The following is a 115,343-nucleotide window of genomic DNA, read 5'->3' on the forward strand; positions in this document are numbered from 1 at the left end:
ACGGCTACACACATCGCTCTTCGACCATGCACCGTCAATCGGGCATGATAGTGATAGTCCATCCGTTCCTCCGGAAACTTCTATTTGCTCGTCACAAACAGAATCTCCAGATACAAACGGATGGACAACAACCTCTTGAAACATCACAGATACCCAGCAACAGGGAAAATGCTCTAGAATCTGCAGCCATGAAGAAGATTGCGTTGTTGTGCGCAGGTCTACTGGTGACTTCGGCTGCGGTGGCGGGCACGCCCGAAGAGGATGCAGTATTAGCTCCTGTACAGGCTTTCTTTGCTGGTCTTTCGGCGCGCGATGCTGCCGCGATGAAGGCTTCGTTTCTGCCCGGTGGGTCGCTGGTATTGATGCGCAACGGCAAGCCCGGACAGATGACGATTGAACAGTTCGCCGAGCGTGTGAGCAAACCAGGAACGACGAAGATTGAAGAGAAGATCCACGACCCGCTGATCCGGATCGATAACGATCTAGCGGTTGTCTGGGCTCCGTTTGACTTCTATGTCGACGGCAAGGTCGATCACTGCGGAACCGACCTCTTCAACATGGTGAAGAAAGACGGGACGTGGATGATCGCAGGGATTGCGGATACCGGGAAGAAAGATTGCAAGTAAGCTCTGTCGGGAAGCCGATATATTCGTTGCCCCATTCTTCGCGGTTGTATCGCGAAGGGTGGGGTATCGCGCTGTGCGCGACCGTTTTCAGCGTATTGAACAAACTTGGTGTCCGCCTTCAGCCAAAGATCAAAACGATCTCGCTTCGCGAGAAACCCCACCCTTCGCTTACAGCGAAGAATGGGGCAACGAATGTATAGCAGCCCGAATATGTCATTGCTGAACATAAGAAGAAAGGCCGGGCGTATGCCCGGCCTTTCTCGTTGATGCGGATGTTGTCTTACGCTGTGACCGGCTCGAGCATCGTGGCGAAGTTCTTGCCGGTGCGGGCGGCGTGGGCTTCTTTGTGGAAGGCGTAGCCGGTGATGAGCGGTAGAGCCATAGTGGCCTCGGCGTAGACCATCTGCTCCCAAGCCAGGTCGACCTTGCCCCAGCTCGAAGCTTCCTTCAGCGTGGAGCCGGAGAGGGCGCCGTCGCGCGAGTCGGCAACGGTGATCTGGATGGCGTACTTGTGCATGGCCACATCTGCATCGTCGCCGAGCAGAACTTCCGCGGCCACAACGATGTCCTGGGCGAAGTTCTTGGGAACGCCGCCGCCGACCATCAGCAGGCCGGTTACAGGATTCTCGAGCTTGATCTTGGTCAGCTCGTAGAAGTCCTTGGCGGAGTCGATGGCAACCACCGGCTTGCCGGCGGCGGTGCGTTGGTGCTGATGAGCGACCAAGCCGAAACCGGCCGAGCAGTCGGAGAAGGCCGGGCAGAAGATCGGCACGTTCTTCTCATAGGCCGCGAGCACGATCGAGTCGGCTCCGCCGTTCGCCGGGGTCTTTCCATTCTTCACCAGGTAGGCGCCCATGGCATGGATGAACTCACGCGAGGAGTAGGCGCGGGGCTCGAGCGAGTCGGCGATGATCTTGGTGGTGTCGTCGCAGATGCGGAGCTCGTCTTCGTCGATGAAGGTGTCGTAGATACGGTCGATGGCCAGATCCCGGAGATCGGCATCGTGGGCACCGTATTTGTACTCTTCGCTCGCGATCCAGTGTTTGAAGCCGAGGGCCTCGAAGAAGTCCTGATCGACAATGTTGGCGCCGGTGGAAACGATGGCGTCGACCATGTTGTTGCGGATCAGGTCAACGAAGATCTGCTTCAGGCCGGCGGAGATGAGCGAGCCGGCGAGGCAGAGGATCACGCCGCAGTCCTTATCCTGCAGCATCATCTCGTAGATCTTGGCGGCGCGGTTGAGGTCACGCGACGAATAGGCCATGTTTGCCATGGCATCGACCAGCGGAACGACGTTGTGCTGCTTGATGTCGATGTGCTGGATGGGGTTGGTCAGAAGCTCTTTTTTAGTCGGCATAACAACCTCTAGGATATCAATTTTGCACTGGAACGGCGCGGGTTTTCGTGAATTTTCGGTTGGCGGAAAAATCCTGGACTTTCGGGGCAATGTGGGGGCGGATATACTCGTCGCCATGCAAAGATTGCGGACCTTGGTGCGCTTTGGCGCGGCTGTAGCGTTGCTGCCTTTAATGGCGGCTCCGCCGACGTTTGGATGGGGGCTGGAAGGCCACATGATGATTAACCGGCTGGCGATACAGGCCCTGCCGGCGGATGTTCCGGCGTTTCTGAAGACGCCCGAAGCGATCAATGAGGTGGAATACCTGGGACCGGAGCCCGATCGCTGGCGCGACTCCACCGAACCCGAGCTGAACGCCGCGCAGGCGCCTGAGCACTTCATGGACATGGAGTGGGCTGATCTGGCTGGGCCGCTCCCGCGCAAGCGCTATGACTTTATCCGCGGGCTGGCCGCGGCGCAGTCGAAGCATCCGGATGTTCCGCTGACTCCCGAAAAGGTTGGTCTGCAACCGTACGTGACCACCGAGGTCTGGGAGCGCCTGAAGGCGGCGATGCGGGCCTACCGGACATTGTCGGCCGAGAAGAAGGATACAAAGCCGGTTGAGGCTGCAATTCTGTTCTACGCCGGCTGGCTTGGGCACTATGTCGGCGACGGCTCCAACCCGCACCATACGTCGATCCAATACAACGGCTGGACCGGGGCGAACCCAAGCGGTTACACCACCGAGCACAAGATCCACGGCCTGATGGAGAGCACGTACGTCAAGGCGAACATCAAGATCGCCGAGGTCTCGCCGCTGGTCAGCAAGGAGCCGAAGCTGCTGGGCGACGTCTTCGACGATTACGTGGCCTACCTGCGGCACTCGCAGACCATGGTGGAGAAGACCTACCAGTTGGAGAAGGCGGGTGGCTTTATGGGTTCGGGCACGCCGGATGCGCGGAGCTTTATTGACGATCGCCTGGCGGCGGGAGCGACAGAGCTGCGGGACATGATCTACACGGCCTGGGTGCGCAGTGCGGACCCGGTGCCACCGTATCGTCCGTAGATCATTTTCCTGTAGGTGTAGTCTAGGGATTCTGCATCTCTGGGCGTTTTCCGCAATGAAAACGCCGCTGCGCGATCCCTCCGGGATACCCAGCAACAGGAAAAATGATCTAGATCCAATGAATTGTGGGCGATAGAACGGGAGAGTCCATTGGACTCTCCCGTTTTTCATATTTGCAGCGTATTTACACGATCTGAACCAGATGTTGACCGCAGATTTGCAGGTTCTTCGCGGAATGGTGTCACTCTTCACGCAGCAATCAGGGCGAGGTGAGGATGGCAACTGCGGTTCGGACTCCGGTTTCTTTGCAGCCGGTTGTATGGGCGCCGGGCGATGCTGTGTTGCAAGTGGGGCCCTACCGGGCAAGGCTGGCGGTAACTGAGGCTGATCGGCTGGCGGTATATCGACTGCGCTTTGTCGTTTTCAACCTGGAGCTGAACGAGGGAAGCGAAGAGGCCTTTGCCACCGGCCACGATCGTGACCGCTTCGATGACGTGTGCGACCACATCGTCGTGGAGCGTATCGAGTGCGGAACGGTGATCGGCACTTATCGGCTGCAGACAGGCCTGCGCGCATTGCAGGCCCATGGATATTACAGCGCACAGGAATTCGATCTCAGCCCGTATGAATCGCTGCGGGAGCGGACAATCGAGCTGGGCCGGGCCTGCATTCATCGCGATCATCGCTTGCCTGAGGTCCTGAATCTGCTGTGGAAGGCAATTGCCCGCTACGCCAAAGAGCGCGATGCGCGCTGGATGATCGGCTGCTGCTCGTTGAACTCACAAGATGCGGCCGAAGGCTGGAGCGTGTTTCGCGGGCTGAAGGAGTACCAGGTGGAGGAGCCTCTCCGGACGCTTCCCCTTCCGGCACTGCGCATGGAGCGCGCCGGAGACGAGGCCGAGGTCAAGCAGCCTCCCAAGCTGCTGCGCAGCTACCTGGCGCTGGGGGCGCGGATCTGCGGAGAACCGGCGATCGACCGCGAATTCCGCACCATCGATTTTCTTACCCTTATGGATTTGGAACGGCTTCATCCTAGAATGGCTGCACGGCTGTTTGGATGAAGGGACGAGAGAGTTGATAGGTGTGTTGCGGGCGCTGCGGCGTCTGTTGTTTCTGGCAGGAATGACGGTAGTAGCGCTGACTGAAGCGGCGCTGCAAAGGGATAAGTCAGCACGGGGCAGGGCGGTTTGGATGTGCAAGTGGAGCCGCTTCGTCGTCCGTATGGCCGGTGTGCGCGTGCGCATCATCGGTGAGCCGGCCCGGCATGGTCTGCTCGTGAGCAACCACATGGGCTATGTCGACGTGCTGGTGTTGGGCTCGATTGTGCCGACGGTCTTCGTCTCAAAGGCAGAGGTGAAAGACTGGCCGGTCTTCGGCTGGTTAACTCGCATTGCCGGCACCATCTTCGTGAATCGCGAGAACCGGATGGCGACGGCCAGTGTGGCTGCGCAGATGCACGAGCGCATGGAGCAGGGATTGATGGTGCTGTTTTTCCCTGAGGGAACCAGCTCGGATGGCGAGCAGATTCGACCATTCCGTACATCGCTCTTTGAGGCGCCGGTAAGGGCCGAGGCGGAGATCTGGACGTGTTGCGTCCGCTATGCGATTCCGGGCGAGGGACGTGAGGCGGTGCGGCAGAAGGTGGCCTACTGGGGCAATATGAGCTTCGGCCCGCACATGATGAAGCTGTTCACACTAAAGACGATTGAGGCCGTGGTGGAGTACTCACCAGTGGCGATCCGCACCGAAGACCGCAAGGATGCCGCGCGGAGAAGCGAAGCGCTCATGCGCGGCATGCACGAAGAACTTGCAGCAAGCGAGCCTGTTCTCTCATGAGTTTTAGAGCATTTTCCCTGCTGCTGGGTATCCCGGAAGGGATACCCAGCAGCGTTTTCACTACGGAAAACGCCCATAGATACGGAAGCCCTACACCTGCAGGGAAAATGCTTTAGCGAGAGAGCAGGTTCCGCTTGCGCAGCTCCACCAGAATGCTTTCGACAGACCAGTCCAGAGCCTCGGTGCCTTTGACGGTCATGTTGGCATTGAGCTGCGAGGGAACGACGTACATCTCAGCCATTGGCCTTGCCGTCGCTTCGAACTGATCACGGACCGACTGCTCGGTACGTCCACGCTCACGCATATCGCGGTAGATGCGGCGGTTGAGGCAGATCTGGTTGGGCGCGTCGACGTAGACGGAAAAGCTGTAGAGCGGAAGCAGCTCCGGATAGTGCAGCGCCAGGATGCCTTCGACAATGACGACGCGTGTGGGCGTAACCGGATCGAACTGGTTGGGGACACGCGAGTGGGTCTTGAAGTCGTAGATCGGCCGGCGGATGGGTTTGCCGTCGGCGAGCAGCCGGACGTGCTCGATGAGCAGTTCAGCCTCAAGCGAATCCGGGTGGTCGAAGTTCGTCTTGTCGCGGGCCTCGAACGGCAGGTGCGAGAGATCGCGATAGTAGAGATCGAGCGCGAAGAGCGTAGCTTCGAGCTGGGTACAGAGCTCGCGCGCGAGGGTGGTCTTGCCCGAACCCGAACAACCGGCAATTGCAATGACGAGTGGCTTGAACATCATTAGATCTGCGGCACCAGAGCGGTAAGAAGTGCCGTGAACTGACCCTCGATGCGCTTGCCGATTTCCATGACCTCTTCGTGATTGATGGGCTGGTCGAGCACTCCCGCCGCCATGTTGGTCACCACGGAGAGGCCCAGGACCTCAATGCCCATGTGGCGGGCGATGATGACCTCGTGCACGGTCGACATGCCGACAAGATCCGCTCCCAGAGTGCGGAAGGCGCGGATCTCCGCCGGTGTCTCATAGCTGGGTCCAAGGACAGCGAGGTAGACGCCTTCGTTAAGCGTCCAACCCTGTTTGGCAGCCTCATGGATGGCGAGCTTACGCAGCGCAGGCGAGTAGGCTGCGGACATATCGAAGAAGCGCGGGCCTAGCGCGTCGATATTGGGGCCGAGAGCCGCGTTGGTTCCGGAGAGATTGATGTGGTCAGAGAGGGCGACGATGGCTCCCTGGCCATAGCGCGTGTTGATGCCGCCGGCGGCATTGGTAACGATCAGCTTTTTGACACTAAGCAAGCCGAGTACTCGCGTGGGGAAGGTGACCTGCGCCATGGTGTATCCCTCGTAGGCATGGACGCGACCCTGCATGACGGCGACGGGGACTCCATCGATGGTGCCCAGCACCAGCTTGCCACTGTGTCCCGCAACGGTTGACTGCGGGAAGTTCGGAATCTCAGCATAGGGAATCGTGACCGCATCGGCCACCTGTGAGGCGAAGCTGCCGAGGCCGGAGCCGAGGATGATGGCGAGCTTGGGTTCCAGGGATGTCTTGGAGCGGATATACGAAACGGCGGTCTGGGCGTTGCTCAATATTTCGGACATGAGGAGTTGCAAAGAGGGTATCAAAGACGAAACCATAGTGCGATGGCTGAGAAGCAGAGTGCCGGGCTACTGATGTACCGTTTGCAGCATGCGGTCCTGGAGGTGTTTCTGGTGCACCCTGGCGGACCCTTCTGGAGTAAGAAGCAGGCCGGTCACTGGACTGTTCCCAAGGGAGAATTCCTTGACGGGGAAGAGCCTCTGGCAGCCGCAGTTCGGGAATTTCGAGAAGAGACTGGATTCGAGGCCGAAGCGCCGTTTCTTCCGCTCGGGTCCATCCGCCAGAAGAGCGGAAAGAAGGTTGAGGCGTGGGCCTTTCGCGGAGATTTCGAGGCGGACACGCTGGTCAGCAATACCTGCATGGTGGAGTGGCCGCCACGGTCAGGAAAGAAGATCGAAATCCCCGAAGTTGATGAAGGCCGCTGGTTCAATCTTGAGAACGCCAAAGAGTATCTACGCGAAGCACAGTGGCCGTTTCTCGATCGTCTGGAAGAGGCGATCAAACCGTCTTAGAGCATTTCCCCTGTTGCTCGGTATCCCGTGAGGGCCGTGCAGCGGCGCTTTCATTGCGGAAAACGCCCATAGATGCGGAATCCCTACATTCCACCCATAGGGAAAATGCTCTAGTCCCGCAGTAATTTATGGCTTTGGTGATGGCACCGCATTGGTTGGAAGCTCCACGGCACCGACCTTGTTACTCAACAGATCGTGAATGCCAATCCTCAGGAAGACCTCTCCTTTTGCAGGAACGCTGATGTTCTCAGAGAACTGTACCCCCTGCTGCATCATGATCTTATAGTTGTCGGGCTTCAGAGAGATGGTGAGCGGACTGCTTGTGGAGGCCAGGGGCTTGCCATCCCGGTCATAAGCGACGACAACGAACTGCAGCCCAAGGATGTGGTTCCCGTCTTTTCCGATCGGAGACGAGATGTCGCCCGGAAGCGCTACATAGTTGATGGTGTACTTCCGGAACGGGCCTTTCAACGCAGGTGCGGTGCTGGTACTGGGTTCTGCGGTATCGGTCAGCGTTGCAGCCGAGAGGACCTGTGCTTTGAAGAGAATCTCGGTCGGTTGCGGTCCACCGCGTTGCATGGCAGCACGCATGGCATCGTAGCCCGGCGCAGTGGTTTGGGAGTTCGTCGCCGCCATCGATTCCTGCGGCGGATATGCATAGTAACCACGGCGATAGGTAAGCTGCACGTTCTGTATGTCAGAGTGCACGACGATCTTGCGATATCTGCTATTCCAGTCTTTGTTTGAGGGAGTGTAGATCAGGGTATAAAAGTTTGAGCCGGAGTCGATGGCCTTCTGCACCGCCGAGTGCAGATTGTTCGTATTGAGAAAAGCCTTGCCTCCCGTCGCCTCGGCCATTTGCAGCATCGTGGCGTGTTCGTCGGCAGTCTGCGCGGAAAATTTCGCGAGGTCCTGCGCGAACCCGCGAGGGTTGCGGGCATAGCGTGCACCTGAGTTTGACGCGTCATACATCGGTGGCGCAAAGAGGCCTCGTGCATCGACCGGGTAGACAGCGACCTGGCTGCGGGTAAGCAGGTTCGTCGTGTCCTGGAACTCCTTATCCGAAGAGAACTGCATGGTGTTGGGGTTATCGCCATCCGGCAGGACGCTGAGCGGGAATGACCCCGAAAACCAGATCAGGTTTTTGCGTCCGGGAAACGCGGAGAGATAGCGGCCAAGCTGATTCATCGCGTCCATCGTGTATAGAACACGCATCTGGTTTTGGATCGCGGTGATGTTGTCTTCGAACTGCTGCAGGTTTGCGAGTGTCTCCGCACTGGCCCCGGTGAGGGCGGCCTGGTCTGAGATCGTGTCGCTACCGATCGGCTCGGGAAGAAGGGGAGAGTTCTTCGGGTTGCTCTTCTTGTGCTCGAGCGCCGCACGCAGCACGGAGGGATCAGACGTAAAACCCTGCAGCAGGATCAGATGTGAGGTCAGGCCGAAGATTGCGATATTCGCGCCCGGCTGCATGGTCTTCAGGAACTCCATCATCTGGTTGCGGACGTAGGCCTGGTCTTTGAGCGGTGTGTTCAATGTATCCAGCAGCACCACATTCAGAGGCCGGTCGGTCGGAGCGGGGGTGTAATTGGTAAAGATTCCGGCATCCATCTTGAACGACGGTCCCAGCTTTACGGGGGCTGCTACGGAAGGTGCCGTGTGCTCTTCAAAGCGAGCGATGGATTGTGCGACACCGTTTTCCGTCAGCGTAAAGTCGGAGGCTTTGAGATCGTGGATGGGATTACCGCGCGAGTCGGTCACGGCGACATCGACGATAACGATCTGAGTGCCGGTGCGAATGGTTGGTGTCTGTGAAGCTGCAGACACTGTGAGCACGATGAAGGCCAGAGCAGGATACGTGCGCATAATTTGTGTGGAACGAGGGTAGCGGAGTTTGTGCGGCATGCAAAGCAAAAAGACCGGCGGATGCCGGTCTTTTCAGGGAAGGACGGAGATTCAGGAGTTACGCGTTGACCAGTTCGACATGGGGCTGGTTGCCGTAACGCTGCTTCACGTAGTTATCGAGGATGACCTGGAACTCCTGCACGATGTGGTCGCCCTTAAGCGTTGTGAAGAGCTTGCCGTCGACATACACGGGAGCCTTAGGCTCCTCAAAGGTGCCGGGAAGCGAGATGCCGATGTTGGCGTGCTTCGACTCACCCGGACCGTTGACGATGCAGCCCATGACGGCCAGCTTCATCTCTTCAACGCCAGGGTAGATCTTCTTCCAGTCGGGCATGGAGGCGGTGAGGTAGTTCTGCACCTGCTGTGCCAGCTCCTGGAAGTAGGTGCTGGTGGTGCGCCCGCAGCCGGGGCAGCTTGTCACCTGGGGCATGAAGCTGCGAATGTTCAGGGACTGCAGCACCTGCTGGGCGCAGCGGACCTCTTCGCTGCGGTCGCCGCCGGGTGTAGGAGTGAGCGAGACGCGGATGGTGTCGCCGATACCGGCCAGAAGCAGGGGAGCCAGACCGGCGGCGGAGGCGACAGTGCCCTTCATGCCCATACCGGCTTCGGTGAGGCCAAGGTGCAGAGCATGGTCACAGCGGCGGGCGAGCTCAGAGTAGACGTCGATCAGGTCGCGGACATTCGAGACCTTGGCGGAGAGCACGATCTGGTCGCGGCGAAGACCATAGCGCTCGGCGGCAGCGGCGTTGTCAACGGCGGAGACGACCATGGCCTCCATCATGACGTCGCGGGCGTCGAGTGGAGTGGCAGACTTGGAGTTCTCGTCCATCATCCGGGTCAGCAAGGCCTGGTCGAGCGAGCCCCAGTTCACGCCGATACGGACGGGCTTCTGGTTCTTGACGGCGCATTCCACCATAGTGCGGAAGTTATCGTCGTCCTTCCGGCCAATGGAAACATTGCCGGGGTTGATGCGGTACTTGGAGAGCGCCTGAGCGCAGGCGGGGTACTTCGTCAGCAGGATATGGCCGTTGTAGTGGAAATCGCCGATGATGGGCGTATTCCAGCCTTTGTTGTGAATGCCTTCCACAATATAGGGAACAGCCTTGGCCGCGTCGTCATTATTAACGGTGATGCGGACCATCTCAGACCCGGCGCGCGCCAGGGCGGCGATCTGCTGGACGGTGGATTCGATGTCGGCGGTGTCAGTGTTGGTCATCGACTGCACGACGACGGGCGCGTCGGAACCTACACGGACGCCTCCAACATTGACGGTTACAGCTTTGCGGCGGTGGATTTCAGGCATTGGACTCTCTACCTTTAAGTTTACCGCAGCGGGTAGTGGGGGCCGGGTTAGACTGGAGGGAAGTGGCCCGGTAGCTCAGTTGCATAGAGCGGCGCACTCCTAAGGCGAAGGTCGCAGGTTGGACTCCTGCCCGGGTCACCACTAAGCTCAATAAAAACAATAAGATGCGGTGAATGATGCACCTTCTTCTCTAGGGGGCGTTCGCGTTTGGGATACTTTCTCGAAAACTTCTGCAGGTCCCCGCAAGCCGATGCGGCCGGCGAGGGTCGCTGCTGGGGTTTTCGATCCCTCAGATTCACCCTATTATTGACGAGCAAATCTTGCCCGCCCATCTCTACGATTCGGGTAGGCGCCGCCTCCGAAGATACGCTTGTATCGTCATTGCCTTTACACCGCTCTCGAACCACCGATGACGGAGGGCGAGGCGGAGACAGTCACCGAACCCGAATTGGCGGAGGAGGCGTGATGCGGACCATCCTCCAGGTCCTCAAGCGGGCTGGAGCCTATGCCGAGAAGAGAGCGACCTTTTGCTGTATTTCCTGCCGCTGAGCCTCTGAAAGATCGGTGGACGGTACTCGCGAGCAAAGCATCAACGAAAAGTAATCGAAGGGTACGTCTCGCAGTACTTGCCAAGCGAAGGCTGAGGGGTTCTCTCGTTGAAAAGGAACGCTGCGTGCACGCCCGGCCGCCGAGCGCAGATACCCGCGAAGTCTTTCCTGCTCCGAGGTCGAAGCCAGAGAAAGTGCGGTCATCAGAACCCGGTCGCGATACATAGAGGCCAGCAGCGGACGTACCCGCGCGATCGCTTCCGGCAAACGCCAGGTTGCAACCAAAAGTCGCACCACCAGCAACCGAAGTTGCAGATAGTGGGGATATCTCTCGAGCGTCCGCAACGCCTCTTCGAGGTTTGCTTCGCTCTTCAGGTCACGCTCCATCAACCGATGAAATGCTTCCATCGCCTCGATCGCTTCCGGGGTCTGTGCAGGCAGCGTGATGCGATTCTCGGGGGATGGAGCATGTGAAAGATACCACGCCGCATGCTGCTCGATTCCCGAGGCCAATCCGTTGCGCGCGAATGCATAGGCATGGCAACGTTCACGTTCAGCGTGAAGCTCTTCGGGATGTAGATAGAGCCTCTCCAGAATCGTTTCAAGCTCCTGCGGATTCTGGAAGCAAAGTACCTCCTTCAGGTGCGGTGCATAAGTGGAAGACCGCTGGACAATGGCGGCGATGCCCGCGGCCGCATACTCAAAGAGCTTCACATCCGTTCGCCCCGCGTTGAATCCCGTTGCAGCAAGCGGAATCAGACCGACGTGAAGTGTATGAAGGAATGCTTCATAGCTTGCCGGTGAACCAAAATCTTCGAAGCGGAACTGATCTGCAGGAAGTTCTCCGAAGAGTTCGTGCAACATCTCGAGATCGCCCTTCATCGCGAGTTGGATCTCAGGGTGCCGATGTAGCAGATCGCGCAGCATCCGTACCATCGGGCGAAGGTCTTCCCGATGCGAGCGGGTTCCTGCCCAGCCGACCGTGAATCCCGGAGGCTTCTTTGCCAGTCTGGCAGGGATCTCGATCAGATTCGGCAGCACCTGCCTGCATGAGGAGAGGATGGCGTACTTGCGCTCCAACGCCGCAGAAGAGAACTGTAACCCTGCGCAACGCGATGCGAGATTGAAGCAGTCGCTAAGGATCAACGGACTGCGCCGTGGCTTCTTTCGCCACGGCGCTGGTGCGCTCATATCGTCGGCTATCTCGTAGAGCGTGGCTTTGCCATGCTCCCTCCGCCAGTCGATCACCGCCTCCAGAGCCATATCGTGTTGAACGTGCAGAACCAGAATGTCTGCGGCATACGCCATCGCCGGGGCATCGGGATGATCAGAGGAGATTCCCATCGCCTCGAATCTTCCATCACGATTTAGCAGCGCACACGGGCGCTCAATCCTGTGGAAGAGATTCGCGCGGTCCTCATTCTGCCTGTCCCACGAATGCAGATGGACCAACGTTATCTTCACCCCGCAGCTCCCGACTTTCGCCAGAAGACACATGTCGTATTGACCCACTGCATTGGGTCGGAAATGTCATGCCTTGCGCGGAACTCATCGATGGCCTCACGGCAGGCGGGAAGGCCGTAGTCGTCCACAATGATGAATCCGCCTGGACTGACCCGATGGTACAGATTATTCAGCGCATCCATGGTGGAGGAGTACATGTCGGCGTCGAGCCGGAGCAGTGCGAGCGGGCCGGTGTCTGCCTGCGGAAGTGCGTCCGCAAACAGGCCTGGAAGGAATCGCACCCTGCCGTCCAATAGACCAAGGTCACGGAAGTTGTCCATGACTGTACGAAGCGGAGCTACCAGGATCGGGAAAGCGTTCTTTGAGAAATCCACACCAAACCGGATATCGGGTTCAGAGGTGTTCACAGGAAGGCCGTCGAAGGTGTCCGCCAACCATACCGAGCGGTCCTCTTGCTGGTGAGCAAGCTGCAGCGCCCGCATCATCATGGATGCGCCGCCCTGCCAGACGCCAGCCTCCAGAAAGTCGCCAGGAATCTCATCAGCGAAGACCTGTTCCGCGCAGAACTCAATGTTATCCAGACCGGCAAGACCGATCAGCGTGCGGGGGAAGCTCCGGTTGGAGAGAGCAGGGTTTCCCAGACGAAGACCCCGGATGCAGGTGGCATAAGCCTCGGCATCGGTGTATCGCACTTGAACCATCTGGGCGGTGCGGGTCTTGCGGTCAGTGCTGAACGCACCCTCCTCAAGCCGCGAGATCCTCAGGGCGTTTTCAGGGTAAACAAGGTTGGTCAGAGTCCGTTTGAGGAGATGAAGATAGCGGCTCCGCTGTTGCTCTGCCGCCGAAGGCGCTGAAACATGTCTGAGCAGCCCAAACCTGTCCAACTCGTTCAGAAACTCAAGTGTGCTTCTGCGGCAGACAGCTTCACGGACATCGTAACTCGCCAGCAGACGAGCTACGATACCCGTGATTGTGATGGGATATTCCAGAAGATCCCAGATCGCGAGACCAATACTGTTCAAGCTCAGAAGCTGCAGATCACCGTTCCGCAAACAGATGGATGAGCCATCGTAGAGGATGCCACTAAAAACTCTACGCAGGTACTTCTCAGACATGCAGACGCCTGTTCTGCTCTTTTTGCCGCAGTACAAGCAGCGGAATTCTGGAGCCGAATAGCCAGCATCCCGTCGCCGACAAATGTGTTCCCAACCCAGCTCCAGTTCTAGCTATAAACCGTGGTCCCATCAGGATTAAAACTTCCGCTTGATGCACTGTCGGCACTGGCCAGATCTCGTTCCCCAATCTGCGGAGTCGACCACTCGAGCTTGCCTTCAGGATTGGCTTGGTTATCGTTTGACGGGATTGGGGCAGACGAATTCATAAAACCTCCGAGTGAAGAGACAATTTGATACCGAGCGATGATAGCTTGTTGCGCCAATTAACGGAACTTTCGAGTCTTCGGCAAAGAAGAAGACTTTATTCCTGATCAAAAAATCTGATGTTTCATTTCAAGCTATCAAGACACTTCGAAGTTGTCATCTGCAGTTGGCGGAACAAAGACACAAGCGAGCCTTCCTTCTAAGCATTGGCTTCCGATCTGACGCTGCCTGCACGATACACTTCACGGTATGTCGGCGATTGCTGCCTCCTTATCTTTCGACGGATCTCCCGTCGCCGGGTCGCGTTGCGAGAGGATTCTGCGGGGTCTGGCCCCCTATGGGTCCGGAAAGCCGTCAAGCTGGACCGCCGGGAGCGTGGCTGTGGGCTGCGATCTCCGCGCATCGCTGCCGGAAGATGCCTTCGATCGGCAGCCGGCTACGAGCCGCGACGAGCGGTACGCCCTCGTCGCAGATATTCGACTGGACAATCGCCTGGAGTTGGCAGAGTTACTCGGTCTCACGCAGACAGCAGCCCCATCCCTATCCGACTGCGCCATTCTTCTTGAAGCAATCTGCCGCTGGGGTATGGACGCGCTCGATCACCTGACAGGGGTCTTCGCCTTCGTGCTCTGGGATACCCGATTACGGCGTCTGCATCTGGCCCGAGACCCCGTGGGCGAGCGCCCTCTGTTCTTTTACCAGGGCAGCGATTTTGTCGCGGTGGCGTCGATGCCACGTGGCCTGCACGCCTTGTCGGAGGTTCCCTACGAGGTGAACGAAGAACGGGTCGCGCAGGTGATGGTTCCCATCATGGGCCCCACAGACGAGACGTTCTTCCGTGGACTCCATTCGGTGCTTCCAGGCAACGTGGTCACTTTTACAGAAGTCGGCGGCCGCTCCCACTCGAGATACTGGCGGCCGGAAGAGATTGCCCCATGTCACCAGACACGGGAGCAGAGCGCCGGGGCGCTCCAGGAAGCCTTTGACCGCGCCGTAACGGCTCAGTTGCGCGGCCGTGGCGACGTCATCAGCCAGTTGAGCGGCGGAATGGATAGCACGCTGGTGACAGCTACAGCAGCCCGCCTGATGGCCGGCAGCAATCGCCGCCTGATCGCGGTCACGGCAGCTCCTGTCGCAAGGGCCACCGAGGACCGGCAATGGGGGAGAGTTCCGGACGAGACGGAGTTCGCCGAGCTCACCGCTGCCCTCTACCCAGAGATGGAACATCTGATTCTGCGCCCGCCCATACACATCTCCCCACTGGACGAATTCATGCCTGACGAGGCCATTTTGGGGAGGCCACAGGGGCATCTCTGCAACCTGACCTGGTTTGATTCCATATACCAGGTGGCGCACGAGCGCGGCATCCCGATTGTTCTCCATGGTGTACCTGGCAACGTTACGGTCAGTCATCCGGGACTGGATACTCCGGCTGCCCTGGCGAGGTGTGGCCATTTGTGGCACGCTGCCCGTGAAATACAAGCGCTCCAGCGAAGGGGATTCCTGTCGAGGCGCGGAGCCGTCCGAGCCGCGGTAAACGCATTATTCCCAGCGTTGGCGTCACGTATCAACCGGTCCCGGTCGCTGAGATCCTTACGCCCTGGCTGGATGGGCCCGGTACATCCCGATCGCGTAAGGCAATACGATCTTTCGCGCCGCTTCGAGGAGTTGGTTCGCTCACCCCGGGCGGAGGGTCTGGACAAGAGGATCGCTGTACTCGAAACCTGCCAGGAACTAGGCCAGTTTAATAAAGCGACGCTAGCCTGCTGGGGCGTTGACCAGCGCTCCCCCATGGCAGACCGAAGGGTATTGGAGGTCTGCTTTTCCATCCCGGCGGAGCACTATCTCGAAGACGGGCAGACCTGTGCCATGCACCTTCGAGCATTCGGCGACCGGCTTCCGAAGGCGCTGTACTCGGCTCGACCGAGGGGTCTGCAGGGAAGCGACTGGTGGGACCGTCTGCGCCCCGGACGGGGGCGCGTGCGCGCAGAGATTGCGGAGATGCAGCGCTCAGCATTGTGCCTGCATCTGCTCGATCTGCCCCGTCTATCGGCGCTTGTGGATGCGTGGCCCACGGTCGAGCGGCTGCAGCAGGCCGAAACCATCGACTACCGTTCGCGACTGCTGCGCGCAATCGCCATGGGCCGTTTTCTTCGCATGGTGGAGCGTGGACGGCCCGTAATCCTATAGTCTGCACACCTCAGTTGCAGGCCAGGACACAGATGCTGCAGGAGGCGTGCAGCTTGCGCGCCTCGGCAAATCCATCCAGCGCAACGATCCCATCCAGCGGAGTTTGCTTGATATCCGCGTATTCGGTGCCGAACATGCAACTGCGCAGACGTCCTTCCGTATTGAAGAAAAGGAAGTTTCCTGCGTGACAGCGGCGTGCAATGCGATGCGGATCGCTGACCAGGTAGATCCAGTCGTCGATTGAACCACTCACTTGGATGCGAGAGTCCTCAGAGGCGCGTTTATAGAGCTGTAGACCCAGTTGGATCAAGGTGACGCGATTCCGTTTGCACCATTCCGGCATCTTCTGGTCCGCAATCGTATCCATGGTCACGTGTTTGTAATCGTGCCGTAAATACACGCCCACCTCGTCGAATCCCAGTCTGTTGAGCACGTGGTCGATTGTGGCAAGAACCGAGTTGAGGTTCTCCTCCTGGACCACAATTGTGGCGCGGGTCTTCACACGCGATCTCAGTTCTCGCCGCAGATGCAGCAGATGAGCACAATTGGCTTCAACTCCGGCCAGAAAGTCGCCTCCGCGGATGATCTGGAAAGCTGACGTCTGTAGTGAGTCGTAGGACACAGCGACGGAGTGCTCCTCACCATTCAGAACCTCGATAAGGCCCTGAAGCATAGCCGGCTTGATGTGCAGCAGGTTCGTGGCGAAGCGAACCGCGAATCCGCATGTCACGGCATCGCGCACGATGTCGAGGACATCGGGCCGTAGGGTGGGTTCCCCCCCGCCCAGTACAAGCGACGTCATGCCACGCCGTACCGCCGGCTCCAGAAGCAACGTGCGAATCTGTTCTCTGCTCAATTGCCTGCGCCTGCCTTCACGATACGGAAGCGTAACGCACATCGGGCAGCTCATATCGCACGCTGCCACCACCTCCAGGTAAAGAATGCTCGGATTGGCATTAACCATGGCTGGCCTCTACCGGCTGCGTCAATTCGACCAACGAATGTAGTAGAGCGGGGGCCTGATCGAAGAGCCGCTCCACCCCGTCCGGCAATGTTAGCCGGAAAACCGGAACCGAGCTTGCGATCTGCAGGGCAGCCCGGTACGAGACCGCCCGATATTGCGCTGGAAGTTGTGCGCTCCAGTACCCGTGCTGACCGGCAGCGTGTATCGCATTGGGAATGGCGAGGCGGGTTGCGCTCCATGTGCGCTGCTGCGGCTCGCGAGGTTCCAGCACTAAAAGAGCTTGGATCGGTGCAGGCGGCCGTGGCGAAGCTGACTGTTCCGTATGCCAACGCCAGCGCACCTTCTCCTCGCCTGCATGCTCCCTCTCCCACTCCGGAAGTATCTCTCGCTCTACCATCCGTGCGGCTAGAGACCGGCTCAGGGCTAGATGGGGCAAACCGGGCAGGACAGACCAAGTTCCTTTTGTAGACTCGCGCAGCACCAGCGTCTCTTCCGCAACCAGACCTGCACCTGCACACAGCAGAGCGGCAGTGGTCGTCGACTTACCCCTGCCGCTCGCGCCAACGATGGCAAAACCGACATCATTGTGCTCAAACATCGCTCCATGAAGCACCGCGGAGCCGCGCAGGAGTACAAGCGCCGGCAACCCTTGATAAACAATCAGGCGGCTTAAATCCCCTTCGAGATATCCTCCACGGCAAAACCAACGGAGGAAACCCGCTGCATCAATCTCCAGTAAAGCCTCGCGTCCGGATGCTTCGTCGTAACAGCGCAACAACCATCGCTCGGAACTAAGGATGGAAAATTCGAGATAGTTTGACATCCGGAAATCGAATCCTGTCCAAGGCCTTTCACCGAGTGTCTTATCCTCCCGGATCGCCAGCATCGGCCGCTTACGCACTCCCGCGGATTGCTGAGCAGGTAAAGCAAGGTCCGATTGGATGTCGAAGTCAAAAGCCGTATAACAAAACAACATGGACTCGCTCCGATAAAATACGGCTCGCTTGCGGGGTTCTCGTTTGCCTCAACTGTAGCTCCCTGGGCTGTCCCGCCGTGGTGGTCTTATATTAACGAAATCCGGCTGCTGATATAGAATTCCCCAAACACCCTGCTGAGGAGCCAAGCCATCTTGTACAGCAATACAAAAGTACAACGAGCGAACCACACCATCAGCGCGGAGTATCATGACTCCCTCATCATGTTGGATCCCCTGCGAGGCAAATACCTTGAGTTAAACCCGGTAGCGAAACGCATCTGGGAGTTGATTGAAGAGCCTGTCACCGTCGATGATCTCGCCTCGATCTTGCTTAAGGAATACGACGTTCCATTCCAAAGGTGCTTTGAAGAGACAAGGGAGATCTTGGAAAAGATGATGACTCTGGAGTTGCTGCAGACCGACCTTCAGCAGACGGCGTAGTAGAACTATCGGGTCTGGCGGCTGAACCTTGACCCTGGAAACGGTTCACTATCTTCTCTGTGCTTTTGCGTTAATTCAGATCTCGCCAGTAACTCACTCACAACGAAGTGCCTGCAGGCTCAACTGGGGCTGCGCGCCGCGCGGGGATGGAAACCTCAGATCTTAGATCAGCCGACGACCAATTGATCGGGTTCTCGGTGGGGAAGAGGAGTCAGCCGCGTCGCGTAGTCAACGGCGAATATTGCCGTTTGTCGATGCAAAGATCGTATACATCGCCTTCGAATCCTGGAACTCTCCCATCCATATCGCCTTCGGGGACCCCTTCAGTGCATTGAGCACATTGGCCAACATGATCCCAATTGCCTTCCGGGCGCACCAGTTCGTTCTTCTTGTTCTTAGTCGTGAATTTGAACGAGACGGGAATTGGAACCACAGGGAGCCGATCTCGTTCAGGCAGTACTTCCAGGAAGCCGCAGGTTGCCGATGCCGTGTCGCGCTGGGCTAGTCCCGTACAACTGGTCGAGATGCTCTTCATGCTCTGGCTGCTGATTGTGGGAGCTGTACCAAAGGTGTCCACGGAGGAAACTACGCTATGCATTCCATCGAGAGTCTAGCCGACGATTTCCGCACGCTGAAAATCAGGCACGGGGACACCGCCATGCCCCCAAGGTTCCATTATCTTGTGATCTTGTCGTACACCCTGTCCGTTGGGATCTGTGTCCGGACGTCTCCACCGATCCTCATGCCCGCGCCTGGCTCACTCGCTGATCGTTCTGACTACAAATTTTGAATTTCTGATCGGATTCGGTAAGAGATTGCTGCGCCGGCGCGCATCTGCGGGCACCGCATCCGCCATACGCTTACGAATCCGTTCGAACCTGCCTTCAAAATTCAGTGGGCGTCCCTTTAAAGATTCGGACCTATCGGTTTGCGTCAGGCGAATCCCGCAAAAGAAAGTCTTTTGAGCCAAAGGATAGCGGATTAGGAGAGGCACCGTTCATTTTCCGCTTGACAGAGTCATCGCCTCATCCGAGAATCATTCGAACGAAAGCAAACGAAAGTAAATGATCTAAAAGCGGAAGCCAAAGAGCTGCATCCCGCAATGTATTTGTCCGCGAATTGGGAATATTCGCTTTCGTCCACTCTCAGGGAGGTTATATGTACCGACGTATCAGATGTCTTCTGAATCTGTGTTTTATCGTTTTCGCACTTTCCGGGATGATATCGGCTCGTGCGGATATTAAAGGATCCATCTCAGGAATCGTGACTGACCCGAGTGGCGCGGCTGTGGCGAAGGTAACCGTCCTGGCAACGAACGTCGCAACCGGCCTCCAGAGCACGGCCGTGACGGATGAAAAAGGTTTTTACAACTTTCCGACACTGAATATCGGCACATATACCGTCGAGATCAAACAGCCTGGATATAGCGCCTTCCAGGAGACTGGCATCACGATCAACGCCAACTCGGCGGTCCGCGTGGACGTGACGTTTCAGCTCGTTGCTGTTACCGATACGGTCAGCGTAAAAAGCAACTCGATCATGGTCGAGACTCAAAACACGCAGATGGGCGAAGTGATCGAATCGGAAAAGATTCAGGCAGTGCCACTTAACGGGCGCTCGTTCATCGATCTGCTGGCCTTGCAGCCTGGGGTCTCTCCGTATACCGTCACAGCGTTCAACACCGGTACGGGTATCGGGGGCAAGACGATCTCGGGTGGTCTCAGCAATGGAAACCAGAGCGTAAATGGTGGCCGTACGGGTTCCAACGCCTACCTGATTAACGGTGCGTTTGCCGAGGAAGGCGCGCACCAGGCCGCTGCGATGGTTCCGAATCTTGATTCGATCGCCGAGTTCCGCATCATCACCAACAACTACAACGCGGAGTACGGCAACTACAGCGGCGGCCAGATCAACGTTGTAACAAAATCCGGTACAAACAAGTTCCACGGAAGCGCATTTGAATTCGCCAGAAACACGGACTTCAATGCCAAGAACTACTTCTCTAAAACCCGCGGCCAGTTCAAGCGTCATCAGTTCGGCGGAACCTTTGGCGGCCCGATCCTGAAAAACAAAGCGTTCGGCTTTATCGACTACGAAGGCACGCGGCAGATTGTCGGTTCGGGCGCGAGCTATCCAGTTGCTTCGGTTGCGCAGCGCAGCGGAGATTTTTCAACGACTACCTCTTTGTTTGGCACTAAAGTGGTGGGCGGTTCCGGCGCCGGGCAGACCGCTTGGGCGAAGCAGCTCTCCAATCGGCTCGGATACACAGTTACGCAAGGCGAGCGCTACTACACTCCGGGCTGCACGTTGACCACACAGTGCGTCTTCCCCAATGGCAAAATTCCGGCTGCGATCATGGATCCCGTGGGCAAGAAGCTCAGTGCGTTTGTTCCGCAACCAACCGATGTGGGTGGCACTATCTTCGCCACAACGGCCTATAGCGCAACGAACGCAGATGATAAGGGAGCGGCTCGCGTCGACTTCAACCCTCATTTCGGAAATCTGTTCATCTATTACTTCCGCGACCACTTCAACGGTCAGACCCCCTTCTTCCGTCACACGAATGTCCCCGGCTTCGCCAGTGCAAACAATGGTTTTACACAGATGGTGAACCTAGGCCTTACCAGTACGATCAACCCGACACTCGTCAACGATATTCGTGTCGCCTATCTGCGGGTTTCGGGAACGCTTGGCCAACCTCTGGGGGGAACCGGTGCCGGCACGATTGCCAGCCTCGGATTTACCACGCCATTTGGTGCTGCAGGCGGTCTCGCGCCGATTGTCCCATCCTATGAAGGTGTGCCGGTTGTCGCCCTGAAGAGGGCCAACTTCGGCGCAACGAACAGCACCATCCGTCAGGCGAACAACACGATCCAGTTCATCGACAACGTAACCAAGACGTACGGCACGCACAGCTTTCAGTTCGGCGTCGATTACCACTATGACCAGATCAACGAGCGCAACACGAGCTGCCCGAACGGCTGCTTTACCTTCAATGGTAAAGAGACTGGCTCGGACTTCGCAGATCTTTTGATCGGCGCTCCTTCGGCGTTCTCGCAAGCCGGTCTAACCCAGTTGAACTCGCGCAGCAACTATCTTGGCATCTATGCACAGGATGGCTGGCGCGCGCTTCCTACGCTCACGATCAACTATGGACTGCGCTGGGATGTAAGCCAGCCGTGGTATGACACCAAAAACATGCTTTCTACCTTCGTCCCCGGCCAGCAGTCCCAGGTATTTCCGAATGCGCCGAAGGGGATGGTATTCCCCGGCGACCCGGGCATCCCGAACACGATTGCCCAGACGCGCTACAACAACTTCGCTCCGCGGATTGGTATTGCGTATGCGCCGGCTTCCGGCAAGTACAGCGTACGCGCAGGTTTCGGTATCTTCTATTCCTCCATACAGCAGGTCAGCGGCATGAATACCGCCGGTGGTCCTCCGTTCAATGTCTATTATGGAAGTCCCGTACCGCCTTCGCTGGCGACGCCATATATCGATCGCTTCAGCGGCAACTCTGAGGGCGTAAAGTTTCCTGCGCCTTTGCCTCCGTCGAACGTGTCGGCATCGAATCCGGACTACATCGACTTCGGTCCGTTCGAACAGATTTCGGGATCGTACGGGATCTATCCAGGCAATGGCCTGCCCTCGCTTGAAAACTACGAACTATCCCTTCAGCGTTCGTTCGGTAGCAGCACCGTTGCTTCGTTGAGCTATGTAGGAACGTCGGGTCGGCACCTGATGACCTCGATTGAATCGAATCCCGGAAACCAGGCTCTGTGCGTCTTCCTCAGCGATCCCAACAACGTCGCACCGGGCACGGCCACGTGCAGCCAGAACGGTGAAGATCAGCAGTACATCAAGAAGGATGGGACCGTCGTCAATGGAACCCGAACTGTCTTCGGTAGCCTGGACCTGGGGAGCAATCCACTGATGAAGGCTGCGGCCGGCTCGAGCTACAATTCGCTCCAGGCCAGCCTGAATCATCGCGATAAGTATGGAAACTTCCTGCTGAGCTACACGTGGTCGAAGTCGATCGACAACAGCTCGGACGTCTTCGATAGCACCAATCCGTACAACCCCGCGCAGAGCCGCGCACTCTCGTATCACGATGTTCCTCATAACTTCGTGGCGAGCTATACGGTTCAACTGCCGTTCGATAAGCTCGCCAGTGGAAAGTTCGCCAAGCCGTTCTCGGCGGGCTGGTCGATCTCTGGTATTACCTCCTTGACCTCGGGTGAAGTCGTCCAGATCCAGGAGAGTTATGACGACAACGCACTGACCGGCGCCTATAACGCACCGGTGGATACCCCCAGCTATGCAAACAACGGAAGCCGCCTGTTCCAGGGCGGCATAACCAACAACAACCCGCGGTTGGCAAAGCCCTTTTTCAATCCGGATTTCTATGTCGCCGAGCCCTTCGGACAGATCGGAAACGCGATGCGCCGTTCGTTCCATGGTCCTGGTGTGAACAATACGAATCTGACCTTCCAGAAGAATACGGACATCACAGAAGCAGTGAAGGCGCAGTTCCGCGTCGAGGCCTTCAACGTTTTCAATCACACCCAATTCAATGGAGTAGATGGCGAGATCGGCGACACTCCGGGATGCGATACGCTCGGCGTCGCGACGACCTGCAGTGGTTTCGGATACTCCACCAGCGCTCGCGACCCTCGTATTATGCAATTGGCTTTGAAGGTCCTCTTCTAGAACGTCTTCGATGTGGGTATTTCGATGGGAGATGCAAAATGCATCTCCCATCTTTTTTGCGTAGCAGTATTGTCGGGTAGTTAGCGAATGTGAGCGGTATTCTTGATCCCATTGAGTATTGCTAGATCCACTCGCGCCGTTTCCGACGGCTCACATATTCGGGATTTTCGTAAAGGGCAGGGCCAAGCACGCAGGAACGGTTCTTCCGATAACGCGGCACGTAGGTGTCGTGTCCATCTCGGCACTTGCGTCAATGAACTGACGTTCGTGGTAGCTCTCGTTGCAGCTATCGATATACCCGTCTTCACGGCTTTTTTCAATACAGCCGGGGGATCGGTCTTCGACTGGTGTGTGTCGCACTCCTGCGACTTGCCGTTCTGTACAGAAACCGTGTTTCGGCGGATCGGACCTTCTTTTGTAGCTCTTCTCCAGGGCTCGGCCTCGATCAATGTCCCATCCACAGTGCCTGTTTCCGGGCCAGGGACTTTCGGCATCCGGACGTTCCATATCGAAAAAAATGCGGGACCTCGCAGCCCTGAGATACGGTTTCCTTTGCCGGCCGAGAAGCCAACAGGACTCATCAGACACGGCCTCAATTTCAGGTGGCGCGTGTCCGAGAGTCGGGACGTGCGCCACTACGGAATGTTGGGGATGCAATTCCAGATATCGACTTTTTCAGATCCTGCCGGCATTACTCGGAATCTGCTGGAAGATCGAAGCTCACCAGGCCACCGCGGAAGCCCTTCGTCTTGATGGCGGCATACAGCGTACCAGCAACCATCCAGACAGTGCCCAAAACGAGGGCGGTGCGGCTAAGGTTGAGCCATATAAAGCCGCAGATTAGGAAGCCGAGTGAAGGTAGCACAAAGTTGTGCACCTTCTTCACCTCGGCGCGCAGCCAATAGCGGATGAAGGCCGCTGCATTCACACCCATAAACGCGATGAAGGCGCCAAAGTTAACTGCTTGAGCCCCAACTTCATAAGCGCCTCCACCCAACTGCCGGGAGAAATATTCGAGAGCCCCAGCACCAATCAATGCAAAGCCTCCCACCGCAAGGACATTATTGCGGGGAATGCGACTCTTCGGATCAATGGTTCCAAAGAAAGACTTAGGCAGGGCATTGCCACGCCCCATACCGTAGAGCAGTCTTCCGGCCGCCAACTGCGCGGCCAGGGCGGACCCTGCATTCGCAATCAACAATGTGAAGTTGATGATCTGGAACAGTGCAGCTCCGCCAGCCCGTCGGGAGATGATGGCAAAGGCAGATTCAACCTGATCGCTGGGGAAGGCCTGCGAGCCCCAGACCAACTGTGCCGCATACGCTTCAAGGCCTGAGAGAACGCCAGTAACAAGGCAAACCAGGACCGTTGCAAGCAGGATGTTACGGCGAGGATTTTCAACCTCTTCCGACAGCGTCGAAATGCCGTCGAAGCCGATGTATGTGAGAACCGCTACCGATGTGCCCGCAAAGATCCTCGAAGAGTTGAAGGTAGTGGGGTTATAGAAGGGTTGGGAAAAGTATCCGGGGCCATAGCTGTGGAGTTGCCAGACGAAACGTACAACGGCTGCAAGGAAGAGGGCGACAATGATCGTCATGCCGATGCAAAGAGTTTCGTTGATCCGCGCGGATGTCTGGATGCCGCGCAGGTTTACCCACGTGAGCAAGCTTACGAAGATGATGATCCAGACATAGTAGGAAAGGCCGGGAAAGACGTTTATAGCGGCCTTGGCGCAGAAGGCGACGCAGATCAGCGGATTGAGTACGTAATCCATCACCATGCTCCACCCTGTGATGTATCCCAGTGCCGGGTGCGTCTCCTGTCCCACATAGGTGTACGCGGATCCCGCGCTGGGATAAGCAGCGGCCATCTTGCCATAGCTGATTGCCGTAAGCAGCATCGCAACCATGGCCAGGAGAATGGTTGTCACGACATGGCCGCCGGCCTTGTTATTGATGACGCCGTAGATTCCCATCGGTGCGGTCGGTTGGACGATGACCATTCCAATAAGGACTAGGCTCCATAAGCTCAAGGTTCGATTGAGTTTTGGAGTCTCACCGGAGGCTGCATTAACGGTCACATCCCGAGCTACTTCTGCCATCGAATCCTCGCGTACAAACTGAAAAAGGGGCGATTCGCTACACTGACTCAAAGCTTATATGGACTTCCATCTTCGAGTAGGCAGAAGGTTATGCGGCCGCGTTATTCTTCGTCCTCATCGTAGATCTTCACGCCACGGACAACTCGATTGATTACTCCATCGAGGCTTGGATTATCGGGATCCAAGCCGTTACGCAGACTCAAATGATATCCCAGCAGTTGCGGTCCGACGATCTCGAACGGAGTGCGTAGATTGTCCGCCCCACTTGTGACGATCGCAGGGATGTGTTCATCGAACAAGGACGCTTCATTATCGGCTGCGCCAATGGCAACGAGATATCCCAGGCCCTTTGTCTTCAGTTCATTCACAAGATCGAGCTCATAGCGGCGTCGAATGGGACTGTTGGAAAGCAGGCATAGGACGACAGTATTAGACGCGAGGAAACTCATCGGTCCATGACGAAGACCAAGGTAGGTCTCGGGCAGGACAGCATACTTTCCTCCGGTCATCTCCAGGCACTTGAGCACGCCCTCCTGTGCCCATGGGAAGGATGGCGAAGAGCAGAGCAGCACGATGCGATCTCTAACAGCAGCGGCCACGCGCTCCACGACTTTGTTAATCCGTTCAAATTGAGCCGATCCATGCACGCATGCCTGAGGGAGCACGTCATCAACCTTAGCCTGGTTCGCAAGGCAGTAGCCGGCCAGAACGAGGTTCGAGAAGGAGCTCGTCATCACCAGACTTTTATCGTCGGTGCGGGGATCGAGAAGAATAGTCTGCAACAAGCTCGATTGCGCAAGGAAGCCTTCGGGATTGCAGGTGATCGCAAGCTGCAGGATGTCTGGCCGGAGCTTGTGGATGCGCTCTACGGTGGCATAGCTCTCGGGGCTATTACCGGAACGGCCGATGGAGATAACAACCGTGATATCGGAAAGAAAGCGTTCCGTGTCGACGAGGAGATCGGTGGAGGCAACGGCGATTGCACGGGGCCAGTTGGCCGCGATCGCGGATGCTGCATAGGATGAAGTGCCCGCGCCTGTAAGCAAAACGCGTGCTCCCATAAGCTTCGACTCCAAACCGTACCGCTTCACCGCGGTTGCAACTCTCTCAGGAGTCATGGGCCACAGTGCGGGCTGCTGAACAATCTCTGACCAGGTATGGTCTGTATGCTTGATGGCGCTTTCAGAACCGAATCTCATCTACTGCTTCCTCGATTGCGACACCCGAGGGCTCGAATACCGCTGGTGCTGGTTGATCCGGCTTGCAACTGCCGGTAGACCCCATGTTCTCAGCAATGCGAACAATAAGCAAGCAATATCGGCTATAAACGTGCTATATTCGCAAGAAATAGAAAGCAATCGAAAGTCTCTCCGGTATAGAGTCCCTCTCGATTGCGAAAGTGCGGCCACTAGAGAAGGCGGCTTCACCTGTGGTCAGGAGGCGATGAGAGAGTCGATGCGATTTACCGGTAGGCCCTTGCTTTGTTCTCTGCTGTGTATGCTGCTGTTCGGTGGGACACAGGTTGCGTTTGCGACGGAGGTCGCTGGCCGCACGGAGTTGGTAGGCGGGTGGAAACTGATCTCCGCCGACAAAAAGCCGGGCACCGGCGCCGCTATCTCTCAATCGAACTTCGACACGAATGGCTGGTTTCCTATTAAGCAGATGCCGGCGACCGTGCTTGAAGTCCTTCAGGAAGATGGTGTCTATCCGAACCTGTACGTAGGAATGAACCTGGTGAATGAGGTGCCCCAGGATCTCTATAAACAGGACTGGTGGTATCGGACGAGCTTTTATGCTCCTGCAGGCCACAAGGCCTATTGGTTGGACCTGCCAGGTGTGAACTATCGTGCCGAGATCTGGCTCAACGGAACGCTGCTCGCCGACAGCCGTCAGGTAGTAGGGATGTATGTCGGGCATTCATTCAATGTGACGGATCTAATACGTGCAGGGCAGTCGAATACCCTCGCCATCAGGGTCACGCCGGAGCAGGCGATTCCCGATGTGAGTGGGGTGGAGCTCGCGGACAGTTGGCATGATTGGCTGGATTGGAAATATCTCGGCTCGAAGGCTCCGCGCTCGGATCACTACAAGGAAGGCTGGACCGCGGACCGTAACGCGGGTGTGTGGAAGCCGGTCTATCTTCACGTCACGGGTGCGGTGAAGGTTTCCGATGTACTGGTCAATACCGACCTTCCGCTGCCCGCCACAGATTCTTCAGCGCTCACAGTCTATGCGACACTTTCGAACGCGACCCATGACCCCGTCAATGGTGTGTTGACTGCGGAGATCACACGGGTGGGCAAATCTCCGATCCAGGTGGAACAGCCGGTCGTGCTCAGAGCCGGCGAGGCACGAGAGATTAGTTTCACTCCAAAGACGTTTCCGCAGTTGGCAGTGGATCATCCGGATCTGTGGTGGCCATACACGATGGGGGATCCCAATCTTTACGATCTGCACATTACATTCAAGGTTGGAGATGAGGTCTCCGACGCGAGTTCCTTGCAGTTTGGAATCAGGAAGGTGACGCAGCATCGCGATGCGGACCTTCGTTTTAGCAAGACCTCCGAGGGCAACTTCTATCTGCAGGTGAATGGCAAGAACTTTCTTGTGAGAGGCGCCGACTATACGCCGGATCTGCTGTTTCGGCAGGATCGCCAACGCAACGCCGACCACATCCGATACGTGAAGGATCTTGGGCTCAACATGCTGCGTTGGGAATCTAAGATTGCCGACGAAAACATGTTCGAGCTGGCAGATCGAGCCGGAATTCCAGTCATGGTCGGCTGGATGTGCTGCTCTAAATGGGAGCAATGGGAGCAATGGAGCGAGGAGGATCAAGCAGTTGCCAGGCAAAGCCTGCGCTCACAGATTCTCATGCTGCGCTCTCATAGCTCTGCCTTCCTTTGGTCGAGTGGAAGCGATGGGCTTCCACCCGAGCCCTTGCGAGAAGACTATCGGCGGATACTGCATGAACTCCATTGGCAAAACCCAATCGTCGATACAGACGCGAATGGGAACAAGGACGCGAACGGGAAGCAAGTGTGGGATGGCATTGGAATGTCGGGTGTCGATCGCTGGCATCCACCTTCGTATTGGTTCGATCCAAAGTATTCTGCTTCGAGTGGATCCAGCGCTGAGTATGGCGATAACGAGGTGATTCCCCCCTTTGAAAGCCTGAAGAAGTTCATTCCGACGGACAAATTGTGGCCACCCAATGAATTCTGGTTCTTGCACGCGGGTGCCCATGAAGGTGCGAACCAGTTGACCACGATCCGCAAGGTAATTGAGCGCCGATATGGCAAGTCAGACAGTGCGGAGGAGTTCGCGAATAAGGCGCAGCTCGCCCACTATGAGACTACTCGTGCTCAGTTCGAGGCGTGGTCGTCCGATGGCTGGGCCACGCACAAGATGGAGATGTACTGGATGCTCAATAACCACTGGCCTTCCTTCTTCGGACATCTATACGACTACTACATGGAACCTGGCGGCGGGTACTTTGGCGCGAAGAAAGCGCTCAGGCCGCTGAGCGTTGTCTTTGACTACTATGCAGGTAAGCCGCATGGGGCCGCTAAGATACGCATCACCAACCAGACGATGTCCTTGCAAACAGGGCTCCGGGTTCGAGTTCGTATCTATGATCTGCAGGGTAAGGTCAGATATGCCAAGGAGGCAACGCATCAATCAGTGGCGGCTCAGGGCGTCACAGTAGCGTTGACATTGCCACGGCCCACGCATCTGGCTTCGACATACTTTGTGCGTTGCGAGTTGTTCGGCGCCGATGGACGACGCCTGGTTGACAACGTCTACTGGCAGTCGAAGACCCTGGATGACTTCGGCGATCCGCTCCATGACGATGACGACTATCCCTATACGCAAACGAGTTGGTCGACATTTCTCGATCTGAACTCAATGCCGAAAATAAAGCTGGATGTCGCCGGCACCGTGACGACCGCGGATGACAGAAGCCGCTTCTCCATCACATTGCATAACGGTAGCTCAAACGTGGCCTTCTTCGAGCGTGTAACCATCATTGGCAATCGCGATGGGGAAGACGTGCTGCCCATTGAGTATGACGACAACTATGTGACGATCTTCCCCGGCGAGACCAAGTCGATTCAGGGGAGCTTCGATCCCAGGGTCCTTGGCGATCGAAAGGCGTGGGTGCGCGTCGCCGGATATACGACACTGCCGGATGCGGTGGAGCTGAAAGGCACGTCGGAATAGTGGCCGTTAAAGATTGTTGCCGGAAGGGTCACGATAGTCTGGAGGAAAATACGATGTCTACAAATCGCAGAACCTTTGTTAAGGCTTCTGGAATGGCATTCCTGAGCGCTGGAATGAATGCTCGCTCGTATGCCCGCATTCTGGGAGCGAATGATCGCATTCAATTGGGCATCGTGGGCTGTGGCTCTCGCAGCGAAGACCTTATAGAGATGGCGCGGATCGGCAGAAAACAAACGCCGCTTGAGGTCACGGCTGTCTGCGACCTCTGGAACAAGGCTCGTGACCGCCGTGCTGTACAGGTGAAGGACGCAATGGGTGTTGAGCCACGCAAATATCAATATCTCGAGCAGATGCTTGCTCAGAAAGATATCGATGGTGTCATGATCGCGACAGGGGACTTCCAGCACGCGAAGTTGTGCATTGAGGTCGTGAACTCCGGGAAAGACTGTTATGTCGAAAAGCCTTTTGCGAATGTGCTGACGGAAGCAAAGCGGGCACGTGACGTCGTCAAGGCTTCGAAGCAGATTGTGCAGGTTGGGACACAGCATCGAGGACAGCCCTACAATATCGCCGTTCGCGATCTGATTCGTTCTGGGAGAGTCGGCAAGATCGTGAATATCGAGCAGGAGTGGCATGTCAATGAAGAACGGTGGCGTTTTGTGGACGTCGATACCGGTATCTCGCCAGAGATGCTAAAGGATAAAGACATGGAGTGGAAGAAGTGGCTCTATGAACGCCATTCCACGCTTCGGGAAGAAGACACTGACTGGAAGCGATGGCTAATGGATAAGCCGTATCGGCCCTTTGATCCGCATGTGTATCTGGAGTTTCGCTTATACAAGGAGTTCTCGAGCGGGCTATTCGATCAGTGGTTAAGCCACGGATGTGATCTGGTGCACCTATGGACTGATGAGGCATATCCGGTGAGTGTTGTTGCCAACGGTGGCATTTTTGCGTGGCCCGATGGCCGGGAAAATCCGGACACATGTGTTGCTGCGGTAACGTATCCCAAAGGTTTTCTTTACACATATAAGACCACTTTCGGTAATAGCTATCGCAGCTTCTCGCGGATTCAAGGGCGGGACGGGACAATTGAAAATCATGGTGGAGAGGGTGCCTCTCTCTTCGTCGTGACGAAGGAAGGCGGCCGCGAAGAATATGACGGGCATAATCCGCGCTATAAAAACGTCCCGCTTGTCGCCCCGTTTGAAGACCGCGAAGAGGTGGTGCGGGTGCCGGGAGCGCCGCCGCCCGACACGGATGGCCCGGATGATGTCGATGCACCGCACTTGCTCGACTGGATCGCGGCGATGCGGAATCGCAGCCAGCCTGTCTCTACGGTGGACCACGGTTTCTCGCATTCTGTCGTCTGCATCATGGCAGCGCAGTCTTACTGGAGTGGTAAGAAGCTCTATTGGGATCCAGTGAAGGAAGAGATTGGCGATGAGCCAGTTTAGGAGCTTGTAGCAAGAATGAGTGCAATCTATACGACGAGGTCTCGATGAGAACGAACTGGCTGCCCGCATGTTTTTGCATTTTGTCCATCGGTTGCTACGCGGGCGCGCAGCAATCGAGCCACTCAGGCACCCGGTCTGTTAAGGGCCTTTTCACACCGGAGGAGCTGAAGCAGTTCGTGGCGCTGGACCCAATCGATACGCATGCCCATATCTTTCATCCATCGCCTGTGTTCAATGCGTTACTGAAGCGCTTGAACCTCCACCTGGTCGATATCGTTGTAGTAGATGACCATGGGAAACATCCGGCAACACTTGTGAAGCAACGCGCTGGCGCGCTCGGCGTGATCGCCCAGAATGAAGACCGCACGAAGCTATGCACGTCGTTCGATCCCTATAAGTTCAACGACCCTTCCTTTGCCGCAAATGCAGTAGCGGAGATGAATAATGACTTCGATCATGGCGCGATCGCGGTAAAGATCTGGAAAAACGTGGGTATGGAAGTTAAGGACTCGGCAGGGAAGTACATTCTTCCGGACGACCCACGCCTTGCACCGATCTACCGTGATATTGCCGCTCACGATAAAACCTTGATTGCACACGTTGCCGATCCAAATACACTGTGGGCCCCACCCGATCCGAAGGCTGATGACTACTCGTATTACATGGAAGAGGAGCCATGGTGGTACATGTACAACAAGCCCGGGGTGAACTCGAAGGAGACAATCCTCGCTGCCCGCGACCATATGCTTGAACAAAACCCCACGCTCCGCGTGGTCGGCGCACATGTAGGCAGCCTTGAAGCTAACTTCCCCGACCTCGGTGCGCATTTCGAACGCTATCCAAACTTTGCAGTCGACATCGCCGGACGCGTTCCCTACTTCAAGATGATGCCACGGGAACAGGCGATTGCTTTCATCACGAAGTATCAGGATCGCCTTATCTACGCGACCGACAATGACCATGAATTCTATCCGGGCTGGAAAACAAAGCAGGCCGCGAAGTTCTGGGAAGAGGCCTATGCGGATCAATGGCGGTACTTCGCGACCAACGATACAGTCGAATACCAGGGGAAGCCGGTGCAAGGTTTAGCGTTGTCGCCGGAGATTCTTCGCAAGCTGTATCACGATAACGCAATCAAGTGGTTTCCTGGCGTAATCGATCGCGTGAAATAGACTCATAGCACAACAGTGGGGCGACAACTCACTGTTGTGCCATAGAATAAATTTCCGAGCCCGCAAGAAGAAAGGCGCCAACGCCATAGACGTAACTGGATGTTGGCTTCAAGTGTCCGGGCGCATCCGCAACCTTCTGTACAGAGCCAAGCCTGCCATCAACGAAGATGTGTGAGACGAGACCTCGCCACGCGAGCGCAACATGCGGCTCATACTCTTCTTTGCTCAGAATGCCACTGTTGATTCCATACGCCAGTCCGAATGTGATGAGGCCGGTTCCCGATGTCTCGTCTGCCGGATAGCTGGTTGGATCAAGCAGGCCCGCGGTCCACAACCCGTTGGGGCGTTGCAGCTTGGCGAGCGAAGCGGCCATCTCTTGAAACTGCGCCACGTACTTCGGTCTGGATGGATAGTCTTTCGGCATGTTCTGAAGAACCTTAGCGAGGCCGGCAAGGACCCAGCCGTTTCCCCGCGACCAGAACACCGGTTCGCCGTTGGCTTCCTTTCTGGTTAGGAACCGCGCGTCGCGGAAGAAGAGACGGTGACGCGTCTCGTAGAGATGAGAAGAAGTGACGCTCCATTGCGTATCCATGTAATCGAGATAGCGTTGATCACCTGTGATGCGAGATATCTCTGCAAAAGCGGCAGGGGCCATGAAGAGTGCGTCACACCACCACCATAAGGGGCGTTCTTGACTCTCTGTTTGTCTCATGGTGAACGCAGCGCGATCTTTGACGGACTGCATCATCGCTGGATCTTTGTAAGATTCATAGAGCGCGAGATAGGTCTGGCCAATGGTCATGTCGTTAGCATCGAGCAGGTCGGGACCCATTTGCCAATGGAGTGTTTGCCCCATGGATCTCATGGCTTCGATATATCTCTTGCCGGCGACCGATTCCGGGATTGCCATAAAGCCGGTATAGAGCACTCCGAATGTCCAGTCGTCGTCGAAGTGAGGCGCCGAACGCTGCAGTTGCCAGTCTGCTACTTTCATCAGTGCTGCAGACACATCTTTGCGAGTGATAGCTGAGGACAGGGCCTTATCGTACGGCCGCGCATGCTTTGGCGCATCTCCGACATAACGGGAGAACTCGCCCTGATCTTTGGTGCGCTGTGCATAACCTGAACGGCTTGAAAGCATGGCCAGAAGGCCGATGGTTTGCAGGATCAGGATTATCGCAGTCTGCGACTGATATCGATCGCGAAATTGTAATGTCATGCGGGTCTTTCTATATCGAGCCAATTACTTGTCGTTGAAGCGTGTCTTTGTTGCAGGCACAAACGCGGAGGGTATCTCTCCTTCAGCGGTCACGTCGAAGGCGCTGATCTGTGTGGATGTTGTCGCACCTATCGCAATCAGTCGTACGCGGTACGTTCCTGGCTGGGTGTAGGTGTGGGTTACGGCGCAGTCTTGCGCGCTGACACCATCTCCGAACGTCCAGCGGTACTCAGCGGGTGGAAAAGCTACGTCTTCCGAGCAAACGGAAAAAGAAGCGCTTTCACCGGTCTTGACATGGGTGGGATGCTTGACGTCGATATGCTGCCGCTGCGCCGGGATAGATAGGTTGATAATTTGATAGATGCGCACCGAATGAGCGGGTTGGGTTACCGTGAGGACGTGCGCGGCCCGCCTCGTCGATGAGTCTCTATCGAAGATCTCTCGAATGAAATAACGAGAGTTCACGTCAAGACCAACGGAGCCTAGGGGTATGCGATGGGTACGGGCTTCGTCGGTCCAGTTGAAGATTGTGAGAACACTATGCCCGCCATCTTCCTTCAGAAAAAAGATGCTGGGTTGCTTATCTTCCGGGGCATAGCTCATCAAGTCCATTGGCTTCGACGCTTTGCCTGGCTTGACCATGTTGAGCAGATCGCGGTTCCTTACCAGAGCGAGCCTCTCCGGCTTGCTGCCGAGTGAAGGAAGGTCATCACCGATCTCAAACATGCCACCTGAGATCGCGCTGAGGGCGATGGAAGCCTTAGCCTCTTCCAGCGTGAGTGGGATTTTGCCGCCGTTCCACGCATGATCTTTAATGATCTGAGTAGATACGGTGAAGGCGTCTGGATCATTCACGAAGAAGTTACGATTCATGTAGTAGCGAGCAGCGACCGCGGGCGCGGCCTCTTTCGTTGCGGTGAAGGTATGTCCGGTGTCCTGTGCGATGCGGCCGTAGTCGACATAGCCTACTGGATTCAACATAGCGCTGCCGTCTTTATCCAGCATGATGTCGTCGCCTACTGTCTCGCGAATAGTCGCAAGACCAATCCGCTGAGCCTCCATTGCGGTGGTGTTCGGCCGATAGCGGATTCCTTCAACAGCGCTGTCGTCCATGAAGTCAAGCTTGATGTACCGGATGCCCCACTGCTTCACCAGTGCGGCATAGGTCGAGCGAAGATACTCCTGCGCTCCAGGATGAGTAGTATCAAGGGCGTATAGGCGGTCAAGGTGATTATTAGCCCAGCCCAGGTGAATGGGCTGACCGCCGGCATTGTGCACAAGCCAGTCTTTATGGTCCGTGAAGATGGAGGCTCGCTCAGAGACCTCGAAGGGCGCGGTCCATATTCCCGACGTGAGGCCCAGCGCGTGCACATGGTTTTCGAGCGCAATCATTCCATGAGGGAACTGGTTTGCATCCGCTGTAATGTACTCTCCGCGAGCGTATTGATAGCCCTCATCGAGATGGAAGTAGTTGTAGCCAAGCTCACTCAGATTCTGCGCCAGCCATTGAGCGTTCGTGAGTGCGACTCCCTCGGTGAGGCCGTAGTAGTAAGCCGTCCAGCTCCACCAGCCCATCGCAGTAGAAGCCTTGGTGCGGGCGTGATGCAGGTCTCGAATGAGAACGCCATAGGCCTCGAGCTGACGGTGATAGTCGTTGTCGATGCTGAAGAAGAGGCGCTCCGAGCGGAGCTCTGTACCCGATGCGAGTTCAAGCGATAACGGCACAGCATCTTCACTGGGGGATTCAAGAAGGGAGTTTTCTCGCATGATTTCAGTAGTGCCGGTAGACTCGGCAATGTAGCTCTCGATCCCAGTATCCTTGCCCAGAGTCAGCCGTAGGAGTGTGATGAAACGATCCGACGTGCCGGTACCCGCGAAGAAGCTCCATTTGCTGTCGCGGTTATAGATCAGTTGGCTGCCTACACCACGATGTACGCGGTTTGGGGCATCTTTCAGGTCCATGATCTTGATGGCCGGCGTGTCTTCGCTGAAGCTGTCGGAGAGAATGCGGTCATGCTCGACGGGGCCTCCGAGATTGAGAAGAGGGCCGCCTACCGTATCCATCATACGAATCGCATTGACGTGGATGGGCCCTCCAGTGGTATTGCGAACAGTTGCCTGCACCTCTCCAAAGGAACGCCCCTCAGGAGTGTGAAGTCGATAATGTAGCTCCGGCTCATTCGCCAGCCCACTAAAAGTGACATCCCATCCTCCGGCAACGGCATCGATGCGGTGATTTGGATAGCTGCTCGACCGAACCCATCTTCCATCGATCAGGGCGGAGATGCCGGCCCGAAGTACGGGGAAGGGAAGGCCGTCCGCGGAAAGCGTAAAGCTCGCATCCTCCGGGTCTATGGCAACATGCATGGGCTGCACATCGGCGCTTTGAGCAACGGCGGTGAAAGACAACAAAACGATGCAGATTGCACCGGCTGAAGCATGTCGCGTTCGATGTGCGCGGGACGTCATGGAACCTCTTATCGTGTGAGGAGCGTTGTTGCTGGAATCTCGAGCTCTTGTGGCGTTGGAAGGTGACCTGTTTTCTCATAGTCGTCTCCCGCGGCGCGAATGACTACTCCTCGCTGGATCCAGAGCTGCATATTCAGGTCGTACTGCGCAGTAACATTGTCAAGCCAATAAGGTCGGCTCTCTTTGAGCCATGCTGCCCGGAAGAGATCACGAATAAGCCCATAACCATCACGCAAGTCCTGGCATTGCCCATTGTTGCCGCTCAGGGTAAACGACATGTCTGAGACGGCCTCCTTCTTCGGCACGTCTGCCTGGTGAGCATACATTTCCGAATATTCCTGGCGCATCTCCTCGGCCTGCAGAAACTTCTGTCCGATGAAGTCCATCTTGCGCGCGCCTATCTCCATCGCGTCCAGCGCATCAATATTGCGTATTTCTGGCTGCTTCTTCGCTTCTTCAAGAAGGATGATGGCATCCTCCGCCGCCATGCGAAGGTCATGGGCGACGGGTAGAATCTTCAACGTATCCTGCTGTCCGTTTTTGCTCCAAGGGTCTTCCCAGAACAAGACATTCTTTGCCTGCAAATCTGCTTTGGCCAGAATGAGGTGCGCATTCATCAGCGCGATCTCAGCCTGATTTACTTTTCCGGACGAATCGTTGTGAAAGACGCGGCCGTAGTCTTGTTCGAACTGCTCAATGTCGGCTTTGCCGCTTTGCCAACTGGACGAAGCTCCGTAGAGAACGCCATACCAGTTCTGCTCGAAGATGCCTTCTCCACCATCGTTCCAGACTGTATTCAGCATGCCTGTTGACCCCAGCCGCTGACCATCGGTGACGAAGGCCTGAATCGTCTTGAGATTGTTATCGTTGTCGGGGAAGATACGGTTGCCCCGATTAGCGCTCGGCGCTACCCATGTCTCAATGCCGGAATCGCGAAAAGGAGCGATCCACTTATCGAAACCGTGCTCCTGCATCGAGTACTGCCATGGAACCGCGATCATGTCCTTGGGAAGATTCTTGACGGATTCCGGTGAGTTCATCGCGACGTCCCCCCAGAATAGGAGCCGCTTATGCAAAGGCCGCAAAGCCTCATGGACCTGGGTGATGAAGTCGATGTAGACCGGCACCAGGCCTCGGCTGGCGACGGCGCCCTTGGTTTGACCCAAGCCCAAATCGTCCGTCTCATCGGCCCCAATATGCAGGAACGGACCAGGAAACATCTGCGCGACTTGTGCGAACCACTTGCTTGTTAGTTGTAGAGATCCGGGCTGTTCTGGAGCAAGTACCGTGCCATGCGGTGTTTCAGACAGATGGTTGTAGCGCTCATGCATCAGGACGTGATGAAGATGTCCGAAGGCCTCCTGTTGCGGAACGATGCTAACGTGATACTGCTGCGCGAATCGTACGAGCTCTTCCACCTCGGTACGGCTCATAGAGCCGCCGGGAGGCGCTATCAGCGGATCGGAAGCGTACTGCAGATTGTTCTCGAAGTACGGCGAATAGATATTGATCTTGAAGGCCGCCAGTGTGCGAATCTGCTTTTTCTGATAGTCGAGTGTCGGAAATGGGCCACGCGAAAGATCGTCATCCTGCCCGCGGTATTTCATCGCTGGCCAGTCGCGAATCTTAGCCGTTTGAAGCACGGCCTGTTGAGCATGACCCGTGACGAGTTGCTTGATCGTCTGGACGCCATAGAAGATGCCCGTGGACGTCGCAGCGATGTCATAGAACGTTCTTCGGTCGTATAGCAGGGCATAGCCTTCGTCGCGCATCGTGTCGGTGAAGACGAGGTGGTGTGCAGCGAGGAGCGAAGCAGCCTTTGGAGTGTCGAGCCGCAACAACTCGATACTTACGCCAGTGGTCTTTGCACTCACCGGGATATCTCGCAGATGTAGCTCGTTGACCAGATCCTTAGCCGCAAAGAGGTCTTCGTTATCGAGGGAGGAGCGAACAGTGACAGATCCGGTGAGCGGCAGCACAGCTTTCTCATCGAGTTCGCGGGGCGCAGGTATCAGCGGGACCTTTGTCACCTCGGTCTGGCCCATGCTCAACGCGCTGATGAGGGTGCAAAGGATTGCCCCTGTCCAGAGTCTGAGAGAACGCCTGCTTGCTCCAGCTGTCATCGTGAACACTACACGCTCGTTTGGGGATTTGCCATTCTAATCTGGAAAAAGAAAGATTAAGAAAACTGTATCATTGCATTTGGTATCTATTCGAAAGAAATATTCGCTATAAACGAAAGCGCTGGCCGGGCTTTTGCGTCTGCATTTTGGCTAAGATCTTTTTCGTGTCTGACGGGGCAAAGGTGCGGAAAGCGCGTCAATCGTAGCCGCAACAACGAAATCGAGACGGGCGACACGGATGCGATACACTGGCTTTTGTTCTGTGTGCCGGCCAACAAAATCTCACAAGCAATCGCAAGTGATGACAGAGATAGAAGCCGTAGTTGTATTGTCGTTTTGCAAGCAATCAGTAATCAGTATCGGGAGTGGCATCACATTGTCTGACAGCGTGAAGGAAGCAACTGGCGGAATCATGGCTGACGAGCGCCGCGCGTTGATTATGCAGATCATCGACACTTCTGGAAGAGTGCGAGTACAGGACCTTGCGCAACGGTTTAGCACCACTTCAGTGACCATCCGCAACGATCTGAATGAGTTGCAAAAGCGTGGGCTGCTGCAACGGTCGCATGGCGGCGCGTTGAAGCCGGATTCGAGACTGTATGAGTCTCCGTTTCAGGATCGTATTCAGTCGCATATCGAAGAAAAACGCCGCATCGGTATTCTTGCCGCGAGCCTGATCCAGGATGGCGAAATTGTGATTCTGGACTCGGGAACGACGACCGGCGAGATCGCCAAGCAGATCAAGAATCGTCCGAGGCTGCAGGTCATTACAAATGGTGTCAATATCGCCAATGAGCTGTTGGGAGCGCGTGGGGTTCACACGACGATCCTCGGCGGCACGCTGCGAAGCGACTCGGCCTCGATCGTCGGCCGGTCCGCAGAAGATATGCTGAGCCAACTCTCTGCGGACAAGCTCTTCATGGGAGGCGCCGGCTGTGACCCAGACTTTGGCGCGAGCGGCGCGGATCTCGAAGAGGCGATGGTGAACAGGGCGATGCTTCGAATTGCGCGCGAGACCATTCTTGTGGCCGATTCAAGCAAGTTCGACAAGCGCAGCATGTCGCGTATCGCAACGTTCTCGGAGATCCACACCGTGATCAGTGACACCAACATGCCCGTCGCCATTCAAGAAAAGATCCGTTCGCACGGATGCAATCTGCTGCTCGCGTAGGAGCAGCGGATTCCCTAGGCGGCGCGGCCACTGTCAGGTTTGCACGCCGCGCTATACTTCCTGATCTCCGTGCGAATGTGCTCGATCACGAGATGACGAGCAGATATCTCCTTACGCCCACGTACAGCCTCGTAACCTCCAGGTAGATACTGGCTCAGCAAGGTCTTGGGCACCGAGAGAGCCTCGAAGTTTCTAAGCAGTGTTTCGATGCTCGTCTGAACCTCCCGTGCCGACCAATAGTAGCGGATGCGATCGCTATAGCTGAACGAGCGCAGAATTTTTTGTTCCTGTTCCGTGCCGGGATAGTACTGCTGCCAGTATCTGGGATTGTCGAACATGGTCTGCTCGAGAACGCCGCGCAGATGAGATCGCTGGGCCTGCGGCAGAAGCTCGTCTTCGATATGGGCCAGTGCAAAGAGAGCCTCACGGAGTGCAAAGGTAAGCCCGGGGCCGACCTTCAGGATGGCGAATCCGTCGCGTACAAGCTGCTGAAACGCTAATGGCTTTTGATAGTCGGTGGAATGGGCCTCGAAGACAATGCTGGGATGGCGATCGAGGAAACTCTGCAGCTTCTGTGCTGCCGCTGGAACATAGTCGAAGACATGATCGTGATCGAATTCGACGCCCGGCTGGACAACGATGCCCAGAACACGTTTCCAGGCTTCAGTGAGGCCAGCGTCATGGAAGGCTGCTTGATGAATCTGGAGCGTACGCTCCACGGCGGCGGCTCCAGTGACTTCAATGTGGTTGAGCGCATGCGAAGCTCCTCCCGGAGGAGGAACCTCCGTGCCAATGATGTAAATCGGCGCCACCCCGTTGGTCTCCATGACAGCCGTTTCCACCGCTGCGCAGAGCGTCGCGGCGCGTTCAGCCACGATCTCATCGCTCAGAACTTCAGGATCTCCCAGACAAGGCATGCTGGCGTCGAGATGAATCTTGGTGAACCCCGCGCGCGCGTACTGATCGACCATTCGGCACGCCCGTTTCATGGCTTCGACCGCATTGAGCGAACTCCAGGGATTTGGCCCCAAGTGATCTCCGCCAAAGTACAGCCGCTCGACAGGGACGCCGACGCCTTCTGCGATCTCTCCGACAAAGCTTCGAAAATCCGAGGGCTGCATGCCGGTGTAGCCACCATCCTGATTGACTTGGTTGGAGGTAGCCTCGACCAGCAGGGAAGTCCCGTCCTCAAGAGCCTGCAAAGCCGCAGCTTCAATCACCCATGGATGGGCGGAGCAGACAGCGTAGATGCCAGCATGTCTTCGCTCGGCAAGCAGTTGCTTTTGCAGCACAACACTCATAGGGCGCCCCCGGGCGTATCTGAGATAAAAGGCCGTAGGAGATGCTTTGTCATATTTGGTCGCATGTTTGTCTTGTTCGCAATTCGAAAGAATTCGAAATAAAAAGTAAACTATATTAACTATAAACGCAAGTGGGAGAGTCATGAATCACAGCTTTGATGTCGGTATCGCAGGGGAACTCAATCTGGACCTAATTCTGTACGGTCTGCCACAGACGATGCAGACCGAGCGCGAGTTGCTGGCGAGCGACTTCAGCATGACTCTGGGAAGCTCATCGGCGATCGTTGCGCATAACCTTGCGGCCCTGGGAATGCAAGTCAGTTTTCAAAGCGTGATCGGCGATGACGACCTCGGCACTGCCGCGGAAAGATATCTCGCTGATCGTGGTGTGGATGTCACCGGCGTGAAGAAGCTGCCAGGACGCAAGACCGGTGTGACGGTGCTTCTGCCCCACGACGGAGAACGCCATATCCTCACCTACCTGGGTACGATCGCGGATCTTGCACTGGCAGATGTCGATGTGTCTCACCTCTGTTCGGCACGTCACTTTCACCTGTCGTCGCTGTATCTGCAGAGCAAGCTTCATGCAGGCTTACCCGCGTTCCTGGCCGGCTTGAAACGTAACGGGATGACGATCTCGCTCGATCCAAACGATGATCCCGCCGATGTCTGGGGATCGCCATTGATGGAAGTGCTCCCCTTCGTTGACATCTTTATGCCGAATGCGTCGGAGCTGTGCCGCATGACGAAGTCCGAGGATGTCACGGGCGCTTTGGAGCAGATACAACCCCATGTTGCAACCATCGTATTGAAGCGTGGATCGCTTGGAGCTCTGGTTGTGACCGAGGGCACGTCGTACGAGTCAGCGCCGGTAAAACTCGCGAAGATTGTGGACACGGTGGGGGCAGGAGACAGCTTCAACGCAGGTTTTCTGGCGGCGTTCCTCTCTGGTCGTGATGTGGCCACGGCGGCGCGTTGCGGAAACCTCTCCGGTGCATTGTCTACACAAGGACGCGGGGGAATTGAGGCCTTTGTCCGCGCTGAGATTCGCGATCCGTTTTTGCAGGCCTACGACCCCGAAGGGCTGTTGAATTTCGCCCGTTAATTTTCGTTTGACGCCTAGGCTAGTTTTATATATACCTAAAACGAAATAAAACGAAATAAATTGTGCTATCGTATCCGACTCGATACGAGGTCAAGCGGGAGCGTCTCCAATATGGGTGTGATTGAGCTGGACAAGTTTTTAAACGTGTTCACGGCACTGGAGACGGGCGATCTGCCCATGAACGCGCTGAAGCTTCTGTTGTCCGGTGCCAGGTGAACTCCCCCGCTGGGTTCGCAGCCCCCGCACGACAATCGATTCGTTGGTACATCTGCCTCCTCCTCTTCGCCTCGACGGTCATCAACTATCTCGATCGGCAGACACTGTCTCTGCTCGCTCCCTTTCTGAAAGAGACGTATCGCTGGCGCAACAGCGACTATGCCAATCTCGTGATCGGCTTTCGCGTCGCCTATGGCATCGGCCAACTGCTCTGCGGACGATGGATCGATCGCTTCGGTACACGGCGGTCGATCACCTTCAGCGTCAGCTTTTATTCCATCGTGTCGATTGTGACTCCACTTGCGAGCAGCCTGCTTGGGTTCCTGGGCTTCCGCTTCATGCTGGGCTTGGGGGAGTCGGCCAACTGGCCTGCTGCGACGAAAGCTGTGTCCGAATGGTTCCCAGCGAGCGAGCGTGGCCTGGCGACAGCCTTCTTTGACAGCGGGTCGTCAGTTGGTGGAGCGATCACGCCGTTTCTGGTCTTCTTCATCTATACACACTGGGGGTGGCGGCCGGCGTTTATCGTCCCTGGTGTGCTCGGACTGTTGTGGCTGATCTTATGGAGACGGTTTTACTACCCTCCCCAGGAGCATCCATCGATTTCCAAGCACGAGTTGGAGATGCTGCGTGCGGACAAAGCGATCTCGGGCTCGTCGAACACAGCAAAGCCCACGACCGTGTGGGAATTGCTCAAGTTCCCGCAGACCTGGGGCACGATTGCGGCACGAGCCCTGACCGATCCCGTATGGTTCTTCGTCGCGGACTGGTTCCCGATTTATCTTGTGGCAAAAGGCATCGATCTGCGTAACGGCCTGCTTTCAGTGTGGGTGCCATTCATCGCGGCAGATGCGGGCAACTTCACAGGAGGCGCCGTCTCTGGATGGCTGATTCGCCGGGGCTGGCGTGTTGGTGCGGCGCGCAGAGCCATCGCCTTGGCTGGCGGCCTCGGCACTATGCTGCTCATCCCTACCGTACTCACAACAAACCTGTTTCTGCTCACGGTCCTGTTCGCCGGCGCGACCTTTTCCTATGCCTGCTTCAGCACGATTGCGAACGTGCTTCCATCAGACCTGAACCAGCCCAGCTCGGTGGCTACCGTCAGCGGGATGAGCGGAGCCGTAGCGGCGCTGCTCACAGTGATAGCGATGAAGGCCGTCGGCTATTTCTCCGACTCCAGAAAAGGAATGGGCACGCATGCCTTCGATCCGATCATGATCGCAAGTGGATGCATACCCGTGCTGGGGATGATTTTGGTGATGATCCTCGTCCGCAACACGCGTGCTACGGACGAGGGAAAGGTATTACGCATCTGAACCTTTGCCTTAACGGCTGAAAGTTTCGATGGCTTCCGTGGAGAGCTTCGCCGCAGACTCGGGCTCAAGATACAGCGTAGCGTTGGCGTGTTCGCGAAGGATCGATGCTGGATGCAGCGGGCTCACGTCGCCTTCCAGGCAGTCTTTCACAGCCTGTGCTTTGCGCGCATCGGGAACGACGGCGATGATGTTGGTCGAAGCCATGATCTGCCGCACGGTCATCGAGATCGCACGATGCGGCACATCATCCAGCGTTGGGAACCAGCCTTCACCGAACTGCTGCTGACGGCACGGTTCATCAAGCGTTACAACCACGTACGCGTCCGTGTTGATGAAGTCTGCGGGGGGATCATTGAACGCGATGTGACCGTTTTCTCCGATCCCGACAAACGCTATGTCGATAGGAGCGCTCTGGATGGCTGCACCAACCTCAGCCATTACCTCGTCGGTGGGACGGGTTCCGTCGATCAGATGATATTTGTGGATACCAGCTTTCTCGATTAAACGGGCGCGCAAGTAACGTCGAAAGCTCGCGGGATGTTTTTCGCTTATGCCGATGTATTCATCCAGATGGAATAGCTCCACCTTGTCCCAGTCGATGCCGGGCAGGCTCGTCAGCTGTTCCAGAAACTCCAGTTGCGAGGCTCCCGTCGCCGCGATGAGGCGCACGTGCCCCTTTTCGCGAATCGTCGTCGTCAGCAGTCCCTTGGCGTGTTGGGCGGCAGCCTCTGCGAGTGCCGCTTTCGATGAATACACCGCAAGTTTCATTTATGTTTCCTCTTTTGTTACTATAAAACGAAAACAAAGCAAAGCAATACGAAAGATAAAGAAGGATAAAGGTCGGCAGCTTATGGCGAAACGACAGGGGATTCTTCTCACATTGGCGACGCTTTTGCTTCTGCCGGGATACTCCTGGGGACAAACCGCCCCAGCGAAGGATCACTCCAGCGATCCCGACTGGTTGGCGCAGCACAATAGCCTGGTGAAGGAGGCACAGGATCACCCTGAAACGCAGCTCCTGCTGATCGGTGACTCCATCACGGAGAACTATCACGTGGCCAGAAAGCCCGATGAGGACTTCTTGCCCATTTGGGAGAAGTTCTATGCCCCCAGGAGGGCGCTGAACCTGGGTGTGAGTGGCGACACGACGGCCGATGTCACGTGGAGACTGGACCACGACGAGGTCAAAGGCTTGCATCCGAAGGTTGCGCTGGTGCTTATCGGCACGAATAACACGCTTCATGGACAGACTGCCGCCCAGACCGAAACAGGCATTGATACGATGATCGGGACCCTCGAAGAGCATCTGCCTGAGACAAAGATTCTGTTGCTCGGCATCCTACCCAGCGACCGTTCCGAAAGTAAATCGAGAGCCGACGCAGAGGTAAACGCGTATCTCGCGCGCTGCTACGGCGATAATCCTCGCGTTGCATATCTTGATATCGGGTCGATCTTCTATAAGAACGGCCTGCTGAATACGGCGCTCTTTTATGATCCCCGAACATCCGAGGACCGGCCCGCGCTTCATCCGGATACGGTCGGACAGCGCATGATGGCCAAAGCCATTGAGCCCACGCTGGCGAAGCTGATGGGCGATACGCCCCGCATGGATTTAGATGCAATGACGGAGATAAACACGGCGAAAATCCCTGTGCCGCGTCTCGAGCAGGACGGCTATGACTGGTATGCAAGACACCATGCGGAGTTGGAAACGCACAAGTCCATCAAGCCGGAGGTGGTCATGATAGGCGACTCCATCACGCACTTCTGGGGCGGCATGCCTGCGGGCAACATCACCAGCGGCCCCACGGCGTGGAAGAGCCTTTTTGGAGATGTGCCGGTCATCAACATGGGCTTCGGTTGGGACCGTACACAGAATGTGCTCTGGCGTATCCGGCAGGGCGAATTCGACGGTCTTACACCGAAGTGGGTGGTGCTGAATATAGGCACCAATAACCTGACCGGATCAAAGAACGCACGTGCCAACAGGCCCGAAGAGGTGGTAGAAGGCATCACATCGATCGTCAAGGAGCTCCATGAACGGTCACCTGCCAGCCACATCGTAGTGATGGCGATCTTTCCTCGAAGCTCGAAACGCGACGCCGATCTGAGCAAAAACATTATGGAGACGAACAAGCTTTCGCGGCAGAGGTTCGGTACAGATGCGTCCGTAATCTATCTCGATATCGGCGAACAATTCTTAGCACCGGACGGCTCCCTTCCAAAGTCGATCATGCCGGATGGCACGCATCCCAGCGACGCGGGTTATCAGATCTGGGCGAATGCGTTGATTAAGCTCGGCGTCGGGCGATAAATAGTGGCCGACGACCTGGTGTCGATCTCTATACAGAAAGCCCATGCCATCGGCGAACCGAAAGCGTAGCGGTTACAGGGGCAGGCACGGTCACCGATGTCATTGTTCGATCGCCTCTAACGCATGGTTGCGTCCTTGCGTGCCATGTAGCCGTAGGAAGGGTCCGATCCATGGCGTTACTCGATATCCATGACGCAACGGAAGCCGACGCTTCCGGAGCGGTCCTCGCTCGGAGCCATCAGAAGAAACTTTCCATGTAGTTCGTTCTGATACGCCTGCGGAAAGTACCACTCCGAACCCTGCGGCTGGAAGTAGCTGCCACCGCGAAGCACAGCGGCACGCGTATGTTCGTCCTGGTATTCGTCAGTCCACTGCCACACATTCCCGGTCATGTCCTCGACACCGAATGGGCTCGCGCCCTGCGGATGGGCGCCCACCCGATCGGGTTCGGTGAGAGTTCTTCCCTTGACCGGCGTTGGGACAGCCGCATCGTGCCAGGTTTCACCCCATGGATAGCGGCGTCCGTCCAAGCCCTGCGCAGCGTACTGCCACTCCCACTCATGCGGAAGCCGTTTGCCGGCCCAAGTGGCATAAGCACGCGCATCTTCCAGCGAGACCCATGTCACAGGCCTGTCCGCCCAACCATCCGGGTACTTTTTCTGTTTCCAATCGCGCAGGAAGTTCGTCGTATCCGAGGGTTGGTAGCTTGTGGCATCGAGAAAGGTTTTGAACTGAGCGTTTGTAACCGGATAAGTGTCCATCCAGAACGACTTCATCTGCATAAAGTGATCATGATGACGGCGCGGCGATTCTTCCCACGGATATTGAAAATCAACGCCGACATCATCGTTGCCTTCAATCTCCACGCCACTGACGCGAAACCGGTACAACCCCGCCGGGATCTTCTTCATGCCTTCTGGAAAAGCCATCGGAGCCAACGCAGGTGCTGTGTCTATGAGTTTCTGTGGCAAAAACGTCCACTCCGGACTAAAGCTTTCGAGCGGTCTTTGGGTCATCTCCCGCATAGTCGCGAGTAGCGTCTGCTCTTTCGCCGTCAGCGCTCTTGTCACCTGCAGCACCGCACCATAACCATGCGGCTCGATTTCTAGACTCAGCAGCGCATCTTTGCCATGCATGCGCGGCGTCAACTCGGTGCCGTGATAGACATCGTAAAACTTCGCTCCGGCGGGCGCGTTCGTTACGTTTAACACGTTTTCGCGCATAGCATAGCCGCTCCGGTTGACGAGCGTCCACAGTGCATCGTCGTTGAGAGGCCAGAAGCTAGCGAAGAGACCCCGCGTCTCAGTGGGGTAGTAAGGCTGCCAGCCCTGGCTAACGAGGAACGGCGCAAGCGCACGCTCCATCGTCGCAAGGCGCCGAACCGTCTCTGCATCGCGTGGCGTAAGACCGTTCCAGATCCCCCAGACGTTCTCCCAGCTCTCAAACCCCACACCGTTGAAGAAAGCGGCCTGCAGGTTATCGGTCTTTTTGCGGCTCCAGCGTACGCTCACGTTAACCATCGTGCGCGGCTCGAGCCACTTGTACCGGCTGACCTCCGGAGCGTACGGATAGCGCCAGTACCCCCAAGACATCGTGTTCCAAGTCAGCATGTCGTCGGCCGTGAGCATGTTCTCCGGCTCAAGCGCGAGGGGATGGCCGATCTTCATCGTGGCATCGTGGAAGGCCCTCGGCATCCCCTCCAACGTGTCGCCGTTCACTCCATCTGCGCCAACCGCCTTCAATAACTCAGCTGTGGCCGTCCAGTTAGGCTTACCCTCATCTCTCGTGCCCTGATCCCAGACCATAACAGGGAAAAAAACCTTCACACTGCGCTGATGGAACTCATCCACCATCTTCTTCACGCCTGTGATGCCCCCTGGCATATCGCGAAGCATGTCGTACTGGTTGCGGTCATCAATGCCGATGTTGGGATAGCTCTGCCAGATAAGCACCGCGTCGACGCCGCCGTAACGCTTGACCAGATCATCGAGGTAGCGATCGACAGTGTATTTACCGCTCTGGATGTCAAAGAAATAGCGGTCTTCGATCATCATTTGCGGCTGAATAAAACTGGACTGTGTCCACTTCAAGGCTGGCAACTCATAAAGGCTACTGTCATACCCCATGCGGATATGCCGGTCAGCACGCCAGGCCTTCAGGTCGGCGAGCCAGACTCGATAATCTGCAGCGGTACAGGCTTCCTTGGTCTCATCTGTGCATGCAGGCGCGGTGATGCCTTCGTTAGTCAGATGGAAATGGTCTTGCGCAGGAACCCCGGCTGCGAAACAGAATGCCCCGATTGCCATTGCTCTCCGCGTTGCTCGCCCCAATGTTCCTCCATTCATCACACGCAACCTCCGCCAATATTACAGAAGCTCGGGACCGGCCGCGTCCTAACCAGCCCGGATCGCGGGTCACTGCGTCAGTACGTCACAGCGCGAGATGCTCGGCTGCTTCTTACGAGGAAGAGCCAGCCAAACACCAAACGTCGAAGCAAGTCCGAAAGACTCACTCTTGCGATGGAGCCTCCGCCATCCATGCCTCGGCATCGGCGCCAGCGGCGACGCGAAGCGGTGAAGACGGGTCAGTGGCAACCTTCCGGATCGCTTCACATACATCGCTTGAGTATGTCACTTGGCCGGACGTGTCTCGCAGGCCGGCGATGACCTTCTCGATCATCGGCGCATAGTCGGGGTTGTCGAGGCCGCGCAGATGCGGGAAGGCGTTGGCGCCGAACTTCGTCTCCGGAGCGCGTCCCGGCAGCACCAGGTGTACGCGCACTCCGAAGGGCTTCATCTCGAGCGCCAGGGTCTCGGTAAAGGCATTCACCGCGGCCTTGCTGGCGCGATACAGGCCAATAAGCGGAAGGGGCCTGAGCGTTACCGACGAGGTGACGTTGATGATGACGCCCGACCGACGTTCGCGGAAGGAAGGCAGAATGGCCTGCATCATCGCGAGCGTGCCCAGCGTGTTGGTCTCAAACAGGGTACGCACCGTGTCGAGGTCCACCAACTCGACTGGCGAAGGGACGCCGAAGGCGGGCATGGCGCATGGCACTCGCAAAGCGGCTCTTACGCGGAAGTGATCTCGCTATAGAGCAGGTTGCAGAGAACGTGGGTTATAGCTCGGCCAGTACCTTCACCGTCGCTTTTGTTCGCCACATCGGCATGCCTCCGGCGCGCTACGCACCCAAAGAGAAGAACGCAACCGCTCCGCTGAAATCGCTGAGGACGTCCTTCCGTAGCGTAGACGCTCCACGACCAACGAAAGCCGTTCACCGGCCAAGGGTAGAAGAGCGTTTCTGCAAGGATGAACTGGAACGGGCTCATGATCGAGAAGGCACTTTCTAAGCACCTTCCCACCCGTCAGTGAGATTTAGGAGCGCCTGCATGTAGTTAATTCGCATGTGGCTGCTACAAACGCTTAACTAGCCCTTTGTTGAATGCTGCCGCAGACGAGAAACCTTCTTCGGAGAGTGGGGACCGCGCACCTGTGATGCCTGAATCTCGTGTGCACGGATGATTGACGTAATCAAACCAGGAAATCGTCCGTCTACTTCCTTACATCTGGAATAGTTGATGATTTCCGTTCCTCTCCGCTCGCTTCGAATCAATCCTGACTCTCGCAGAACCTTGAAGTGATGTGAAAGAGTCGATTTGGGAATCTGCTTCTCGCCTACGGTCAGGAAGGTAGAGCAATTTTCCGGAGAATGCGCCTTCTCGATGTCGGCGAAAATTTCCACCCGCACGGGATCGCTCAAAGCGTGCAAAACCGATTCGAGCGGCACATCACTAATCTCAGGGTGCACAAGTGGGCGCATGGTTGAAACTCAATCTTAATCTCTCTTTTAGTTCCGATGTTCCGAACTATTGAATCTTTCCCGTCGTGACGCCCATCGAAGTGTTGCGAGGGCGGAGAACCGCCGCTTGCAAAGGAGTTGAAAATGGGCAAACTTGATGGCAAGGTCGCTGTGATCACCGCGGGCAGTTCAGGCATGGCGCTGGCCACCGCAAAGCTGTATGTGAAAGAAGGCGCGTATGTCTTTATCACGGGCCGTAACCAGGAGCGGCTCGATGCAGCAGTGAAGGAGATCGGCCGTAACGTCACCGGCATCCAGGCCGATTCATCGAAGCTGGCTGACCTGGACAAGCTCTTCGAGATCGTGAAGAAAGAAAAGGGCAAGATCGACGTCTTGTTCGCCAGCGCTGGCGTGGGAGAGTTCAAGACGCTTGAAGAGGTGGACGAAGCACACTACGACTGGACATTCAACACCAACGTACGCGGCACGCTCTTCACTGTACAAAAGGCAGTTCCGCTGCTCACCGATGGTGCCTCTGTCCTTCTGAACGGATCGATCGCGAACGTCAAGGCTATACCGAGGTTCAGCGTCTACGCGGGCAGCAAGGCAGCTATTCGGGCGTTCGTCCGCACCTGGTTAATGGAGTACAAGGAGCGTCGCATTCGCTTCAATGTACTAAGTCCCGGTTCTATCGACACCCCTGCTCTCACACCTCTCGGAGACGCCAACTTCATCAAGGGACTAGCGGCGATGATCCCTCGCGGAACGCTGGGGACTCCGGAGGAGATCGCAACTGCTGCGCTCTTTCTCGGTTCCGACGATTCATCCTTTGTGAATGGAGTTGAACTTTTCGTCGACGGTGGTACTGTCGCCATCTGATGGGTAGATCGCGAGGCGACAGCTGCGGCTTTGGCCCCTGTCGCCTCTCTTTCGCCTCCGCCCCTGCCCGACGATCTGCGACTGCATCGGTCCCAAGCCGCTGGCTAGTCGCTTGAGCGCTATCGGTGACGAAGACGGCGTTTGTTGGGATTGGAGTAATCTCCTGAGGGTGTAGAACGAGAAAAACGGCATTGGATGAAATCACCCGCTTCACGGCATCTGGATATTGCACTGAAGTCCGTCCCTTGCTCACTCTTCATCAAAGCGCACAACTGTTCGTGAATTTCGGGGTTGAGTGGTAAGCGTGTTCACCATCTCAGACAGTCCGGAGACTCCCGTTGTCACTTCGTCGCAGCGCGCCGCTCAGCTGCTCCGTTATTCGGTCGGGCGCCTGAGACGGCGGTCCTACGGCTCCTCAATCGTTGAAGTTCAAAGGTAGCCTCCTATGTCTTTCCCGCGTCTTTTCGAATTCATCCGTCTGTTCGCCCTGCTCTGTCTCACGTCCATCGTTGCGGCAGCCCAGAACAACGTTGCTCCATCGCCTCCCGGCGCACCAACGATTCCATGCGATCCCTCTGGCGCTCCCGACTTCGCCAGCCTGCGCGTCTTCAACGGCACTGCCCCGGTCCCTAGGGTGTATGACTGCGGCAGCCACGGCAACTCAGCCGGGGTCTGCTTCACCCAGCTCCTCGACCTCGCCAGACCTGAGGATTACCAGGGCGATCTGATCGCTCCCGGCGCGACACAAGGCGCCTGGACCTGCGCGATGGTGGGCGGCTGGTCCGGCTGGATTCCAACCAATCGCCTGGCTCCCGTTCCCGCAACTCCCGCCATCACTACGCAACAGTGGCTCGGCACTTGGATCAACACCCATGTCGGTACGAGCCGTGACCGACTGGTTCTCACTCGCAGCGCGGCCGGCCAGGGCAGGATCCACGTCGCGGGTAAGGCGTACTTTACCAACGCCGCCCACAATGTGAATTTCGGAGGCGTCAGTGGAGAAGCTCTCGCCATGGGGCCTTTCCTGCACATCCTCGATCACGGCGAGAACGACGCTTGCGTACTTGATCTGAAGTACAACGTCTCGAGCGATACTTTTCGTGCCGTCGACAATCAACAGTGTGGCGGATTTAACGTCAGCTTCAATGGAGTCTGGCGCCGCGCTTCCAATCGAAGCCGCCAAAGCAAATCTCTTGATACCGTGAAGCGATGATTGTGTGTCGTGTCGTTTTCTTGAGAAGAAACTACCATGACATCGAGAGTCGCTCTACACCTTCAAGAGATTTGCTCCTATCTGCTGTTCAAGCGCATGATGCGCCTGGTTCTTGAAAGCCATTTTCAAAACGAAGACGTAATCGAAGTTCCTCTAGATGCCAGACACCGCGAGCACATTCGTCCTCATATGTCGGCGGGACTGATCGTGGCCTTCTAATCCACGTTTGAGGTATTCCCCAGGATTAGCTCCAACTACTCGCTTAAACGCCTTACTGAACGCAGCATCAGATTCGTAGCCGACCGACCGAGCTACGTCTATGAGCTTCTTGTCACGCTGTTCGAGTAAGTGCATCGCCTTCTGCATCCGCCACTCGGTTACATATTCCAGAGGTGTTTGCCCCAGCAGGTCTTTGAAGCGCACTGCGAACGCGGAGCGAGACACACCCGCTGCTTCGGACAGAGATTCGACTGTCCATGGCGCACCCACACGATTGTGAAAGGCAGTCAGGGCAGCGCCGATTTGAGGGTCGAAGACAGCACGAAGCCATCCCTGGTTGCGTTCCGGTTCCGACGCGATATATGCCCGGAGTACCTGGATAAATAGAACCTCGGCCAGGCGCGTCGCGACGATTTCAGACCCCGGCACCTGGTCTGCCATCTCTGACGCCAGCGCCTGCATGGTGTTGTGAAGAGCAAACGTGCGTGCCTGATCGGCCCTGATCAGAATGAAGCTAGGCAATAACTGAGTGATCGGTTTCAAACTGGCGCGGTCGAAACTAAGAGACCCACAGACGATGGTCGTCGGTGCGCCGCCCCCTCCACAATGAGCGACGTTGCTTTTAGCCTTGGCCGCGATCTCACGGAAACTCGATTTTGGAGATGTTCGAGGGTTATCGCGCATGACGATCGAAGTGTCACGGTCCAGCAACATGCAATCACCACCGGTGAGGGGAATCGCCTCCGCAATGCCTTCGACGTTGAGCCAGCAATTGCCGCGCGACAGCATGGCGAAGTGCGCCAAATCTGTCGGTGAACTCTTCTTGCCGGCATTCGGCGCTTTGTCTTCGGTCTCCGCCCCTCCCCCTCTAAGGCCCCACGGAGCGGTGGCTTCGAGCCTGTGCTGACCGAAGGCGGTTACGTGCAATGTTCGGAAAACATCTGTTATGGGGTCCAATTCAGCCTCCCTGTTTGGACGAATAGACAAAAGCTTTGGACTCCTGAGCAGTTCTCGTCCACCACAAGAGGAATCTACTCCTGTGTATCGGATGTTACACGGCACGCAAAGGAGCAAGTATGGGAAAGCTTGAAGGAAAAGTTGCAGTTATCACGGGTGGATCGAGCGGTCTGGCGCTGGAGAGCGCCAAGCGCTTCGTTGAGGAGGGTGCTTACGTTTTCATCACGGGCCGCAGGCAGGAGGCGCTGGATGAGGCCGTCAAGCTGATTGGGCGCAACGTGACCGGCGTGCAGGGTGATGCGGCGAATCTCGACGATCTCGACCGCCTATTCCATACGGTCCAGAAGCAAAAGGGCAAAATCGACATCCTGTTCGCGAGCGCCGGCAAGGGCGAGGCCGCCGTCCTGGGCGAGATTACCGAGCAGCATTTCGACGGAGAGTTCGGCCTGATTGTGCGAGGAACTTTGTTTACGGCGCAAAAAGCGTTGCCGCTGATCAACGACGGCGGATCGATCATCTTGACTGGATCGGTTGCGTCGGTGAAAGGATTTCCTGGTTTCGGCGTGTACGCGGCGAGCAAGGCGGCCTTGCGCTCCTTTGCACGCACGTGGCTGAACGAATTGAAGGGCAGAAAGATTCGGGTCAACGTGCTGAGCCCGGGGCAGGTCGACACACCGGACTCCCGGCGGCTCGACAAGGCAACGAGGGAGATGTTCGAGTCCCTGATTCCCCGCGGAAAGATGGGTCGTCCTGAGGAGATTGCGGCGGCAGCGCTCTTTCTTGCTTCAGACGATTCGAGCTACGTGAATGGAATGGATTTCGCAGTCGACGGCGGCTTCTCGGCTATCTGAAATCGCGCTGGACCGCTAAAGGTGGCCGATCTGCCAGACTGCCGCCAAAGAACCTTATCGCACTGAATAACACACATCTATCAAAGGAAAAATCATGGGAAAGCTCGAAGGAAAAGTTGCAGTCATCACGGGGGGATCGAGCGGTATGGCGCTGGCGAGCGCCAAGCGGTTCGTTGAAGAAGGTGCTTATGTTTTCATCACCGGCCGCAGGCAAGAGCAGCTCGATGAGGCCGTCAAGGCGATAGGCCGGAACGTAACCGGCGTGCGCGGTGACGCAGCCAATCTGGACGATCTGGACCGCCTCTTCGATACGGTCAAACGCGAGAAGGGCAAGATCGACATCCTGTTCGCGAGTGCCGGCAAGGGGGAGCCATTGCCACTGGGCCAGATCACCGAAGAGCACTTCGATGCGGCCTTCGACCTGAATGTGCGCGGCACACTGTTCACGGTTCAGAAGGCGTTGCCGCTGTTCAGCGATGGCGGATCGATCATCATGACCGGGTCCAATGCTTCGGCAAAAGGTTTCCCCGGTTTCGGTGTGTATGCCGCGAGCAAGTTGGCGTTGCGCTCCTTCGCACGCACGTGGCTCAACGAACTGAAGGGCAGACATATCCGGGTAAACCTTTTGGTTCCGGGAGCTGTCACCTCACCGATGCAGGAAGAAGTTCTCACCAAAGAGGCGCGGGAGTTTTTCGAGTCGCTGATTCCGCGGGGAACGATGGGGCAGCCCGACGAGATTGCGACGGTTGCGTTGTTCCTTGCTTCAGACGACTCCAGTTACGTGAACGGGGTGGAATTGTTCGTCGATGGCGGCATGACGGCCGTTTGAGATCGGCGAGGCCCGATGAGTGGATGGTCGCTAACGCACTCACCGGGATTCGATCAGCGGGAAAGCAACATCAACAGGTACCGGAGAAAATTTATGAGCTACGCAATTATCGGGTTCGGCAAGATAGGCCAGGCCCTCGCTCACGCTTTTGCGCGTAACAACATCGACGTGACCGTCGCGAGCCGTCGCCCGCCCGAGGAGTTGGCACCGCGGGCTCGGGCGATTGGACCAACGGTCGTCGCCAAATCGCTCCAGGAAGCTCTCAAGGCGGACACCATCTTCCTGGCTGTCCTGTTCGATCAACATCTCGACGTCGCGAAGGCCCTTCCGAGCTGGAGAGGCAAGACGATCATCGACGTGACGAACGCGTCTGGAGTTCCGCCGGAAGACTTGGATGGTCTCCCGTCCTCCGCCTTCGTAGCGAAGTCTTTCCCAGGAGCGAAGGTCGTGAAAGGGTTCAATCACCTGATTGCAGCCACCCTGGCGGCCGATCCGGTGGTCGAGGGAGGTCATCGGGTCGTCTTTCTGTCGAGCGACGATGAAGACGCGGTCGCTCCCGCGGCGGACCTGGCCAAACAACTCGGGTTCGCGCCCGTCAAGCTGGGAAAGCTGAACGAGGGGGGATGGCTGGTGCACGCACGGGGCCGCACTTGGGGTCAGCTCATATTCCAAGATGTGTTCAAGAAGCAGCAGTAATCGGTTTGCCACCGTGTGATTTGGTCCGAGAAGGATGATTCCGAAACCTCCCACTCGATCGGACGCGCTTGATGAAGGAAAGGAGAGAACCGATGAGCATCGAAGAGAATGTACAGGTTGTAAAAGATTTCTTTGCAGCGATGGGCAGCGGCGATAAGCAACGTTTGCTGGCGTTGGTGGCGGAAGACATTGAGTGGATCATTCCAGGCGAGGACTGGCCGCTGGCCGGTACGCACCGCGGGCTCGCGGGATTGGCGGCTACGCTTCGGAAGGCATCCGAAGAGGTGGAAATGACTTACCCAAAGCCTCCCGAATTCGTGGCGCAAGGAGATCGGGTTCTGGCCATCGGCGTCGCGGTGGGGAAGATCAAAGCCACGGATAAGCCGTTCGAGGACCACTGGGTCTTCGACATTACCCTTCGGAATGGCAAACTGAAGAGCGTCCGGGAGTATATCGACACGCAAGCACTGGCGCGGGCTTCCGCGACAGACGCAAACCCCAGACACTAACCCTCTGGATTAACCGGTCTCGGTGAGTGCATCTTGGCTAACGCACTCATCGGGACACGATCACTACCGAGAAAGTCGATCTCGTTCCAAGCTAGCTTCAGAAGACCTGCTGCTCAATTTCTGATTGCAGCGGCATATGAGATGATTGGCTTTCCAAGATGCGGTGTGCTCGACGAACTGCGATCTTGCCGCTGGAAAATACACCCCAAAAGGACCTGCATCATGTGGACTCATGAAGAGAGCATTGAAGTTGTCGCGACTCCAGAGCGGATATGGAAGCTTTTTTCAGATGTGGCGGGGTGGAAGATCTGGAACGCGGGAATAGAGCATATTGAGGTCCATGGACCCTTTGCTGAGGGAACAACATTCACGATGCAACCGCCGGGAAGTGAAGCGTTCGAGAGCAGATTGACATCTGTGCGTGAGAACGAAGCCTTCACCGATGAGACCGTAATCGACGGCACGCGGGTCGAGGTCCACCATGGGATTGTGCCCCTTGACGAGGGCCGCAGCCGCATCATCTACAGCACGACAATTTCCGGGCCAGCTGCAGCCGAAATCGGTCCATTTGTGACAGAGGACTTCAGGAGCGTTCTGCTTTCACTCAAGCGTCTCGCAGAGGCGTAAGCATTGTCGGTCAAGAGCTGTCTCGCTGGTTGAGCGCTCATTGAGCTCGCCTCATTCCATCGGTCAACCTTGTTCCATGAGCGCGTTGCCTTGGAGTCAACAATTGGCACATCTACGCTCTGGATCTCCCTCGCCCGCTGTCTGCTTGCATCCGGCATAGCTTTAGAGTTTGCGGGCGGGCGCCTCTCACTATAAATCCGGCGCTGAGAAAACGAGGGTTTGCCGCAGTTAACGACTTGCTCGTCGATATTGTTGAGGTGTGAGTTGAGTGTGCTGGCGGAACGTCGTTGAGAAGTGGCCCTGGCTTGCGAAACCGAGTTTGTATGCTATTTCTGCCAAAGGCAGAGACGTATCTTTGAGGAAGTGCTTCGCTCGATCGATGCGCAGGTCAAGGAAATATTGGTACGGACTTCGTCCGGTAGACTTCCTGAAGAGCTGTGAAAAACGGTGAACACCCATATCACAATGTTTAGCGAGCGACTCAATACTCACGCCCGTACGTATCTTCGCCTCGATCATTTCGAGAGCGCGTTGCAGAGCGTTGGATGACAGTCCGCCACGAATCGAACGTGATCCCGAGTTTCGGAAAGAACGGACTAAATAACCGGATAGCGTTGTACGCAGACCTTCGAGAAACATCGGATCGTTTGTCCCGGTCAAGAACTCCCGGCGCAACACACTCGCGACGGATTGGATAAGAATGTCCGATCCCCAGATTTCATCGTGAATCACAACGTTCGATCGGCGCAGCAATTCGTCGCATGCGATTTCCAATTGTCGAGTATCGAGCAGAAAGACGATGACTTCACTGCCCTCGTTCCATGATCCGACGTGCGGCTTTTTCGAGGGGATTAGCCGAAAGGTTTCGGGCAAGACGGGAGAGCTTTGTCGTGTAGTGGAAACTGGGCTGAAATGCGCTTCAATCTGAATTTCCTTGTGCTCATGCTCGGCAAGGCGCATCGCCTTGGGACCACCGTGCATGACCACGAAATCATCCACAGCCATTCTCGTGTGTGCCGATGGCTTCCAGATTGGAGTTTTCTCGCTCGCCACGTTTATGTCGCTTTCCTGTAAATCTGCACCCGGAATTCGGAATACCGATGATCTGACTTCACGTAGAGTCAAACTGCGGGCGCCTGTACGATTCAGTATATGGCGGTCATCGGAACATGGTTCACCTGCTGTAAAGAGTTGTTGGTGTGCAGGGAGAGTTAGCAACAACTACGAAGGAGACGCGAATGGTTGCAGCAGAGGATATTGCGCTGGATCGGCAAGAACAGGTTGCAATACTCACATTCCGGCGTGCACACTGCGTTGACATAGCGGGCAAGCAGGCGTTAGCCGCAATCTTTCATGACCTCCGTTCAGATATCGGCTCCATCCGTGCTGTGATTCTCTGCGCTACACATGCTGCCTCCTGGTTGGTGAATGTCGAAGAGCTCGCCAATATGCCTTCGGCTGAAGCGCGCATCTTCAGCCACCATGGCCACCAACTGGCGCGGGCGATTGCCGACCTGCCGGTGCCAGTGATCGCGGCAGTTGATGCTCCCGCTTTAGGCGGTGGCTGTGAGTTGGTGCTTGCTTGCGACCTGGCCCTTGCCGGAGATCAAGCCAAATTCGGGCAGATCGAAGCCATGGGCGGCGTGATGCCCGCCTTTGGCGGCACGTGGCGTCTGGAAGAACGGGTCGGCTACCAGCGCGCGCTGGCAATGATGTTCACTGGCGAAGTGGTCGATGCGGAGACGGCAATGCGGTACGGCATGGTACTTCAGGTTCATCGATCAGCCGATCTTCTTGAGGCGGCCAGGCAGATGACTCACCGTATTGCCGCTTGCAGTGCGCAATCAGTGGCCGCAATCAAGAGAATGACGCGTGCCGGACGTGGCATTCCGGCCACAGTCCGCGACCAGCTTGAAGAGGAAGCATTCCCAGCTCTGTTCGGGGCCGAGCAACAGGCGCGAATGCACGCATTTCTTCAACAACAAAAGGACAAGAGGGGACTGTAGACATGTCAGAAACCAGGTTCTTCAATGTTTGGCGCACTAGCTCGAAAGAGAACCAGGAGAGGTTGATCGATGCGATGCGCGAGGAGACTTCGATCCTCCAGTCGAAGCCAGGCTTTTTTGAGCTGGTTCTGTGGCAAGGTGAGGTGGACGATCATCGTGTTCTCGCCGATGGACGCTGGGCTAGCCTCGCGGCCTTCGAGGCTGCTGTAGCGAACAATCCGGCGGCGCTTGAGGGCCGTGAAAGGATGGCGCAATTTGGTACTCCGGAGGCAGGGCTCTTTCGCGAGGCGCTTCGCGTTCAACCCGCGCCACACAGCGATGCGGGATCTGGCCGAGAGTTGCCAAATGACATAGCGGAGCACGACCTGAAGGTCAATGGACAGACCATTCACTATCTACGAGCGGGTGCTGGTCCTTTGATGCTGCTTGTCCATGGTTATCCAGAATCGTCTCGCACCTGGCTGAAAGTGATGCCGGAGCTGGCAAAACATTTCACAGTCATCGCACCCGACACGCGCGGCACGGGAGACTCGTCCCTGGCCCGCGACTTCGCCATTAAGGATGTTGCCGACGACCTGTACGAGCTGGTGAAAGCGCTGGGCTTCCGTGAGTTGATCCTGGTCGGGCAGGATTTCGGCGTGCAGGCCGTCGGGGCCTACGCTGCGTTGCATCGTGAAGATGTCCGCGCGTTCGTAGCCATTGAGTCGCCTCTCTCGGGCTTTGGGCTCGAAGACCTTTTTGGCGCGTTCTGGCACTTCGGATTCCTTCGCTCTCCGTTTGCAGAAATGCTGATTCAAGGGCGGGAAGAAGAGTTCTTTCGAGCCTTCGCCTTCGGTGATTTCGTGTACCAGAAGAGTGCTCTTACGGAAAGCGATATCGATGAATACGTCAAAAACCAGATGCGCGCCGGCAGGCTTGCCGCTGGCTTCGATTATTACCGGGCGCTTCGCAATTCGAAAGAGTTCTTCGAGAGGACCGTTGCGCCGCCATGGAGTTTCCCGGTCTTAGCAATGGACGGCGATCACAGCATGTCTGGGCTCACGGCCAAATCATTTGCGCGCATCCAGCCTGGGCTCAAGTCAATGCTTGCACCCAATTCGGGTCACTTTGTCCAGGAAGAGCAGCCTGACTTCCTCGTCAGAACGCTCCTCGATTTCACCTCTGAGTTAAGGCAGGGGTAAAGCCGGCTTATGAGCTGAAAGGCCCAAGTAGTGTCGGAATCGATCGGTCTATTGGCAGTCCGACCGCTCAATTCTTCGACGTCGCCAGGCCCGTGACTAAGACATCCGTGTTGTGCGCGAAACGAAGACCGTAATAGCCGTCAGTCGATTTCAGTTTGCCGGCGCCTGTGAGGGCAGCTTTGTCGTAGCTGGCGACCACCGATCCATTGACAGCGCACGTCACCGTATTTCCTTTGACCGAAACGGAGATGTCCTGAGTTACGGGCTGGCCTCGCCCTGGCGCTTTGTGGACGGCACTGTTGCTTTCACCCAGCAGCCCATTCATTCTGAACGGCGTTGGTCCGAAGCCGCGTACGATAAACTTTCCGTTTCCAAAGGCTGCACAGTAAAGCTCGCTTTGGTCGGAAGTCCCCATATCGTTGCCTCCGATGAAGACGCCATAAGGATGTGCATGGGAGTTAAGATTCATGTACTTGGGCTCGTTGAATGTTGCTTTGACGGTGAAATCTCCAGAGGCCGTCGCATTCGACATCCAATACGTGGTTGCAGGACCCGTCGTGACATGAAAAGCATCGCCCTCTTGAATGAGCCTTGCATCATTGAGTGTCATGCCCGCTTTTTCCTCGGCGGCATCAACTTTTCCATTCCATCCCGGAACTTTGACCCCGCCATCTGTAACGGCGCGTGAACCTTCTACGGTCGGGCTGCCTGCGCCGCCCACAAACTGTTTCCTGGCAAGGAAGAGTGCGGTAAATAGGACGACCGCACAACCGATGATGATCTTGTACCTTCTCTTCATTGTTCGACCTCGTATTGGAATAGTGTTCTTGTGGACATCGCAGAGTCGCAGAACTAGCTCGATTTCGTTTTGATCCGTTCGCTAATCATTGAAACCGCTCTACGTGCGCTAAGGGCTGCGCCCTCCTGYCAGCCGGGGATGTGACTGACCGTATCGCCCGCGAAGTAAAAGGGGCCGTCATTCTTGATGACGGTGTTGTATCCGTCACTTCCGCCAAACGTGCGAATCCAAGATCCTTCGTTCCATTTCACGCGGCGCCATCCGCAGAAGACAGGCTTTGCGAGTTCCTTCCCGTGGCCCGGATGGAACTTCTCCACCACCGCCCGCGAATACGCGAACTTTTCTTCCAGACTCATATTCCAGAGCGGTGAGCCTACTTCCTCGCCGTATCCGCTAAGCAAAATACCGGTTTTGCTCATCAGGCTCGCACTCGGGTACCAAACGATGCCCGGCCCTTGCAGGGTGTACGACAAACCGCCGTAGATGTTGTAGTCCCTCTCCCAGAATCTTCGGCTCTCCCAAACCGTCTTGTAAAAGCCGAAAGGGACACTGCCCTCCACGACTGTTTTCACCTCCGGTGACAGATCGTTCGGAATCTTCTTCAGCATCTCGAACGGTAGAGCGATGACGCAATATGCGGCTTCGGCCTGCTTTTTTACACCCGCCTGGAGATATTGCACTGCCACGCCCTTGTCTGTTCTGCGAATGGCCTGCACCTCCGCTCTGTAATGCACGACAGGACCGAGCGATTTCGCGAAGGCATATGGAATTCGATCCATGCCTCCCACGGGCTGCATCATCGTGGCCTGCCAGTCCCAGGTCTCTTCCGTCAGCATGAACTGCCAGAAATTTGCATCGAGAAGCGTGTGCATATCGACCGGCTCTTCGACGACTCCATCGTCCGTTCCTGCCCCCGGAGCCGCCTTATATCCTGCACGGGGTGAGCCTCGATAGGCTCCCTTGGGATCGAGCGGACCATAGACTTTGAGAAACGCCATCATGCGTTCGCGGTCCTCCTTAGTTAGCTCCGCATCCAGGGCCCCGCCGCTGATGCTTTTAGCCAGCAATTCTGAGACATGACCACGCGTGTCGTTGATCGCCTTGCGTTGAAGCATCGGCGTGCCGCCGTTTGCTTTGTCGTTTTGTAAAAGCGTCGAGCGGGACGTATTGATCTCGACTTCCATGGGCACGCCGAGTTCGTGTGCATACTCAAGCATGGTCCAGTGAGTGCTGGGCAATCTCGCTGGGCCAAAATTCTGATAGTTGCCAGCCTCCCAATTCACCGTTTGCGTTGTGCCATCAACGAATTCGATCTTCGTGCCGGCCCGTGCAGTCCAGTTGCGACCGCCTGGACGGTCTCGGACCTCAAGAAGAATCACGTCATAACCCAACTTCTTCATTTCGTAAGCAGTCACTAGCCCGCCAATGCCGCCACCCAGGACTATGACCTTCACACCTTTGCCAATGCCGGCCGAAGCCTGGACTGGTTGCACCTGTTCGCCCTTGGCTGCCATAAGACCAAGAGACTGCATCGTTGCGAACGCTGCGCTGTATCCGCCAGCCTGCCCAACCCTCATTAGGAAGTCACGCCGAGTAATCCCCATCGATTGCCCCTTTTCGTCGCCGTCATGCGGCGCTGATAGCTCCATCGCAACGCTGTTGCAAAGCCACGCGAATCAATTGAAATGCTTGAATGGGCTAATAATAGTGGCGACCGTTATCATTGTCAATGCTAGCGCTCGCTATTAAAAATCACGGCCACGCGTTAACCTCTATTTGCTCACGTCGTTATCGAGCTTCCAGCTTGCCTGCAGCTTCCTTACATAAAAGATTTGGCCCGTGTGGTACGCGTTGTGGGTGCTGATGTGCTCAATCGTTGGAGCGATTTCTAAGAGGGTTTGATCGTCTGAACGTTCGACCAGGTCTTCGAGAGAGACCATCACTGTGTGGAGATCCCGAACGATCTTGCTCCACTTTGAGGGATCGAAGTCATTGAACGTCTCATCATTCGTTTGCGGATTCCTGACAGGGTCACCCTTGAGCTGCGCGAGCGCATTCGAATTCCAGAACAAGAGATGATTTGCGATCATTCCAACGGAGTGGTTCGCATTTGGATTGACCTTACCAGAGGCGTTGGTAGGTACCCATTTGGCCTGTTCCGCCGTAAGGCCCGAAATCGCCGTGTTGAGGGGAAGGAACCATTCGGGTTGAGTATGGGTGGAGCGAAGTTGCGAGAGCAGCAGAGCACGAAGCTCCGCGACATTCGATTGTGCGTGCGGCGGGTTCTTCGATTGCGCGAAGGCAGTACCGGATAGAGCCAACGCCAAGAAGATGGACAGCAATCTGGCTGCGGACGTATGAGAGTTCTTGTGCATCTCGTCTCCTAGCGGTGTTTGAATTCAAGGAACAGATTCTTGAAGGGGAGCGTGTCGTACACATTTGCACTCGTCCGCAGTGCGTTGTTGGTGTTGTAGCGAGCTGGATACCACGCTTTGACCGCGATCTCCGAAGCAAGGAACGATGAGACGATTGCAGGGATGGAAGGCACCAGAGACGCAAGATGGAACCTGGGGCGAATCAATGCGGAAATATTCTCCATTTGAGGGACACTTCCTACTGAACAAATCAGTTGTTTGGGCTGAGGAGGGAGTAAATTGCCTACAGCGCAGAGTGTTCTTCGGCGACCGGGGTAGGCAGTCCCGGCTGATCGTTCAGCCGGTGATAGGTAAAGTAAGAGATGGAAACGACCGTGATTGGAATCACGAGCCTCACCCCTTGGCCGAAACCTTGAACGGCAAAATGGCACCATGCCGCTCCGACGAAGTCGAAGATGAAACCTGCATAAGCCCACTCCTTGAGCCTTGGATACCTGGGTACCAAGAGGGTGATAGCGCCGGCTATTTTCAGAACTCCGATCAAGTTCATGATGTAAAGGGGAAAACCTATCTCGCGGAATTTCGTAACCATAGTCTGCGTGTGCAGCAGATACGAGGTCCCGGTGAAGAGGAACACGCAGCAAAATAAGCCTGTGCTTGCCCAATACGCGATCGTCAAAGTCTTCAGAGTTTTCATTAGCTGCTCCTGAGCACTGTTTCTATGTAAGGGAGAATCGTGTCCGTCCACCATTCAAATCGGCGGGGACCTAATGCGTCGCTTTCGCTTCCGCGTACAGGGCCGATACAAAGCGATCGACACTATTGCCTAATCCAGCGGGCAATGGATCTGTCCCACCCGGAACCTTGGCGTCATATGGAGCGGTGAGGTTGGCTGCAATGACCTGCGGAAGCGAGCTTCCGTTCGCCACCATCGTCTGAACCTTGGCTCGAATATCGAGGATCATGTCGCGGTAGGCCTGGACGTCTGTGAGTGTGGGCAACGACCCATGCCCAGGCACGAGCTTTGTATTTGCATCAGCAGTGCGCAGCAACAGGTCAATGGCTTCGAGGGTCCCCTTGAATGAGGCACCGTGAGTCGCATCGACAAATGGATAGCCGTAGTTCCGATAGAAGTCGCCGATCATGATGACGTTGGCCGTCTCAAAGCGAATCATCGTGTCGCCGTTGGTGTGACCCGATGGAAGCGGGATGAGGTCAACCGTCTCGCCATCGAAATGGATCTTTACGGGAGCGCCAGCGCCGTAGGTCACAATGGGAAGACGTTCGGGATCTTTCCATGAGGCTGCGTCCCCGACTGCCGCGAGCACTGCTGGAGGAGGTGGCGTGACGAGTGCTTGCCTCACCTCTTCGCGGGCGAAGATGAGAGCACCCATCTTCGCAAAGTTCGGGTTCCCGCCAGTGTGGTCAGGATGATAATGGGTGTCGATCAGAAACCGGATCGGGCCGGGATTGATCTGTTTGATCGCGATAGCAAGCTTGTCGGAAAGAGGTGCGTAGGCCGCATCGACCATCAACACGCCCTCCGGCCCCGCCAGGATACCGATACGACCGCCTGCTGCCTCGGGATGGCCAGCGTCCGCGCCGGGCGAGCCGGTAAGGATGTAAACATTCGGCGCGAGTTGCTGGGGAATGAACTGGGCTTTAGCGTAGTTAATGCTGGGACCCTGGGCGACAACCAGTGCAGTCATCATTACCGCAGCAAAGGCAAAGAACACGTTCCTCAAAATGGTTTTCATGCTTTATTCGCTCCTTAGATCGAGCGCTGGAGCGCAATCGATCTGGACTTGATTACAGCTCCCTTTGAGGACCTGTTTCGTAAGCTTGTGTGAAGTTAGGTAAAGCAAAGGAGCTCTCAAGGCTTACTGCTGTTGCACTCTGAAGTTCGTCACAAGTACGTCTGTATTGTGTGCGAACCGAAGCCCGCATCGTTGGGAAGGCGCTGCATCACGAGGCGCAGTCCGCGTTCCCCAATGCACATTACAAGGGGAACGCACGCACGCTGACGTAAGGGTCTGTAAAGGTTTGTAAGGGGGATTGCCATTCGAGGTAAACGGTAGGAGCGGCGTCTCAGCCTTCCGCCAGCGAAGAATTACAGACCACGTTCATCAGGACAGATATGTACGAGTTCAAGAGAGAGCAACAACCACTCGTCCTGTGCCTCACCAACCCACCGGTTGCAGAGGAGGCACATGGACTCAATGCCGTTCGCCGTCAGACGATGCTTGAACCGACGGGGTTGCAATTCGCCTTCTGCATCATCCCGGCAAAGGACTTGATGAGAAGAGGCTGAACGGGGGGCCTTCATTGAGCCGCCTCAAGTTGATCTCGCAACATTCGCCGCGCACGGACCAGGCGGCTTTTTACTGTGGGTTCCGTCAACCTCAGAGTTCCTCGGACCTCGGCGATGGAGAGTTCGTCAAGGTAGTAGAGTTTGATGATCTCCCTATACATCTTCGGTAAGCGCGTGATGCATCGCTCAACGAGAGCCTTCGATTCTCCCACAGATAAGGAAGCATCGGGCGTTGGTCGAGAATCGCGCAACTCAGATTGGGGCCTGTCGTCATCGCCCGCCAGGTATTCATCGAGGGAGACCGAGCGGTCACGCTTGCGCTGTCGGAGGCAGATCAAAGCCTGATTAATGGCAATGCGAGTCAGCCAGGTTGAGAATTGCGACTGTCCCCGAAACTGATGAGCTTTCGTCGCGACGCGGTAAAGCGTCTCCTGTACAGCATCTTCGGCATCTTCGCGATTTCCGGTGATACGGTATGCAAGTCGGAACAGCCGAGACCGATAGTTGTCGAAAAGCGAGTCGATGGATGCGACCCCCGGTATGGTTCCCGGAAGCGTGAGAGAGGCGGCGTTGGCTAGGACATTCATCGCTGTGTGTCGATTACATCGCCCACGGCAGCTTCACAATGTAAAGAGATGTTTGGATCGGTAAAGTTCAGCAGATGGGTTGAGCTAAGGGCAGGCGAATGGTCACAAGGAGACCGCGCCCTGATGGTGCATTTGAGGCTTGAATCGTTCCGCCATGAAGTCGGATAACCCGATCCGTGATTGAGAGACCCAGACCGACACCATCGTCGTCGGCGGCTCTATCAGAATCGATGACGCGATAGAACGGCTCGAAGATGTTGTTCAGCTCTTTTTCGGGCACGCCCTCTCCGTAGTCCCGCACCGTGATTGTCACGTTCGCGGAGTCAACCCTGTTCGAGCCGATGAGATGGATATCCACGGATGTGTTCGGAGCCGTATGCCTTACGGCGTTTCGCACTACATTCTCGATCGCACTCCGCAGAAGGCTGTAGTCACCCTGCATGGAGATGTCGGACTCGCTTGTGACAAGTACATGGCTCCCTGCTTTCTGTGCTTCAAAATCGGCATCCGAAGCAATGCTCCTCACCAGATCGCTCAGCGCAAGACCGGTGGGATTCAAAAGTGTAGACGTGTTCTCCAGCTTCGTGACCGTCAGTAGACGACTAATCAGTTCGTTCAGGCGGACTGTATCGGTCTGAATCCTCACCAGAGCGGCGTCCTCGCCGACTCTCCCGCGCAAGAGGTCAATCGCGACATTCATGCGCGTTAGCGGTGACCGCAGCTCGTGCGAGATGTCATAGAGCAACTGTCGCTGGCGTGAGATCACCCTCTGGTTGGTGTCGGCCATGCAGTTGAAGTCCTGGACAAGATCTCCGAGTTCATCACGTCTCTTCGTAAGCCGTTCGTCCGCTCGAACATCAAGCTGCCCGGCCGTAATCCGCTGCGCGGCCAGCCGCAAATTCAGGACCGGACGTGTCAAGAATTGCGCCAGCGCGTAACAAATCCACCCCGAAACAAGGATGGCAAATCCTCCACGGAAGAGAAGCGAGGGGATATTGCTTTGAAGCATTGCACGCGGCGCTACGGGGAGTTCAGACGCAAAGAAGACCGGCTCTCGATTTTCCTCCGCAATGCGTACAGCGATGCGGACGGTTCCATTAGGCATCGAGAACTCGGAACCCGCACCGCGTTGGATACCTCGAATCATTGGACCGAATGTGTCACATCGCGTTCCGGCCATTGTCTGCCCTGCGGTATCGAAAAGACACGCGTGAATTCTCACATCACGCGAGAGGTTTGTCAGATACGTAGTCCCGGCAGCGTGCCCCTGGTCTTCGGTGATGTGTGCGGCGGCGGTCCCAAAATAGCGCACCGTCTCGATTAGACCTTCATGATCCTGTGGACGTATCTGGCGATTCTGAAACATCACAATCGCTACGAGAGTGATCCCGGTTAGCAGGACCGTCGCCCAAAACCACAAGAAGATTTTGAGGAAGAGCCTTGTCATAGATTATTTCCGCTTGACATCGGAGTCAGGATGTAGCCGGTGCCACGCACGGTTTTGATCCGTTCGACTCCACGATTCGTGCTCAGCTTTTTCCGAAGATTACTGATATGCACATCGACGGTGCGGTCTGCGAAGCCGAGGCTACGTCCCATCGCTGCATCGGTTAGAAAATCCCGCGAGAGCACCCGCCCTACATTTCGAACGAGCACTTCGAGAATCGCAAACTCGGCGGTTGTGAGGACGAGGGGTTTTCCCTGAAAGCGTGCCTCGCGTCGCTCTGCATCGATTGCGATATCGTCCGCGTCGACGCGACTTGAGGTCTGGCGTCGCTCTTCGACACGCCGTAGGATGGCTCGAATGCGGGCGATCAGTTCTCTAGGATTGAAGGGCTTCGGAAGGTAGTCATCCGCTCCAAGTTCCAGGCCAAGGATACGGTCGATGTCATCTCCTTTGGCCGTCAACATCAACACGGGTACTGCGGATTTCGGCCTTAGCAGCTTTAGAACTTCCATGCCGCCCAAGCGTGGCATCATGATGTCCAAAATCACCAGGGAATAGTTCCCGGTGGTTGCCAGTTCAAGCCCCTTCCGACCATCATGGGCTGCATCAAGCTGAAACCCTTCCGACTCCATGCGCTCGGCCAAGAGCACAAAGAGCTCCCGATCATCGTCAATTATCAACAGCCGGCTCATGCGTTCACATTCAATCTCCAGGTCCATCCTAAGGGCGGAAGCCGTGCCGAGATACTGCCTTTACATACATTTACATTGGGCATCTCAGCACGGCTTCTCATGTCTCATTGCTACTGCACCGGCTTCATCGGAGCGGTAGCGAGGAGGCTTTCAAGAGGAAGCCAGGGTGGTCAGGGGAATAAGATCGTATGCCCCAAGCTTCGCCTTATCCAGCGGAAGCTCTTCGAGTATCTTCTGAGCGTCGTCCACAGATTGAATGGATGATCGTGAAAGGTGAACCGGCCTGCGAGAAAAAGGGCTAGTACCAAAGAGCGAGCAGGGTGCTGACAATCAGACTCCCCAGCATCGCGCCAACCTGGGCCGATGAAAGATAGTTCATGTCAAATCCTTGAGCAGTTTTGAACGGGTTGCTGAAAGTATGTGTTCCGAAAATTCCTTGTCGTCCACGGCGCGAGCCAGAATCATCGCTCCGACCATGGACGCAACCGTGGCGAGCATCTCGTCCTGGCGCTCCAGAGATGTTCCTCTTCTTTCCGGAAGCTTCTCTCCTAAACGAGTTGCGGCGCCTTTAACAATGCGGGTGAACGATCTGCGAACCGTCGCTCCCTGCCTCGGCATGTCCCCGCCCAGTGCCGCCATGAAACAACCCGAGCCGGGATTGTCCCGATGACCAGGCGTTAGATAGCGAGAGATTGCTTCTTCGAGACTAGGGTTGAGGCGAGCAACCATCGCACCTGCACGCTCGAATCCGAAGTCGAGCGCTTCCGCCAAAAGCTTCTCTTTCGAACCGAACTGGCTGTAAAGACTTCCGTGGGTCATCCCCGCAGCCTGACCGAGAGCGTCGACACCAACACCTGCCACCCCACGTTCCCGAAATAACTTCGCTGCGCTTGCCAGAATCAACTCGCGGTTCTCGGCGGCTTTCTTCTTGGAAATCTTCATTACGGACCTCATCCTTTTTGGTAGCGGCCGCTACCATTGTGCAATGATAGCTCGCGCCATGATTAGTTTGCTACCGCAATCTTTACAAACCTTTACAAACACTTACTCCACACAGGTGAGGGCAGATCGGACTTCAAAGGGAATGCAGACTCTCCTCATTCAGTTCGTGAGGAGTTCCTTATAGATCGGATGAAGGCTAATGAGCGAGACCGGAGCCAACGGAGGTGGGCCTTGGGAGAGTGTCCACGTCTGCCCTAATTGTGGATACGTCATCAATCTTGCGCTCAGGGATGACGACGTCAAATCTGGATGGTCCCGATCCAGACTTACGACAACTCCCGCGAAGCTGCGTGACGCGCATAGCGAATTCCCGTCGGATGTTCCACGGCTTCGGGAACAAGAACTGGGCTGGCGATGAATAGAAAACTATATTCCTGCCCGGAAATTCTTGTGTCGAGGACGGGCTCAAGGAGCTGACCTGCTGCGATTCCATATTTTCCCGCAACGAAATCTCAAGGATCGAGGCGCTCTGACGCACGCGAATAAGGAGGCCTCGCTAGGGTGAGTGTACCGGGACTGCCGCGAAGCTTTCCGACGAGATTCTTGAGAGCGTGCTTCAAAAGCTGAGTTCATATCTAACCCAATTGGCTAACCTGTGCGCTTCGTTTTGAATTCGATATGGAATCGCGTTTCGAGGCGTGGAACTATTCCTCCTTTTCAGAATTGGCGCTGGATGTCTGATCTCGTAGGAGATTCTGAAGCCGGACCTTCGTGGCTGGCCAGTCACGCATCGTGAAGGAATAATTCACGGTATCGCGAACGAAGCCATCCCGCATTACCATGTGACAGCGTAATACACCGTCGCGCTTGGCGCCGAGTCGTTCAATGGCACGCTGGGATCGCAGATTTCTTGCGTCCGTATTCAATTCAACTCTGTTTGCCGTGAGTACCTCGAAAGCATGATTGAGTAGCAAGTACTTCGCTGCCGTATTGATATGCGTCCTTCGGTATGACGCTCCGAGCCAGGTTTTTCCCACTTCGAGCCTCTTGTGCTCTGGCACCACCCGGTAAAGGCTCGTTGTTCCAACCGCCGACCGACTGGTTTCGTTAATGATCGCGAAGTTTAACTCTGTGCCGCGTTCATTGGCATCCATTGCAGCGCCAATCCAAGCCTCTAATTCGTTCTTCGACGCCAGATGTGCAAAGGTCATGTAGCGCCAGATATCCTCCTCCGGCGACCAAAGATAAAGGTCATCGAGATGAGAGTAGTCAATAGGCGAAAGGCGCACGGAATAGCCCTGCAAAACTACCTTTTGCAACGGCCATTGAAAGTGCAGATCGGAAGGATGCTGTGCCGGCATGTCGACAACCTGTCAGGTTTTTATCACAGGGAAGAGGCCGTCCGTATTCCCGCCCGGCTGGGCAGGAAGTTTTTATTGCCAGGACGTGCCAAGCGATGTTGCCGGGAGTTGAGATAGGAACCCGGGGATCGCTAAGCATCGGCTGTAGTCAGGGCGTTCAATAGGCTAGTAGGGGAAATCCAGCAACACCTTCTCCTGCCCCGTACTTCCTCTAGCGCTTTAGAAATTCAGACATCACAAGTATCGCCTATTGCAGGCCCATAGAGGTCGCGCGAATTATTTCTGTGGCAGTCCCACTGTTTTCCGCAACTCTCCTTGCGCAAGCGAAAGGCCAAGACTGGCTTCCATGGCGCTCGCAGTGGAGGCGCTGAGTTGCGCTTCGGCAGTGACCTGCTGTGAGGGAAGTGCTGCGTGCAACTCTACCTGTTTGCTCTTTACGCGCGCAGCTTCGGAGCGAACTTGGCGAACCTCCTCGGCAAGATGAGCGAGGCTCTGCATACGTTCGACTTTGTCATATGCCGCGTTGGCCTCGGCTTCAATGTGTAAGGCCACATCGGCAAGCTTTACCTCGGCCTGGCGAAGTTGAATGCGTGCCTTGCCAAGTTCCGCCTCTCGTTTACCACCGTCAAAGAGCTCGTAACGGAAGTTCACCCCGAAGACACCGAAGTTATGCACGAGAAAGGGAACACCGCTCTGGTAGTTGTAGCGCGCGATAGCGGTGAGGTCCGGGATGTAAGCATCGCGTGCTGCTGCGACACCGGCGCGAGCCTTTTCGACGGTGGCCTTTGCGGCGCGTACCTCGGGACTTTCGGTTAACGCCATGCGGATACCCTCGGCACGCGGCGGCAGGTCGACAGCCATATTGGCAGGGGCTTCGTCGAGCTCGAAGATCGTATTCACTGGCATGCCGAGCAGGTAGGCGAGCGTCATGCTGGTATCCGTGATGGAGAGCTGTTGTGTGAGTAGGTCCTGCTTGGCCTGTAGAACCCCGGCTCGGCTTTCAAGCTCGGAAACGTCGAGCGCCTCGCCGCGCTGCACTTGGTAGCGTGTCTCCTGCTCACTGGATTCGGAGGCCTTCAATTGCTGCTCGGCCGCGCGTTTCTTCCATTGTGCGATCAACACGCCGTAGTACACCTGGCGAACTTTCAGCGCGATGGTGTCACGTGCGTCTTCGAGTTCGATTTCGGCTACCTTCACTCCGGCGGCCGCGGCTTTGTTGCCATCATGTACTTTGAAGAGCTGAGTCATCGGTTGGCCCAGCGTGGTCAGGCTGAGGTAACTGGTGCTGCTCCCCTGACCGACGGTGACGGTCTCAATCGGAGTGCCGTTGCCTAGCGCGCCCTTGGGCAGCGTGACACCCTGCAGTTCAGTAATATGGGAAACCTGGCTCTCATTGCTGAGTTGCGGAAAGTAATGCGAGCGCGCCTCGTCCTTTTCATGTTGTTTGCCGACAACCTCGAGCCGTGCCAGCTCTACGGAGCGGTTCTGCCGCAGAGCCTGGTCGATCGCGTCGTTCAGCGTAAGGTGCACGGGAGTCTGCTGTGCGCAGGCAGGAACGGTGACCATCAGGGCAAAGAGATATCGTTTCAAAGTTGTTTCTCCTTACGACGGGTTGGCGGCTTTTGCTTCGCGGAATCCGATCTTCATTACTCCGACGCAGGCCAGGACGCAGAGCGAGGCGACCGCTGCCCATGCAATCGTGAGAAAGCAATCTGCAATACTGAGCGTGAAAGCCTGCTGGCGCACTTGTAACGAGAGCAGCGCACCGGCGCGAGCCGCAGCTTCAGAGGCGCCAGTCGAATGCGGTGTCATCCCGCCTTGTAGTAAGCGCAGACGATGTTGCGTTGCAGGATCGGCCAATTGCACATGCAGACCGAGCAGGTTGGAATGCGTCTGCTCACGCACCGAGATCCAGTGCTGCATGAAGGCGACGCCTATCTCTCCTCCCAGCAGGCGTACGGTCTGGAAGAAGCCGGAGAAGGTGAGCGCATTGATGGGCTGCTGGACAGCGCCGGAATTGACGACTTCGAGGATAATGCTGCCGACCAGACCGTTGAGCGCCAGCCCTTGTCCCAACGCGAGCACAAGCTGTGAGGGCCAGAAGCTGGAACCGGCCCATTGCGGATCAAGCTTTGCATTGAGAAAGCAGCCAACGGCAATCACAGCAAAACCGGTGCCCAGCACCAGCCGCGAGTCGATGCGTCCGAGCAGCCAGATGGCAACGATGCCTGCGAGCACCTGGGGGAGTGCGATCCAGAGAAGCACGGGGCCGGTCTCTTCCGGGCGATATCCATGTACGCTGGCGAGGAAACTGGGAAGCAGAACAACGGTGCTCAGCAGAAGAAAGCGGAAGGCAGCAAGGAGGATCGCAAGAGAGACGACATTGCGCCGCGCCAGGAAGCTGAGATTGACAAGCGGATTCGGTTGCAGCAAACGGCGCGTCAGCGATGCCAGGCAAAGGAAGGCGCCGGAAGCAATCAATGCGATGAAGGTGCGCGAGTTCCACCAGTCCACTCTCTGGCCCTGGTCGAGCGCCGCATAGATTAGCGCGGCACCCAGGCTGAAATAGAGAAAACCGCGCCAGCTCGGCCGGGGCTGTCCAGGCTTGGGCTGCGGCAACGGTTGTGGCGCAATGCCGAAGTGGACGCAGAGCAGCATTACCGGTGTGGCTACGGCGCCCATCCAGAAGATCCAGCGCCATGAGAGGTGGTCTACCAGAAGAGCTTCCGTCGAGTGCGCGACGTGAGTGGTGAAGACGACATCCAGACAATAGACCATGATGCCGAAGACCACATAGCGCATCGGCAGGTTGCGAAGGATGAATGAGAGCGTGAGTGGATAGAAGGTCCCTGCGGTAAGCCCGGCGAGCGCCAGCAGCACCAGCATGAGGGAAAGGCCGCCGGAGAGCGGTAGAAGGAACGCGATCAGAGTGTAGGCAAAGCCGCAGGCCATCAAGACACGGCGCGGACCCAGCAGACCGCCGAGATAGACAGAAAAGGGACCGATGAACATGGTCGCCGCGTTATAGACAGTGCCCAGCCACGAAGCTTCGTCTGCGCCGAGGCCGGTGGCTCCACGCAAGTCAGGTAGTCCGACGGAGATCAGACGTCCCTGTGCCGTGGCGATCATGGCGCCCAGCAGAACGGCTACGATGCCGATCATCGGATGTGTTGCGTGGACAGGTTCTCCGCTGGCGGATTGTGCGGTTTCCTCGGGCATCACTTCACCTTGACAGTTACGGTTGCCGAGAAGCCGGGCCGCAGACGTTCGATCTGGTCTGACGGATCAAGCTGGATTTTGACCGGAACGCGCTGCACGACACGGGTGAAGTTGCCGGTGGCGTTGTCCGGCGGCAGCAGGGCGAACTGCGATCCACTGGCGGGAGCAACCTGTGCGACACGGCCTTTTAGCACTACATCAGGCAGAGCATCAACGTGGACTTCGACCGGATTACCGGCTTTCATGTGAGCGAGCTGGGTCTCTTTGAAGTTGGCCTGAATCCAGGGATTGCTTTGCACCAGCGAGATCAACTCCGCGCCGGCCGCGACAAGCTGGCCGGGATGTGTCTTGCGTTCGCCCACGGTACCCGCGAGAGGCGCGCGGATCGTGGTGTAGTTGAGATTCACCTCGGCGACCTGAATGGCCGCCTTCCTGGCCGCGATGTCGGCGCGCAGCACGTCATCCTTGGTATGGAGTGAGGCCAGCACGCGCTGCTGTCCGGCGAGTGCGGCTTCGGCGCTTTTCTCGGCAGCGTCAGCGCGAGCGCGATCCGCCTGGCGGCTGGCAAGAAGCGCCTGTGCCTTCTCTGCATCGGCGACTACAGACTCCACACGCTGGCGGGTAGACGCACGAGCGGCCAGAAGGGCTTCCTGGCGTGCACGTTCACTGTTGGCATGTTCTACATCGGGTTTGGCGGCGGCGATTCCGGCATCGGCTGCGGAGATTGCCGCCTGGGCAGCAGTGATCTGTGTCGCCGCCCCGCGAATCTGTTCTTCCTGCACGCGCTTGGCATCCTCGTTGGCGGTCAACGATGCCTCGGATGCTGCAAGTGCGGCTTGAGCCTGCGCCAGGGCAGCGCGGTAGTCCTCGTCCTGCAGTTGCACCAGCACCTGGCCCGGCGTGACTGTGGCATAGTCCTCGACCATGACGGATTTCACCGTTCCGCTGACGCGCGTGCTTAGGGGGGTGACATCGGTGCGTACGTAGGCATCGTCGGTCGACTGTTCAGAGCGGTTTGCACCCCAGGCGCTCCAGCACCCCTGGATCATTAGGGCCAATGCAGCTGCGATGGCGAGAACAAGAGCTGGTACACCAAATTTCCGAAGCACGAGAACCTCCTGGAAACAAGAATCAGCTTTGCGGTATGGCAGCGTGTCCGCATGTCTCTGAAAGGGAGGAACGGACGCGATCAAAATGTACCGCAATGATATGGCAGGAGGAACCAATAGAACCATCACCCCAAAAGGGTGAGTTTCTTCCTGCATTCAGGAAATCCTAGCCCTGTCGTTCCTGAGTAGATTCTTTCGCCTTCCAAAGATAACGGGAAGCTTACCATCCTCCGCTGTGTTTCTGATAAATGCCACCCTTGCTCCGAAGGCGGGGACGTCCGTAGACCTTGATTTACTTGGGATATCGGCAAAACGGGCGAGCTTGATTGGGGAACTTGCCAAAGAGCTTGGGGTAAAGCAGGAGCAGATCTCCCGCTCAGAGAGCCGCGCCGATATTCACCTTTCGACCTTGAAGCGTTACGTTGAAGCCATGGTCGGAGGCTGACGCTCGTTGCGGAATTCCCAACAGTATTGGCACCACAAAGGGATCCGCGCTCGCAATCCACGGCTTCCCGACTACCAATGCATCCATAGCGGAAGAGGACAGTGTTATGAACATTGAGCACATGAATACTGCGAAATAGTTGGCTATTATGTTGGTGCAACCGGAAACCTGGTGGTGATCAATGAAGATCCATGTGCTTTCGTACATATTGTTCGCGGCAACCGCGGTTGGTGCCAGGGTTGCCCATGCTATGCCCACGGAGTTTGCGACGCGGGAGATCGGCGCAGCAGCGAAGGCCGCAGCCGTTGCCGAGCCTCGCGTGACTTTCAAGACCGACCGCTCGCTCGGGGCGCAGGCCTACCGGTTCAGCAGGGTTTCAGATGGCACGGTCGTCGTAACGTCGGGCGATGCGTCGGGCGCCATGTATGGTGGCCTGGATATCGCCGAGGCGTTGCGCCTGGGCACGCTGAAAGAACTCGTCTCCGACCATCGTCTTCACACACCGCATGTTCTCGACCGCGGCATCAAGTTCAACCTGCCCCTGGACTGGAGGACCCCCACCTACTCCGACAGAACCACGGCATCGCAGAGCAATATCCCCGAGATGTGGTCGATGGACTTTTGGCACGACTTTATCGATGAGATGGCCCGCGACCGCTACAACCTGCTCTCGCTGTGGAGCGAACATCCGTTTCCATCGATGGTCAAGGTGCCGGAGTTTCCCGACGTCGCGCTCGATGACGTGTGGCAGGGAAAGACCGACGCAAACGGAGCGTATACCGATCATGCCGTCGTGAAGAAGATGACGATGGATCAGAAGATTGCCTTCTGGCGGGAAGTGATGGAGTACGCGCACGATCGAGGTATCGCAGTCTACATCTTCACGTGGAATGTCTTCACCCACGGAGCAACCGGAAAATACAACATCACGGATGCGATGTCCAATGCCACAACCGTCGCCTATACGCGCGACTCGGTCCGCGAGCTCATTAAGACCTATCCGCTGCTGGACGGCATGGGGATCACCTCGGGTGAAAACATGCCCGGAGCCACGGATGACGCGAAGGAAGACTGGGTCTGGGCCACCTACGGCGAGGGAGCGCGGAATGCGCTGCGCCAGGAGCCACATCGCAAGTTCCACATCATCCATCGCTTTCATCAGACCAGCCTCAGTCAGATCATGCAGCGCTGGAAGGACTTTTCCGGTCCCGTCGACTTCAGCTACAAATACTCCGTCGCGCACATGTATTCGATCGCCAACCCGCCCATGATCCAGGAGGCGCTGGACGTTCTTCCTCCTGGGAAAAAGATGTGGCTGGAGGTCCGCAACGATGACATCTATTCGTTCCGCTTCGGCGATCCGGACTACCTGCGGGACTATGTGGACAATATGCCGCCCGCCGAGGTCTCCGGCGGCTACATGATGGGCGCGGACGGATACTGTCTGGGGCGCGAGTTCCTGGACCGTGATCCCGGTCCGGGTCCGCATGAACTGGTCATTCAGAAGCAGTGGTACAGCTTCATGCTGATGGGCAGATTGAGCTACGACCCCACGATCCCGGACACGCACTTTCAGGAGGTGCTGGCGGCCCGTTTTCCCGGTGTGAGCGCGTTTGGGCTCTATCGCGCGCTCCAGTCTGCGTCGCAGACCATGCCGCTGATCACCCGATTCTTCTGGGGCGACATCGATATCAAGTGGTTCCCTGAGTCTTCGTCGAAGAGGCCCGCGGACAAGAACTACTACACCGTCCTCGACTTTGCCGAGGGTGAGTCGATGCCGGGCGCGAACGTGCTGAACATCCGCCAGTGGCGCACGAATGTGCTCGAGAAGCGGCCAATGACGAAGACTACCCCGTTGCAGATAGCGGATGCCCTTGAGGAGGAGTCGCGAGCCACCCTGCAGTCGGTCGCGGCGTTGCGGATGCAGACTCCGGGTGCCAATGCCGTGGAGTTTCGCAAGACCCTCGTAGACTGCGAATCGTTGGCATGGCTGGCACACTATTACGCAGAAAAGATTCACGCGGCAAGCGACCTTGGGCTATATGACCTGACCAGTGATGCCAGCCAGCAGGCCTCCGCGATCCGCCACCTCGACAGCGCGCTTGATGCCTGGAAGCACTATGCAACTGTGCGCGATGGGCAGTATGTGCCCGCGTTATACGGACGCGCGGGATACGTGAACATTACCGCAATGACTGCCAAAGTGGCTCAGGATCTGACTATTGCTCGCGGCTGGAGACCTGGCAGCATCCGCGCGACGGTACCGGGCCAGACCACCGAGCCGGGTGTCAAACCCTAACGCCAGAAATTTGGCGATGCGTTTTGAGGAACTAAGTGCTGGCGGTAAGAGTCGAAGCAGGATTTATGCTCGTTCGCCAGCAAGCCCTTCCGGTCTACAACATTTAGGCTGCCGTCGAACACTGAGAACCCGTTAACCGTAGCCCATGCGGTAGTGCTTGATGCCTCCGATATCAAAGCTAATTGGGAAATTACGCTCCACTTCGAAGAGTCAAGGAGAAAAAATCTGCTTTAAAACTCCGGGCATGTCGATTTTGGAAGAATCCGTTCGACGCATATATAGAGCGGGATTTTGGTTTGTCCATTGATCTCTTTCCCCTCATAAGCCACAACCGGAGAGAACCTCATGCAGTCAGCAATCGAATCCGCGCAATCGAGCGCCCCAGCCCCCCATTTCTCAAGGAAAAGGCTCTGGGCCGGACGCGTTATCACCGTCATCGCCATCCTGTTTTTGCTATTCGACGCCGCAGGCAAACTGTTGAAAATTTCTCCCGTCCTGGAGGCTTTCGCTCGGCTCGGGTATTCCGCGAGCCTCGCTCCCGGTATCGCCATCCTTTTGTTGGTCTGCACCGTGATTTACGCCATCCCCCGTACCTCAATTTTTGGAGCGGTACTATTGACCGCGTACCTCGGAGGCGCCGTCTCGGCGAATGTGCGCGTAAACGATCCGCTCTTTGAAACACTATTCCCCGCGATCTTTGGGGTTCTGATGTGGTCAGGACTTCTTTTGCGAGATGACCGCCTGCTGAAGCTCTTTCCTCTGAGGAGCTAGCCAGCAAATGAACAACTGACAACCGAGAGATGGGGCACAGTCGCGTCGATCTGGTCAGGCAGACTCTTTGACGTTTATGGAAGCTTGGTCGCCTGGTCGGGCTGAGATTGCCCTGCAACCAAACCGCGAGCGAATGGATAAGGAGCTTTAACAATGCGAATCATTTTGATCCACAAAGCAGACGAGAAATCAGAAGCTGGCATCCCACCCACCCTTGAACTGATAGGCAACATGGGCAAGCTGATGGAGGAGATGGGTAGATCCGGTGCGTTGCTTGCTGCCGAAGGACTTCAGCCGAGTTCGATGGGCGTGCGCCTCGCATTTTCTGAAGGGAAGCCCACTTTGACTCGCGGACCTTTTCCCGGTGGGAATGGTTTTATCGCCGGCTTCGCTATCGTCCGGCTCGAATCCATGGAGCAGGCGATCCAATGGGCCTCGCGCCTGGCTGGAACGGTTGATGAAGTTGATATCGGCTTAGTCAAGGAGCCATGGGACCTGGGTCTCTGCCCAAAACCGGAGGGACAAATGACACGGTTCATGATGATGTACAAGCTGGACAAAGCTCACGAGAGCGATCCTGACTTTGGTTCCGAGACGATCAGGAAATGGACTCAAGACATGATAGAAGCGGGGATACTTATGTTGGCCGAATCAATTCGGCCAAGTTCGAAGGGTGCACGCCTGCAATTCAGAGAAGGCAAAATTAGCGTGTCGGATGGACCTTACACAGAGTCCAAGGAAATCGTCGGCGGGTTCTGTATGCTTCAGGTCCGCTCACGAGAGGAAGCAATCGAATGGGGTTCTCGCTTCGTCAAGGTCCTGCGCGATGGAAAGGTCGAAGGGAATCTCGGCCTCGACATTTGTCCCCTCTCGGAAGTCTCGAGCCTGCTTTGAGGCAATCTCAAAACGGCTGGTTCATCAAACCATTCGAAGGCCATAACACCGCCGAGTTTGTCTTCGAGACCAAAGGCCGGTCGACTGAGGCCGTCGCTGAAAAGCAGGCTGCACGCGCGGGGTGATAGTGTCATCGGTAGTCGAAATGACCACCCATACACATCGAACGGTCGACGCGATCTGGCGAATTGAGTCAGCCAGGATTATCGCGGGCATCACGCGGATCGTGAGTGATGTTGGTCTGGCTGAGGAACTCGCACAGGATGCTCTTGTCAGTGCTCTCCAACAGTGGCCGGATTCCGGTATCCCCGATAATCCTGGAGCGTGGCTCATGGCGGCGGCAAAGTATCGGGCGATCGACCTCCTGCGGAGAAATAAACGCTTAGGCGAAAGGCAAGCCGAACTCGGTCGCGAACTGGAGGAAAGGGAGTTGCTGGTGCCGGACTACGACACGGCGCTAGATGACGATATCGGTGACGACCTTTTGCGCCTGGTGTTCATCTCCTGCCACCCTGTTCTCACCACGGAGGCCCGTGTCGCATTGACTCTTCGTTTACTTGGGGGTTTGACCACCACAGAAATTGCCAGGGCATTTCTGGTTTCAGAAGCCACTGTCGCTCAGCGAATCGTCCGCGCCAAAAGAACGCTCGCCGACGCCCACGTTCCATTTGAAGTTCCGCGCGGAGCAGAACTTTGTTTCCGCCTCTCTTCGGTGCTCGATGTGGTCTACTTCATCTTCAACGAAGGCTATTCGGCAACCGCTGGTGACGACTGGTTGCGACCGGCGCTCTGCGAGGAAGCCCTCCGTCTCGGCCGTATCCTTGCCGAGATCATCCCGATGGAAGCCGAGGTGCATGGCTTGGTCGCTCTTATGGAGATCCAAGCATCAAGGTCGAGTGCCCGAACAGGGGTATCAGGCGAACCGATTCTACTTTTCGATCAGAATCGAGCCTTGTGGGACCAGCTTCTGATCCATCGCGGCCTTGCCGCACTTGATCGCTCTGAAGCTCTCAGCGCCGAGCAAGGACCATATGCTTTGCAGGCGGCGATCGCTGCCTGCCACATCCGAGCCCGTACACCGGAAGAGACTGATTGGATGCGCATCGTCACTCTGTATGGTGCGTTGTCCCGAACCGCGCCATCACCCGTGGTGGACTTGAATCGTGCTGTCGCACTTGGAATGGCCTTTGGTCCAGAGGTTGGTCTCGGCCTGGTCAATGCGCTTGCCGGTGAGCCTTCTCTGAGTAGATATCATCTTTTTTCGAGTGTTCGGGGAGATCTTCTGAGCAGATTGGGCCGCCACAAAGAGGCCTGCGTGGAATTCGAGTCCGCTGCGACTCTCACCCGCAACACTCGCGAGCGGGAACTACTCTTGGAGCGGGCTCGCATATGCGCACAAAAACTCCAATTCGGCAATGACGCGGTAACGAAATAAAGGCATTCTCCGCTCCTAGAGAGCTAGTTTCAATCAAAAATCCGAGGCTGTCGATTTCGCCGTCCTTCATTCGAGGCTTCGTTATGCCAATGCTGCTAAGGCGCTTTCAATTGCTTCTTCCAGTTCGTTATTCTCTTTCGGGGTTTTGACCGCTGCGCGGAAGTGCCCCTCGGGTAAGCCTTCGTAGTCGGCGCAGGAGCGTAGTACGACTCCGTGTTCGGTAATCATGTGCTGCCAAAATCTAAGAGGGTCGATCCCAGGCGGAACTCGAAAGAGGAGGAAGTTTGCTGCCGCTGGGTAAATGGTAAGTGGCAGAAGCCTCAGGTTGCGTTCGAGCGCTGTCCTTCTTGCCAGATTGTTCGATCGAGTACGTAGTGCATAAGGTTGGTCGCCAAGGGCTGTGACGACCGCTCGAGAAGCGAGCGTTGTGACCGGCCAGGGTGGGAGAGCCGCGCTAATTACCGCCGCTAGCGATGGGGTTGCGATTGAATAAGCCACGCGCAGCCCGGGAATTCCGTAGAACTTTGTCACCGAGCGGAAGACGATGAGATTCGCCGATTGTTGAGCCGTTGTCGAAAGGGAGAGCTCGGGTACATAGTCGATGAACGCCTCGTCGAGCAGGATATAAATGTTTTTCTTGGCGGCTGCCTCGATGAGCTTTGGGAGAAATTTGGGGTGCTGGCAAATACCTGATGGGTTTTGAGGATTCGCCATGAGGATGGCGTCGCAGCTTTGATCGAGCATATTGTCTATGTCGTATTCGAAAGACGTCTCAGCGCCCGCAACTTCTATTGCAATCTCGACGCCCGCACGTTCGAGCGTTTTCCTGTATTCCACAAACGCAGGTACAACAAGCAAGCAACGATGGATTGGAAGGGCGCGCAGAACGGCTTCCAGAAGTGGTACGAAGCCATTCGCTACGATGATGTTATGGGGTGAAACTTGCGAATATTTCGCGATGGCATTCTTGAGCTCAATCGAGTCCAAGTCTGGATATGCCGTGATGGTCTCGATCTCTTCGAGGCTCGCTCGTAAAGCGGATAAGACTGCTACTGGCGGGCCGTCTGGATTGATATTTGCGCTGAAGTCGACAAGGCGAGATACGGGGATGCCAAACTTGTTCGAAATAAACCTGAGCTGACCTCCATGACGAGGGTAACTCTCTGAATTAGACATTTGACTTGTCTCTCCCAGGCGTTCGAAGTGCAGTGATGAATATCCCCAAGCCAAGGCCGATGACAGTTGCAACTGATATGAGCCGCATGGCCTGTGCTGCTTTTTGTGAATCAGGAGAGGAGAACTCACCACCAATGCGTTGCCCCCGAATCACTTCGCCCGAATAAGTGTTATCGCCGCCGAGTGCGACATGTAGTGCTCCGGCCATGGCGCTTTCAGGTTGGCCCGCATTTGGACTCTTGTGTTTTGCCCCATCGCGTTGCCAGATGCTCCATGCTGAGAGCGCATCCGAACCTTTCACGAAAGGCGTCGCGCCAACAATGCTAAGGGCGCAGAATCTTGAGGGGAGGAAGTTTGCAACGTCGTCGAATCGCGCCGCAAACTTACCGAAGAAGAAGTAGCGGTCATCGGAATGACCGATCATTGAGTCGAGCGTGTTGATGGCTTTGTAGGCCATAGCCAGCGGCACACCTCCGACGGCCATGTAAAACAGCGGTGCAATAATCCCATCCGATGCGCTCTCTGCAACCGTTTCAATGACGGCGCGGCTGATCTCCTCCGCGCTCAGATGTTCGGTGTCGCGGCCGACGATTCTGGATAGCCGCATGCGTGCGAGTGGGAGGTCGTCTGCATCGAGCGCTCGCGTTACTGCTTTCGCCTCTTGCTCGAGATTGCGCGCGGCAAGGCAGGTCCAGCCCAGAAGTAATTCCACAGCGTTGCCCAGTCGTCTTGAACGTCGACGGGCTATGCGAGGAAGGGCGGCGGCAATCCAGTAAGTCGATCCAACGACGGCCAAAGTAAGCGCCGCACCGGTGACAAGCTTGGAACCTGCTGATTGCTTGGGATAGCGCAGCTTTGCCTCTCCGTAGGAGATAGAAGAGCCGATTATCCTGACGGGATGTGGCAACCACTCGGGGTCTCCGGCAAGCTGGTCAGCCAGATAAGTTAGGGCGAGGAGGATCGGGCGATTCAACGATCCTCCTTTGCCTGCAGCTCTTCGTTGCAGGTGATGCCGGCAAACGCAAAGATTGTCTTCAAATCAACAGCACTTCGCACTGTGGTTGCCAGACGATCAAGGGATTGCTCACGCCGCTGCCTCCAGTCTTCGAGCCTTTCCGGCGCAGCGAGGTGACAGAACTGCCGGGCCGCGATGAGAAATGAATGGCGGAAGCTATCGGTGTCAAAGATACCGTGGAGATAGGTTCCAAATGCATTCCCTCCGTCTGCGATGCAGCCATCTAGAAAAGTGCCGTTCCACCCGTCGGCCGATATACGAGCAAATGGAGAAGCCCCTTCGAGATATTCCGTTTCGCCGAGATGAACCTCATAACCGCGCACATCCGTGGAAGAGAGCGGTTGGCCAAAAAGAGAGGGGGCAAGCAGATGACCGCAGCTGATACGAGTCATTTTGTCAGGCCGCATACTGGTGCGAATTGCGAGGAGCCCGAGGCCGTTGACCGTCGACGAGCTTTCCATCTTGTGAGGATCAGTGATTTCTGTGCCGAGAATCTGCATGCCACCGCATATTCCGACCACCAAGCCAGTCTTAGCGTGGCTCAATATGGATTTATCAAGATGGTGGGAACGCATCCAGTAAAGGTCGTCGGCGGTCTGCTTACTACCGGGAATGATGATGACGTCTGCGGCAGCGAGTTGGTCTGGCGTTCTGCAGAATTGCAGGGACACACACGGCTCTGCACGAAGTGCATCGAAGTCAGTGAAATTTGAGAATGACGGAAGAGCTACCACTGCGATTCGCAAGGGCCTTGACGGGGTGCCGGGCGATTGCCACGAAGTATCCGAGTGAGAATCAAGCGCGGGAAGGCCCAGGCTGTCTTCTTCGTCGAGCGAGAGGTCGGCGATATATGGCACGACGCCAAAGCACGGCTTGCCGAGGCGTTCTTCAATCAAGCGAATGCCGGGCTCCAGCAGCTTTATATCGCCGCGAAATTTATTGATGATGAACCCGGCGATTCGAGAGCGCTCATGAGGCTCAAGCAGTTCCACTGTGCCGAGGAGAGATGCAAAGACGCCGCCACGATCGATATCTCCGATCAGGATGCACGAGGCATCTGCAAACTCAGCCATGCGCATGTTTACGATGTCCTGCGACTTGAGATTGATCTCGGCGGGCGATCCCGCGCCTTCGAGAACGATGACATCGTTCTCGAAGGCGAGTGTCTGATAGCTCTCGCACGCAAGTGGAAACAGTTCGCTGACCCTTCGCAAGTGATAGTTCGCGGCGGATAGCGTGCCCCATATTTTGCCATGAACAATAACCTGAGAGGTCATATTGCCGGTTGGCTTGAGCAGAATGGGATTCATGTGGACCGACGGCAAGATGCAGGCGGCCTCAGCCTGGAGCGCCTGGGCTCGGCCTATCTCAAGTCCTTCGCGCGTCACCGCTGAGTTCAGCGACATGTTTTGCGACTTGAAGGGCGCTACGCGATACCCTTCCTGGGCAAAGATGCGACACAACGCCGCGGCAAGCAGTGACTTGCCGACATGCGAGCTGGTTCCCAGCACCATGATAGAACGCGCTCTCATGGTTGGGCCCCCGCATCATAGGCGTCGTAGAAGACGGTGGTCTCCATTGGGACACGTTTTTCCCATCCCGAGAGCTGTAATTCAGGCTGGCTTCCGAACTCATCGACATAGCCAATGCAGAGATAGGCGACGGGAAGGATGTGGTCGGGGATACGAAGCACGGCCCGCAGACGGACCGGGTCAAGAATACTGACCCAGCCCACACCTACGCCTTCAGCGCGAGCCGCGAGCCACAGGTTTTGCACCGCGCAAACGGTGGAGTACGCGGCGGTCTCAGGCATGCTGAGACGGCCGAGGCCGTGACCGCGTTGGCTCTGCGTGTCGCAGACGATGCAGATATTCAGCGGGGCTTCGAGAATGCCCTCCAGCTTCAGGGAATCATATTGTTTCTTCCGGTCGCCGTCGTAGCGTTCGCGTGCCTCCGCGTTTGCATCTTTGAATATGTCGTATACCGTCTGGCGTATTGCGCGATTTCGGATCACGATGAAGCGCGACGGCTGCATAAATCCAACCGATGGCGCATGGTGAGCTGCCGCAAGCAATCGGTCGAGTAGTTTCTCAGGCAGGGGATCGTTGAGGAATCCCCGCCGGACATCTCTGCGCAGAGCGATGGCTCGATAGACCGCTGATCGGTCGGCGTCGCTGAAAGATAGATCTTCCGGCATCACCAGGCTCTCGACCATTTGGGGCCGCTCTTTGATTCGGGGCGGAGCCGTGATTCAACACCGGCAAGCACTTCGATCCTCCGGCCGAAGAGCCATATCACATCAGACAAGCGGTTGAGGTACGGGAGGATGGTCGGTTGTATGACACCACCGTTCTCGACGAATCGAACGGCAGCACGTTCCGCCCGACGGCAAACCGTGCGGGCAATTTCGTAGGCTGCAGATTCTGTATGTGCGCCAGGGAGCGACCAGTCTGAAAGAATGCCCTCAGTTGCTTCAATTTGGTTGACCAAGGCAGTGAGCATATCGACGTCTTCCTGGCTGATGACTGGTGGTTGCTTTTTGCTGTCGGGTGGCGTCGCCAGCGCTGAGCCTACGCGGAAGAGCGTCCGCTGAATCGTTTCGGTCCAGTCGACGATCTCCTTTTGTTGACAGATGCTACGAGCGAACCCTAGAGCGCAGTTCAACTCGTCGACCGAGCCATAGGCCTCGACACGAAGGTCTGCTTTAGAGACGCGGATGCCACCGGCCAGGCCGGTCTGTCCTCCGTCACCACGTTTGGTTGCGATGCTCATGCTTGTTCTCCTGTTGCTGACTCTGGAGCCAGTGTGTCTTCGATGGTTAGGCGCAACGTTCTAATGAGTCGAGGACGATCGTATTCGCTGACCAGGTCGTCTTCAAGAAAGTCGGCCACAAGGGGAGGGGCTTGGGAGAAGAGGGTCTTCTCCGGGAAAAACCATGGTTGATTGGCACCCAGCTGTTCGATGGTCTCAGCTTTGACGATAACGGCGGGCACACGGTCGATGCCGGCCTTCAGAAGGGAAAACGCCCGGTGATAACCATCGCGCAGGAACCAGCGGCCGGCGTAGCTGGCGACCTCGAAAAAAGGGCTTCCTGTATGGACAGTGACCGGAAAGTTTGCGTCGTTTGTTATTCGGATATGTGTATTTGGATTCTCGGAACGAAGGACCAGGGTATTTCCTGCGCTATCGTGTGTCTTATCAAACTTGGGCGGCTTTGCCGTTCCGAACGAAAGGGCTACGAGAGCAGGCCAGTCACCGAGAGCGGGAAGAAGGGGATAGGAGATTCCTTGTGGGAAATACAACCTGCGTTGAAATGCGATGAGCGATCTCAGGTCGACGATACCTAGGGTCCAAGAGAGCCCGGACATCTCGTCAAGGAGGTCGGTACGGGAGGCATGGGGCTCAAGAAGATCCTTCAGTTGCTCCGACTCTGAGGCGCACACGGCATCGAGCTGTACAAAGGCGAAACGCTTTGCCACGCGCGATCGAGCTCGAAGGAGCTTATCGTCACTGACATGTGGGCGGTATTCATAGTCATCCAGATCCCAGCCGGAGAGCTCGCGAATGTTCACACGTCTTGTGGTCATCGTGTCACCTCGCTTGTTGTTGCAGCAGCTTGGAGCTCAAATGAGCAGCAATATGTCCCAGTGATATCGTGCGCCTCCTGCTGGGTGTGGCCAAGAAATCTGCAGAGCACGACACGCATAACGCCGGCATGAGTAACGACGGCGTTTCTTCCTGATGCTTCGTTTCGAATACGTTCGACGGTTCGCACAACCCGGTCCTCGAAGTTGGCAAACGATTCGCCATTAGGCGCAGGCAAAGAAGGGAAGAGCTTTATCCAGCTCTGGGCATAGATCGGGTCGCGTTCTTCAATCTCTCTCCATGCCAAACCTTCCCAGTCACCGAAGTGAATCTCCCGCAGACCGGAGTTCTTGTGGATCGGCCGGAGGAAGGCCGTAGCGATGGAAGCAGCAGTATCTACGGCTCGTTGAAGATCGCTGCTGTAGATGGCATTGAATTCCAGCCCGTGGCCCAGCCGCGCGATGAGAGCCGCAACCTGGATCTGGCCTCTTTGATTGATGGAAGGGTCCGTGTGTCCGCAGAACCTTCCTGCCATGTCGGTCTCTGCGTGGCGAATAAAGATGAGTTCGCTCATAGAGTCCACGCTCCGCAGAGATAAACGCCAATCTCGGTGATCTGAATGGTGGCGCCAAAACAGTCGCCGGTAACGCCGCCGATACGCAGCTTGTAATACGTAGCCGTAAGCGAGCTGATCGCTATGCTTATCAGTAAAGGCGCTATTGCTCGCCTTTTTAGCAACAAAACAATAACAGCAGTACTGACTATAGTTCCCGCGATCAATGAGCTGATTGTTGTGAGTCGTGCGACGCGCGCTCCCTGGCCGGCGGAGGCCGGTTCTTCGTTGCGTGCTGCTGGAAGGAAGAAGCTTAGCGGGAGGGGTGTCCACCGGCTCAGCACACTCGCCGCAATCAGATAGCTGGAGACATCCTGCAGTTGCAGAGTGGCGATCAATAGCGTACGACCAACGAGGCTCACAATGAGTGCGATTCCTCCGTAGCTGCCAATGCGACTATCGCGGAGGATAGCGAGGATCTTCTCCCGGTTTGTGCCGCCGCCAAATGCGTCCGCAACATCAGCGAATCCGTCCTCGTGCAGGCCTCCGGTCACACACACGAGAAAGACAACGGTGATGAGAGCAGCTACCATCCGCGGAAGATGTGGCGCAACGAGATAATGCGAAAGTGCGCCGCTTGCACCGACGATGATCCCTACAACGGGGAAGAACTTGACCGATCGCGCGAGCAAATCAGCTTCATAGGGCTGCGTGGGGACGGGCAGACGTGTTAGAAACTGCAGGGCCGCAAGGAACTCGGAGACGGCCCGGCGAGGTTGAAGAATTTTGCTCATGATGCCCCACTCACGCCGGCGGATGAGAATGTCGCCATTCGCGTGTAGAGTGCGATTGCGGATTCGATGACAGGCATCGCAAGAACTGCGCCCGTCCCTTCTCCAAGACGCATGTCGAGGGACAGGACTGGCGCCAGCCGCAGGTGATTGAGTAGGAGCCGGTGGCCGGGTTCCTGTGATTGATGACCGGCTATGAGATAACCCGCGGCTGAGGGAGCTATCGCTACGGCGAGCGCGGCGGCGGCGGTTGAGATGAATCCATCGATGGCCACAATGAGCCGCGCCCGCGCGGCCTCAAGAATCATTCCAGTCATCGCCGCGATCTCAAGGCCTCCGACACGAGACAGAACACTTAGGGGCGTAATTGTTGTCTCATCGGCGAAATGCTTTTGCAGAACCGCACGGATGACCGCCACTTTATGAAGATGTGCATCGGTGGAGATGCCAGTTCCACGGCCAGTGGCCTCTTCTGGTGTCGTTCCAGTTAAAGCGCAAGTGATGGCGCTTGCAGAAGTGGTATTGCCGATTCCCATCTCGCCAATAGCTATCATTGCAACTCCCGCAGCGGCTGCGTCTGAGGCGAGTTGGATCCCGACTGAGAGCGCCTGCTCGGCCTCCTGTTGTGTCATGGCTGGCTCGTGAAGTATGTTGCGGGTACCCCGACTCACCTTGCGGTGCAGGAGCCCGGAAATATTCCCAAAGTCTGCATCGACTCCAACATCGACGACGGAGAGATCGGCATGGTGAAGCGCCGCCAGGACATTAATGGCAGCGCCCTCATGGAGGAAGTTCAGGACCATCTGATAGGTGACTTCCCGTGGGTAGGCGCTGATCCCTTCGGCGGTAATCCCATGATCAGCGGCGAAGACGAAGGCTGCTTTGCTCATCGGCAGCGCAATATCACGCTGGCGAATCGCGATGGCCTGCGCAGCAAGATCTTCGAGGCGACCGAGGCTGCCCAGGGGCTTCGTGAGGGTATCGAGATGTGCCAGCGCCTTCTGCCGCCACGACTCACTTGGCGATTCAATCGTTTGTGCGAGATTGCGCAGGGCGGGTGCTTCGAAGCTCATAAGGTTTCCACGGGATCAGATTGATGAAATGGTAGCGGGTGACGTCCGGAGACAAAGTTGAATGCCTTTTGAAGATTTTGTGCAGTAAGAATGTCGCTGGGGGTGCCGCTTATAAACGAGCTTCCGGGGCCGAGGAGATGTACTTCGGAGAAGTTCCCCGGAACCAGATGCAGATCGTGTATCGACGCGACGACGGCGAGTCCCTTACCTCGAAGACGATGGAGCAATTCCATCAGCTCAACCTGACGCCCTATGTCAAGATTCTGTGCTGGCTCGTCAAGCAGAAGAAGTTGCGCATCCTGGGCCAATCCCAGGGCAATTTTCACGCGCTGACGTTCGCCTCCGCTAAGCTCGTTGAAGATTCGTTTTCTGAGTCTGGCGGTGTCTGTCCATGCAAGTGCACGTTCGACGGCGGAGCGATCTTCAGCCAGCAGTCCTCGAAGCAGGCCGAGATACGGGGTCCTGCCTTGTGTGACGATCTGTTCAACGGTGAAATCAAACGGCACATCGAGTTCCTGAGGTACCAGCGCGACGAGGCGTGACCGATCGCGATGGGACAATACATTAACCTTATGTCCGTTCAGAAGTATCGCGCCTGATGTCGCAGCGAGCAGACCGGAGCTGAGCCGTAGTAGCGTTGTCTTGCCGGCTCCATTTGCGCCGATCAATGCAGTGCAGGTTCCGCTTTTTACCGAGAAAGAGATATCTTCGAGCACTTGTCGCCCGGGATATCGAAAGCTTACGTTCTCGAAACGCAGCAGTGAAGTCACAGTGCGTACTCCTTTTTCCTCTTCCGTAGAAGGTAGAGGAAGAAGGGTCCTCCGAGGAAGACCATGAGTATGCCTACCGGCAGTTCGGAAGGGGCAAGGATCGATCGGGCGAGGGTATCGGCAATAACCAGAAAGATGGCGCCGCTGATGACGGTTACGGGCAGCAGGCGCACATTGTCTGGCCCGAGAAGGAGGCGGGTGACATGAGGAATGATGAGTCCGGCGAAGCTGATGAGGCCTCCCAGAGATACCGCAAGTGCTGTCAGCAATGAGCCAGTGAAGATGATGGCGATCCGAGTGGCTTCGACTCTTACGCCCAGTTGGTGCGCATACTCATCTCCAAGTGCGAGCGTATTGAGCCGTCGCATGAGGGGATAACAGGCGATGAGAGCGACCGAGAACAGCATGGAGATGATTGCCAGCTGCCTCCATTCCGGAACACCGATGGTACCGTGAAGCCATGCGGAGACAATTCTGGCGCCCGACGATGAGTTGGGATCGATGAGTTCCAGCAGGTATGTGGAGTTGGTCAGCATGGTGCCGACGGCAAAGCCGGCCAGCAGTAGGGTCACACTATTGGTGCGCCCACGTGCTCGCGCCAGAGAGTAGACGATCGTCATCGTGAGTACGGCGCCAACGAATGCCAACAGGGCGGTGGAACTGAATCCGAAGAAGGTGAGTTGCGACAGAAATACAATGCCGATACACGCTCCGACGGCGGCGCCTCCGGATGCACCGATGATATAAGGGTCGGCCATAGGGTTGCGAAACAACCCCTGGAACATAAGTCCCGAAGCCGCGAGTGCGCCACCGACGATTGCCGAGGCCAGGATGCGCGGAAGGCGAATACTCAGAAGTATGGTTCTCTGTGTCTCCGTCAACCCGCGGCCTCGAAATATTGCAAGGACTAGATCGTGCGTTGGGATGTGAACGGCGCCAATCGAAGCAGAGGTAAGCAGAGCCAGCTGCAATACAAGGAGCAGCAAGCCCACAACCCCGAGGTAACCGAGGTTGCCCATTGAAGCGAACAGCCCACGCACTCGCAGAGCCACTTGCTCCTGTCCGGTCGCAACGATGCCAGCAGTGGGCACTCCCATCTTGTCTACCTTAGCTTCCAGGATTCGCCTCCGAACGTGATGTGTATTCCAGAGCGAAAGTTGAACGGGAGGGCAGGATATCCAAACGCCTCGTTGTAGTGTTCATTGAGAAGGTTCTGTACCTCGGCGTAGGCGGTCACATGATGGGCGACCCTGTACTCGGCAGTCATCTCCAGCCGCTGGTATGCACCGAGGAGGTTCTGGTTGGGCAGCAGCATGGGGCCCGAGAGGAAGTCGCTATCATCCCTCAGTCCAACCATAGTTCCGCTTAACTGGGCGTTCCAACGTGAACGAGTGTATTGCAGACCGAAGTAGCCTGTATTTCTCGCGCGACGGAACGGACGGTTGTTCTTGAGCGGCCCAGAGCTGCCGATGAGGATTCCCGGAAAGAGCGGGTTAATCGTGGGCTTGAGTGCGGATGAGGCAAATGAGTTCTGAACCTTTGCGTCGAGCAACGTGTAACCGCCGCGGGCGAAGAGGGATTTGCTGAGTTTTACCTCAAGTTCGATTTCCAGTCCCTGTGCCCGATAAGCAAGACTGTTCACATAAGCGCCGCCGGAGAAAGCCTGATCTGACGCTCCTGAGAAACCATTGGCCACGAGGTTTGCCTGGGAGACGAACTCAAGACCGTTGTTATATTCGTTATGAAAATAGGTTAGGCCGAGGCGGGCGTGTCCGCTTCCAAGCTCCTGCTCGACTCCGCCGTCATAACTGCGTGACTGCTCTGGACCTATTTGCGAGATCCCATACCGTGGGATCAATGCGGCGTTGCTGGCGGCGAGCAGTCCGTATAGGGAATGATTCTGGATATAGATGCTAGGTCCCTTGATGCCTTTGGAGAAGCTGGTGTGCAGCTTGGTGCCACCGAGCGATCCCTGATGAGAAGGGCGCACGAGGTAATATGCCGCCGAGGCCCGTGGTGTTGCCGCAAAGCCGTAGACGGCATTATTCTCCAGTCCGGTACCAACGGTATAGAAGAGGCGGCCTGCCGCGTCGCCCTGCACCTCAAGCATCGTTGAATAGTTGTCGCGGTTCGCGATGCCGAGAGGGCTACCTGTCGAAGCGCTGGTTCCGCGCTCATTCTCATATTTGAATCCGGCGAATAATAGGGTGTGCGTCGAGCGGCCGAAGATCGAATCCAGGCGGTAGTCCGATTGTGCGTAAACGAAGTCGCGTTGGCTGAGATTGTTCGTGATACTCGGATAGGTTCCGGGAAAGTTCAGCGTTGCCTGACCCGAGACGACATAGCCGTTCGCTCCGCGAATTGTTACGGGATTTCCAAGATAACTGGTGATTACACCGCTCGCATTCTTTACCGGATTGCCGGCGGGGTATGGTTTGTTGTACAGGTAGTTCAGGCGAAGGCCTCCGTACCGAACCAGGTTGTGCCAGCGTTCCGTCGTTCGATTTTCGAGTGTGCCGCCGAGAAATAGATCGTGCTCTGTCGAATACGCTGAGTCGGGAAGACCATAGAGAGCCAGTGCGTTTGGCTTGCCTCCGCCGGCGGAAACGTGGCGGAGCGTGAAGCGGAGGTCCGTGGTGGAGTTTGCCTGGAAGCCTAGATTCTCGGCGAAGGTAACATTGTGAAACGCGCTGGCTGCGACGCTGTTACCCGTATCGAAGCGCGCGAAGCTGGAGAGGTAGTCGAAGCGGTGGGCGGCCCCGGAGAGTATGGCCTCCTGTCGCCAGGTGTTGAAGTTTCCGCCATCGATTGAATATTCAAGTTGGGGAAGCGGAGTGGATCCACGGCGTGTCGTAAGAGAGACGACCCCAGCAAGCGCTTCCGATCCATAGAGCGCGCTATTTGGTTCACGAAGCACTTCGATGCGATCAATGCCTGTGCTGGCGATGTTTGCGAATTCAATCGAGCCACCGAGGTCATTCGCAGGGATGCCATCGATCAGCACTTTATTGGCGTTTGTATTGCCTCCGCGGATATAGAGCCCGCTGGTGCCACCCGCTTGTCCGGTTTGTGTGATCTGCGCTCCGGGCAGATAGCGTAATGGTTCCTGAATGTCGCGTGTGTGCTTGAACCATTCGCTGTCCAGAACTGCCACCGAGGCGGCGACCTGAGCGAGGGGTGTTGGCGCTCCTGAAGCTGTAACAGAGATCTGCTGCGTATCGGTGGGAGTCGCAACAATCAGATCCACCATAACGGAAACATTGGTGCTGAAAAATGTTGTTGCCGTGGTTGCAGCGCTGAATGTGGCAGCCGAAGTGCGCAGTTGGAAGCGTCCATTAGACAGAACCCGAACGCTATAGATACCGTGAGCATCAGCGATGTCTGTCGAGACTACTGATGAGTCGGAAAGAAGCTCGACCAGAGCGCCAGGAACAACTGCGCCGAGCGGGTCGCGAACAGTTCCGTACACAAGGCCACGGTCGCGCGTTGCATCGTGTAGGGGCTGGCCTGCGGAGGCTGGACTGGTAGCGATTTGAGAGAGGCCCGCAGACGCGATGAGCGAAAGACACAAGGAAGCTGCAACACGTTTTACGGAAGGCGCTCCTTTTCGAGACTTGCAGCATTTTGTACGGCATTCCAACATCTGTTTCATCAAACCTTTCAGTGAGGTATTCGTCGTGTTGTCCGCGGTATCTTGCGTGTTGTGCAACCTGACGGCAAGTGATCCTAAGGATGAAGTTGTTTTGTCAGATCCTCCAGGGCATCGATGGCGACGGGGCTGGGAAAGTCTACTCTCCTATCCACGTAGTAGACCCGACGGTTTTTGACGGCAGGCAGGGTGTTCCATCCGGGGCGAGTCTGCAGCGAGTCGAGCGTGACGGTGCCGCCCCGCATCATGAGAAGCGCTTCCGGAGCGCGGGCGATGACGGTCTCCATGCTGATGTGTGGCCATTCCTGGTTGATGTCGGAGGTGATGGAGCGGCCACCAGCTGCTTCGATAATCTCAGTAATAAACGCGCCCTTGCCGATAGTGATGACGGGGTCATAGGAGACGGGCATGTAGACATCAATGACCGGGAGCCCCCTCACCCTCATGCGGACGGCCTCGATGCGTTGCCTGAGTCTCTGGGATACGGCCAAAGCCTGAGCCTCATGTGCCGTCGCTTGTCCGAGGCTTTCGACTGAGCGAAGAATCCCCTGAAGGCCGTGCGGATCGACGATGTAGAGAGGCACGCCGAATCGCTGTAGCTGATTGAGGATCGCAGGTTGATTCTGACGGGGCATACCCAGGACAAGGTCTGGGTGGAAAGAGAGGATAGCCTCTACCGATGGGTTGCTGATAGATCCCACGCTCGGCTTCTTCGTGGCTTCCTCGGGATACTTCACATAATCACTGATTGCCACGACATCATTGCCCGCGCCAATGGCAAAAACGGCATCGGTGATGCTTGGGACAAGGCAGATAATGCGATGTGGATGGTCGGGCACTGTAACCACACGACCCGTCTCGTCTGTAACGGTACGAGATGCCACACAAGGAAGAGTCGCGATCAACAGGGCGAGAATAGCGAATGTTCGTCTCATAGAGTGATCCCATCTTGGTCTCTCGCGGAGCAGGCTGCTTCGACGAAGTACTTCGCCACGTGTGACGACGTGCGGAAGTGGAGATGAATATAGCTGGCGAGAACATTTCCGACGAGGTAGCCTTCTGCTTCCTCTCGCTTCGAGAGAGAATATTGAACCTGGTAACAGGTATCGGCGGCAGAGGTTTCGAGAATTCGTGAATAGTGAAAACTGTGACCCCGCAGTGTTGTGCCGGTCCGCCCAAGAAGGCAGTCCCGCGTGAGCTCTACGGAGACATACCCGAATTGAACGAGTTTGCCTGTCATTTCGAAGGTGAAGGGAAGAACACCGGCAAACGTAGCGACTGTCCCATCCACCTTTGCAATGGAGCGGGACAGGTAGATCATGCCTCCGCACTCGGCATAGACCGGCTTGCCGGAGGATGCGAAATTGCGTATCGATTGCAGCATCGTTTGATTAGCGCTCAATGCTTCTGCATAGAGCTCCGGGTACCCCCCGCCGAGATACAAACCGTCGAGATCTTCCGGGACAGCCGCATCGTGAAGGGGACTAAAGGGAACAATTTCTGCACCGCTGGCTCGTAGAAGATCGAGGTTGTCTTCGTAGTAGAAGCTGAACGCTTTGTCTCTGGCTACGCCAATACGCACGCTAGCGATCGGTGTGGTTTCGGCGGCAGAAGTGCGTTGTTTAAAGTCGAAGCCGCACTCGAGTGAGAGCAGCGCTTCCAGGTCGAGGTGTTGTTCGGCAATAGAAGCTAATCGTTCGAGCTGCTTTTCGGCAGAGTCGTCGCTGTAGTGTTCTTCGGATGTTCTGAGGCCGAGATGTCTCTCCGGGATAGCGATGGTGCGTTCTTGCGGCAGCCATCCCAGTACCGCCGTCCGGCACGACGAAGCGATGGACGACCGCAGCATCTCGAAGTGGCGCTGACTGGCGACGCGATTGAGGATCACACCAGCCAGACGAAGGTCAGGATCAAAGAGCTCAAAACCAAGCACCGTCGCGGCAATGCTGTGTGACGTTTTGGCTGCATCGAGCACGAGGACCACAGGAAGCCCGAAGAGCTTTGCGATCTCGGCGCTGCTACCGCGTTGTGTCCCATCTTTGCCATCAAACAACCCCATCATGCCTTCAACAACGAGGGCCTGAGCGCCTATTGCGGCTTCGCGAAGGACGTCCTGATTCGCGTCGATAGAGAGCATCCAGGTATCGATATTTCTGGCAGCCCGTCCGGCAATACGGGTGTGATGGCCGGCATCGAGAAAGTCCGGCCCGGCCTTGAATGGCTGAACCGTCATCTCCCGTCGCCGCATGATCGACAGAAGTGCAAGCGTGACCGTCGTTTTGCCTACACCGCTGGCGGTGCCGGCGATCAGGAAGCCCTTCATGCGCCGGCCTCGCGTGGGATGCTGCCTTTGAGAGCAAGTGGGAGGCCCGCGACCATGAACAACACCGTGTCGGCTACCGAGGCGACTCGTTGATTAATCTCGCCGACAAGGTCCCGAAATTGCCGCCCCAGCTCATAAGCAGGCACAACACCGCTGCCTACTTCGTTTGAAACCAGGATGACGGAGCAGGGAGCATTGTGCAGCGCCGAACAAAGCTGATCGATATAAATTTGTTGCTTGGAGCGATCTCCAGCGCAAAATTCCATCAGGTTTGAAGCGAAAAGAGTCAGGCAGTCGATGATGACGATCTCATGGTCCCTGCCCGATTGTTGAATCGCCTCTGCAAGCTGGAGTGGCTCCTCAATTGTCATCCAGTGCGAGGGCCGATCTGCGCGGTGGCGCTCGATCTTGGCTGTCATCTCCGGGTCATCACGGCGCTCGGCCGTAGCGACAAACGCGACGCGCTCCCTGTGTTCCGCGAGCTGTTGGGCATACCGGCTCTTCCCACTGCGTACGCCGCCGAGCACGAGAATCACGGAAGCAGCTTCTGAGTTCTGCATACATCGCTCCTGGCACCTGCAAATAAATCTGCAAGAACACCGAGCGGGATTGGTAATAGGCAGCTGCCACGGCAATTAGATCGCGCGTGGATAAGCTCTTCAACTCTCCCAGCGAAGTTGAATCAGCCCGATAATATCTGGCCGGTCTCCTGACTTGCGCTTCGCTGGACTAAGGCGGCCTTCCCCGGTTTTACCCGAGTGACCTTCAAGTGCCCGTCCTCAACGCTTACAGTTACGGGGTAGTGGCGGATTCACACCGCCTTCCCGAACACCAGATAGACGATTTATATCTTCGTTTCTAACTGCGGTCAATCGGGCAAATTACGAGCCAGAAGTGAGCGCTAGGCCGTATCATGCCGAGACCACCACCTTTTCTGGATCGAAGACTGGGCAATCCCGGGAGCTAGCCGAAGCCCTTGGGACGGAATTTTGGGCGCCAGGGCCGCGGCAGTAATTCCGCATAAAAAGCCACGTCGGCTCAACAGGGCATGACGGGCGTCGTCGCTGGTGATGCAGAATATCGGGCGCAAGGTTCTGTTCTCCGCAGAAATTGCAGCTTGAACCTCGGCAGGTCTCCTGGCTCAAAGACGATACTTCGTATCCGCTGCCATCCTTCCCCGATGAATCTCGAGTGGTCGTTTCGGCAGCTCATCTTTGTTACAGTGGCGGGACCGCGCCGGTCTTTCACCGGACTTCCCTTTTAAGCCCTAGATGGGCACCGTGGATCACTTTCAACAGTACCATGCAGGCTGGTTTCTGAGCGGAATCGAGCGAGTTGCTGCATGGTCATTTCCTGGGCAACCAGCTCATTGACTCGCTGGGGGAGAAGACGTTCCCTTGACTCCCGAATTCTGGCAGGAGTTGAAAGCTGATGTCGCTCAGATCTTGACGAAGCATAGAAAAGGAAAAGAAGAGGGAGCGAGAAAGTAAACCTCGAGCGCGAATGGATCGATGGGGTTGAAAGAAACGGATCGTAGGTTGTGCATCTTCGATGGTTCTTACTGTGCCTGGCTTCTGGTCGCGGCATACCAACGCCAGGTGGAGGGTGCGCCCCACAAGAGGAAGCAGATGCCGATGATGCCGTCGAGCCATAGCGCTGTTCTGGAGTTGGCGAGGAAGCCGGAGGTTATCAGCAGAATGCCCAGGCTCAGCGTCGACAGGCCGATCGCAATGTCGGAGGGGCTATTGTGATCGTCGGCACGACCGGTGTTGAACACTGGGATCGGTGTCTGTAGGAGGTGGAAGAAACGGTCGGTTCTTACCTCTTCGTCAGGATCGGCAGGACGCAGCCTGCTGCCGAAATACATGCCGGCGCAGGTGATGAAGACGTTGATCAGAATGGAGTAGCCGGTAAGCCGGAGATCGAGTTCCTGCGATGCATGTTGTCCCAGGTAGGCGGACTTTCCAAGGTAGGTTGCAATGCCAGAAACAAGACCGGTTGAAAAACCAGCGATCACGCCGGAGGAGGAGAGTTTACGAAAGAGCAGGACGGAGAGTAGGGGCAACAGCGTTGGGGCCAGCAGGACTCCAAATGCGGATACCATGGTCTGAAAGAGCGATTCCCGTCTTGTCTGTCCAATCCATATGGCAAGACCAACGATGCATGTCCCCAGAAAGAGAGTCGTCAGACGGCCGATGGTGACGAGGCGGTCTTCGGAGGCTGCAGGGCGAAGGAGGCGCTGATAAACATCTTTCGTAAGCACGCCGGCCATGGCGTTCAAGTCGGCGCTGACCGTTGCCATGGTGGCCGAGAAGAGTGCCGCAACGATGATGCCGATCATGCCCGCGGGAAGCAGGCCGAAGACAAGATGGACATAGACATCCTGCGGCGGATTTGGTGCGGCGAACTGCGGAAGCACCTTTCGCGCGATCATGGCAGGGAGCAGCATGATGGGCGTTCCGATGAAGTTGAGCAGAGCGGAGAGATACGCCGCCCGTTTGCCGGAGGTCTCGTCGGGAACGGAGTAGAACTTCTGAGCAAAGGCCCAATTGCCGTTGTAGCTGATGCATACGATGACGAGATAGCTAATCAGGTAAACCCAGCCATACGGACCATTGGTGGGGTGCAACAGGTTCGCTGGAATAGCGTAGAGTGTCGGGAGTACACCGCCCAGCTTCCATATTGCGAGCGGTAAGAGCAGAAGGATCGCCATCGCCTTCATCAGGAACTGAAGGTAGTCCGTCACCACCAGGGCAAGCAGACCACCGAGAAGCGTATAGAGCACGACGATCGCTCCGCACAACTGGACCGCTGTGCCGATGCCGATACCCATACCTGCCGAAAGGAACAGGGCAGTCGTGAAGATCTTCAAGGAGTCTTCAAAGACTTTGGCAGGAATCGCCGACCAGGCAAAGAGCTGGCGGACCTTGAGATTACAGCGTTGTTCCAGGAACTCCACCGGCGTGATAATCCGCGCCCGCCGCCACCGTGCCGCGAACAACCAGCCACCGAGGATGCAGGCCGGGACGCTGGTCCAGAAGAGAAGAATGGCAACGAGACCATAGCGAAATGCGATCTCTGAGTAGACAACAAAGGTGAACGCGCTAAAGCCCGACATGTAGTGCGAGATTCCCGCCAGCCACCATGGGATCTGGTGATTGCCTGCGAAGTAATCTTCGGCGGAGCGTTGTTGCCGGCGGAACCAGAGCCCGATGAGGATTACCAGCAGGAAGTAACCCATGATCACGATGTTGTCAGACAGCGAGAGTCGGATCACCGGCATGGGACTCAGCGCACCTCATCCTGTCGGCCTAGAAGCGCTTCCTGGATGCCGTTGCGTACGATCCAGACGTTACGGCGATAGATCTCTTCCCAAGCTTGAGCCTGCGCTTCGGTGTAGTGAAAGAAGCCCTCGCCGCCACGAATGCCGGTCGCATTTTGGTCACGAAGGCTGGCGAGTGGTGTGGGAACGTCACTTGCATTCGAAAGGGTGGGAAGCACGGGTTCCATCGCACGGGCATAGAGTGTAGGGCCGCCGGTGAGGTCGATCCAACGGAAAGGGCCGCAGACGCTTGCCCAGAGGCCGAAGGAGTTCCGGAAGGAGCGGTCGATGGTCTCGGCATCGGCGACGCCGGTTTCGAGCAGATAGCATGCCTCGCGATAGACGGCATACCCGAGGCGGTTGGCGATGAAGCCGGGAAGATCTCGCTGCACGATACACGGATCTTTGCCGAGGTGTCGGGCCAACGACGAAGCCGCATCAAGAGTTGCCTGGTGGGTGTGCTCTCCGCGGATCAGCTCTAGAAAGCGCGTGGCATGGGCCGGTTCCGCCCAGTGCATTCCAACGAATCGTTCAGGATGTTTGCGGTGCTGCTGCAACAGCGAGATAGGGATGGCGCTGGTGTTGCTGGCGATCGGAGTCGATGGCGCTGCGACTGTTTCCAGCGCGTCATAGAGCGCGGCCTTCGCTTCCGGAGATTCAATGATGCTTTCGATGATGAAATCTGCCTCCCCCAGTTGCAGGGGAGAATCGACAACTGTGAATAGAGCCGGCCATGTATCGCTTAGGTGTGATGGAAAGCCTGCCAGTGCAATGAGTTCGTCGATGGCTTTTGCGATGGCCTTGCGCGCAATCTCGACTTCTTCAGCGACGGGTGTGTAGGCGATGACGGGAATCTCATGCGCCAGCAAACATGCGGCAATTCCACGGCCAAGCAGACCAAGGCCTGCGACCGCAACACGGTTTGGTTTCATAGCGACCCCAGGAAGACGAGTGATTTACTGCACGCATCCGCGTGCGACGACGGTCCATATCTGCTCGACCATCTCTCCGCGGATGCCGTAAATGGTGTTGTGCATGTTGATGGTGGTGCAGACGTGATTGGGTACGATACGCAACCGCTCTCCAATGGAATATTGGCGCTTGCTGGCCGAAATGTCGAGATGCCCGTGCTCCTCGGACATGGCGTAGAAGACAGCGTCCTTGTCGGCATACACGATGCCAAACCCGACATGGTTTCCAGTGAGTAGCCGGTCTGACGAGAAGGTCTTCGATCCACCGTCGAGAATCACCCGGTCGTGCACGGCTTTGCTGACAACGGTTGTCAGTACGGTCAGCGCGCAGTCATCCAGCGTCGCGAAGCCGCCTGTCACCAGGTTGCGATCGTTCAGGAGGTACATGCCGGGGCGCAGCTCTGTGAGGTGAGAGAACTCGTGCGAACGGTACGCCATAGGGGTGGATCCACCGCTGACGACGGGAATCTCAAAGCCCGCTTTAGACAGCGCGTCATAGGCGCTCTCGACGCGGACATTGACCTTCGGCAGTAACTCATTCTGTTGTTCCAGGGGTACCATCATGTGACCCGGGTAGAACATCAGACCGCCAAAGTGCGCGCCGGATAGCCTCTCGATCTCGTGAGCGAGTTGGACCAGAGACGCATCATCTTGCAAGCCACATCGTCCGAAGCCGACATCGATCTCTACCAGGATGGGGAGGTCATAGCCACGATCTTTGGAAGCTGATGCCAGTACATGGGCGGCCTCCAGAGAGTCGACAGAGACGGAGAGGCGGGCGCGATCCGAGAGCGAGAGCAGCGTATCCGCCTTCTTACGCGAGACGATGGGATAGGCGACGAAGATGTCATGCACGCCCCCTTCGGCCATGACGACCGCCTCTCCGGGCTTTGCCGCTGTTACGCCAATGGCTCCTTTGGCGATTTCTCCGAGGGCAATGGCGGGTATCTTATGTGTCTTGATGTGTGGCCGGAGTGCCAGGCCTTTGGAGTGTACATAATCACTCATGCGCTGCGAGTTGCGCTCGAGGATATCGAGATCAACCAGTACCGAGGGCGTGTCAAGCTCGCTTATATGCATCCTGCTCCTTCAGGTAGCCGAGGGCGTAGGAGATATTGAGAGCACAGGCTTTGATCTGTGTCTCGAGCCGATTGATATTCTGCGTGTTGATACGGTGCACACTGCCGGAGATACTGACGGCGGCGACAGCCGAGCCGGTCTCATCGAAGATAGGTGCACCGATGCAACGCCATCCAAGCTCCTCTTCTTCATCATCGATGGCGCACATCTTTTGACGAATGCTCGCGAATTCGTCTTTCAGCTTGCGAAGAGATGTAATGGTGTTCTCGTTGTGCCGGGGGAACTTACGGAACTTGAAGAGGGTTTCCAGCTCTTCTTCGGAGAGATAAGCTCCGAGAGCTTTGCCGACGCCGGTACAGTGAAGCTCCATTCGCTTACCGCGCCAGGTGGCGAGTGATTCGCCTCCCGGCGGATTGTACTTTGCAACAAGAACGGCTTCGTGCTGTTCCAGTACTCCCATGTGTACCGTGAACTTGGTCTGTGTCATGAGTTGGACGAGGAACGGAGCGGCCTGCTCGCGGACCTGAAGACCTGCGAGCGATGCGTTTGCCAGACCGAAGAGCTTCAGCCCGAAGAGATAGCGACCTGTCTGCGGGCTGCGAGTTAGATATCCAAGGCGTTCCAGCGTGAGCAGCAGGCAGTGAAGGGAACTCTTGGGATGTCCGGACATCTCCACCATCTGTGACAGTGTGAGGCCGTTCTTGGAATGAGCGAGAATCTCAAGCAGGTGTAGCGCGCGCTCAACGGAGGGAACCGAGGGGGTTCGATTAGCACCACTCATAGACGCTCTCTCTCGAAGGAAATGTTGCTGGCGTTTGCCAAACTTTAGCATGGTCCAGCGTGATAGCCTGGCCAATTTTACCTCCCTTGTCCATTAGGCTGGACAGAGGGATGCGCATAAATTGTCCTTTGAAAATCAGGGAAATTCCATGCGGAGTACGGGACGGATGCTCATAGCTGGCTGTGGTGCCGATCTCTGCGGGATCAAAGACGACTAGGTCGGAGAAGTTGCCGGGTACGACCGCCCCACGCCCTCTGAGGCCTAAGCGCTCTGCGGGAGCATGGGTGATCTTTCGGACAGCTTCAGACAGCGATAACCACTGTTTCTCACGGACATAGTCGCCAAGGAAGAGCGGGAAGGCTCCAGCCAGGCGGGGATGCGGCTTGCCGGAGACGTAGAAGCCGTCGGTAATGATGGAACTGAGTGGATGTGTCAGCATCTCCCGGAGATTCTGTTCACTCTGATTGAATGCCAGAATGTTGACCCGGCACTCCTCTTCCAGCAGCACGTTCAGGAGTGCCACCGGAGCCGGGATATCGCGCTCATTCGCAATGTCGGCCAGGCTTTGACCGACCAATCGCTGGTTATCGGTGCTATGCAGTGAGGAGATGTAGATGTCGCTCCACGCCTGCGCGGTCTCGTCTTCGAGATAGGCAATCAGCTCCCTGCGGGATGAGTCAGAAGCCAGGAGCGCGAGGAGCGCCGGTGTTCCCTGGGCAACGACAGACTGGGGAAGGAGCTGCGTCATCACCGTGCTTCCAGCGAGATAGGGATAGCAGTCGAAGGCAACATCAATGCCCTCGGCGCGAGCAGCTTCAATCAGTTGCAGCGCTATTGTCTGCTTGTGCCAGTTCGCCCGTCCGACCGCCTGTAGATGCGAGAGTTGCAGCCGGCAGCCGGTGCGGCGGGCCAGTTCCAGTTGCTCTTCAATTGCCTCCAGCAGCGTCCATGAATAGCTGCGCATATGGCTGGTGTAAAGCTTGCCGTGATGCGCAACGATGCGGCATAGCGCTTCGAGTTCCTCAAATGGAGCCTCAGATCCGGGGGAATACATCAACCCACTGGATAGTCCGACAGCACCTTGATGGAGTGCCTCATCAAGCAGGCGCTCCATCTGGGAAAGTCGGTTGAGGGAGGGCTTACCGGCGTCTGCGCCGTATACAGCTGTCCGCAGCGCCCCATGGCCGACGAGTGACTCGATGTGTACCAGAGGCGAGTGTGCGCGAGTCTCCTGAAGATAGCTGGCAGCGTGCGGCCAGCTCTTCCGGCCATAGAGAATCCCGGCATTCTGCTCGACCAGGAGATCGCAGTTCGGACCGCAGGGGTAGGGAGAAAAACCACAGTTGCCAACGACCTCGGCCGTCACACCCTGATCCATCTTTTCGCGTGGGCTCTGCTGCACCATGAGATCGGAATGGCTGTGCAGGTCGATGAAGCCAGGTGCTACTGCCAGCCCGTGCAGGTCGATAAAAGGAATGCCGGAGGGTTGCGATGGACAGATCTGTTCGATCCGTCCATCGCGCAGCAGCAGGCCGCCCGAATAGGGGTCGGCCCCGGTGCCGTCCACGATAGTGGCATTGGCTAGAAATAGCATGATTGTCAGTGCTTGAGGCCAGAGTATAGCAACGCCGAGAGAGCGATGTATCTAGCATGTGGGTCTGTCGTCCATGGATATGGACGGCTGATTGATATGGCATTTCGACAGAAACGGTGAACCGATAGGCTGAAGAGCGACGAGGGGGGAGGTCTGTCATGGTGGTTGACTGTCATACGCATCTGTGGAACGCCGAAGACTGGAGCGAGGAGATGGTGCGCGAGGCATCCATCGCACGGGGCGCGCCGGTCCAGATTGAAATCAGTGAAGAAGAGCACTGGGAGGCGATGAGGCCGGTTGACCGCGCTATCGTCTTCGGGTTCCATTCCCGTCATCTCGGCCTTGTTGTTCCAAATGACCGCATTCGTGCCTACGTCGAAAAGTATCCGGAGAAGCTGATTGGCTTTGCGTGTCTGGACCCACATGAGCCCGACTATCTGGAAGAGATGGAGAAGGTATTCCAACAGGATGGATTTGCAGGGTTGAAGCTGGCGCCCATCTACCAGAACTTTCATCCGATGGATGAGCGGATGCAACCCGTATACGCGTTTTGCGAGAAACACGGTATTCCTGTCCTGGTGCACCAGGGCACGACCTTTCCCCGACGTGCTCCACTGAAATATGCGTTGCCCATCCAACTAGAGGATGTCGCGTTGCAGTATCCAGACCTGAAGATGGTGATCGCGCATATGGGGCATCCTTGGGTTGAGGATGCGGTGGTGCTGATTCGTAAGCAGCCAAACGTCTATGCGGACATCTCGGCGCTGTATTACCGCCCCTGGCAGTACTACAACGCTCTGATGCTGGCTCAGGAGTATGGAACGGGGCATAAGTTGCTTCTGGGATCTGACTATCCCTTTACGACTCCAGCCGATACCATCGCTGCTCTGCGTAACGTGAACCACATCACAGGGAATTCCGGCCTGCCGCGCATCAAGGAAGAATTGATTGAGGGGCTGATCGAGCGTGATGTCCTGAAGTGCCTGGGAATCGGTTAGTCATTGGAATTGGAGCTGCCTTCTGTTCAGCCTATTGAACAGAGGGCAGCTCCGTTGCATGAACCAATAGGCAAGTCGGGTGGCTTCCGGTAGAGTGCCTGCATGTCCACTTCTTTCACGCGACGACAGCTTCTTAAGACCCTGCCTGCAGCCGCGGTAGCCGCCTCTCCTCTTGTCTCACCGGGGCAACAGGCGAACAACGGGAAACCGAATCCCCAGGATCCCAATCTCGTAAAGCATCTGCAGATCCCGAAGGCCGAGAGACCGACGAAGGAGATTCGTGCGATCTGGATCCATCCGGAGACGACATTTGCCGCGGACGAGAAGACAGGACGGCAGCAGGTTCAGGAGACAGTGCAGCGCTATGCACGCGCCGGCTTCAATCTGATTCTCCCATGGACGGTGAGCGGTTACCTGACTGCCCTCGACCATCCGGCTTACCAGAAGACGCACCCGACCGCAGCCTGGAACTCGCTTGGTCTGCTGATTGAAGAGTCGTCGAAGGAAGGGATCGATGTCGACATGTGGTACAGCTTTACCGACTACCGCCAAGTAGACTCTCCGGAGTTTGATCCGGCCGTTGGTGGGAACCTGACATGGGCTGCGAAAAGAATCGAGGAGGTCGTTCCCAATCCGGCCACCGGTAAAGTCGAGAATCCCAGCGTCGACAACGTCTGTCCTCAGCACTACGAGGCGCGGGCGTGGATGTTACACCAGGTGGAGAGCGTATTGCAGCGTTATCCAAAGCTGCATGGCCTGCATATCGAGGAGCCGGGATATCGCCAGCGTGGCTACTGTCTATGCGACCTTTGTCAGTCTCTCTTCCAGCAGATGCAGGGCAAAAAGCTAACGGAGAATCTCGATACTGCTCCAGCGGAAGATCTCAGGACGATTGGCACCAGCGCCTTCATGGCAGAACTGCGGGAGGGGCTGAAAAAGAATCACCCGAAGCTGGTTCTATCGGTCAACGGCGGACCGGACTGGCGGCATGACCGCTTGCGTGGACGTGACTGGGGACGCTGGGCTCAGGCCGGCTGGCTGCGGTACTACGCGTCGCAGGTGTACGTCTCCGACACGGCAAGCTTCCGGGAGCAGCTCGGCGTGACGATGAACGATATCTCCCGGGAGTGCCAGGTGGTTGCGGGCATATCGATCAACTGGAGCGAAGGAAAAAACACGCTGCAGGAGGTGATCCGTCAGATCGAGGCATCGCGTGAACTTGGCGCCGCCGGTGTGGCGCTCTTCCATGGCAAGGCGTTCAGCGACGAAGATCTGCGCGCAATCAAAGCAGGCCCGTTCCAGCGTCCCGCCTAACAGATCGATGCCGATCCGTAGCTCGGAAGCCCTCGTTTAACGCTTGGAGAGAACGTCTTCGAGCGTGGGACGAGGGCCGCCTTCTTTGAAGTTGCGGCGAAGTGTCCAGAGGGACGCCTGAAGATGCCGCCAGAATTCCAACTCCGCATCCCAGCGGGCCTCTGCCGTGGCCAGCCGATAGGGTTTGTATTGTTGCAGCCACAACTCCCGGTAGCGCAGTTTGAGGTCACCGCACTCGTCCATCAGATCGCCAATACGGCTGTGGTTGCGCGCGGCGGTCTCGCGCGACAGCAGGAACTGGATGTCCTCTGTGGATGGGTGCTCGGGGAGGGCCTGGAAGTTCTTCTCAATCTCGATCGCATAAAGGAACTTCATACTTACGAAGTCGAGGACGCGACTGGCGAAGAGCAGCTCGCTCAACTCACCACCCTGTTCGAGTACTGGCGTATCTCCAATTGCCGCCTGTAGCGTTTCCCGTGCGGTTTCAGCGGCGAGACGGCTCTCTTCCAGTTCTTTGGCGTGTGTCTTAATATCCGCCAGAGTATGAGGCTCAAAAGGATCGTCCCAGAGGCGGAAGCTGGTTTCACGGCCAATGGCACTTCGAAGGAGGGTTTGTGCCTTCGCCAGATTTTGCAATGCTTTGGAGACCGGCATCGCAAGTTTCTCACCATAACGGACGTGGGCGTACTCATCGAAGAAGTGATCGCGTGCTATCGGTTGGGCCTGCCATGCAGCGGCGGCACCGTAGGCGACGCCGGCTTCCGCTTGCCGGTGCAGCGCCTGTGCCGAGTCAGACCATTGCGTATTGACCATGCCGAAGGCTCGCGCGCCACGGGCAGCGGCGAGGAAGCCGTCAATGTTCGTAAAGGTGCTGTCGAAGTCAGGCGTTACTGTATCCCAATCTGAGATGCCGGTTGCAACCAGAATGGGCACATGGTTTTGCGCGAAGAGTGTGAGGAGGCCGTCGTAGCTCGGCCGTGCGTCATAGAACCACGGAACGGCGATGGCGGTCTTAGGAAGGTTTGCTGCGAGTCCAGGATACTTGTTGAAGATATATGCGCCTTCGTCGATGTCGGCCCAGAAGAGCGGACGCTTGTGTTGCTGTACGGAGAGCTCTGCCATCCGTTGCAGCAGATGAAGCCACAGCTCATCCGGAGATTGGCTGGAGGCACGAGTGCCGGCGCGGCCAAGCTCGAAGGGTTCATCGAAACCGATATGGATCCATGGGCTGGGGAAGAGCTCAGCGTATTGATGAAGCCAATCTTCGAGGATGCGAAGCACTTTCGCCTCGGCAGGGTTGGCTTCGCCACCATGAGGAAGTGCCGCGAGGGAGGAGTACTTTTCCTCCCGAAAGAGATCGTGAAGGTGACCGTAGAGCTCGACACATGGGACGACGTCGATATGCCGCTCACGTGCGTAGGCGACGATATCCTGGATATTCGTTCGAGTGTAGTTCGACTCCCGATGGAGCAGAGGGTAGCCGTTGAGATCAATATTGGTCTCAACGTAGAGGTAGTACTGATTCACCTTCCACTGCGCAAGCAGGTCTAGCTGGCGTTTGATCTCCGCTACCGTTGGCGCGCCTCCGTGCGCGGTGTCATACATGAAGCCCCGATAGGGAAGTGCCGGCTCGTCGGTTACGTCGACAAAGGGCAATGTGCGATGGGACGAAGCTCCCTCGAAGAGTTGCGAGAAGGTTTGCGCCGCGTAATAGAGCCCGACAGATGAGTTGCCGTGCAGTTTGACGCCTGCGCGATCGACGACAATGCGATAGCCTTCGCGGGCGGTGTGCGTTTGCTCATCGCTGGGCCCCGGAAGGGAATTCTGTGCAGCGTCATCCTCCAAAACGACGGGGATGGATGCCGTGCCTGGTCCCTGGCATTGCTGCCTGAGGGTGGTCTCAAGTGTCTTGAGGGTGAAGACGTCTTCACGGGAGTAATTCGCCGAGCGGAGCTTCAGACTGCATGCGGCGTATGAACCTTTGGCATAACTCACCTTTTGGGGACGTGGGAGCAGCGGGGAATGAGTCGGCTGAGCCAGGCAGGAGGATGCCAGCAGCGGTAGGGAAAGACAAAGGCTCCAGTGGGTTCGCCGAATTGCCATGAAAACAATCCTTTAGAGATCAGAAGATGCTTTGAAGCATATTACGGATCTCTGTTCGATACTGGTGGGCCGTCGGGGGATTACCGGCCATGCCAAGCGGGCTGTCCATGCGGTTGGACGAACGGGCTTGATGGCGCCACTTTTGCTTTTGCATTGACGACGGAATGCGCGAGATTGGCTTATCGATTCTGCTCCAGCATTACATGTCCCCGATAGCCGATCTCTGCCAGATAGCAGCGAAGCTCCATGGGGCACGGCCTTACGTCTCGCTTTACCAAATAAAAGAGGGGATGTCTTATGAAACGTGTTTTGCTTGCCAGCTTACTAGTCTGTTTGCCCGTCGTGGGAACTTCGTTCTGTAGCCGAGATGCGCTCGCGCAGACGGTAACCGGGACGCTCGTGGGAACGGTGACCGATAGTTCGGGAGCCGCCGTTGCCGGCGCAAAAGTAATCGCCTTCGATACGAAAACGAATCAGAGTGTGACTGCCATGACGGCGAGTGATGGCAGCTATCGCATTCCCAACCTGGATCCAGACGACTACCGCGTCGACGTAAGCGCGGCGGGCTTTCAGCAGATCTCTATCGCACATACCCAGCTTCTTCTGAACGCGACGCTTCGCAACGACATTCAACTCAAAGTGGGCGATACCTCAGAGAAGGTGGAGGTTGAGGCTACCGCGGGAGTGATCTCGACCGAAAGCTCCTCGATCTCATCCATCATCGACGTTAAGGCCGCGGAACGGCTTCCTTTGAATGGAAGAACGATCGATCGTCTGATTATCTTTACGGCCGGCATGACCTCCGACAGCGCTTCCTCTCCGAATCTTTCGGGTAGCCTGCGCTGGGGTGGCTCCTACTACACGGTGGACGGCGGCAACTTCAACGATCTGGGGAACGGCGCCGGGGCATATTCCTACGCAACGAACCTGTCTTCCATGCCTTCCACGGAGGTTGTTCAGGAGATGAAGATCGAGAGCAACCTGGCGAAGGCCGAGTTCGAGGGGTCGTCCAGTATCTCGATTATGACGAAGTCTGGCACCAATGCATTTCACGGAGAGCTGTACGAGCTGAACCGTAACCGCGCTTATGCAGCCCGCGACTATTTTGCCCGCGCAGGTACCACGGTGAAGCCGCAATTGAACCGCAATGAGTTCGGCGGAACCATCGGTGGACCTATCTGGAAAGACAAGACGTTCTTCTTCGGCAGTGCAGAGTATCTGATTCAGCGTAGCGGAAGAGCGTACACCTATTCGGTTGCTACCGACGCGATGCGTAGCGGCGATTTCAGCGCCGTGGGCACGATCAAGGATCCCACGACCGGTCTTCCTTTCGCCGGCAATAAGATCTCGTCGATCGATCCTCGCGCGCAAGCTCTGTTGACATACTACCCCCGTGCAAATCAGGCAGGCACGGGAACAGGTGGAGTCGGTAATAATCGTGTCGACTCAGTGGGAACCCGTTATAACGTACAGCGCTACACGTTGAAGCTGGATCATCGGTTGAATGCGGTCCATACCTTGACGGCCGGAGGAACCTACTCCGTGGGAGATCCGTACTTCGTTGCCCTGGGTACACCGCCAGGATATGGCAACTTCAACAACGCCGGTTACACCACGCAGTCTGCGTTTGTGCGCGATAACATGACGCTGACCAACAACATGTTCAACGAACTGCGGTATGGATATTTGAGTCACCGTAGCGTGCGCGTCGGCCAGAACACCAGCTTTGATCCTCGTGCACTGTTCCCTACGCTTTACGGTCCGATTACCGTCGGTGGTTTGCCGACGATCAATATGACCGGTTTCACCGCATTAGGGGACTACGGTGGTAGCGGACATTCGCCTGAGACGACACAGCAGTTGACCGACAATTTCACATGGGTTCACGGCCGCCATACCTTCAAGACGGGCGCGAACGTAAACCTGAACGCTATCGCAATCAAGAGCGGTACCAATTCCAATGTTCTGGGTACCTTCAACTTCGACGGGCGCTATACCGGAAATGCCTTTGCGGACTTTCTCCTGGGTGATACCTACAACACCGTACGTTCAGCACCACAGATCCCGATCTACGCGAAGTACCAGCAGTACGGTTTCTATGGTCAGGACGACTGGAACATTACGCGTAACCTGGTGCTCAATTTCGGTCTTCGCTATAGCATGCAGTCCACGCCCACCGAAGCTCATGGAGACTTCACAAACTTCGACTTCACCAACGGTAAGTTCGTGATTCGTACGGTTGGCGGCAAATACCCGGTAGATACCAACCAGACCACTCTGTCCCTGTATCCCGGAAGCTATGCAAGCTCAGAGGATAACGGATGGGGAAGCAGCGTTCTTACTACCGATAAGAAGAACTTCGGTCCTCGGTTCGGATTCGCCTATCGTCCCTTCAGCGGCGACAAGACTGTGATCCGTGGCGGTTATGGTATCTACTACAACTTCATCCCGTTCTACATCGGAATCCGGCAGCTCGCACAGTTGAACTTCCCATTCACGCTGACGCAGTCGTACACCGCGAGCAGTTCCAGCACGCCGACCCTGACCTTAGCGAATCCATTCCCAGGAAGTGGAACGGTTACGGCAAATCCCTCTATTTACTCGGTCGATCGTGATGCGAAGAGCACACGGGCGCAGCAGTGGTCGCTGACGGTCGAACAGCAGCTGCCGGGTATGGTCGGGTTCCGTATCTCGTATGTCGGCAACAAAGCAACGCAGGCACCGTGGTACCTGTATAACAAGAACCTGCCTGCCGTTCAGCGCGCGGCCACGACACTGCAGTCGATCCGTCCGTACCAGCCCTGGAGCGATATTCTCGGTCTAGTGACAAAGGGCGGAGCCTTCACAAACCAGATGCAGATCGAGGTGACCAAGCGTACCGGTCACGGACTATTCGTGCAGAGCAGCTACACCTGGAATAAGTCGCTCGACAATGTGCCGATTGTCGGTAGCCCGCAGAACCCGTACAACCCTGCAGGAGATAAAGGCCTGGCTGACGGCATTCGCGCACATAACTTCTTCCTCAACGCGACCTACGATCTGCCATTCAAGGCACAGGGATTTGCAGGTGGCCTCATCTCGGGATGGTCTCTGGCCGGTACATCCGAGTTCCGCTCCGGAGCCCCGTTCACGCCGACCTTCACTTCGACCACGGTCGGCTGGTATGCGACACGTGCGGATGTTGTGCCGGGTGCCGATCCTTATGCTGGAGGCCATACGCTGGGTCGCTGGTTCAATCCATCAGCCTTCAAGGTGCCTTCCAGCTTCACCTTCGGCAACGCACGGCGTAACAGTTTGATCGGACCCAAGGAGAACACGGTCGACTTCAGCGTGCGGAAGCAGACTCATCTGGAGGGACGGTTCAACCTCAGCCTGCAGATGGATGCGTTCAATGTCTTCAACCATCCGATTTTCGGCACACCGGCAAGCAATATCTCGGTCGCTTCCACCGTGGGTACGATTACCGGCACCAACGGCAACCTGACCAGCCGTCAGGTTCAGATCGGCGCAAAGATTACCTACTAACGCTCACATTTGCGGCGCCCGGAAAACGGGCCATTTCACCTGCTCTGGGCGCCCAAAATTTTCAGTCGACCAACCTGGTCGACGCAGGAACCCAACGATGGCATATTCGAAGTCGGAAGAGATTCTGAAAAAGAACTCCCGGTATATTCCGGGTGGTGTTGTTTCCACCAATCGCGCAGTCAATCCTCCAATCGTCTTCCAGCGCGCGGAAGGCGCATATCTCTGGGATGTCGATGGCAATCGGTATCTGGATTACCATGCAGCCTTTGGACCATACATTCTTGGACATGGCGATGAGTATGTGCATGATGCGGTTCGCCGTGTCATGGACGAGAAGAAGAGTCTCTTCGGCTCAGGCACGACGGAACTCGAAGGGCAGCTGGCAGAGCTGATCTGTACCGCAGTTCCTTTTCTGGAGCGGATACAGGTCCTGAATACGGGAAGCGAAGCGACCTACCAGGCAATCCGCCTGGCACGCGCCGCTACAGGCAGATCGCATGTCATCAAACCCCAGGGCGGCTATCACGGCTGGCACAATGATGTTGCTTATAACCTCATGACGCCGTTGAACCAGGTAGGGGAACGGCGGGATGGCGATGAGTACCCAGTGATTCCGATCAGTGCAGGTATCCCGGAAGAGCACCGTTCCTTGGTCCACGCTGTGAACTTCAACGATCTGGCGGCAGTGGAAACGCTCTGCCAGCGTTATCCCATTGCCGCGGTGATCGTTGAGCCGATTCTGCAGAATATCGGAGTCGTTCATCCGAAGCCCGGCTATCTGGAAGGGCTGCGCTCGCTGGCAGACCGCTATGGTTTTGTCTTGATCTTTGACGAGGTGAAGACAGGCTTCCGTCATGCGATCGGCGGCTACTCCTCCATCAGTGGCGTCATTCCGGACCTGGTCGTCTACGGTAAGGCGATTGCAAACGGTTTCCCGATTGCCGTCGTGGGCGGAAAGCGTGAGCTGATGGATCTGTTTATCGACAGCGATCCCGCACGGCGCGTGCTCTTGGCTGGAACGTACAACGGACATCCAGTACCGACTGCTGCAGCGATTGCGACCATCGAGCGCCTCATGCAGGATGACGGGGCTGGATATCGTCATCTGGAAGCCATGGGAAGCAGGATGCAGGAGGGCCTGCATCGCATCTTCGCGAAGGCAGGTGGAACGACGGTTGTGACTCGTCAGGGATCCGCGTTCTGCCACTACTTCATGGATCACGCCCCAGGGGATTGGCACGACCTTGCGGCGAATCATGATTTCGATCTGGATGCGCGACTGAGGAGAGAGCTGCTTGGCCATGGTGTCTACTTCTTCCAGCTTCCGGTCAAGCAGTGCTCGTTGTCATTGGCGCACACTGTGGCGGATGTGGATGAGACACTGGGCGCGATGGAGAAAGCCATGGCCGCCGTTCACTGTGTGGTATAGGTAGGCCTAACGCACCAATGGATGACTCTACCCTGATTCTGCGTAATGGCCTTTTGTTGGACGGCAGCGGCGGGCCGGCACGGAAGGCTGATCTTGCAATGGTCTCCGGTCGCATCTCTACGATTGGAGACCATCTTATTTTCCCCGGCGCCCGGGAGCTTGATTGTTCCGGATATGTCATTGCTCCCGGATTTATTGACGGGCACAGCCACTCTGATCTGCAGATACTGGAGAGCCGCAGAGAAAAACTGCTGCAGGGAGTGACCGCTGAGGTCGTCGGGAACTGTGGTTTCTCCGCGTACCCACAGGGCAGCCATGCGCGGCAGCTACGTTCTTTCGCGAACGGAATCTTCTGTGGTGAAGGTGAGTGGGGATGGGATTCCGCGCGTGATTATCTGGATGTCGCGCATCGCCTCGCGAGGAACGCGACGGTAGGCTCGTTGGTAGGGCATGGCAGTCTGCGGATCGCGGTAGCGGGAGCCCGCATGGACGCGCTGCCCGAAGCTCATATTCAGGAGATGGAGGTCCGTCTGCGGAATGCTTTGCAGCAAGGCGCGATCGGCTTCTCTACCGGGCTGATGTATGCTCCCGGTTCGAGTGCTCCATCAGACGAACTGGTTCGCCTGTGTGAGGTCGTTGCCCAGGAAGGCAAGATCTACTGCACCCACATGCGGGATTACGGCTTCCATCTCCTGGAGGCGATCGAAGAACAACTGGAGCTGGCGCGTCGAAGCGGTTGCCGGCTGCAGATTTCGCATCTACAGGCCGTGGGTGTAGCAAACCGCGGTCTGAATGCCCGTGCGCTGGAGATGCTGGAGGAGGCGCATGTACAGGGTGTCGATGTCGCCTTCGACTGTTATCCCTACATCGCGGGAAGCACGGTGATGACGCAGTTGCTGCCGCAATGGGCGCTGGATGGCGGGCTTGATGCACTACTCGCGCGGTTGTCGCATGCGGCGACGAGAAGCCGCATTGCGGAGGAGACGATCCGCGGGATGGCGAACACATGGAGTGAGCTGTTGGTGAGCGCCGTGGGCTCGGACCAGAACGCTTCGGCTGTGGGGCGCACGCTCGAGGAGCTGGCCAGGCTGCGGAATCAGTCGGAGATTAACGCCGTCTTCGATCTGTTGCTGGAAGAACGAGGCCAGGTGAATGTGCTGGAGTTCAATCAGAGCGAAGAGAACCTGCGTGTGAATCTGAAGCATCCGCTGGCGATCATCATCAGTGACGGATTTTATGTGAAGGGACGGCCGCATCCGCGCTTGCACGGGACCTTCCCGGAACTGCTCGGGAATCTTTGCCGAGAGCGTCAATGGATGGAACTGCCGGAAGCGATTCGAAAGATTACCAGCGCACCGGCAGACCGTTTCGGGTTTACCGGTCGTGGGAGGCTCCAGCCGGGAGCCGTCGCTGACGTGACGGTCTTCGATCCCGCCACTATCCGCAGCCGCGCCACTTATACAGACCCCGAGCGTCCGCCCGCCGGGATCCGTTATGTGATCAGGGGATCGGAACTTCTTCTCGGACCGGACGGTCAAGCAGCGTAATCAGGATGGTGCTGAGCAGCACCAGAGCGCCACCGGCAATCGCGCCCGGATTGAGCTTTTCATGCAGCGAGATTGCCGCGATCGGCACGCCGAAAAAGGCGATCAGATAATTCGAGAGTGCTGCCTGGATGGCATCAATGGACTTCAGCGCCTTCAGGAACAGAATCATCGAGAGCGTCGTGTGGAACAGCATCAGCAGAGTAAGGCCGAGCCATGTGGACGCGGAAAAGTGCGGAACCGCCCGCAGGCTGCTGCGCTCGCTGATGAGGACGAACGGTGACATCAGGATTGCGAGAACAATGTAGGTCCAGAAGAGCATCTCGAGCGGAGCATGCCATTCCAGCGCACGCTTGCCGTATGAGTTGTAAAACGAGCTTCCAAGAATCGCGCCGAAGATCAGCAGATTCCCGGTGAGCTGATGGCGGTCCAGTTGCGCGCCATGTAGATCGACTCCGGAACAGAGCAAAACCCCGGCAATGGCAAGAAGAAAGCTGAGCCAGCGTGCGCGGTTCATGCGTTCCTTGAGGAAGAGAACAGCGAAGATTGCGGTGGTGATGGGAAGTGTAAGTGTGATGAGCGCGGCGTTGCTTGCTAGCGAGAGCCGCGTTCCCCAGGTCATGAAGATCTGCGCGGGTACCACACCGCAGATTCCCAATAGCAGGTAGATCAGGACGAGGTTGGGTCGTTTGCCGGATCTGTCCGTGGCGGGAGAGACGTTCTGTCGGCGTTCGAGGCGGACGAACGGATAAAGCACCAGCAGCGAGCAGATGGTTGGGAACCACACGGTGAAGAGCGGGCCTACCTGATCCTGAACCAGTTTGATGCAGGTAAACTGCAGCGACCACATCAGGTTGCAGATGAACAGCAGAATCCACGAGACAAGCTTTGGCTGGGAAGAGGCGGTCGTCATGGTCGTCACTTTGTCGGGGTGTACTTGTCTGCCAGCTTGCGCATCTCGTAGGTAAAGTTGACCCAGTCTTTTTCCCACCTGGCGGCGGTCGCCTTGTTGTATTTGTAGAAGCCCTTCTGGTTTGCGACGCCGAGCGCTTTGTCACGCAGCATCTTCTGCATGAGCGGCGGAACTGTCGACTGATTGCAGAGCTCCGGAAGCAGACCTTCCATCACGGCGGCGTAAGCGGGGATACCAGTGAGATCCATCCAGCGGAAGGGGCCGGCCAGGAGCGCCCACCAGCCAATGTCATTCCGGAAGGACTGATCGATGGTTTCGACATCGGCGACGCCCATCTCTACCAGATGAAAGGCCTCTCGTAGCATGGCGTACATCAGACGGTTGGAGAGAAAGCCGCGAATGTCCTGCTTCAGTAGCGTGGGTTCCTTCCCGCAGGATGCGCCGAAGCGTGTGGCGAAACGTGTGGTGGCGGTTGTTGTCTGCCGGCCTGGAATGATCTCGAGATAGCGCATGATCTGCGTAGGCTCTCCCCAGTGAAGACCGATGAAGCGGCCTGGCTCGCGGAGGCCGTGCTGTAGCAGCGAGATAGGAAAGCTGGAAGTGTTTGACGCAAGTATGCACTCACTGGAAACGTAGCTCTCGAGCTCGCCGAGTACCTTGCGCTTCAGGTCGAGGTTTTCACGGATGCACTCGAGAATGATTCGGCAGTCTTTCAGTTCCTTCATTGAGACCGCGAATGAAAGGCGTTTCAAAGCGTCTTTGGGCGCTTCGATCGCGGGAAGACCTTCGGCGGCAAGCTGTTCCAGCGACTTCTGGACGTGCTTGACGATGACCGAGTTCCTGCTGCGGTCGATGTCGTAGCACATCACGTTGTAGCCATTGGCGAGCAGGCAGGTGACCAGTCCCTGTCCCATAAGGCCGAGTCCCAATACTCCAACCGGAGCCGCGAACAAGGCCTGTCCCTGTTTGCGCGATACCTGCTTCTTTGGAGAGATCGCTTTGTTTTTCATGGATACTGAGATTCTTCGGCGTTAGCCGGAGGGCGTCAAGCAACGAAGGGACTTCAGAGCAGCTGAGTCCATCTAAATGGACAGCATTGGGCGCATGCTAAACATAAGTGCAGCAAGCAGGTTGGTTCACCAACTATGGTGAAACTGCACCGCGAAGACAAGGAGAGAAAATGGCATTGACACGGGTATCAAATCCGAACAGGCAGGCCAGCACCGGCGCTTATTCCGACGGGATCATCGTAGATGGATGGCTCTACGTCAGCGGGCAGGGTCCCATGGATCTGGAGACCGGGAACGCAATATCCGGCACCATAGAGGAAGAGGTTCGCCTGACGCTTCGCCATCTCGGTGAGGTTCTGGAAGCTGGCGGATGCACCTACGC

At 56.6% G+C, this 115,343-nt stretch carries 95 protein-coding genes, 1 tRNA gene and 2 riboswitches (1 of these 98 running past the window's edge); of the genes, 37 read left to right on the top strand and 59 right to left on the bottom strand.

Annotated elements, in window-relative coordinates:
• Positions 1–188 precede the first annotated feature (188 nt).
• Positions 189–626 (top strand): nuclear transport factor 2 family protein, encoded by a 438-nt coding sequence (locus AB4Y89_RS00005; protein ID WP_442298852.1) that lies wholly within the window; start codon positions 189–191, stop codon positions 624–626.
• 280 nt (positions 627–906) lie between these two features.
• Here AB4Y89_RS00005 and AB4Y89_RS00010 read toward each other — a convergent pair whose 3' ends face one another.
• Positions 907–1,983 carry a 1,9-bis(guanidino)-5-aza-nonane synthase gene (locus AB4Y89_RS00010; protein WP_442298853.1) on the bottom strand — a complete coding sequence of 359 codons (1,077 nt, stop codon included), beginning with the start codon at positions 1,981–1,983 and terminating at the stop codon, positions 907–909.
• Between the two features lie 115 nt (positions 1,984–2,098).
• On the opposite strand from AB4Y89_RS00010, the gene AB4Y89_RS00015 reads away from it, so the two are divergent.
• The 3 genes from AB4Y89_RS00015 to AB4Y89_RS00025 all read left to right on the top strand — a co-directional run bounded on the left by AB4Y89_RS00015 (position 2,099) and on the right by AB4Y89_RS00025 (position 4,864).
• Positions 2,099–3,028 carry a nuclease gene (locus AB4Y89_RS00015; protein ID WP_442298854.1) on the top strand — a complete coding sequence of 310 codons (930 nt, stop codon included), beginning with the start codon at positions 2,099–2,101 and terminating at the stop codon, positions 3,026–3,028.
• Between the two features lie 275 nt (positions 3,029–3,303).
• On the top strand, positions 3,304–4,089 hold the full coding sequence (locus AB4Y89_RS00020) for a GNAT family N-acetyltransferase (protein ID WP_442298855.1): 786 nt from the start codon (positions 3,304–3,306) through the stop codon (positions 4,087–4,089).
• Positions 4,090–4,219: 130 nt separating this feature from the next.
• A complete protein-coding gene (locus AB4Y89_RS00025; RefSeq protein ID WP_442298856.1) occupies positions 4,220–4,864 on the top strand; it encodes a lysophospholipid acyltransferase family protein in 645 nt (214 codons plus the stop codon).
• A gap of 112 nt (positions 4,865–4,976) precedes the next feature.
• Here the strand turns inward: AB4Y89_RS00025 and udk are convergent, their stop codons facing one another.
• Both udk and AB4Y89_RS00035 read right to left on the bottom strand, forming a co-directional pair.
• Positions 4,977–5,600, bottom strand: coding sequence for a uridine kinase (udk, locus tag AB4Y89_RS00030; protein ID WP_442298857.1), 624 nt, complete (start codon positions 5,598–5,600; stop codon positions 4,977–4,979).
• Positions 5,600–6,421 (bottom strand): purine-nucleoside phosphorylase, encoded by an 822-nt coding sequence (locus tag AB4Y89_RS00035; protein WP_442298858.1) that lies wholly within the window; start codon positions 6,419–6,421, stop codon positions 5,600–5,602. The genes udk and AB4Y89_RS00035 overlap by 1 nt, the downstream gene beginning before the upstream one ends.
• Before the next feature lie 42 nt (positions 6,422–6,463).
• On the opposite strand from AB4Y89_RS00035, the gene AB4Y89_RS00040 reads away from it, so the two are divergent.
• On the top strand, positions 6,464–6,931 hold the full coding sequence (locus AB4Y89_RS00040; RefSeq protein ID WP_442298859.1) for an NUDIX domain-containing protein: 468 nt from the start codon (positions 6,464–6,466) through the stop codon (positions 6,929–6,931).
• 126 nt (positions 6,932–7,057) lie between these two features.
• On the opposite strand, the gene AB4Y89_RS00045 is transcribed toward AB4Y89_RS00040, so the two are convergent.
• Positions 7,058–8,794 (bottom strand): VWA domain-containing protein, encoded by a 1,737-nt coding sequence (locus AB4Y89_RS00045; protein ID WP_442298860.1) that lies wholly within the window; start codon positions 8,792–8,794, stop codon positions 7,058–7,060.
• A gap of 97 nt (positions 8,795–8,891) precedes the next feature.
• Positions 8,892–10,136 (bottom strand): flavodoxin-dependent (E)-4-hydroxy-3-methylbut-2-enyl-diphosphate synthase, encoded by a 1,245-nt coding sequence (ispG, locus tag AB4Y89_RS00050; RefSeq protein WP_442298861.1) that lies wholly within the window; start codon positions 10,134–10,136, stop codon positions 8,892–8,894.
• A 64-nt stretch (positions 10,137–10,200) separates the two neighbouring features.
• Here ispG and AB4Y89_RS00055 point away from each other — a divergent pair.
• Positions 10,201–10,277: transfer RNA gene (locus AB4Y89_RS00055), tRNA-Arg, on the top strand.
• 362 nt (positions 10,278–10,639) lie between these two features.
• Here the strand turns inward: AB4Y89_RS00055 and AB4Y89_RS00060 are convergent.
• From AB4Y89_RS00060 to AB4Y89_RS00070, 3 genes are all read right to left on the bottom strand, one after another.
• Positions 10,640–12,028 (bottom strand): glycosyltransferase family protein, encoded by a 1,389-nt coding sequence (locus AB4Y89_RS00060; protein ID WP_442298862.1) that lies wholly within the window; start codon positions 12,026–12,028, stop codon positions 10,640–10,642.
• Positions 12,029–12,144: 116 nt separating this feature from the next.
• A complete protein-coding gene (locus AB4Y89_RS00065) occupies positions 12,145–13,263 on the bottom strand; it encodes a PqqD family peptide modification chaperone (protein WP_442298863.1) in 1,119 nt (372 codons plus the stop codon).
• Between the two features lie 107 nt (positions 13,264–13,370).
• Positions 13,371–13,529 carry a hypothetical protein gene (locus tag AB4Y89_RS00070; RefSeq protein ID WP_442298864.1) on the bottom strand — a complete coding sequence of 53 codons (159 nt, stop codon included), beginning with the start codon at positions 13,527–13,529 and terminating at the stop codon, positions 13,371–13,373.
• 247 nt (positions 13,530–13,776) lie between these two features.
• Between AB4Y89_RS00070 and AB4Y89_RS00075 the strand changes: the two genes are divergently transcribed.
• Positions 13,777–15,717, top strand: coding sequence for an asparagine synthetase B family protein (locus AB4Y89_RS00075; RefSeq protein ID WP_442298865.1), 1,941 nt, complete (start codon positions 13,777–13,779; stop codon positions 15,715–15,717).
• Between the two features lie 10 nt (positions 15,718–15,727).
• On the opposite strand, the gene AB4Y89_RS00080 is transcribed toward AB4Y89_RS00075, so the two are convergent.
• Positions 15,728–16,681, bottom strand: coding sequence for a radical SAM protein (locus AB4Y89_RS00080; RefSeq protein ID WP_442298866.1), 954 nt, complete (start codon positions 16,679–16,681; stop codon positions 15,728–15,730).
• Positions 16,674–17,657: a hypothetical protein gene (locus AB4Y89_RS00085; RefSeq protein ID WP_442298867.1), complete on the bottom strand. Its 984-nt coding sequence runs from the start codon at positions 17,655–17,657 to the stop codon at positions 16,674–16,676. Before AB4Y89_RS00085 ends, AB4Y89_RS00080 begins: the two co-directional genes overlap by 8 nt.
• A gap of 153 nt (positions 17,658–17,810) precedes the next feature.
• Here AB4Y89_RS00085 and AB4Y89_RS00090 point away from each other — a divergent pair, with 153 nt between their 5' ends.
• Both AB4Y89_RS00090 and AB4Y89_RS00095 read left to right on the top strand, forming a co-directional pair.
• Positions 17,811–18,098 (top strand): PqqD family protein, encoded by a 288-nt coding sequence (locus tag AB4Y89_RS00090; protein WP_442298868.1) that lies wholly within the window; start codon positions 17,811–17,813, stop codon positions 18,096–18,098.
• A gap of 1,218 nt (positions 18,099–19,316) precedes the next feature.
• Positions 19,317–22,808 carry a carboxypeptidase regulatory-like domain-containing protein gene (locus tag AB4Y89_RS00095; protein WP_442298869.1) on the top strand — a complete coding sequence of 1,164 codons (3,492 nt, stop codon included), beginning with the start codon at positions 19,317–19,319 and terminating at the stop codon, positions 22,806–22,808.
• Positions 22,809–23,499: 691 nt separating this feature from the next.
• On the opposite strand, the gene AB4Y89_RS00100 is transcribed toward AB4Y89_RS00095, so the two are convergent.
• Together AB4Y89_RS00100 and AB4Y89_RS00105 are read right to left on the bottom strand one after the other, a co-directional pair.
• On the bottom strand, positions 23,500–24,909 hold the full coding sequence (locus AB4Y89_RS00100) for an APC family permease (protein WP_442298870.1): 1,410 nt from the start codon (positions 24,907–24,909) through the stop codon (positions 23,500–23,502).
• Between the two features lie 101 nt (positions 24,910–25,010).
• Positions 25,011–26,108 carry an SIS domain-containing protein gene (locus AB4Y89_RS00105; RefSeq protein WP_442298871.1) on the bottom strand — a complete coding sequence of 366 codons (1,098 nt, stop codon included), beginning with the start codon at positions 26,106–26,108 and terminating at the stop codon, positions 25,011–25,013.
• Positions 26,109–26,364: 256 nt separating this feature from the next.
• Between AB4Y89_RS00105 and AB4Y89_RS00110 the strand changes: the two genes are divergently transcribed.
• Genes AB4Y89_RS00110 through AB4Y89_RS00120 form a run of 3 tightly spaced genes read left to right on the top strand, consistent with a single transcriptional unit; the run spans position 26,365 to position 31,762 of the window.
• Positions 26,365–29,133 (top strand): glycosyl hydrolase 2 galactose-binding domain-containing protein, encoded by a 2,769-nt coding sequence (locus tag AB4Y89_RS00110; protein WP_442298872.1) that lies wholly within the window; start codon positions 26,365–26,367, stop codon positions 29,131–29,133.
• Positions 29,134–29,186: 53 nt separating this feature from the next.
• Positions 29,187–30,590 (top strand): Gfo/Idh/MocA family protein, encoded by a 1,404-nt coding sequence (locus tag AB4Y89_RS00115; RefSeq protein ID WP_442298873.1) that lies wholly within the window; start codon positions 29,187–29,189, stop codon positions 30,588–30,590.
• 44 nt (positions 30,591–30,634) lie between these two features.
• The gene (locus AB4Y89_RS00120) at positions 30,635–31,762 is read left to right on the top strand and encodes an amidohydrolase family protein (RefSeq protein WP_442298874.1); all 1,128 of its coding nucleotides are present in this window, start codon (positions 30,635–30,637) and stop codon (positions 31,760–31,762) included.
• Positions 31,763–31,790: 28 nt separating this feature from the next.
• Here AB4Y89_RS00120 and AB4Y89_RS00125 read toward each other — a convergent pair whose 3' ends face one another.
• The 3 genes from AB4Y89_RS00125 to AB4Y89_RS00135 are packed head-to-tail and all read right to left on the bottom strand — an operon-like array spanning position 31,791 to position 37,495.
• Positions 31,791–32,981, bottom strand: coding sequence for a glycoside hydrolase family 88/105 protein (locus AB4Y89_RS00125; protein ID WP_442298875.1), 1,191 nt, complete (start codon positions 32,979–32,981; stop codon positions 31,791–31,793).
• Positions 32,982–33,005: 24 nt separating this feature from the next.
• Positions 33,006–35,450, bottom strand: coding sequence for a PKD domain-containing protein (locus AB4Y89_RS00130; RefSeq protein WP_442298876.1), 2,445 nt, complete (start codon positions 35,448–35,450; stop codon positions 33,006–33,008).
• 8 nt (positions 35,451–35,458) lie between these two features.
• Positions 35,459–37,495 carry a glycoside hydrolase family 20 zincin-like fold domain-containing protein gene (locus AB4Y89_RS00135; RefSeq protein ID WP_442298877.1) on the bottom strand — a complete coding sequence of 679 codons (2,037 nt, stop codon included), beginning with the start codon at positions 37,493–37,495 and terminating at the stop codon, positions 35,459–35,461.
• A gap of 490 nt (positions 37,496–37,985) precedes the next feature.
• Between AB4Y89_RS00135 and AB4Y89_RS00140 the strand changes: the two genes are divergently transcribed.
• Positions 37,986–38,744 (top strand): DeoR/GlpR family DNA-binding transcription regulator, encoded by a 759-nt coding sequence (locus AB4Y89_RS00140; protein WP_442298878.1) that lies wholly within the window; start codon positions 37,986–37,988, stop codon positions 38,742–38,744.
• A gap of 14 nt (positions 38,745–38,758) precedes the next feature.
• Here AB4Y89_RS00140 and AB4Y89_RS00145 read toward each other — a convergent pair whose 3' ends face one another.
• Positions 38,759–40,045, bottom strand: a complete 1,287-nt coding sequence (locus AB4Y89_RS00145; protein WP_442298879.1) for a D-tagatose-bisphosphate aldolase, class II, non-catalytic subunit — start codon at positions 40,043–40,045, stop codon at positions 38,759–38,761.
• A 142-nt stretch (positions 40,046–40,187) separates the two neighbouring features.
• On the opposite strand from AB4Y89_RS00145, the gene AB4Y89_RS00150 reads away from it, so the two are divergent.
• Both AB4Y89_RS00150 and AB4Y89_RS00155 read left to right on the top strand, forming a co-directional pair.
• Complete coding sequence (locus AB4Y89_RS00150; protein ID WP_442298880.1) at positions 40,188–41,150, top strand: carbohydrate kinase family protein; 963 nt, start codon at positions 40,188–40,190, stop codon at positions 41,148–41,150.
• Between the two features lie 212 nt (positions 41,151–41,362).
• Positions 41,363–42,679, top strand: coding sequence for an MFS transporter (locus AB4Y89_RS00155; RefSeq protein WP_442298881.1), 1,317 nt, complete (start codon positions 41,363–41,365; stop codon positions 42,677–42,679).
• 9 nt (positions 42,680–42,688) lie between these two features.
• Here the strand turns inward: AB4Y89_RS00155 and AB4Y89_RS00160 are convergent, their stop codons facing one another.
• Positions 42,689–43,447 (bottom strand): 6-phosphogluconolactonase, encoded by a 759-nt coding sequence (locus AB4Y89_RS00160; protein ID WP_442298882.1) that lies wholly within the window; start codon positions 43,445–43,447, stop codon positions 42,689–42,691.
• Between the two features lie 82 nt (positions 43,448–43,529).
• Here AB4Y89_RS00160 and AB4Y89_RS00165 point away from each other — a divergent pair, with 82 nt between their 5' ends.
• Entirely contained in the window at positions 43,530–44,993 is a 1,464-nt protein-coding gene (locus AB4Y89_RS00165; protein ID WP_442298883.1) for a GDSL-type esterase/lipase family protein, read from the top strand.
• Positions 44,994–45,169: 176 nt separating this feature from the next.
• On the opposite strand, the gene AB4Y89_RS00170 is transcribed toward AB4Y89_RS00165, so the two are convergent.
• Both AB4Y89_RS00170 and AB4Y89_RS00175 read right to left on the bottom strand, forming a co-directional pair.
• Positions 45,170–47,299 carry a formylglycine-generating enzyme family protein gene (locus AB4Y89_RS00170; RefSeq protein ID WP_442298884.1) on the bottom strand — a complete coding sequence of 710 codons (2,130 nt, stop codon included), beginning with the start codon at positions 47,297–47,299 and terminating at the stop codon, positions 45,170–45,172.
• Between the two features lie 202 nt (positions 47,300–47,501).
• The gene (locus tag AB4Y89_RS00175) at positions 47,502–48,050 is read right to left on the bottom strand and encodes an SDR family NAD(P)-dependent oxidoreductase (RefSeq protein WP_442298885.1); all 549 of its coding nucleotides are present in this window, start codon (positions 48,048–48,050) and stop codon (positions 47,502–47,504) included.
• Between AB4Y89_RS00175 and AB4Y89_RS00180 the strand changes: the two genes are divergently transcribed.
• A complete protein-coding gene (locus AB4Y89_RS00180) occupies positions 48,044–48,343 on the top strand; it encodes a helix-turn-helix domain-containing protein (RefSeq protein ID WP_442298886.1) in 300 nt (99 codons plus the stop codon). The genes AB4Y89_RS00175 and AB4Y89_RS00180 overlap by 7 nt on opposite strands.
• A gap of 77 nt (positions 48,344–48,420) precedes the next feature.
• Here AB4Y89_RS00180 and AB4Y89_RS00185 read toward each other — a convergent pair whose 3' ends face one another.
• Entirely contained in the window at positions 48,421–48,813 is a 393-nt protein-coding gene (locus AB4Y89_RS00185; RefSeq protein ID WP_442298887.1) for an ArsR/SmtB family transcription factor, read from the bottom strand.
• A gap of 123 nt (positions 48,814–48,936) precedes the next feature.
• Here AB4Y89_RS00185 and AB4Y89_RS00190 point away from each other — a divergent pair, with 123 nt between their 5' ends.
• Positions 48,937–49,671, top strand: a complete 735-nt coding sequence (locus AB4Y89_RS00190) for an SDR family oxidoreductase (protein ID WP_442298888.1) — start codon at positions 48,937–48,939, stop codon at positions 49,669–49,671.
• A gap of 445 nt (positions 49,672–50,116) precedes the next feature.
• A complete protein-coding gene (locus AB4Y89_RS00195; RefSeq protein WP_442298889.1) occupies positions 50,117–50,884 on the top strand; it encodes a hypothetical protein in 768 nt (255 codons plus the stop codon).
• A gap of 153 nt (positions 50,885–51,037) precedes the next feature.
• On the opposite strand, the gene AB4Y89_RS00200 is transcribed toward AB4Y89_RS00195, so the two are convergent.
• Positions 51,038–52,060: an AraC family transcriptional regulator gene (locus tag AB4Y89_RS00200; RefSeq protein WP_442298890.1), complete on the bottom strand. Its 1,023-nt coding sequence runs from the start codon at positions 52,058–52,060 to the stop codon at positions 51,038–51,040.
• Between the two features lie 119 nt (positions 52,061–52,179).
• Between AB4Y89_RS00200 and AB4Y89_RS00205 the strand changes: the two genes are divergently transcribed.
• The 5 genes from AB4Y89_RS00205 (at position 52,180) to AB4Y89_RS00225 (ending at position 55,572) form a co-directional block, all read left to right on the top strand.
• On the top strand, positions 52,180–52,911 hold the full coding sequence (locus AB4Y89_RS00205; RefSeq protein ID WP_442298891.1) for an SDR family NAD(P)-dependent oxidoreductase: 732 nt from the start codon (positions 52,180–52,182) through the stop codon (positions 52,909–52,911).
• Positions 52,912–53,005: 94 nt separating this feature from the next.
• Complete coding sequence (locus tag AB4Y89_RS00210; RefSeq protein ID WP_442298892.1) at positions 53,006–53,740, top strand: SDR family NAD(P)-dependent oxidoreductase; 735 nt, start codon at positions 53,006–53,008, stop codon at positions 53,738–53,740.
• Between the two features lie 93 nt (positions 53,741–53,833).
• Complete coding sequence (locus AB4Y89_RS00215) at positions 53,834–54,436, top strand: NADPH-dependent F420 reductase (RefSeq protein WP_442298893.1); 603 nt, start codon at positions 53,834–53,836, stop codon at positions 54,434–54,436.
• 92 nt (positions 54,437–54,528) lie between these two features.
• Complete coding sequence (locus tag AB4Y89_RS00220) at positions 54,529–54,945, top strand: nuclear transport factor 2 family protein (protein WP_442298894.1); 417 nt, start codon at positions 54,529–54,531, stop codon at positions 54,943–54,945.
• Positions 54,946–54,978: 33 nt separating this feature from the next.
• A complete protein-coding gene (locus AB4Y89_RS00225; RefSeq protein ID WP_442298895.1) occupies positions 54,979–55,572 on the top strand; it encodes an SRPBCC family protein in 594 nt (197 codons plus the stop codon).
• 228 nt (positions 55,573–55,800) lie between these two features.
• On the opposite strand, the gene AB4Y89_RS00230 is transcribed toward AB4Y89_RS00225, so the two are convergent.
• Positions 55,801–56,625, bottom strand: coding sequence for a helix-turn-helix domain-containing protein (locus AB4Y89_RS00230; protein ID WP_442298896.1), 825 nt, complete (start codon positions 56,623–56,625; stop codon positions 55,801–55,803).
• A gap of 185 nt (positions 56,626–56,810) precedes the next feature.
• Here AB4Y89_RS00230 and AB4Y89_RS00235 point away from each other — a divergent pair, with 185 nt between their 5' ends.
• Positions 56,811–57,578 (top strand): enoyl-CoA hydratase/isomerase family protein, encoded by a 768-nt coding sequence (locus AB4Y89_RS00235; protein ID WP_442298897.1) that lies wholly within the window; start codon positions 56,811–56,813, stop codon positions 57,576–57,578.
• Positions 57,579–57,580: 2 nt separating this feature from the next.
• A complete protein-coding gene (locus AB4Y89_RS00240; RefSeq protein ID WP_442298898.1) occupies positions 57,581–58,759 on the top strand; it encodes an alpha/beta fold hydrolase in 1,179 nt (392 codons plus the stop codon).
• Between the two features lie 67 nt (positions 58,760–58,826).
• Here AB4Y89_RS00240 and AB4Y89_RS00245 read toward each other — a convergent pair whose 3' ends face one another.
• The 14 genes from AB4Y89_RS00245 to AB4Y89_RS00310 form a co-directional block, all read right to left on the bottom strand.
• Positions 58,827–59,558: a hypothetical protein gene (locus AB4Y89_RS00245; protein WP_442298899.1), complete on the bottom strand. Its 732-nt coding sequence runs from the start codon at positions 59,556–59,558 to the stop codon at positions 58,827–58,829.
• A 53-nt stretch (positions 59,559–59,611) separates the two neighbouring features.
• On the bottom strand, positions 59,612–61,207 hold the full coding sequence (locus tag AB4Y89_RS00250; protein WP_442298900.1) for a flavin monoamine oxidase family protein: 1,596 nt from the start codon (positions 61,205–61,207) through the stop codon (positions 59,612–59,614).
• Between the two features lie 123 nt (positions 61,208–61,330).
• Positions 61,331–61,933 carry a DinB family protein gene (locus tag AB4Y89_RS00255; protein ID WP_442298901.1) on the bottom strand — a complete coding sequence of 201 codons (603 nt, stop codon included), beginning with the start codon at positions 61,931–61,933 and terminating at the stop codon, positions 61,331–61,333.
• Between the two features lie 8 nt (positions 61,934–61,941).
• Complete coding sequence (locus AB4Y89_RS00260; protein ID WP_442298902.1) at positions 61,942–62,157, bottom strand: hypothetical protein; 216 nt, start codon at positions 62,155–62,157, stop codon at positions 61,942–61,944.
• A 59-nt stretch (positions 62,158–62,216) separates the two neighbouring features.
• A complete protein-coding gene (locus AB4Y89_RS00265) occupies positions 62,217–62,630 on the bottom strand; it encodes a DoxX family protein (RefSeq protein ID WP_442298903.1) in 414 nt (137 codons plus the stop codon).
• A gap of 70 nt (positions 62,631–62,700) precedes the next feature.
• Positions 62,701–63,690: an MBL fold metallo-hydrolase gene (locus tag AB4Y89_RS00270; RefSeq protein ID WP_442298904.1), complete on the bottom strand. Its 990-nt coding sequence runs from the start codon at positions 63,688–63,690 to the stop codon at positions 62,701–62,703.
• 565 nt (positions 63,691–64,255) lie between these two features.
• Positions 64,256–64,831, bottom strand: a complete 576-nt coding sequence (locus AB4Y89_RS00275) for an RNA polymerase sigma factor (RefSeq protein WP_442298905.1) — start codon at positions 64,829–64,831, stop codon at positions 64,256–64,258.
• A 67-nt stretch (positions 64,832–64,898) separates the two neighbouring features.
• Complete coding sequence (locus AB4Y89_RS00280) at positions 64,899–66,278, bottom strand: ATP-binding protein (protein ID WP_442298906.1); 1,380 nt, start codon at positions 66,276–66,278, stop codon at positions 64,899–64,901.
• Complete coding sequence (locus tag AB4Y89_RS00285) at positions 66,275–66,970, bottom strand: response regulator (protein ID WP_442298907.1); 696 nt, start codon at positions 66,968–66,970, stop codon at positions 66,275–66,277. The genes AB4Y89_RS00280 and AB4Y89_RS00285 overlap by 4 nt, the downstream gene beginning before the upstream one ends.
• A 375-nt stretch (positions 66,971–67,345) precedes the next feature.
• Positions 67,346–67,912, bottom strand: coding sequence for a TetR/AcrR family transcriptional regulator (locus tag AB4Y89_RS00290; RefSeq protein WP_442298908.1), 567 nt, complete (start codon positions 67,910–67,912; stop codon positions 67,346–67,348).
• 704 nt (positions 67,913–68,616) lie between these two features.
• The gene (locus AB4Y89_RS00295) at positions 68,617–69,273 is read right to left on the bottom strand and encodes a GNAT family N-acetyltransferase (protein WP_442298909.1); all 657 of its coding nucleotides are present in this window, start codon (positions 69,271–69,273) and stop codon (positions 68,617–68,619) included.
• Between the two features lie 276 nt (positions 69,274–69,549).
• On the bottom strand, positions 69,550–70,863 hold the full coding sequence (locus AB4Y89_RS00300; RefSeq protein ID WP_442298910.1) for a TolC family protein: 1,314 nt from the start codon (positions 70,861–70,863) through the stop codon (positions 69,550–69,552).
• Positions 70,864–70,875: 12 nt separating this feature from the next.
• Complete coding sequence (locus tag AB4Y89_RS00305; RefSeq protein ID WP_442298911.1) at positions 70,876–72,492, bottom strand: MFS transporter; 1,617 nt, start codon at positions 72,490–72,492, stop codon at positions 70,876–70,878.
• On the bottom strand, positions 72,492–73,601 hold the full coding sequence (locus AB4Y89_RS00310) for an HlyD family secretion protein (protein ID WP_442298912.1): 1,110 nt from the start codon (positions 73,599–73,601) through the stop codon (positions 72,492–72,494). The genes AB4Y89_RS00305 and AB4Y89_RS00310 overlap by 1 nt, the downstream gene beginning before the upstream one ends.
• 695 nt (positions 73,602–74,296) lie before the next feature.
• Here AB4Y89_RS00310 and AB4Y89_RS00315 point away from each other — a divergent pair.
• The 5 genes from AB4Y89_RS00315 to AB4Y89_RS00335 all read left to right on the top strand — a co-directional run bounded on the left by AB4Y89_RS00315 (position 74,297) and on the right by AB4Y89_RS00335 (position 79,445).
• Entirely contained in the window at positions 74,297–76,345 is a 2,049-nt protein-coding gene (locus AB4Y89_RS00315; protein WP_442298913.1) for a hypothetical protein, read from the top strand.
• A 345-nt stretch (positions 76,346–76,690) separates the two neighbouring features.
• Positions 76,691–77,116, top strand: a complete 426-nt coding sequence (locus AB4Y89_RS00320; RefSeq protein ID WP_442298914.1) for a DoxX family protein — start codon at positions 76,691–76,693, stop codon at positions 77,114–77,116.
• 153 nt (positions 77,117–77,269) lie between these two features.
• The gene (locus tag AB4Y89_RS00325; RefSeq protein WP_442298915.1) at positions 77,270–78,010 is read left to right on the top strand and encodes a YciI family protein; all 741 of its coding nucleotides are present in this window, start codon (positions 77,270–77,272) and stop codon (positions 78,008–78,010) included.
• Positions 78,007–78,135, top strand: a complete 129-nt coding sequence (locus tag AB4Y89_RS00330) for a hypothetical protein (RefSeq protein ID WP_442298916.1) — start codon at positions 78,007–78,009, stop codon at positions 78,133–78,135. Before AB4Y89_RS00325 ends, AB4Y89_RS00330 begins: the two co-directional genes overlap by 4 nt.
• Positions 78,136–78,155: 20 nt before the next feature.
• A complete protein-coding gene (locus AB4Y89_RS00335; RefSeq protein ID WP_442298917.1) occupies positions 78,156–79,445 on the top strand; it encodes an RNA polymerase sigma factor in 1,290 nt (429 codons plus the stop codon).
• 81 nt (positions 79,446–79,526) lie between these two features.
• Here AB4Y89_RS00335 and AB4Y89_RS00340 read toward each other — a convergent pair whose 3' ends face one another.
• The 20 genes from AB4Y89_RS00340 to AB4Y89_RS00435 all read right to left on the bottom strand — a co-directional run bounded on the left by AB4Y89_RS00340 (position 79,527) and on the right by AB4Y89_RS00435 (position 102,125).
• Positions 79,527–80,621, bottom strand: a complete 1,095-nt coding sequence (locus AB4Y89_RS00340; protein WP_442298918.1) for a pyridoxal phosphate-dependent aminotransferase — start codon at positions 80,619–80,621, stop codon at positions 79,527–79,529.
• A complete protein-coding gene (gene cbiB, locus AB4Y89_RS00345) occupies positions 80,614–81,594 on the bottom strand; it encodes an adenosylcobinamide-phosphate synthase CbiB (protein ID WP_442298919.1) in 981 nt (326 codons plus the stop codon). Before cbiB ends, AB4Y89_RS00340 begins: the two co-directional genes overlap by 8 nt.
• Positions 81,591–83,168, bottom strand: coding sequence for a cobyric acid synthase (locus AB4Y89_RS00350; RefSeq protein ID WP_442298920.1), 1,578 nt, complete (start codon positions 83,166–83,168; stop codon positions 81,591–81,593). The genes cbiB and AB4Y89_RS00350 overlap by 4 nt, the downstream gene beginning before the upstream one ends.
• A complete protein-coding gene (gene bluB / locus AB4Y89_RS00355) occupies positions 83,165–83,851 on the bottom strand; it encodes a 5,6-dimethylbenzimidazole synthase (protein ID WP_442298921.1) in 687 nt (228 codons plus the stop codon). The genes AB4Y89_RS00350 and bluB overlap by 4 nt, the downstream gene beginning before the upstream one ends.
• Positions 83,833–84,408, bottom strand: a complete 576-nt coding sequence (locus AB4Y89_RS00360; protein ID WP_442298922.1) for a cob(I)yrinic acid a,c-diamide adenosyltransferase — start codon at positions 84,406–84,408, stop codon at positions 83,833–83,835. Before AB4Y89_RS00360 ends, bluB begins: the two co-directional genes overlap by 19 nt.
• Positions 84,405–85,223 carry a hypothetical protein gene (locus tag AB4Y89_RS00365; RefSeq protein ID WP_442298923.1) on the bottom strand — a complete coding sequence of 273 codons (819 nt, stop codon included), beginning with the start codon at positions 85,221–85,223 and terminating at the stop codon, positions 84,405–84,407. Before AB4Y89_RS00365 ends, AB4Y89_RS00360 begins: the two co-directional genes overlap by 4 nt.
• A complete protein-coding gene (locus tag AB4Y89_RS00370; protein ID WP_442298924.1) occupies positions 85,220–85,795 on the bottom strand; it encodes a histidine phosphatase family protein in 576 nt (191 codons plus the stop codon). Before AB4Y89_RS00370 ends, AB4Y89_RS00365 begins: the two co-directional genes overlap by 4 nt.
• Positions 85,792–86,568: an adenosylcobinamide-GDP ribazoletransferase gene (gene cobS / locus AB4Y89_RS00375; RefSeq protein ID WP_442298925.1), complete on the bottom strand. Its 777-nt coding sequence runs from the start codon at positions 86,566–86,568 to the stop codon at positions 85,792–85,794. Before cobS ends, AB4Y89_RS00370 begins: the two co-directional genes overlap by 4 nt.
• A complete protein-coding gene (gene cobT, locus AB4Y89_RS00380; protein ID WP_442298926.1) occupies positions 86,565–87,638 on the bottom strand; it encodes a nicotinate-nucleotide--dimethylbenzimidazole phosphoribosyltransferase in 1,074 nt (357 codons plus the stop codon). The genes cobS and cobT overlap by 4 nt, the downstream gene beginning before the upstream one ends.
• A complete protein-coding gene (locus tag AB4Y89_RS00385) occupies positions 87,635–88,408 on the bottom strand; it encodes an ABC transporter ATP-binding protein (RefSeq protein ID WP_442298927.1) in 774 nt (257 codons plus the stop codon). The genes cobT and AB4Y89_RS00385 overlap by 4 nt, the downstream gene beginning before the upstream one ends.
• Entirely contained in the window at positions 88,405–89,505 is a 1,101-nt protein-coding gene (locus AB4Y89_RS00390) for a FecCD family ABC transporter permease (protein WP_442298928.1), read from the bottom strand. The genes AB4Y89_RS00385 and AB4Y89_RS00390 overlap by 4 nt, the downstream gene beginning before the upstream one ends.
• A gap of 5 nt (positions 89,506–89,510) precedes the next feature.
• Positions 89,511–91,979, bottom strand: a complete 2,469-nt coding sequence (locus AB4Y89_RS00395; RefSeq protein ID WP_442298929.1) for a TonB-dependent receptor — start codon at positions 91,977–91,979, stop codon at positions 89,511–89,513.
• Between the two features lie 155 nt (positions 91,980–92,134).
• Positions 92,135–92,992: an ABC transporter substrate-binding protein gene (locus AB4Y89_RS00400; protein WP_442298930.1), complete on the bottom strand. Its 858-nt coding sequence runs from the start codon at positions 92,990–92,992 to the stop codon at positions 92,135–92,137.
• A complete protein-coding gene (locus tag AB4Y89_RS00405) occupies positions 92,989–94,377 on the bottom strand; it encodes a cobyrinate a,c-diamide synthase (RefSeq protein ID WP_442298931.1) in 1,389 nt (462 codons plus the stop codon). Before AB4Y89_RS00405 ends, AB4Y89_RS00400 begins: the two co-directional genes overlap by 4 nt.
• Positions 94,374–94,937 (bottom strand): bifunctional adenosylcobinamide kinase/adenosylcobinamide-phosphate guanylyltransferase, encoded by a 564-nt coding sequence (gene cobU / locus AB4Y89_RS00410; protein ID WP_442298932.1) that lies wholly within the window; start codon positions 94,935–94,937, stop codon positions 94,374–94,376. The genes AB4Y89_RS00405 and cobU overlap by 4 nt, the downstream gene beginning before the upstream one ends.
• Before the next feature lie 122 nt (positions 94,938–95,059).
• Positions 95,060–95,228: riboswitch (cobalamin riboswitch) on the bottom strand.
• Between the two features lie 258 nt (positions 95,229–95,486).
• Positions 95,487–95,675: riboswitch (cobalamin riboswitch) on the bottom strand.
• A 260-nt stretch (positions 95,676–95,935) separates the two neighbouring features.
• On the bottom strand, positions 95,936–97,660 hold the full coding sequence (locus AB4Y89_RS00415) for a sodium:solute symporter family transporter (RefSeq protein WP_442298933.1): 1,725 nt from the start codon (positions 97,658–97,660) through the stop codon (positions 95,936–95,938).
• 5 nt (positions 97,661–97,665) lie between these two features.
• Positions 97,666–98,631 (bottom strand): 3-hydroxyacyl-CoA dehydrogenase family protein, encoded by a 966-nt coding sequence (locus AB4Y89_RS00420; protein WP_442298934.1) that lies wholly within the window; start codon positions 98,629–98,631, stop codon positions 97,666–97,668.
• Between the two features lie 24 nt (positions 98,632–98,655).
• On the bottom strand, positions 98,656–99,750 hold the full coding sequence (locus AB4Y89_RS00425; protein WP_442298935.1) for an alanine racemase: 1,095 nt from the start codon (positions 99,748–99,750) through the stop codon (positions 98,656–98,658).
• On the bottom strand, positions 99,731–100,531 hold the full coding sequence (locus AB4Y89_RS00430) for an IclR family transcriptional regulator (RefSeq protein WP_442298936.1): 801 nt from the start codon (positions 100,529–100,531) through the stop codon (positions 99,731–99,733). Before AB4Y89_RS00430 ends, AB4Y89_RS00425 begins: the two co-directional genes overlap by 20 nt.
• On the bottom strand, positions 100,518–102,125 hold the full coding sequence (locus AB4Y89_RS00435) for an N-acyl-D-amino-acid deacylase family protein (protein ID WP_442298937.1): 1,608 nt from the start codon (positions 102,123–102,125) through the stop codon (positions 100,518–100,520). Before AB4Y89_RS00435 ends, AB4Y89_RS00430 begins: the two co-directional genes overlap by 14 nt.
• A gap of 158 nt (positions 102,126–102,283) precedes the next feature.
• Between AB4Y89_RS00435 and AB4Y89_RS00440 the strand changes: the two genes are divergently transcribed.
• Both AB4Y89_RS00440 and AB4Y89_RS00445 read left to right on the top strand, forming a co-directional pair.
• Positions 102,284–103,123: an amidohydrolase family protein gene (locus tag AB4Y89_RS00440; RefSeq protein ID WP_442298938.1), complete on the top strand. Its 840-nt coding sequence runs from the start codon at positions 102,284–102,286 to the stop codon at positions 103,121–103,123.
• 102 nt (positions 103,124–103,225) lie between these two features.
• A complete protein-coding gene (locus AB4Y89_RS00445) occupies positions 103,226–104,437 on the top strand; it encodes a family 10 glycosylhydrolase (protein WP_442298939.1) in 1,212 nt (403 codons plus the stop codon).
• 36 nt (positions 104,438–104,473) lie between these two features.
• Here AB4Y89_RS00445 and AB4Y89_RS00450 read toward each other — a convergent pair whose 3' ends face one another.
• Entirely contained in the window at positions 104,474–106,540 is a 2,067-nt protein-coding gene (locus tag AB4Y89_RS00450) for a family 20 glycosylhydrolase (RefSeq protein ID WP_442298940.1), read from the bottom strand.
• Between the two features lie 297 nt (positions 106,541–106,837).
• Between AB4Y89_RS00450 and AB4Y89_RS00455 the strand changes: the two genes are divergently transcribed.
• The 3 genes from AB4Y89_RS00455 (at position 106,838) to AB4Y89_RS00465 (ending at position 113,041) form a co-directional block, all read left to right on the top strand.
• Entirely contained in the window at positions 106,838–110,065 is a 3,228-nt protein-coding gene (locus AB4Y89_RS00455) for a carboxypeptidase regulatory-like domain-containing protein (RefSeq protein WP_442298941.1), read from the top strand.
• A 97-nt stretch (positions 110,066–110,162) separates the two neighbouring features.
• Positions 110,163–111,494 (top strand): aspartate aminotransferase family protein, encoded by a 1,332-nt coding sequence (locus AB4Y89_RS00460; protein ID WP_442298942.1) that lies wholly within the window; start codon positions 110,163–110,165, stop codon positions 111,492–111,494.
• 17 nt (positions 111,495–111,511) lie between these two features.
• Entirely contained in the window at positions 111,512–113,041 is a 1,530-nt protein-coding gene (locus tag AB4Y89_RS00465; RefSeq protein ID WP_442298943.1) for an N-acyl-D-amino-acid deacylase family protein, read from the top strand.
• Here the strand turns inward: AB4Y89_RS00465 and AB4Y89_RS00470 are convergent.
• Positions 112,995–113,951, bottom strand: coding sequence for a DMT family transporter (locus tag AB4Y89_RS00470; RefSeq protein WP_442298944.1), 957 nt, complete (start codon positions 113,949–113,951; stop codon positions 112,995–112,997). The two genes, AB4Y89_RS00465 and AB4Y89_RS00470, sit on opposite strands and share 47 nt — an antisense overlap.
• A gap of 5 nt (positions 113,952–113,956) precedes the next feature.
• Positions 113,957–114,961 (bottom strand): 3-hydroxyacyl-CoA dehydrogenase family protein, encoded by a 1,005-nt coding sequence (locus tag AB4Y89_RS00475; RefSeq protein WP_442298945.1) that lies wholly within the window; start codon positions 114,959–114,961, stop codon positions 113,957–113,959.
• 170 nt (positions 114,962–115,131) lie between these two features.
• Here AB4Y89_RS00475 and AB4Y89_RS00480 point away from each other — a divergent pair, with 170 nt between their 5' ends.
• Positions 115,132–115,343, top strand: the 5' portion of a protein-coding gene (locus AB4Y89_RS00480) for a RidA family protein (RefSeq protein ID WP_442298946.1). 178 nt of this gene lie beyond the right edge of the window; only the first 212 of its 390 coding nucleotides appear in the window; it begins with the start codon at positions 115,132–115,134; its stop codon lies off the right edge, out of view.

Source organism: Terriglobus sp. 2YAB30_2, assembly GCF_052114765.1.
Lineage (GTDB): Bacteria > Acidobacteriota > Terriglobia > Terriglobales > Acidobacteriaceae > Terriglobus.

Coding starts and splice junctions, on each gene's coding strand:
- AB4Y89_RS00005 (WP_442298852.1), top strand. CDS start 189: ATGAAGAAGATTGCGTTGTTGTGCGCAGGTCTACTGGTGACTTCGGCT.
- AB4Y89_RS00010 (WP_442298853.1), bottom strand. CDS start 1,983: ATGCCGACTAAAAAAGAGCTTCTGACCAACCCCATCCAGCACATCGAC.
- AB4Y89_RS00015 (WP_442298854.1), top strand. CDS start 2,099: ATGCAAAGATTGCGGACCTTGGTGCGCTTTGGCGCGGCTGTAGCGTTG.
- AB4Y89_RS00020 (WP_442298855.1), top strand. CDS start 3,304: ATGGCAACTGCGGTTCGGACTCCGGTTTCTTTGCAGCCGGTTGTATGG.
- AB4Y89_RS00025 (WP_442298856.1), top strand. CDS start 4,220: ATGTGCAAGTGGAGCCGCTTCGTCGTCCGTATGGCCGGTGTGCGCGTG.
- udk (WP_442298857.1), bottom strand. CDS start 5,600: ATGATGTTCAAGCCACTCGTCATTGCAATTGCCGGTTGTTCGGGTTCG.
- AB4Y89_RS00035 (WP_442298858.1), bottom strand. CDS start 6,421: ATGTCCGAAATATTGAGCAACGCCCAGACCGCCGTTTCGTATATCCGC.
- AB4Y89_RS00040 (WP_442298859.1), top strand. CDS start 6,464: ATGGCTGAGAAGCAGAGTGCCGGGCTACTGATGTACCGTTTGCAGCAT.
- AB4Y89_RS00045 (WP_442298860.1), bottom strand. CDS start 8,794: ATGCGCACGTATCCTGCTCTGGCCTTCATCGTGCTCACAGTGTCTGCA.
- ispG (WP_442298861.1), bottom strand. CDS start 10,136: ATGCCTGAAATCCACCGCCGCAAAGCTGTAACCGTCAATGTTGGAGGC.
- AB4Y89_RS00060 (WP_442298862.1), bottom strand. CDS start 12,028: ATGGGAATCTCCTCTGATCATCCCGATGCCCCGGCGATGGCGTATGCC.
- AB4Y89_RS00065 (WP_442298863.1), bottom strand. CDS start 13,263: ATGTCTGAGAAGTACCTGCGTAGAGTTTTTAGTGGCATCCTCTACGAT.
- AB4Y89_RS00070 (WP_442298864.1), bottom strand. CDS start 13,529: ATGAATTCGTCTGCCCCAATCCCGTCAAACGATAACCAAGCCAATCCT.
- AB4Y89_RS00075 (WP_442298865.1), top strand. CDS start 13,777: ATGTCGGCGATTGCTGCCTCCTTATCTTTCGACGGATCTCCCGTCGCC.
- AB4Y89_RS00080 (WP_442298866.1), bottom strand. CDS start 16,681: ATGGTTAATGCCAATCCGAGCATTCTTTACCTGGAGGTGGTGGCAGCG.
- AB4Y89_RS00085 (WP_442298867.1), bottom strand. CDS start 17,657: ATGTTGTTTTGTTATACGGCTTTTGACTTCGACATCCAATCGGACCTT.
- AB4Y89_RS00095 (WP_442298869.1), top strand. CDS start 19,317: ATGATATCGGCTCGTGCGGATATTAAAGGATCCATCTCAGGAATCGTG.
- AB4Y89_RS00100 (WP_442298870.1), bottom strand. CDS start 24,909: ATGGCAGAAGTAGCTCGGGATGTGACCGTTAATGCAGCCTCCGGTGAG.
- AB4Y89_RS00105 (WP_442298871.1), bottom strand. CDS start 26,108: ATGAGATTCGGTTCTGAAAGCGCCATCAAGCATACAGACCATACCTGG.
- AB4Y89_RS00110 (WP_442298872.1), top strand. CDS start 26,365: ATGCGATTTACCGGTAGGCCCTTGCTTTGTTCTCTGCTGTGTATGCTG.
- AB4Y89_RS00115 (WP_442298873.1), top strand. CDS start 29,187: ATGTCTACAAATCGCAGAACCTTTGTTAAGGCTTCTGGAATGGCATTC.
- AB4Y89_RS00120 (WP_442298874.1), top strand. CDS start 30,635: ATGAGAACGAACTGGCTGCCCGCATGTTTTTGCATTTTGTCCATCGGT.
- AB4Y89_RS00125 (WP_442298875.1), bottom strand. CDS start 32,981: ATGACATTACAATTTCGCGATCGATATCAGTCGCAGACTGCGATAATC.
- AB4Y89_RS00130 (WP_442298876.1), bottom strand. CDS start 35,450: ATGACGTCCCGCGCACATCGAACGCGACATGCTTCAGCCGGTGCAATC.
- AB4Y89_RS00135 (WP_442298877.1), bottom strand. CDS start 37,495: ATGGGCCAGACCGAGGTGACAAAGGTCCCGCTGATACCTGCGCCCCGC.
- AB4Y89_RS00140 (WP_442298878.1), top strand. CDS start 37,986: ATGGCTGACGAGCGCCGCGCGTTGATTATGCAGATCATCGACACTTCT.
- AB4Y89_RS00145 (WP_442298879.1), bottom strand. CDS start 40,045: ATGAGTGTTGTGCTGCAAAAGCAACTGCTTGCCGAGCGAAGACATGCT.
- AB4Y89_RS00150 (WP_442298880.1), top strand. CDS start 40,188: ATGAATCACAGCTTTGATGTCGGTATCGCAGGGGAACTCAATCTGGAC.
- AB4Y89_RS00160 (WP_442298882.1), bottom strand. CDS start 43,447: ATGAAACTTGCGGTGTATTCATCGAAAGCGGCACTCGCAGAGGCTGCC.
- AB4Y89_RS00165 (WP_442298883.1), top strand. CDS start 43,530: ATGGCGAAACGACAGGGGATTCTTCTCACATTGGCGACGCTTTTGCTT.
- AB4Y89_RS00170 (WP_442298884.1), bottom strand. CDS start 47,299: ATGGCAATCGGGGCATTCTGTTTCGCAGCCGGGGTTCCTGCGCAAGAC.
- AB4Y89_RS00180 (WP_442298886.1), top strand. CDS start 48,044: ATGGCACTCGCAAAGCGGCTCTTACGCGGAAGTGATCTCGCTATAGAG.
- AB4Y89_RS00185 (WP_442298887.1), bottom strand. CDS start 48,813: ATGCGCCCACTTGTGCACCCTGAGATTAGTGATGTGCCGCTCGAATCG.
- AB4Y89_RS00190 (WP_442298888.1), top strand. CDS start 48,937: ATGGGCAAACTTGATGGCAAGGTCGCTGTGATCACCGCGGGCAGTTCA.
- AB4Y89_RS00195 (WP_442298889.1), top strand. CDS start 50,117: ATGTCTTTCCCGCGTCTTTTCGAATTCATCCGTCTGTTCGCCCTGCTC.
- AB4Y89_RS00205 (WP_442298891.1), top strand. CDS start 52,180: ATGGGAAAGCTTGAAGGAAAAGTTGCAGTTATCACGGGTGGATCGAGC.
- AB4Y89_RS00210 (WP_442298892.1), top strand. CDS start 53,006: ATGGGAAAGCTCGAAGGAAAAGTTGCAGTCATCACGGGGGGATCGAGC.
- AB4Y89_RS00215 (WP_442298893.1), top strand. CDS start 53,834: ATGAGCTACGCAATTATCGGGTTCGGCAAGATAGGCCAGGCCCTCGCT.
- AB4Y89_RS00220 (WP_442298894.1), top strand. CDS start 54,529: ATGAGCATCGAAGAGAATGTACAGGTTGTAAAAGATTTCTTTGCAGCG.
- AB4Y89_RS00235 (WP_442298897.1), top strand. CDS start 56,811: ATGGTTGCAGCAGAGGATATTGCGCTGGATCGGCAAGAACAGGTTGCA.
- AB4Y89_RS00240 (WP_442298898.1), top strand. CDS start 57,581: ATGTCAGAAACCAGGTTCTTCAATGTTTGGCGCACTAGCTCGAAAGAG.
- AB4Y89_RS00245 (WP_442298899.1), bottom strand. CDS start 59,558: ATGAAGAGAAGGTACAAGATCATCATCGGTTGTGCGGTCGTCCTATTT.
- AB4Y89_RS00255 (WP_442298901.1), bottom strand. CDS start 61,933: ATGCACAAGAACTCTCATACGTCCGCAGCCAGATTGCTGTCCATCTTC.
- AB4Y89_RS00260 (WP_442298902.1), bottom strand. CDS start 62,157: ATGGAGAATATTTCCGCATTGATTCGCCCCAGGTTCCATCTTGCGTCT.
- AB4Y89_RS00265 (WP_442298903.1), bottom strand. CDS start 62,630: ATGAAAACTCTGAAGACTTTGACGATCGCGTATTGGGCAAGCACAGGC.
- AB4Y89_RS00270 (WP_442298904.1), bottom strand. CDS start 63,690: ATGAAAACCATTTTGAGGAACGTGTTCTTTGCCTTTGCTGCGGTAATG.
- AB4Y89_RS00275 (WP_442298905.1), bottom strand. CDS start 64,831: ATGAATGTCCTAGCCAACGCCGCCTCTCTCACGCTTCCGGGAACCATA.
- AB4Y89_RS00280 (WP_442298906.1), bottom strand. CDS start 66,278: ATGACAAGGCTCTTCCTCAAAATCTTCTTGTGGTTTTGGGCGACGGTC.
- AB4Y89_RS00285 (WP_442298907.1), bottom strand. CDS start 66,970: ATGAGCCGGCTGTTGATAATTGACGATGATCGGGAGCTCTTTGTGCTC.
- AB4Y89_RS00290 (WP_442298908.1), bottom strand. CDS start 67,912: ATGAAGATTTCCAAGAAGAAAGCCGCCGAGAACCGCGAGTTGATTCTG.
- AB4Y89_RS00295 (WP_442298909.1), bottom strand. CDS start 69,273: ATGCCGGCACAGCATCCTTCCGATCTGCACTTTCAATGGCCGTTGCAA.
- AB4Y89_RS00305 (WP_442298911.1), bottom strand. CDS start 72,492: ATGCCCGAGGAAACCGCACAATCCGCCAGCGGAGAACCTGTCCACGCA.
- AB4Y89_RS00315 (WP_442298913.1), top strand. CDS start 74,297: ATGCCCACGGAGTTTGCGACGCGGGAGATCGGCGCAGCAGCGAAGGCC.
- AB4Y89_RS00320 (WP_442298914.1), top strand. CDS start 76,691: ATGCAGTCAGCAATCGAATCCGCGCAATCGAGCGCCCCAGCCCCCCAT.
- AB4Y89_RS00325 (WP_442298915.1), top strand. CDS start 77,270: ATGCGAATCATTTTGATCCACAAAGCAGACGAGAAATCAGAAGCTGGC.
- AB4Y89_RS00335 (WP_442298917.1), top strand. CDS start 78,156: ATGACCACCCATACACATCGAACGGTCGACGCGATCTGGCGAATTGAG.
- AB4Y89_RS00340 (WP_442298918.1), bottom strand. CDS start 80,621: ATGTCTAATTCAGAGAGTTACCCTCGTCATGGAGGTCAGCTCAGGTTT.
- AB4Y89_RS00350 (WP_442298920.1), bottom strand. CDS start 83,168: ATGAGAGCGCGTTCTATCATGGTGCTGGGAACCAGCTCGCATGTCGGC.
- bluB (WP_442298921.1), bottom strand. CDS start 83,851: ATGGTCGAGAGCCTGGTGATGCCGGAAGATCTATCTTTCAGCGACGCC.
- AB4Y89_RS00360 (WP_442298922.1), bottom strand. CDS start 84,408: ATGAGCATCGCAACCAAACGTGGTGACGGAGGACAGACCGGCCTGGCC.
- AB4Y89_RS00365 (WP_442298923.1), bottom strand. CDS start 85,223: ATGACCACAAGACGTGTGAACATTCGCGAGCTCTCCGGCTGGGATCTG.
- AB4Y89_RS00370 (WP_442298924.1), bottom strand. CDS start 85,795: ATGAGCGAACTCATCTTTATTCGCCACGCAGAGACCGACATGGCAGGA.
- cobS (WP_442298925.1), bottom strand. CDS start 86,568: ATGAGCAAAATTCTTCAACCTCGCCGGGCCGTCTCCGAGTTCCTTGCG.
- cobT (WP_442298926.1), bottom strand. CDS start 87,638: ATGAGCTTCGAAGCACCCGCCCTGCGCAATCTCGCACAAACGATTGAA.
- AB4Y89_RS00390 (WP_442298928.1), bottom strand. CDS start 89,505: ATGGGAGTGCCCACTGCTGGCATCGTTGCGACCGGACAGGAGCAAGTG.
- AB4Y89_RS00400 (WP_442298930.1), bottom strand. CDS start 92,992: ATGAGACGAACATTCGCTATTCTCGCCCTGTTGATCGCGACTCTTCCT.
- AB4Y89_RS00405 (WP_442298931.1), bottom strand. CDS start 94,377: ATGAAGGGCTTCCTGATCGCCGGCACCGCCAGCGGTGTAGGCAAAACG.
- cobU (WP_442298932.1), bottom strand. CDS start 94,937: ATGCAGAACTCAGAAGCTGCTTCCGTGATTCTCGTGCTCGGCGGCGTA.
- AB4Y89_RS00415 (WP_442298933.1), bottom strand. CDS start 97,660: ATGCCGGTGATCCGACTCTCGCTGTCTGACAACATCGTGATCATGGGT.
- AB4Y89_RS00420 (WP_442298934.1), bottom strand. CDS start 98,631: ATGAAACCAAACCGTGTTGCGGTCGCAGGCCTTGGTCTGCTTGGCCGT.
- AB4Y89_RS00425 (WP_442298935.1), bottom strand. CDS start 99,750: ATGCATATAAGCGAGCTTGACACGCCCTCGGTACTGGTTGATCTCGAT.
- AB4Y89_RS00430 (WP_442298936.1), bottom strand. CDS start 100,531: ATGAGTGGTGCTAATCGAACCCCCTCGGTTCCCTCCGTTGAGCGCGCG.
- AB4Y89_RS00435 (WP_442298937.1), bottom strand. CDS start 102,125: ATGCTATTTCTAGCCAATGCCACTATCGTGGACGGCACCGGGGCCGAC.
- AB4Y89_RS00440 (WP_442298938.1), top strand. CDS start 102,284: ATGGTGGTTGACTGTCATACGCATCTGTGGAACGCCGAAGACTGGAGC.
- AB4Y89_RS00445 (WP_442298939.1), top strand. CDS start 103,226: ATGTCCACTTCTTTCACGCGACGACAGCTTCTTAAGACCCTGCCTGCA.
- AB4Y89_RS00450 (WP_442298940.1), bottom strand. CDS start 106,540: ATGGCAATTCGGCGAACCCACTGGAGCCTTTGTCTTTCCCTACCGCTG.
- AB4Y89_RS00455 (WP_442298941.1), top strand. CDS start 106,838: ATGAAACGTGTTTTGCTTGCCAGCTTACTAGTCTGTTTGCCCGTCGTG.
- AB4Y89_RS00460 (WP_442298942.1), top strand. CDS start 110,163: ATGGCATATTCGAAGTCGGAAGAGATTCTGAAAAAGAACTCCCGGTAT.
- AB4Y89_RS00465 (WP_442298943.1), top strand. CDS start 111,512: ATGGATGACTCTACCCTGATTCTGCGTAATGGCCTTTTGTTGGACGGC.
- AB4Y89_RS00470 (WP_442298944.1), bottom strand. CDS start 113,951: ATGACGACCGCCTCTTCCCAGCCAAAGCTTGTCTCGTGGATTCTGCTG.
- AB4Y89_RS00475 (WP_442298945.1), bottom strand. CDS start 114,961: ATGAAAAACAAAGCGATCTCTCCAAAGAAGCAGGTATCGCGCAAACAG.